105 protein-coding genes and 2 pseudogenes (1 of these 107 only partly in view) are annotated in these 114585 nt (G+C 62.7%); 49 read left to right on the forward strand and 58 right to left on the reverse strand.

Annotated elements, in window-relative coordinates; all coding sequences use genetic code 11:
• Window positions 1-92: 92 nt before the first annotated feature.
• From GTP44_RS07450 to GTP44_RS07460, 3 genes are read right to left on the reverse strand one after another with little or no spacing between them, the layout of a single operon-like run.
• The gene (locus tag GTP44_RS07450; protein ID WP_161018930.1) at window positions 93-1769 is read right to left on the reverse strand and encodes a KAP family P-loop NTPase fold protein; all 1677 of its coding nucleotides are present in this window, start codon (window positions 1767-1769) and stop codon (window positions 93-95) included.
• 39 nt (window positions 1770-1808) lie between these two features.
• Window positions 1809-2504 (reverse strand): AVAST type 3 anti-phage protein Avs3b, encoded by a 696-nt coding sequence (gene avs3b / locus GTP44_RS07455; RefSeq protein ID WP_161018931.1) that lies wholly within the window; start codon window positions 2502-2504, stop codon window positions 1809-1811.
• On the reverse strand, window positions 2470-8829 hold the full coding sequence (locus GTP44_RS07460) for an NACHT domain-containing protein (protein WP_161018932.1): 6360 nt from the start codon (window positions 8827-8829) through the stop codon (window positions 2470-2472). Before GTP44_RS07460 ends, avs3b begins: the two co-directional genes overlap by 35 nt.
• Before the next feature lie 301 nt (window positions 8830-9130).
• Here GTP44_RS07460 and GTP44_RS07465 point away from each other — a divergent pair, with 301 nt between their 5' ends.
• A complete protein-coding gene (locus tag GTP44_RS07465) occupies window positions 9131-9622 on the forward strand; it encodes a hypothetical protein (RefSeq protein WP_161018933.1) in 492 nt (163 codons plus the stop codon).
• A 113-nt stretch (window positions 9623-9735) separates the two neighbouring features.
• Here GTP44_RS07465 and GTP44_RS07470 read toward each other — a convergent pair whose 3' ends face one another.
• The gene (locus tag GTP44_RS07470) at window positions 9736-10668 is read right to left on the reverse strand and encodes a LysR family transcriptional regulator (protein WP_161018934.1); all 933 of its coding nucleotides are present in this window, start codon (window positions 10666-10668) and stop codon (window positions 9736-9738) included.
• A gap of 111 nt (window positions 10669-10779) precedes the next feature.
• Here GTP44_RS07470 and GTP44_RS07475 point away from each other — a divergent pair, with 111 nt between their 5' ends.
• On the forward strand, window positions 10780-11793 hold the full coding sequence (locus GTP44_RS07475) for a zinc-dependent alcohol dehydrogenase family protein (protein ID WP_161018935.1): 1014 nt from the start codon (window positions 10780-10782) through the stop codon (window positions 11791-11793).
• Window positions 11794-11908: 115 nt separating this feature from the next.
• On the opposite strand, the gene GTP44_RS07480 is transcribed toward GTP44_RS07475, so the two are convergent.
• Window positions 11909-12652, reverse strand: coding sequence for a hypothetical protein (locus GTP44_RS07480; protein WP_161018936.1), 744 nt, complete (start codon window positions 12650-12652; stop codon window positions 11909-11911).
• A gap of 116 nt (window positions 12653-12768) precedes the next feature.
• On the opposite strand from GTP44_RS07480, the gene GTP44_RS07485 reads away from it, so the two are divergent.
• From GTP44_RS07485 to GTP44_RS28190, 6 genes are all read left to right on the forward strand, one after another.
• Entirely contained in the window at window positions 12769-13230 is a 462-nt protein-coding gene (locus GTP44_RS07485) for a hypothetical protein (RefSeq protein WP_161018937.1), read from the forward strand.
• 936 nt (window positions 13231-14166) lie between these two features.
• Window positions 14167-14883, forward strand: coding sequence for an HNH endonuclease (locus GTP44_RS07490; protein WP_161018938.1), 717 nt, complete (start codon window positions 14167-14169; stop codon window positions 14881-14883).
• Window positions 14884-14974: 91 nt separating this feature from the next.
• Entirely contained in the window at window positions 14975-15514 is a 540-nt protein-coding gene (locus GTP44_RS07495) for a hypothetical protein (protein WP_161018939.1), read from the forward strand.
• 204 nt (window positions 15515-15718) lie between these two features.
• Window positions 15719-15991: a helix-turn-helix domain-containing protein gene (locus GTP44_RS07500; protein ID WP_161018940.1), complete on the forward strand. Its 273-nt coding sequence runs from the start codon at window positions 15719-15721 to the stop codon at window positions 15989-15991.
• A 116-nt stretch (window positions 15992-16107) separates the two neighbouring features.
• A complete protein-coding gene (locus GTP44_RS27815) occupies window positions 16108-16233 on the forward strand; it encodes a hypothetical protein (protein ID WP_267875224.1) in 126 nt (41 codons plus the stop codon).
• Between the two features lie 213 nt (window positions 16234-16446).
• A complete protein-coding gene (locus GTP44_RS28190) occupies window positions 16447-16671 on the forward strand; it encodes an AbrB/MazE/SpoVT family DNA-binding domain-containing protein (RefSeq protein WP_161018941.1) in 225 nt (74 codons plus the stop codon).
• A 654-nt stretch (window positions 16672-17325) separates the two neighbouring features.
• On the opposite strand, the gene GTP44_RS07510 is transcribed toward GTP44_RS28190, so the two are convergent.
• The 5 genes from GTP44_RS07510 to GTP44_RS07530 form a co-directional block, all read right to left on the reverse strand.
• Complete coding sequence (locus tag GTP44_RS07510; RefSeq protein ID WP_161018942.1) at window positions 17326-17508, reverse strand: hypothetical protein; 183 nt, start codon at window positions 17506-17508, stop codon at window positions 17326-17328.
• A 22-nt stretch (window positions 17509-17530) separates the two neighbouring features.
• Window positions 17531-18010 (reverse strand): hypothetical protein, encoded by a 480-nt coding sequence (locus GTP44_RS07515; RefSeq protein WP_161018943.1) that lies wholly within the window; start codon window positions 18008-18010, stop codon window positions 17531-17533.
• Window positions 18011-18054: 44 nt separating this feature from the next.
• A complete protein-coding gene (locus GTP44_RS07520; RefSeq protein WP_229256821.1) occupies window positions 18055-18579 on the reverse strand; it encodes an HAD domain-containing protein in 525 nt (174 codons plus the stop codon).
• A gap of 370 nt (window positions 18580-18949) precedes the next feature.
• Complete coding sequence (locus GTP44_RS07525; RefSeq protein ID WP_161018944.1) at window positions 18950-19621, reverse strand: hypothetical protein; 672 nt, start codon at window positions 19619-19621, stop codon at window positions 18950-18952.
• Window positions 19622-19647: 26 nt separating this feature from the next.
• Window positions 19648-20511, reverse strand: a complete 864-nt coding sequence (locus GTP44_RS07530) for a flagellin N-terminal helical domain-containing protein (protein ID WP_161018945.1) — start codon at window positions 20509-20511, stop codon at window positions 19648-19650.
• Window positions 20512-20736: 225 nt separating this feature from the next.
• Here GTP44_RS07530 and GTP44_RS27820 point away from each other — a divergent pair, with 225 nt between their 5' ends.
• Window positions 20737-21054, forward strand: coding sequence for a helix-turn-helix transcriptional regulator (locus tag GTP44_RS27820; protein WP_161018946.1), 318 nt, complete (start codon window positions 20737-20739; stop codon window positions 21052-21054).
• 275 nt (window positions 21055-21329) lie between these two features.
• Here the strand turns inward: GTP44_RS27820 and GTP44_RS07540 are convergent, their stop codons facing one another.
• From GTP44_RS07540 to GTP44_RS07560, 5 genes are all read right to left on the reverse strand, one after another.
• Window positions 21330-21737, reverse strand: a complete 408-nt coding sequence (locus GTP44_RS07540; RefSeq protein WP_161018947.1) for a hypothetical protein — start codon at window positions 21735-21737, stop codon at window positions 21330-21332.
• Between the two features lie 712 nt (window positions 21738-22449).
• Window positions 22450-23088: a gamma-mobile-trio protein GmtX gene (gene gmtX, locus GTP44_RS07545; protein WP_161018948.1), complete on the reverse strand. Its 639-nt coding sequence runs from the start codon at window positions 23086-23088 to the stop codon at window positions 22450-22452.
• Window positions 23072-26188, reverse strand: a complete 3117-nt coding sequence (gene gmtZ / locus GTP44_RS07550) for a gamma-mobile-trio integrase GmtZ (RefSeq protein WP_267875225.1) — start codon at window positions 26186-26188, stop codon at window positions 23072-23074. Before gmtZ ends, gmtX begins: the two co-directional genes overlap by 17 nt.
• The gene (gene gmtY, locus GTP44_RS07555) at window positions 26181-27575 is read right to left on the reverse strand and encodes a gamma-mobile-trio recombinase GmtY (protein ID WP_161018949.1); all 1395 of its coding nucleotides are present in this window, start codon (window positions 27573-27575) and stop codon (window positions 26181-26183) included. The genes gmtZ and gmtY overlap by 8 nt, the downstream gene beginning before the upstream one ends.
• Window positions 27576-27670: 95 nt before the next feature.
• Window positions 27671-28225, reverse strand: coding sequence for a thymidine kinase (locus GTP44_RS07560; RefSeq protein WP_161018950.1), 555 nt, complete (start codon window positions 28223-28225; stop codon window positions 27671-27673).
• A 312-nt stretch (window positions 28226-28537) separates the two neighbouring features.
• Between GTP44_RS07560 and GTP44_RS07565 the strand changes: the two genes are divergently transcribed.
• On the forward strand, window positions 28538-28930 hold the full coding sequence (locus tag GTP44_RS07565; RefSeq protein ID WP_202412725.1) for an HNH endonuclease: 393 nt from the start codon (window positions 28538-28540) through the stop codon (window positions 28928-28930).
• On the opposite strand, the gene GTP44_RS07570 is transcribed toward GTP44_RS07565, so the two are convergent.
• The 3 genes from GTP44_RS07570 to GTP44_RS07580 all read right to left on the reverse strand — a co-directional run bounded on the left by GTP44_RS07570 (window position 28931) and on the right by GTP44_RS07580 (window position 32697).
• Window positions 28931-31138, reverse strand: a complete 2208-nt coding sequence (locus GTP44_RS07570) for an acylase (protein ID WP_161018951.1) — start codon at window positions 31136-31138, stop codon at window positions 28931-28933.
• Between the two features lie 18 nt (window positions 31139-31156).
• Entirely contained in the window at window positions 31157-31996 is an 840-nt protein-coding gene (locus GTP44_RS07575; RefSeq protein WP_160989885.1) for a hypothetical protein, read from the reverse strand.
• 206 nt (window positions 31997-32202) lie between these two features.
• Window positions 32203-32697 carry an SgcJ/EcaC family oxidoreductase gene (locus tag GTP44_RS07580; RefSeq protein WP_161018952.1) on the reverse strand — a complete coding sequence of 165 codons (495 nt, stop codon included), beginning with the start codon at window positions 32695-32697 and terminating at the stop codon, window positions 32203-32205.
• 134 nt (window positions 32698-32831) lie between these two features.
• On the opposite strand from GTP44_RS07580, the gene GTP44_RS07585 reads away from it, so the two are divergent.
• From GTP44_RS07585 to GTP44_RS07595, 3 genes are read left to right on the forward strand one after another with little or no spacing between them, the layout of a single operon-like run.
• Window positions 32832-33605 (forward strand): helix-turn-helix transcriptional regulator, encoded by a 774-nt coding sequence (locus GTP44_RS07585; RefSeq protein ID WP_229256397.1) that lies wholly within the window; start codon window positions 32832-32834, stop codon window positions 33603-33605.
• Entirely contained in the window at window positions 33602-35422 is a 1821-nt protein-coding gene (locus GTP44_RS07590; protein WP_161018953.1) for a hybrid sensor histidine kinase/response regulator, read from the forward strand. Before GTP44_RS07585 ends, GTP44_RS07590 begins: the two co-directional genes overlap by 4 nt.
• The gene (locus GTP44_RS07595) at window positions 35419-35892 is read left to right on the forward strand and encodes a response regulator (protein ID WP_160989881.1); all 474 of its coding nucleotides are present in this window, start codon (window positions 35419-35421) and stop codon (window positions 35890-35892) included. The genes GTP44_RS07590 and GTP44_RS07595 overlap by 4 nt, the downstream gene beginning before the upstream one ends.
• Before the next feature lie 18 nt (window positions 35893-35910).
• Here GTP44_RS07595 and GTP44_RS07600 read toward each other — a convergent pair whose 3' ends face one another.
• Window positions 35911-36108 carry a hypothetical protein gene (locus tag GTP44_RS07600; RefSeq protein ID WP_161018954.1) on the reverse strand — a complete coding sequence of 66 codons (198 nt, stop codon included), beginning with the start codon at window positions 36106-36108 and terminating at the stop codon, window positions 35911-35913.
• 62 nt (window positions 36109-36170) lie between these two features.
• Window positions 36171-37337: a 4-hydroxybenzoate 3-monooxygenase gene (locus tag GTP44_RS07605; protein ID WP_161018955.1), complete on the reverse strand. Its 1167-nt coding sequence runs from the start codon at window positions 37335-37337 to the stop codon at window positions 36171-36173.
• A gap of 129 nt (window positions 37338-37466) precedes the next feature.
• On the opposite strand from GTP44_RS07605, the gene GTP44_RS07610 reads away from it, so the two are divergent.
• Window positions 37467-38357 carry a helix-turn-helix domain-containing protein gene (locus tag GTP44_RS07610; RefSeq protein WP_161018956.1) on the forward strand — a complete coding sequence of 297 codons (891 nt, stop codon included), beginning with the start codon at window positions 37467-37469 and terminating at the stop codon, window positions 38355-38357.
• Window positions 38358-38365: 8 nt separating this feature from the next.
• Here GTP44_RS07610 and GTP44_RS07615 read toward each other — a convergent pair whose 3' ends face one another.
• Window positions 38366-39139 carry an IclR family transcriptional regulator domain-containing protein gene (locus GTP44_RS07615; protein WP_160989877.1) on the reverse strand — a complete coding sequence of 258 codons (774 nt, stop codon included), beginning with the start codon at window positions 39137-39139 and terminating at the stop codon, window positions 38366-38368.
• 133 nt (window positions 39140-39272) lie between these two features.
• Here GTP44_RS07615 and pcaH point away from each other — a divergent pair, with 133 nt between their 5' ends.
• The 4 genes from pcaH to pcaCD are packed head-to-tail and all read left to right on the forward strand — an operon-like array spanning window position 39273 to window position 43181.
• On the forward strand, window positions 39273-39965 hold the full coding sequence (pcaH, locus tag GTP44_RS07620; protein ID WP_160989876.1) for a protocatechuate 3,4-dioxygenase subunit beta: 693 nt from the start codon (window positions 39273-39275) through the stop codon (window positions 39963-39965).
• 13 nt (window positions 39966-39978) lie between these two features.
• Window positions 39979-40500: a peptidase associated/transthyretin-like domain-containing protein gene (locus tag GTP44_RS07625; RefSeq protein WP_161018957.1), complete on the forward strand. Its 522-nt coding sequence runs from the start codon at window positions 39979-39981 to the stop codon at window positions 40498-40500.
• 18 nt (window positions 40501-40518) lie between these two features.
• Complete coding sequence (gene pcaB / locus GTP44_RS07630) at window positions 40519-41922, forward strand: 3-carboxy-cis,cis-muconate cycloisomerase (protein ID WP_161018958.1); 1404 nt, start codon at window positions 40519-40521, stop codon at window positions 41920-41922.
• Complete coding sequence (gene pcaCD, locus GTP44_RS07635; RefSeq protein ID WP_161018959.1) at window positions 41919-43181, forward strand: bifunctional 4-carboxymuconolactone decarboxylase/3-oxoadipate enol-lactonase PcaCD; 1263 nt, start codon at window positions 41919-41921, stop codon at window positions 43179-43181. Before pcaB ends, pcaCD begins: the two co-directional genes overlap by 4 nt.
• A gap of 11 nt (window positions 43182-43192) precedes the next feature.
• On the opposite strand, the gene GTP44_RS07640 is transcribed toward pcaCD, so the two are convergent.
• The 3 genes from GTP44_RS07640 to GTP44_RS07650 are packed head-to-tail and all read right to left on the reverse strand — an operon-like array spanning window position 43193 to window position 46384.
• Window positions 43193-44365: an ABC transporter substrate-binding protein gene (locus GTP44_RS07640; RefSeq protein ID WP_371867173.1), complete on the reverse strand. Its 1173-nt coding sequence runs from the start codon at window positions 44363-44365 to the stop codon at window positions 43193-43195.
• Window positions 44366-44390: 25 nt separating this feature from the next.
• Window positions 44391-45356, reverse strand: coding sequence for a PDR/VanB family oxidoreductase (locus GTP44_RS07645; protein WP_161018961.1), 966 nt, complete (start codon window positions 45354-45356; stop codon window positions 44391-44393).
• Window positions 45353-46384 carry an aromatic ring-hydroxylating dioxygenase subunit alpha gene (locus GTP44_RS07650; protein WP_161018962.1) on the reverse strand — a complete coding sequence of 344 codons (1032 nt, stop codon included), beginning with the start codon at window positions 46382-46384 and terminating at the stop codon, window positions 45353-45355. The genes GTP44_RS07645 and GTP44_RS07650 overlap by 4 nt, the downstream gene beginning before the upstream one ends.
• 101 nt (window positions 46385-46485) lie before the next feature.
• Here GTP44_RS07650 and GTP44_RS07655 point away from each other — a divergent pair, with 101 nt between their 5' ends.
• Window positions 46486-46965: a MarR family winged helix-turn-helix transcriptional regulator gene (locus GTP44_RS07655; RefSeq protein WP_161018963.1), complete on the forward strand. Its 480-nt coding sequence runs from the start codon at window positions 46486-46488 to the stop codon at window positions 46963-46965.
• A gap of 31 nt (window positions 46966-46996) precedes the next feature.
• Here the strand turns inward: GTP44_RS07655 and GTP44_RS07660 are convergent, their stop codons facing one another.
• From GTP44_RS07660 to GTP44_RS07690, 7 genes are all read right to left on the reverse strand, one after another.
• Window positions 46997-47698, reverse strand: a complete 702-nt coding sequence (locus GTP44_RS07660) for an ABC transporter ATP-binding protein (RefSeq protein WP_160989868.1) — start codon at window positions 47696-47698, stop codon at window positions 46997-46999.
• The gene (locus GTP44_RS07665; RefSeq protein WP_161018964.1) at window positions 47691-48449 is read right to left on the reverse strand and encodes an ABC transporter ATP-binding protein; all 759 of its coding nucleotides are present in this window, start codon (window positions 48447-48449) and stop codon (window positions 47691-47693) included. Before GTP44_RS07665 ends, GTP44_RS07660 begins: the two co-directional genes overlap by 8 nt.
• A complete protein-coding gene (locus tag GTP44_RS07670; RefSeq protein WP_161018965.1) occupies window positions 48446-49462 on the reverse strand; it encodes a branched-chain amino acid ABC transporter permease in 1017 nt (338 codons plus the stop codon). Before GTP44_RS07670 ends, GTP44_RS07665 begins: the two co-directional genes overlap by 4 nt.
• A complete protein-coding gene (locus GTP44_RS07675) occupies window positions 49459-50325 on the reverse strand; it encodes a branched-chain amino acid ABC transporter permease (protein ID WP_161018966.1) in 867 nt (288 codons plus the stop codon). The genes GTP44_RS07670 and GTP44_RS07675 overlap by 4 nt, the downstream gene beginning before the upstream one ends.
• A gap of 68 nt (window positions 50326-50393) precedes the next feature.
• Window positions 50394-51596: a 3-oxoadipyl-CoA thiolase gene (gene pcaF / locus GTP44_RS07680; RefSeq protein ID WP_161018967.1), complete on the reverse strand. Its 1203-nt coding sequence runs from the start codon at window positions 51594-51596 to the stop codon at window positions 50394-50396.
• A gap of 3 nt (window positions 51597-51599) precedes the next feature.
• Window positions 51600-52250, reverse strand: a complete 651-nt coding sequence (locus tag GTP44_RS07685) for a CoA transferase subunit B (RefSeq protein WP_161018968.1) — start codon at window positions 52248-52250, stop codon at window positions 51600-51602.
• Entirely contained in the window at window positions 52247-52915 is a 669-nt protein-coding gene (locus tag GTP44_RS07690) for a 3-oxoacid CoA-transferase subunit A (RefSeq protein ID WP_161018969.1), read from the reverse strand. The genes GTP44_RS07685 and GTP44_RS07690 overlap by 4 nt, the downstream gene beginning before the upstream one ends.
• Window positions 52916-53049: 134 nt before the next feature.
• Between GTP44_RS07690 and GTP44_RS07695 the strand changes: the two genes are divergently transcribed.
• Entirely contained in the window at window positions 53050-53889 is an 840-nt protein-coding gene (locus GTP44_RS07695; protein WP_161018970.1) for an IclR family transcriptional regulator domain-containing protein, read from the forward strand.
• On the opposite strand, the gene GTP44_RS07700 is transcribed toward GTP44_RS07695, so the two are convergent.
• Window positions 53886-54977, reverse strand: a complete 1092-nt coding sequence (locus tag GTP44_RS07700) for a porin (protein WP_160989860.1) — start codon at window positions 54975-54977, stop codon at window positions 53886-53888. The genes GTP44_RS07695 and GTP44_RS07700 overlap by 4 nt on opposite strands.
• A gap of 208 nt (window positions 54978-55185) precedes the next feature.
• On the opposite strand from GTP44_RS07700, the gene GTP44_RS07705 reads away from it, so the two are divergent.
• Entirely contained in the window at window positions 55186-56376 is a 1191-nt protein-coding gene (locus GTP44_RS07705) for an ABC transporter substrate-binding protein (RefSeq protein ID WP_161018971.1), read from the forward strand.
• Between the two features lie 22 nt (window positions 56377-56398).
• Here the strand turns inward: GTP44_RS07705 and GTP44_RS07710 are convergent, their stop codons facing one another.
• From GTP44_RS07710 to GTP44_RS07730, 6 genes are all read right to left on the reverse strand, one after another.
• Window positions 56399-57187 carry a cyclase family protein gene (locus GTP44_RS07710; RefSeq protein ID WP_229256825.1) on the reverse strand — a complete coding sequence of 263 codons (789 nt, stop codon included), beginning with the start codon at window positions 57185-57187 and terminating at the stop codon, window positions 56399-56401.
• A 118-nt stretch (window positions 57188-57305) separates the two neighbouring features.
• On the reverse strand, window positions 57306-58292 hold the full coding sequence (locus GTP44_RS07715) for an ornithine cyclodeaminase family protein (protein ID WP_161018972.1): 987 nt from the start codon (window positions 58290-58292) through the stop codon (window positions 57306-57308).
• Window positions 58293-58400: 108 nt separating this feature from the next.
• Window positions 58401-58934, reverse strand: a complete 534-nt coding sequence (locus GTP44_RS27440) for a LysR substrate-binding domain-containing protein (RefSeq protein WP_371867174.1) — start codon at window positions 58932-58934, stop codon at window positions 58401-58403.
• Window positions 58846-59316 carry a LysR family transcriptional regulator gene (locus GTP44_RS27445; RefSeq protein ID WP_371867175.1) on the reverse strand — a complete coding sequence of 157 codons (471 nt, stop codon included), beginning with the start codon at window positions 59314-59316 and terminating at the stop codon, window positions 58846-58848. Before GTP44_RS27445 ends, GTP44_RS27440 begins: the two co-directional genes overlap by 89 nt.
• Entirely contained in the window at window positions 59313-60764 is a 1452-nt protein-coding gene (locus GTP44_RS07725; protein ID WP_160989857.1) for an NAD-dependent succinate-semialdehyde dehydrogenase, read from the reverse strand. Before GTP44_RS07725 ends, GTP44_RS27445 begins: the two co-directional genes overlap by 4 nt.
• A 22-nt stretch (window positions 60765-60786) precedes the next feature.
• On the reverse strand, window positions 60787-61806 hold the full coding sequence (locus GTP44_RS07730; RefSeq protein WP_160989856.1) for a dihydrodipicolinate synthase family protein: 1020 nt from the start codon (window positions 61804-61806) through the stop codon (window positions 60787-60789).
• A gap of 220 nt (window positions 61807-62026) precedes the next feature.
• Here GTP44_RS07730 and GTP44_RS07735 point away from each other — a divergent pair, with 220 nt between their 5' ends.
• Window positions 62027-62812 (forward strand): EthD domain-containing protein, encoded by a 786-nt coding sequence (locus GTP44_RS07735; protein WP_161018973.1) that lies wholly within the window; start codon window positions 62027-62029, stop codon window positions 62810-62812.
• A 40-nt stretch (window positions 62813-62852) separates the two neighbouring features.
• Here GTP44_RS07735 and GTP44_RS07740 read toward each other — a convergent pair whose 3' ends face one another.
• On the reverse strand, window positions 62853-63794 hold the full coding sequence (locus GTP44_RS07740) for a LysR family transcriptional regulator (RefSeq protein WP_161018974.1): 942 nt from the start codon (window positions 63792-63794) through the stop codon (window positions 62853-62855).
• A 125-nt stretch (window positions 63795-63919) separates the two neighbouring features.
• Here GTP44_RS07740 and GTP44_RS07745 point away from each other — a divergent pair, with 125 nt between their 5' ends.
• Genes GTP44_RS07745 through GTP44_RS07800 form a run of 12 tightly spaced genes read left to right on the forward strand, consistent with a single transcriptional unit; the run spans window position 63920 to window position 77913 of the window.
• Window positions 63920-65599, forward strand: coding sequence for a DUF1302 domain-containing protein (locus tag GTP44_RS07745; RefSeq protein WP_161018975.1), 1680 nt, complete (start codon window positions 63920-63922; stop codon window positions 65597-65599).
• A gap of 20 nt (window positions 65600-65619) precedes the next feature.
• Window positions 65620-66987, forward strand: a complete 1368-nt coding sequence (locus GTP44_RS07750; protein ID WP_161018976.1) for a DUF1329 domain-containing protein — start codon at window positions 65620-65622, stop codon at window positions 66985-66987.
• Entirely contained in the window at window positions 66987-68069 is a 1083-nt protein-coding gene (locus GTP44_RS07755) for a WD40/YVTN/BNR-like repeat-containing protein (protein ID WP_161018977.1), read from the forward strand. Before GTP44_RS07750 ends, GTP44_RS07755 begins: the two co-directional genes overlap by 1 nt.
• A complete protein-coding gene (locus tag GTP44_RS07760; protein WP_161018978.1) occupies window positions 68066-70444 on the forward strand; it encodes an efflux RND transporter permease subunit in 2379 nt (792 codons plus the stop codon). Before GTP44_RS07755 ends, GTP44_RS07760 begins: the two co-directional genes overlap by 4 nt.
• Window positions 70445-70466: 22 nt before the next feature.
• Window positions 70467-71627, forward strand: coding sequence for an alpha/beta hydrolase family protein (locus GTP44_RS07765; protein WP_161018979.1), 1161 nt, complete (start codon window positions 70467-70469; stop codon window positions 71625-71627).
• A gap of 29 nt (window positions 71628-71656) precedes the next feature.
• A complete protein-coding gene (locus tag GTP44_RS07770) occupies window positions 71657-72598 on the forward strand; it encodes a VOC family protein (RefSeq protein ID WP_161018980.1) in 942 nt (313 codons plus the stop codon).
• A gap of 10 nt (window positions 72599-72608) precedes the next feature.
• Window positions 72609-72971, forward strand: coding sequence for a Rieske (2Fe-2S) protein (locus GTP44_RS07775; protein WP_161018981.1), 363 nt, complete (start codon window positions 72609-72611; stop codon window positions 72969-72971).
• 41 nt (window positions 72972-73012) lie between these two features.
• On the forward strand, window positions 73013-74143 hold the full coding sequence (locus GTP44_RS07780; RefSeq protein ID WP_161018982.1) for an FAD-dependent oxidoreductase: 1131 nt from the start codon (window positions 73013-73015) through the stop codon (window positions 74141-74143).
• Between the two features lie 14 nt (window positions 74144-74157).
• Window positions 74158-75321 (forward strand): MFS transporter, encoded by a 1164-nt coding sequence (locus GTP44_RS07785; RefSeq protein ID WP_161018983.1) that lies wholly within the window; start codon window positions 74158-74160, stop codon window positions 75319-75321.
• Window positions 75322-75354: 33 nt separating this feature from the next.
• Window positions 75355-75933 carry a cupin domain-containing protein gene (locus GTP44_RS07790; RefSeq protein WP_161018984.1) on the forward strand — a complete coding sequence of 193 codons (579 nt, stop codon included), beginning with the start codon at window positions 75355-75357 and terminating at the stop codon, window positions 75931-75933.
• A 28-nt stretch (window positions 75934-75961) separates the two neighbouring features.
• On the forward strand, window positions 75962-76969 hold the full coding sequence (locus GTP44_RS07795) for a fumarylacetoacetate hydrolase family protein (RefSeq protein WP_161018985.1): 1008 nt from the start codon (window positions 75962-75964) through the stop codon (window positions 76967-76969).
• Window positions 76966-77913, forward strand: coding sequence for an NAD-dependent epimerase/dehydratase family protein (locus GTP44_RS07800; protein WP_161018986.1), 948 nt, complete (start codon window positions 76966-76968; stop codon window positions 77911-77913). Before GTP44_RS07795 ends, GTP44_RS07800 begins: the two co-directional genes overlap by 4 nt.
• Here the strand turns inward: GTP44_RS07800 and GTP44_RS07805 are convergent.
• Together GTP44_RS07805 and GTP44_RS07810 are read right to left on the reverse strand one after the other, a co-directional pair.
• The gene (locus GTP44_RS07805; protein WP_161018987.1) at window positions 77900-79660 is read right to left on the reverse strand and encodes a tannase/feruloyl esterase family alpha/beta hydrolase; all 1761 of its coding nucleotides are present in this window, start codon (window positions 79658-79660) and stop codon (window positions 77900-77902) included. The two genes, GTP44_RS07800 and GTP44_RS07805, sit on opposite strands and share 14 nt — an antisense overlap.
• Before the next feature lie 11 nt (window positions 79661-79671).
• Window positions 79672-80838: an ABC transporter substrate-binding protein gene (locus GTP44_RS07810; protein WP_161018988.1), complete on the reverse strand. Its 1167-nt coding sequence runs from the start codon at window positions 80836-80838 to the stop codon at window positions 79672-79674.
• 129 nt (window positions 80839-80967) lie between these two features.
• Here GTP44_RS07810 and GTP44_RS07815 point away from each other — a divergent pair, with 129 nt between their 5' ends.
• A complete protein-coding gene (locus GTP44_RS07815) occupies window positions 80968-81456 on the forward strand; it encodes a MarR family winged helix-turn-helix transcriptional regulator (protein ID WP_202424022.1) in 489 nt (162 codons plus the stop codon).
• A gap of 7 nt (window positions 81457-81463) precedes the next feature.
• Here the strand turns inward: GTP44_RS07815 and GTP44_RS07820 are convergent, their stop codons facing one another.
• Complete coding sequence (locus GTP44_RS07820; RefSeq protein WP_161018989.1) at window positions 81464-83278, reverse strand: sigma-54-dependent Fis family transcriptional regulator; 1815 nt, start codon at window positions 83276-83278, stop codon at window positions 81464-81466.
• A 244-nt stretch (window positions 83279-83522) separates the two neighbouring features.
• Here GTP44_RS07820 and GTP44_RS07825 point away from each other — a divergent pair, with 244 nt between their 5' ends.
• From GTP44_RS07825 to GTP44_RS27455, 7 genes and pseudogenes are all read left to right on the forward strand, one after another.
• Complete coding sequence (locus GTP44_RS07825; RefSeq protein ID WP_161018990.1) at window positions 83523-84992, forward strand: benzaldehyde dehydrogenase; 1470 nt, start codon at window positions 83523-83525, stop codon at window positions 84990-84992.
• A gap of 29 nt (window positions 84993-85021) precedes the next feature.
• Entirely contained in the window at window positions 85022-85789 is a 768-nt protein-coding gene (locus GTP44_RS07830) for a coniferyl-alcohol dehydrogenase (RefSeq protein ID WP_161018991.1), read from the forward strand.
• A 45-nt stretch (window positions 85790-85834) separates the two neighbouring features.
• The gene (locus GTP44_RS07835) at window positions 85835-87535 is read left to right on the forward strand and encodes a DUF1302 domain-containing protein (protein WP_161018992.1); all 1701 of its coding nucleotides are present in this window, start codon (window positions 85835-85837) and stop codon (window positions 87533-87535) included.
• A gap of 13 nt (window positions 87536-87548) precedes the next feature.
• The gene (locus GTP44_RS07840) at window positions 87549-88910 is read left to right on the forward strand and encodes a DUF1329 domain-containing protein (protein ID WP_161018993.1); all 1362 of its coding nucleotides are present in this window, start codon (window positions 87549-87551) and stop codon (window positions 88908-88910) included.
• A 14-nt stretch (window positions 88911-88924) separates the two neighbouring features.
• Window positions 88925-89962: a WD40/YVTN/BNR-like repeat-containing protein gene (locus tag GTP44_RS07845; RefSeq protein WP_229256826.1), complete on the forward strand. Its 1038-nt coding sequence runs from the start codon at window positions 88925-88927 to the stop codon at window positions 89960-89962.
• A 16-nt stretch (window positions 89963-89978) separates the two neighbouring features.
• A pseudogene (locus GTP44_RS27450) lies at window positions 89979-92369 on the forward strand (efflux RND transporter permease subunit); the annotation flags it as partial.
• Between the two features lie 87 nt (window positions 92370-92456).
• Window positions 92457-94025: pseudogene (locus GTP44_RS27455) on the forward strand (carboxylesterase/lipase family protein); the annotation flags it as partial.
• Between the two features lie 8 nt (window positions 94026-94033).
• On the opposite strand, the gene GTP44_RS07855 reads toward GTP44_RS27455, so the two are convergent.
• Window positions 94034-94492: a MarR family winged helix-turn-helix transcriptional regulator gene (locus tag GTP44_RS07855; protein WP_229256827.1), complete on the reverse strand. Its 459-nt coding sequence runs from the start codon at window positions 94490-94492 to the stop codon at window positions 94034-94036.
• A 113-nt stretch (window positions 94493-94605) separates the two neighbouring features.
• On the opposite strand from GTP44_RS07855, the gene GTP44_RS07860 reads away from it, so the two are divergent.
• Genes GTP44_RS07860 through GTP44_RS07870 form a run of 3 tightly spaced genes read left to right on the forward strand, consistent with a single transcriptional unit; the run spans window position 94606 to window position 98823 of the window.
• Window positions 94606-95439, forward strand: coding sequence for a p-hydroxycinnamoyl CoA hydratase/lyase (locus GTP44_RS07860; protein ID WP_160989832.1), 834 nt, complete (start codon window positions 94606-94608; stop codon window positions 95437-95439).
• Window positions 95440-95479: 40 nt separating this feature from the next.
• Complete coding sequence (locus GTP44_RS07865) at window positions 95480-96934, forward strand: aldehyde dehydrogenase (protein ID WP_161018996.1); 1455 nt, start codon at window positions 95480-95482, stop codon at window positions 96932-96934.
• A gap of 14 nt (window positions 96935-96948) precedes the next feature.
• A complete protein-coding gene (locus tag GTP44_RS07870) occupies window positions 96949-98823 on the forward strand; it encodes a feruloyl-CoA synthase (RefSeq protein ID WP_161018997.1) in 1875 nt (624 codons plus the stop codon).
• 55 nt (window positions 98824-98878) lie between these two features.
• Here GTP44_RS07870 and GTP44_RS07875 read toward each other — a convergent pair whose 3' ends face one another.
• Entirely contained in the window at window positions 98879-100057 is a 1179-nt protein-coding gene (locus tag GTP44_RS07875) for a pectate lyase family protein (protein ID WP_161018998.1), read from the reverse strand.
• Window positions 100058-100595: 538 nt separating this feature from the next.
• Here GTP44_RS07875 and GTP44_RS07880 point away from each other — a divergent pair.
• From GTP44_RS07880 to GTP44_RS07890, 3 genes are all read left to right on the forward strand, one after another.
• Window positions 100596-100904, forward strand: coding sequence for a hypothetical protein (locus GTP44_RS07880; RefSeq protein WP_161018999.1), 309 nt, complete (start codon window positions 100596-100598; stop codon window positions 100902-100904).
• A 473-nt stretch (window positions 100905-101377) separates the two neighbouring features.
• Window positions 101378-101584 carry a hypothetical protein gene (locus GTP44_RS07885; protein ID WP_160989827.1) on the forward strand — a complete coding sequence of 69 codons (207 nt, stop codon included), beginning with the start codon at window positions 101378-101380 and terminating at the stop codon, window positions 101582-101584.
• A 143-nt stretch (window positions 101585-101727) separates the two neighbouring features.
• A complete protein-coding gene (locus tag GTP44_RS07890; RefSeq protein ID WP_160989826.1) occupies window positions 101728-102213 on the forward strand; it encodes a pyridoxamine 5'-phosphate oxidase family protein in 486 nt (161 codons plus the stop codon).
• Window positions 102214-102313: 100 nt separating this feature from the next.
• On the opposite strand, the gene GTP44_RS07895 is transcribed toward GTP44_RS07890, so the two are convergent.
• From GTP44_RS07895 to GTP44_RS07960, 14 genes are all read right to left on the reverse strand, one after another.
• Window positions 102314-102655 (reverse strand): hypothetical protein, encoded by a 342-nt coding sequence (locus tag GTP44_RS07895; RefSeq protein WP_160989825.1) that lies wholly within the window; start codon window positions 102653-102655, stop codon window positions 102314-102316.
• A 226-nt stretch (window positions 102656-102881) separates the two neighbouring features.
• Entirely contained in the window at window positions 102882-103973 is a 1092-nt protein-coding gene (locus tag GTP44_RS07900) for a porin (protein ID WP_161019000.1), read from the reverse strand.
• Window positions 103974-104016: 43 nt separating this feature from the next.
• The gene (gene maiA, locus GTP44_RS07905; RefSeq protein ID WP_161019001.1) at window positions 104017-104670 is read right to left on the reverse strand and encodes a maleylacetoacetate isomerase; all 654 of its coding nucleotides are present in this window, start codon (window positions 104668-104670) and stop codon (window positions 104017-104019) included.
• A gap of 1 nt (window position 104671) precedes the next feature.
• A complete protein-coding gene (locus GTP44_RS07910; protein WP_161019002.1) occupies window positions 104672-105388 on the reverse strand; it encodes an ABC transporter ATP-binding protein in 717 nt (238 codons plus the stop codon).
• The gene (locus tag GTP44_RS07915; RefSeq protein ID WP_161019003.1) at window positions 105385-106137 is read right to left on the reverse strand and encodes an ABC transporter ATP-binding protein; all 753 of its coding nucleotides are present in this window, start codon (window positions 106135-106137) and stop codon (window positions 105385-105387) included. Before GTP44_RS07915 ends, GTP44_RS07910 begins: the two co-directional genes overlap by 4 nt.
• Window positions 106134-107138 (reverse strand): branched-chain amino acid ABC transporter permease, encoded by a 1005-nt coding sequence (locus tag GTP44_RS07920; protein WP_161019004.1) that lies wholly within the window; start codon window positions 107136-107138, stop codon window positions 106134-106136. Before GTP44_RS07920 ends, GTP44_RS07915 begins: the two co-directional genes overlap by 4 nt.
• Window positions 107138-108058 carry a branched-chain amino acid ABC transporter permease gene (locus tag GTP44_RS07925; protein ID WP_161019005.1) on the reverse strand — a complete coding sequence of 307 codons (921 nt, stop codon included), beginning with the start codon at window positions 108056-108058 and terminating at the stop codon, window positions 107138-107140. Before GTP44_RS07925 ends, GTP44_RS07920 begins: the two co-directional genes overlap by 1 nt.
• Before the next feature lie 11 nt (window positions 108059-108069).
• Window positions 108070-109242 (reverse strand): ABC transporter substrate-binding protein, encoded by a 1173-nt coding sequence (locus tag GTP44_RS07930; protein WP_161019006.1) that lies wholly within the window; start codon window positions 109240-109242, stop codon window positions 108070-108072.
• Between the two features lie 28 nt (window positions 109243-109270).
• On the reverse strand, window positions 109271-109594 hold the full coding sequence (locus GTP44_RS07935; protein ID WP_161019007.1) for a non-heme iron oxygenase ferredoxin subunit: 324 nt from the start codon (window positions 109592-109594) through the stop codon (window positions 109271-109273).
• A 7-nt stretch (window positions 109595-109601) separates the two neighbouring features.
• Window positions 109602-110081: an aromatic-ring-hydroxylating dioxygenase subunit beta gene (locus GTP44_RS07940; RefSeq protein WP_371867177.1), complete on the reverse strand. Its 480-nt coding sequence runs from the start codon at window positions 110079-110081 to the stop codon at window positions 109602-109604.
• Window positions 110078-111337 carry an aromatic ring-hydroxylating dioxygenase subunit alpha gene (locus GTP44_RS07945; RefSeq protein WP_161019009.1) on the reverse strand — a complete coding sequence of 420 codons (1260 nt, stop codon included), beginning with the start codon at window positions 111335-111337 and terminating at the stop codon, window positions 110078-110080. The genes GTP44_RS07940 and GTP44_RS07945 overlap by 4 nt, the downstream gene beginning before the upstream one ends.
• A complete protein-coding gene (locus tag GTP44_RS07950) occupies window positions 111330-112043 on the reverse strand; it encodes a fumarylacetoacetate hydrolase family protein (RefSeq protein ID WP_161019010.1) in 714 nt (237 codons plus the stop codon). The genes GTP44_RS07945 and GTP44_RS07950 overlap by 8 nt, the downstream gene beginning before the upstream one ends.
• 37 nt (window positions 112044-112080) lie before the next feature.
• Window positions 112081-113130, reverse strand: a complete 1050-nt coding sequence (gene gtdA / locus GTP44_RS07955; protein WP_229256828.1) for a gentisate 1,2-dioxygenase — start codon at window positions 113128-113130, stop codon at window positions 112081-112083.
• Between the two features lie 11 nt (window positions 113131-113141).
• Window positions 113142-114128, reverse strand: coding sequence for a 2Fe-2S iron-sulfur cluster-binding protein (locus GTP44_RS07960; RefSeq protein WP_161019012.1), 987 nt, complete (start codon window positions 114126-114128; stop codon window positions 113142-113144).
• Window positions 114129-114239: 111 nt separating this feature from the next.
• Here GTP44_RS07960 and GTP44_RS07965 point away from each other — a divergent pair, with 111 nt between their 5' ends.
• Window positions 114240-114585, forward strand: the 5' portion of a protein-coding gene (locus tag GTP44_RS07965; RefSeq protein WP_161019013.1) for a LysR family transcriptional regulator. The gene runs 584 nt beyond the window's last position; the window shows 346 of its 930 coding nt (coding positions 1-346); it begins with the start codon at window positions 114240-114242; the stop codon falls past the right edge of the window.

The following is a 114585-nucleotide window of genomic DNA, read 5'->3' on the forward strand; positions in this document are numbered from 1 at the left end:
CGCTGCTGGCTGGCGTGCTGTTTAAAGATGGACTTCCGGCGCAGGACAATCCGCCGGAACAACAGAAACTCGCCGCCTGATGGCCCTACGCTTCAGGATTGGCATACACCAGATTTGACATTAGCTCCTTCGATGATGAGGTCAGCCAAAGTGTTCGACTCAGAATAGTCCACTCCGCTGGATAACTGATTGATGACGTATTCAGCGGTATTTTCAATGGATATGGCCCCATTTTCGGCTGTAGCTTGGACAAACAATGGAGTGTCGACGATACGAGAAATATCAACGCATAATGCTTGCCAGTCATTCACTGAGCGGTTCCCGAATTCCATTGCACTATATGCGTCTGCTAGCGTCTCTAGGAACCCGATACAGTTATCGGTGGTGAGCTGTTCGCGAATTCCCGCACGCCTCTCTGGCTCCGCTAAATACCTACGGGCTAGCACGAGGCTGACGTCACTCATACTGGTTCCAAGCTGTAGCGCTACGATGAGTCGGGTAGGGTCCGCCAGGTGGCCTTGGATGTATTGAACCCGACCTCCGTTGCCACCGTCAGAATGTGCTACTTGTGGGAACAGGAACTGTACTAAGTCCTTCACAGCGGCAGGTCTCGTGCAAAGCTGGTAGGCTTCTTCACGCGCTACACGGCCTCCCAGCAAGATTTCTTCATTCTGATTGGGCAGATTGATTTCATGTGGCAGCGCCCCTACAAACCGTTTCGGCTCCTTCCGCAACAAGTCGTAAACCGACGGCGCTTTAACCTTCAATGCAGCAAGCGCCAAAATGTCCGCAAACACTATCTCACCACGCAACGACGGCTCGATGAGCCTCATTGTGTTAATCACGCGAATGACATCCCTTGGATGCTCAAGAAGGTCCCGCAACCCAGAAAAATAAACCTCCGATACCCGGTCAGAGCGGCTACTGAAATACTCAGCCATTGCTTGACGTGGAAGCTCGTCGAGCGCAGCGTTGAGCAACTTCCTCCGAGCCGATGGCGACATGTTAGGAACTGCCATGCGAACCTGCACAATTTTGTCCAAGTACCCCCTAGAATCAGGAACTGAGGCTTTCTCCAATGCCGCACAAACATAGCTAGGGTCCCATGCGAGAACGTACCCTACATTCCGGAGATTGCCCACTGCCTTAATGATTCGAATCATCTCGTAGACTTCCAATGGAAACAGTCTATCGATGTCGTCGATAACGACAATGATTGGCCTAGGAAACTCCACTAGCGCAGCCTGTACTTCGTTTTTTCGCGTCTCAATGTCTGTTTTTTTCAGATTCAAGACTGCCGATAGAAATGTGCCAACACCAGAGAACACGGACTTTCCGACCGATGCCCAAGGCTCACTACCAGGTAAGAGTTTTATGACGTCAAATGCATTAGCATAGGCCTTCAGTGCCTTTCCCAGTTTCTTGCCAACTGCTACGTGGTCAACGAGCTCCACTGCCCCAGCGAGCTTTGCTAGGAATTGCCCTAGCAAGGCGTCCCGCTCTCCGATTAGCCACGGATTAAAATGTACGACGACGGGTGGACCTTGGACAGACTCTCGTAAATGTTCCTCGATGAGCGCCAATACGGAAGTCTTTCCACTGCCCCAGGCCCCCTCGACTGACAGAACCAGTCCGCGCGAACTATCGACGCAGCGAAGCGCATTGGCTGCGTTCTCCGAGAATCCGACCCTGCCCAACCTATCTTGTGCGCGTGCTTCTCCAACCTTTAGTGGAGCGTCCGAATTTACTAAAAATTCTTGATAAGGCATGTATGTTCTAAAAATGGTGACTGCGGGGGATAAATCTAATCAATCCCCGACAGAGTCTGCGTCGTTCAACTCATCGCCCAACAAATCGTGTTTTGCTCTCAAATCTGCCGCGTGTGCGGCCGCCATAGATGCGAACGTCTCGAGTTTTTGTATCTTGTCTAGCAATGTCTCGCGCGCAAGCTTCGCTTCCGCCCCATCGCGGTCAAGGCCGCGGTTCAGGAAACCTATAATGCGAACCTCGAGTGTCACGTCCGCTCCAGCATCAACAGCGCTTTGTATCCAAGGCTTCGATTCTTCCGAAGCCACCTCAGCTGCAGCTGCCAGAAAGTACTGCACCAAAATTCGCGACGCATCGTCGAGATTCGCCGCTAAGCTCAGCAACTTCGCGGCATCCTCGTCGGCCATAATATCTGCTGGAGGCTCGTGCATAAAACGAAACCGCGGTCCGCTGTTTGCATCAAGTGCGTCTAGCGTGCGCAGGAGCGGCTCCAGCTTCGCTAACGGGCGAAGCCGAGGCGGGAAACTATACCGTTGCGCCCACAACTGGAAGACCAATTCAGCACATGAATTTTGTGCAGCGAGTCTATCTTCGGGTGGGGCCTTCTCAGCGCGTTGAATGCGCTCGGCAAGCATGTGCGCCATCCACTGAGTTAGCTCGTCATCTCCAATTTTCAGCTGTGCGATAAGCCGCTTGCCGAGTTCAATCACTGCTCTTGAGCGTTCTAGCGATTCCATCTTCTTCAATTAAGTAGTAGCGGTTGTAAGGGGGTACGAACGACCCATTGTCGTCATCTGAGCTACTGCGCGGGACCCGCCGATGAAGCTTGAGACTAACGATAAGAGAGTACCCTGGATTGGCAGCAAGAAGTTCTTTCAAAAAAGCTCTATCAGCACTCAAGCGAGTGCCAGGAATTGTTTCCTTTTCGCGACCGTAACCGCTCGACTGCGTCCATGTCTCACTTCGTATGAACGCACCGCTTTCAGTCACCCATCGACGCCCATCATCAACGGAGCATAAGCCCATTGCCAAGATAGTGGCTGCGGTCGGCACTTCGCCAGGAACGCGCACGCGCTCACCCCAAGGGTCGTATTCATCGACACCAGAGGATTCGCCTTGGTCAGACTTCCACCGACGTAGCTTAAATTGACCACTCTGATTGCCCTCCGGTGTCAACTCAGGCGCTTCGCCGCCAGTGCCCGCAACCTCATCTTCGCCCGGTCCAACGTGGTCCTCATCAAATCGGAAGAAATATCCTCGAGCGTCTGTGGTGGTTTGCGCCGCGCAGAGCAATGCTGCCGCAGAGCGCTTTGGCACCAGCGCACTGTTCACGAAAATGGTCTCGACGCATTCGCTTATACCGCTTGTCCAGTCGCCTGCAACAACCTGCAGTCCCTCGTCGGTCTTCATGAGACTGTCGAGATGGTTAGCAGTTATCTGCCAACGCCAATCTTTGTCACCGTATCTCTCCGGCGCTGGAGGCGCCTTCGTAAGTTCAGGGTCGCGCCGGTCCGCAGCCCACTTACCATCTTCGCGAGTTAGAAGTCGATATTCAATCCAATCATCAAAGTCATTTTCGGCACTGTACGTCGCCTTGCCGACTGAGTGAGTTTTAAGCAGCCTTGCAGCCACTATCATCATTGCATGATACGCGCTATAGGCCGCGAGGTCCTCCACTCGGGGCATGGTGCCGTGTGAGTGCCTGGTCTGCTCGTCTGCAAACACGCCATGCTTGTAGCGCGCATCATGGCTATACCCTGCGGGGAGCCGCCCCATACGGCCGCGTATGGCCTGTGCGGTGCGACGAGCAATTCCATTTGGCGAGATGCCGAAAACTCGTCCCAGCGGAGTAAGCCAATACGGGCCAATGTCTATTCCAAAGTGGTACTCATCGATTTCCTCGCCTGTCTCGTCGTCCAATGCTTGGGGCTCTGCCTCTGGCTCTCGATAGGAAGAATGTTCAACGAGCGGCAATGCAATTTCGTTGATTTTTTCTAGCTCGCTCAGCGTGCTTCCGCCACCAAAGATTTCAGGTAGTTCGCGCAAAGCGACGGCTGCAAAATGGCGAATCAACACGTGCTCTTCCTTGACTGACAAAAGGAGAAAATCGCCAAAAAGGGCCACCATGTCACGGTGCCCGGTGCCGCACCGAGCTAGCGCAATGTTGAGCCACAGACGAGAATGCCACTCGTAAAAAACAAAACTTTTGTCAACGAAAGCAGTAGGTCCGCTTACGAGCGCTTTTTTCGCGAGCGAAGACAGTACCGGGTGCCACCCCAGCTCAATGGCCGCCCGCACGGCGTGCGCAGCCTCCCAGCGCACCGAAGTATTTGGTGACCCAAGAGCGGCCCACAGATAACCAGCAACGGCCGCCTCGCAGCTCTCCTCTAACTTCATCGCATCGCTCCAAGGGCCGTCTCCATCTTCCGGCCGCATGTCCATCTCGTGAAGCGACAGGCCAAAGTTCAGCGCATCGTCGGCCTCATCGCTCGTCAGAACGTGAGACAGCGATTCCAGCATCTGAAAGAGCTCTCCTGAGTTAAGCGTCGTCACATTCAGAAGAAATCCCTCAAGCGTAGCTTCAACAATCTCGTCATCGGTAACAATGCCTTCGCTGATTAGCTGACGGTACGGGAACGAGCTTCCCCATCTCCGCCTCCTTGCCCACTCGGGACTTCTTCTACATACGGCTAACGCTACGGCCGCCATCGCCTTACGCAAGGCGACCGGCTTCGTACTTTTTTTGCTGAGCACATCTAAGAGATGCCTTAATTCATAGTTCCCAAAATCTGGCCACTGCTCGATGGCTAAACAGAACTCGGCGGCGCCCGCCAAGCCACTTCGCAGCAGAGCCTGTGTGTAAAACTCCTCAATCTGGTAAGGCGGGTCAAAGGTCTTGAGTAGCAAGTAGGCACTGCGAAGCTGTACAGCGCTTGACAGGTCAACTCCTTCGAAAAGGACATTCCAATCGGGGTCGTTGCGCTTCTCTAACGTTTGTGGCACGTACTGCCGGGCGGGATTCTCGCTCTCGGTCTTGGGGGTACGCACTGCCGCTAGTAGCCTGTCAAGGTCCGAGGCCGCGAAATCGCAAGTGCGTGCCAGCTTTGAAACTCGCTCAAGGTCACTCTCGGAGGGCGAGCTGAACCTAAGATAGCGATAGGCAACATCTAGAATTTTACGCTGAACATCCTTGGCGGACTCATTTTCCATAGCTTTCGCTAAGTCATCTACCCGTGTCCACTCGTCGCCAATCGGACATAACGCAATTGGCGCAATGGGCGGTAGCAAGCCACGCGCCACTGCTCGGCCAACCGTGATTTTCAAAAGTCTGTCTGCATAGCCTATCTTCCGGTCCCGCCACCGGCTCAAAGTTGCGATGGTTGATGCCGGACATAAGCTTAGTAGTCCATCAATGGTGTGGTTCCAGTCGAAATGCTTGTCTCTTTCGACATAGTCGTACGCTAGCTCTGCGCTTCGTGCCAGCCTATAGGCGGACTCGGGTCGGGCTGGGCGGTTCTTTCCACTCGCCTCGGCAAGGCATAATATAGCCCCCCAGCGGTCTGAGTTTTCCTCACCGATGCGGTTCGAAATCTCTACCGCCCGCTCGAAATAGGAACGAGCCTCGGCTTTACTGGTCGGAAAAATGGCGCGCGCAAGAGTTTGATAGGAATCGACTCTCGATTCAGCGTGCTCGCGGTGATTTTCTATAGCTTCGTAGACCCGAACAGACACTTCGAGTGCAATACTCTCAAGGGCTTTTTCCCGGGCTGCCAAGCGGCAAATAGCCGTCATGGCTGTGGTCCCGAAAGCATCTGCCTTCTCTTTAAACCAGTTCAGAAATTCGGCTAAGGAAGTTGTGTCCGATACCGACGCATCGCGTATCGCTCGTATCCACTCCAGTGCCGCGATTTGCTCTAAGTTGAAAACGTTGTTGTAATCTCTGGACCTAGCGGACTTCGTCGAACTGAGCGCAGCCTGCACAGCCACGTTAAACACTGCTGGTACCCTTCCACACGCGATTTCCGCACTCAGGAGAAACCAATCTAGAAGACCTCCGGTAGACCTTTCGAACGCTTCGGCTTCGGAACTTCTGCTGTACTGGCTTGTCTTTTTCTCCAGTTCGTCACGAATTTCTTTAGGGGCTAAATCAATAAGCACAAGCCGACTTCCCAATAGAGCGGCCTCAAGGCAATACGCTCTCAGCAATACGGGTCTATCCGAACCGTGACGCGCCATCAACTCTACGGGTGGATGGTCTGGCAGGTAGCGACGAATTACCTTCGCCCACTCCACGTCATCCCGAGGCAGTACTCGTAGTGCTTGTGAAACAGCGGACGTGACACCATTGAGTACGCCCCAACTGGAAATCGCCCTATCCGGGTCATGAAGTCGAATTCGGCGACTAGCCAGCGCCCTCATAAGTGTCCCAAGCGGTATAGCTGGGAGCGTGTGACCACCCTTGCACGCTTCGATGGCCAGTCCCAGCATTAGCCAGATATCCCGCGCACCATGCTCCGCCACTCGGTCAAGCAAATCGTATCTCCCAAGGTCTACAAGGCGACGTGCCAGAGTACCTCCTGCGGTCATCGACAGATGCCTTGGACTCCACCCACGAAGAAACTTGGCTGCATCTTCCGGCCCTTCTGCTAGCAACTTGGCCATTGCCAATTCGACGATGTCACTAGTGTCGACGTTCTCGTTCGATTTTTCACGCTCTTCATGGGGCATGCTTGCCCAAGAATATAGCCAATCTATCGCCATCCTCAAATGGCTTCGTGCTTCAGATAGGAATTCAGCACGCCCCGCCATCAAGCCTGCTTCATAGGCGTGATGAGCTCCGGTCCAAGTTCCTCGAAATGCACGTCGTGAAACAAGTTCGTCGATACGGTCTAAAGAAAGAAGCGCAGACGCAATATCTGTATTTCCTTGTATTAAGCTATTCTGGCGCGCGACCCCGGCGAGTTCACCGGCTACTTTGAGCGCGAGTTTTGCTGCGGAAGCGAAGCGCTTTTGTTGTAGGCAAGCCTTCAGTGCGAAGGTCAGGCGTTGAACCTCCACATCACGACGTTCGAGCGGGTTAGCTGTTGGCAGCCCTTCAGAAGAAAGCGCCAGTTCGACCAGCTCATCCATTCGTCCCGCTGCCAGCAGTAGTTGGGGAATCGTCGATGCGACATAGGAGCTGGAAGCTGCGAGGGGCTTCAGTCGAGTCAAGAACGTCGCCAGCTTTTCCTTTTCTGGTTGGAACCTCTGGCGGAACCAAGTTTCTGCGGGCTCATCTAAGAAGTGCAGGCTTCCACCCTTTACAAGTAGCGGACGCCCCAAGTCAAAGGCAAAGCTTCTAACTGCGCTTTCAGTGGTGCCTGAAATCTCAGCGAGCACTGCAATCGGAACCAACGGTCGCAGCACCGCTAAGCCTTCGCAGATTAGTCCAATCTGCTCAGCCTCGACATGGCCCTCTCTATACTTCAGCTTCTCGACCGCTTGCGCTAGCAGGTCGGCGATGGCCCGCTCAACTGTCGATGGTGACGGCCCCAGCGCCTTAAGCATCTCCGCTAATGGAAGATTACGACTCAATGCTACCGCCTGAACTCGCGGGTTGGAACTGCTTAAAAAACCGAAGTCGGAGATGTCGGTATCGGTCGCGTCTGGATAGACGGTTCTTAGATGTTTAGCTGTCTCGTCATGACTGAATGGGCGGAGCTCAACGTGAATCGCGTCAGGGGGCGGCTGCAAGTGGTCACGCCGATGAGTCCGGCAGGTGAAAACAAGCTTCACGCCATCTGGCATAGCAGTACGAATAAGGTCTGGCACGAATGCGGAGTCATCAAACTCTTTAGCCGCCATAACCGCGTTGTCCGCAGCGTCGATTATCAAATAAAGGTTAGCATGGGGAGTTTTAGCTCGAAGCAAGCTGACAGCCTGAGCCAGTCTGGTCACAAATGCGCGCATGTACTGCTTGCTATCCGTTCCCCGAACCGGAATCAGCGGATTACACAGACCTCGAGCGGCAAGCTCATTAGCTATTTGCGGAAGCGCATCCTTTTCTCGGTGGCGGTAGTGTTGCGCGCTTCTGTAGAGCCCATCACCAAAGCAATCGTAGAGCACTGCGACTGTCCCCTCGGAAACAGACTGAGAAAGCTGCCATACGAGAATTGACTTACCGACACCACCCTCTGCGTGTAAGACAATTGGTTGAGTCGCAGATTCCAGAATCGCACGAATCTCCACATCCTGTTCCCGCGGCAGTGCACCGCCTGCAGGACCTGCAATCAAACATTCTGCCGGCCAGAGGTCCTCCTCATCAGCGCCGAGCGCTCGGAGTACATCAACGCGAAGAATAGAAGGGTTCGAAGCGAACTCAGTTGTAGCTTTCCTCGTCACCAACTCTTTGAGCTGAAGCGAAGCTTCCGAACCACCCTCCGCCAGGAAGGTTCTCACGTCCTTAAATAGTAGATTCCGCTGGTTCCAGAGGTCGGGTTCGCCCGGTTCGACTGAGAACAGTTTGAAGAAATTTGCAGTCTCGCTTCCGAGCCCATTCACGTACCCCAGTATAGTCGCCACGACTGAAGGATGCCGCGTAATTCTTTCGACTGCGAGGTCCTCAAGTGTCTCAATCACTTTCTCATCAACGGGTCGATTGGTTGTGAAGGTGAAGTGTAATTTGTCCTTCAGTTCGTCCCACGCGTACATCGTACGCAGCTTCGTAAAGCGCTTCGAAAATCCAGTAAGTGTCTTGCTCAACCCACTGGCAGTCCACGGCTCCTGCACACGCTTCGTCGAGTGCTTCAGCTGTACGTACCGAACAAGGCGTGCCGCTTCGAACCGCTCACTACCAAAGTAAAACCCAACATCTATAAGTTCATCACCTTCGTTCGCCGAGCCAGGCCCCTCAATGGCCGATGCGCCCTCAATTGAAATGGCAACCAAGTCGCTAACCCCAGGCAGAAGAGACAGGCAATGGCGGGCGGCCCAGTGGTAGTGGAACTGGTCACCATCCCTGCTTGCTCGCACCAAGTCCGACTCGGTTGTCGCAGCACCAGTGGAAGTATTTTTCGATTTCATGAGACTTCGGAACTCCAGTTCAACGTGCCTGCATCTTCTGAAATTACAGTCGGGCCGATGGTAATTAGATTCGCAAGAATCGCATAAAACGGACTCGCGACTTGAACAAACTCGGCTTTATGCCGACCATGGTGGTTGGGGGTCATTTGAAATGTATGCTCATGCTTTTTTTTCACCACATCATATTGCCACGTTGGAAGCATTTCAGATAGGTCTCAGCCAGGGATTCGCAGCACCGAGAAGACCATCTGCGCCGCAAGACGACGCTTTGTATTGTTCATGATTTCCACCTGAGCACCGAATGTCTCAAAGTCATCTTGCAATACGCGCGCTTATTGAGCAGAATTCGATAAGGCGAACACATGGCGAAGGGGGCATCATGGCTGCTTGGCAGTTTGACCTGTACTTCACTCTTCGGGGCTCGACCGCGCCGGATACTTCAATCCCAGACTGCGAGCCAGTGCTCCCCGCACCCGTCACGTACGCACTTCAAGAAGACTTCGTACACTACCTAGGTTGCCCTTGGTTCATGCTGCCCGACTGGCTTGTCTTCGGCCCAGAAAACGGAAATCGAATTGATTTCAATTTCTTCGATGCCGGCGATGCAATTGTGCAAGTTAGGCTGGACACTCGTGATGAAGCGCCGCAATTTGTCGTTCTCATCGCCGACCTGGCCAAGTTGCATGGGTGCGTGCTTTTCAATGCTGACAGTGGCGAATTCGTTCCGGCAGATAGGGACCGGCTCAACGAGGCTATAGTTCTGCGAGAAGCACAGCTGCTTGGACTTAGATAGTGGTAGAGATGGAGCAACGCGGCCACTCAACCGTTTCCGATTAGGTATTCCGAGTTCTAGAGTTCCCATTTCGGCATTTCAACGGCCGGGTAAAGCGCTGGAAATCACAGCGGTCAACCTCTGATGCCTCGCGACGGACGAAAGATTGACTCCTGAGCATCCGCGAGTGACCGAAGCTCATCGACTACGACTCGTACCTTGGGCTGCAGATGCCGAGTCTTTTGCCATATCAGGTGTATCGGCGCCAGCATACCCGAAAGGTTATCCAACACCGAAACGATACTACCCTTTTCCAGTTCTTCGTTCGCGAGCCAGGTCGGGAGCTGAGCGAGGCCAGCGCCGGCAACACAGGCACAAAGGAGAGCATCACCATCGGTAAGCTCATGCCGCGGCACGAATGCAAAAGGCTGAAATGCCCCATGCTCATCCCGGAGGTGCCAGTTCGGCCTCGTGCCGCGGTACCAGCCCACTAGGCAATCATGCTTTTGCAGGTCTGCGCGAGATTGAGGAGCGCCCATCCGTTCAAGATATCCCTGAGATGCGCAAATGACGGTTTTTTGCTCGCCGATACGGCGTGCGACTAGGTCGGGCAAATCACCGAGTTCACCAATCCGTAACGCCAAGTCAATGCCTTCCCCCACCATGTCGACAGCTCGGTCACGGAGAGTCACCGACAAATCTAACTTCTCATAGCGCAACCCAAGCGCTACCAGTGTCGGCATCACATGGCGCCTGCCGAACGTCGTGGGTAAATCGACACGCAATCTTCCAATCGGCTCCTGGTGCCCGGTGGCCAGAAACGCTTCTGTTTGTGCCAGCTCCTCGAGGACGCGCCGACAACTAACCAAGTACGCTTCTCCTTCAGTAGTAAGGTCCATGCGACGTGTAGTTCGATGGAGGAGCTGTACACCCAAACGTGTCTCCAAGCGCGAAATACTCTTTCCAACTGCTGAGCCGGTCACGCCCAGGCGAGCTGCTGCAGAGGTGAGGCTCCCGCCATCCACGACGCTTACAAACTCACGTATTCCAGCAAATCTGTCTTCCATAGCAATACCCTATTGCGGAATTTAAGGATTGAATGTCGGGAATTATAACTACTAACTCAATCACAGTTCCTTAATTACACTGACTCCTCACAATCATTGATGGAGAACAAAATGAAAGCATGGCTACTGAAAGACTTCGGACTGGCAAACCTCGAGATGGGCGACGTACCGACGCCAGTTCCACAGGCCGGCGAGATGCTGGTAAAAGTCGGCGCAGTGTCGCTGAACTTTCGTGACAAAGCTATCGTTGATGGCATCTACGAACCCCATAAGGTTCCGAAGCCGCTCATTCCAGTTTCCGATGCTGCGGGTGTGGTTGTCGCAATCGGCCCCGGCGTTACTCGCTTTAAAGTGGGCGACCGCGTCAATTCACACTTGTACTCGCGCTGGCTTGATGGCACACCGGCCGCTGACGAACCTGAATACTGCCTTGGCTCGCCCCTGCCGGGTGGCTTGGCAGAGTACATGATTTTGCATGAAGACCGCTCGGTTGCGGCTCCAGCAAACATGACTGACGAAGAAGCCTCCACGCTCCCGATTGCGGCACTGACCGCGTGGTACTCGTTGATGGACGTCGCAAAACTTCAACCCGGCCAAACCATGCTTGTGCAAGGCACTGGCGGTGTGTCAATCTTTGCCGCTCAAATCGCAATCGCGCACGGCGCTCGCGTAATCGCGACCTCGAGTTGCGATGAGAATCTGGCCAAGGTTAAAGCTCTCGGCGTAAGCCACGGTATCAACTACCGCAGGAGTCCTGATTGGGAGCAGGAGGTATTAGAACTCACCGACGGCAAAGGCGTTGACGTGTTGGTCGATGTAGCCGGCGGCGACGGTCTGAACAAGTCAGTCCTAGCTACCAAGGTGGCCGGCGTAATTACCCAGGTCGGCTTCCTGACCGGTCAGGCCACGCCCCTGCAGCTCATGCCTCTGATTTTCCGCCAGACGACCATTCGTGGAATCGCCGTCGCACCACTTACCTCGTTTGACCGCATGAACCCATTCCTCACCAAGCACAACATCAAACCAGTGATTGAACAAGTGTACAAGTTCGAAGATGCGGTAGCAGCGTACGAGCATCTCGCACGCGGCGCATTCGGTAAGGTTGTAATTAAAATTTCTGAATAATACAGTAAGGAGGTACCGGAATTACCGCGACAGGTCTTGCGCGACTAGTAGTCACCAGCGTCGGTCATGGCCGTCGTGGATAAATCCTAGGGGCGCAAGGGATTCACGCTCCCCCTTACGTCTGTTTAGGGCCGCGCAGCCATTCCTTCATACTATTCCGAGTCTCTTCGTCTTGAGGGTCTTCGTTCAATGCCAATTGCCGAAGACCTTCCGCAATGTCCCGCCTGTTTACCATACCGAACGTCGTTATGACTCCATCGTCCAATTCGTAATCCAAGGCACCACACCAACGATTTATCGTCCCATAGGTTGGCGAGCGCGGATACCTGGAGTTCCCACCACCTTTCGGCAGTTCGTGCTTGGCCAGACGAATTCGAATTGCTTCGACCAAGAAGAAGATTGTATCGGTACGTGCATGGTCTCGCTCCAACCCAGTCACTAAATTCGAGTCATCGATGAACGCTTGGATTTGAGCCTTTCTAACGACGCTTGATTGATTCAGAATCCCAACTTCTACTCCGTCACGCATCTTTTGCAATATGCCGTTCTTACCCCAAACAATTATGTCTTTTGCTTGTCCGCGCCAAGTTCGAAGATGCTCGTAAACTGCGAATATCCACATCTGCGACTGAGCTGACACGAAAACAGCTTTGTCGACGGGAGTCCGCTCCTCTTCAAACTGCGTCTTCAACAAATCATATTCGAGATGGGTTATGAACTTGTCGACGATACCAATATTCATCGCTTGGAAGCTGAGGTCAGGGCCATCACCTAGCAAAAGTGAGCGGAGGCCACTTGCTGTGGCCGCGAAGTCTATCTCTCTGAAAGAGATGTATGGGACAGAATCCATCGAGTCCATCGCAATCCTCACGGTCATATTTACTACGCATTTTAGAATACAATTCGAGCTCACAGCAAAGTAGCAGTTCCTGCAAATTACCCCTCAATATGTAGATGCGATACCAAATCTCACGCATGATGTATCAGTTCCGGAAGTTTCCATTTATCCGCGAAGGAATCAATGCTGAACACGGCGGAAACGTAGAGTTTGAGCTGTTTTCCTTCTTCGAAATTTGCTATCACCTCAAAGATTGGATTTCGCAAGACGATGCTTATGACAGAGCGGTACACGACATTGAGAGCTTCATCAATAATTCTCCCGCACTGAGAATTTGCGCTGATATCTGCAATCGATTGAAGCATCGAACACTTAGCAAAAGAACCCGCTCCAGCAACCTTGGAGCATTTCACATCGAGATGGTGCTCTCGGTTTTTCCTAAAGATGCCGGGCCTCCGCTCGCCGCGATTTCTAAGGCACACATCGACACTGAGCGCGGCCAAGAAGATGCTTTTGCTTTGGCCGCAGAATGTATCGAAGAGTGGCGCCGCTACTTCGCGACATATCCTGCTCTTCCTGCAGACATACCGGCTGATTAACCTCTGGTTCGGAACCGGCGGCATTCGACCAGAAGCCGAAGAACGTAGGCTAGAATGGAAATGACCTCTACGCCTCCGGGAAGCTCGAACTGAGAATTCGAAATAGGACGGCCAGATAAAAGAAATGCAAAGCGCCTCAGAGCGTGCGCTTTGACCCAGTCGATGGTTTTTAGTTGGCCGCACGCACGCCATAGGCATAGTGTGCAATTGTGCGCTGAGTCGGTTTTCCAAAACTACAAACGGGTACCGGGTCGATGGTCCGGCAGCGAAACAGCCATTACTTGCTGCATCTCCACCAAGCAAATGATAATTTCCGACTCTGCAGCGCCACACGATAAAATGGCCCTATCTTGTCAATCTTCGGGGGCGGCCCACCTGGGGCGCGGCCAGCGCCGAAGGGGGCGACATTACCGCATATGGAAATTCGACCTGCACTTCAAATCCTGAGGCCCGCAGCTGCCAGACATGTACTACGTTGCTTGAATCAAAACACAGAAAAATCACTACGCAGATTGCTGGAGTGGGGCCAGTTCCCAAGTGTCCTCGCTATCGAATCGAGTTCCCAAGGTTGCTCTCGGCACCCCGCAAGCACAAACTAACACCGCGTTCACTATCTTGCCGCGAGACGTGCCAAGCGCGATGCAAACTTCCATTGCGTCTCCATGGCACGTGATTTTTCTGTGGGCCTCACCAGTAAGAAATGTACTCATCGCTGATTCAATGCGGGATTGATACTCCGGGCTGACTTGCCCCTCAGGCCAAACGAAATTCCAATTCCTCATCTCAATCTCCATGATGTAAGCTAACGATTCTACCGCATCCTCTTTCCACCATCGAAAGCGATTTCCCCAAATGCCCACATCCACTCCGGCGCCGAAATCAACCGTACAAGCAGTACATCCCACACTCATCATATCCTGGTGTTCAGGAGAGGAGTTGCTAGACCTTCATGCCATCGAGACCGCGCTGATGAAATATGGGACCGGAGAGTCTGTAACGATTCAAACGACAGAGTTTAGAAAAAGGGAGAAATGGGACGTAGTTTACGAACCTGTTGTCAAAGCCTCCTCAGAAGGATTCACATTAGAGTACAAGGACGGGGGATACTGGGTCGATGAGAACGATGAGCTGCAGCCAGCGCACGGCGACCTCGGCAAGGCGCACTACCAGAAACTGACCAAGGACGGTAAGACGAAGTGGGAATGTCATTGGGAGGGTGATGACAATTCAGAACGTATTTCAATCCCCAGCGAACAGTCGGGTGAAGTTCGCAACACGCGAGAAGTCAGGTCTCTAGTACGCAACGCAAAGTTTAGAAGGCTCATTCTGGACACCGACCGACCTTGTTTGATAACGGGAGAAAAAAACCGAAGTGTGCTTGAAGCCGCCCATATTTGGGAGGTAAAGAACGGAGGCACCGACAGCTACGACAACGGAATCGTGCTCCGCGCAGACCTCCATAAGCTCTTTGATAGGCACATTTTGACCCTCAGCAGCGACGGCAGATTTTCGATGAATCCCGTACTGGAATCTTACAAACATCTGTTTGATAAGGATGGGAAATCTTGGTTGCACGAGCCGCGCATAGAACAGGACGAGCTGAAGCAATATGTCAGGAACATCGAGAGGCGGAACGCGAAACACGAGTGGTAATCCAAGTCGCATCGTACAAGCCTCACCACGCATCCGCCAGATGCTCTAATGCGCCACGAATATTCGTCACAATGAAGTACTAGGAGAGTACGTGTCATACACTATCGAAGAACACAAACATCGGTATGCGGCTTGGGCAGCTAGTCGCGCGGCAAGTACCAAGACCTGCCGGTTTAGCGTGTTGCAGGGGAAGAGTATCGTTGACGCGACTGGACTCCCCTTGCTCATCGCTGCCCCCTCGTTGCTGCCTTCTCCCCAGGATTTGGATGCAAAGCACCGTGAGTGGCGAAATGCTGCTATCAAGTCAGCCAACACAATGGGCTTGAATGACTTCACGCACGGCATCGCCGCTAAGCTAATCAATGTCTATCTAAAGGGGGCCTTCGTTTGCGCTGGACATCAAATGCATGCAAATGTCGCCGCACTTCATCCGCCCATCGACAGTTTGCTCTTGGATGAATTGTACGATGGCGCCATTGGCGGGCAAAGGCAGGTCTGGGCTGCGGCGAGGAAAATCCGATGGTCAAAATTCAACTCCGACCAATATGAATCTGTCATAGACGGAATTCGAATTGCATTAGGTGACTCGCCTCTATGGCACGTCGAACGATACTGGCGTGGTTACCAATAAAGCCAGCTGAGCGCTCAAACAGGCAAGGAGCCTTCGGTGTCCGTCAGTTTGAGAATTTGACGCGCTTGCCGAGTTCCGCCTTGCGCGGCTGCTAAAGCCGAACTCAAACTCAAAACAAGGCGTTTACCGGCCACTTACCTCGGCAGAGATTCAAAATTTGAGTGAGCGCAGAGCTTTTTTCAAGCCAAGTCTCACCCGGAGGAGATGATGGAAGATTTGACTACAGAAGAGACTGCCAAGTTTCTTAGCCTATCGCGGAGTCATGTTAACTCGCTGGTCGATGCGAATGCTCTTCCGGCTATTCGTACGAGTGGTGGTCATCGACGAGTTCCGAAAGCAGCACTGGTGGAGTACAAGCAGAATATGAAGGCGAGACAAGCTATGGGCCTTGATGCTATGGCAGAGGCATCATCGGCAATGGGCCTCTACGATGGAGAACTTGACGGAATTCCTAGTCGGCATAAGCGTAAAGTATGATGGCTCGTGCGCACAAGCCAACAACGACATTGCCTCGCTTCTTGGTGGGCGCCAAAATACTCCCTCGTTCGCGCTGAGGCGGTACACTAGGCATGTGTAAAACTGAAGGAGAGAATATGCTGCAGCTTATGAATGAATTGACCGCAAGCGACGCCAAGTATGGGAAGGTCATGGCAACCTTAGGCGCCTTTGCAGTTGTCGCCGCCGCGGCAATCATCGTTCTGGTGACGATGCCCCAGTAACAGCTCGCACGCCACCCCATGCGCATCGATTCAATATTTTGGATGCACCTTCCCCCCTCCCCCGCGCTTGACTTACCGGGTTCCTGCTGCGCGCCAAGTCGTGCCTCGTCGGACCGAACATATTCAAGGTTGCCGGCATTTACCCAGCCGATTGTTCCGATATAATTTTTATCTAAGAAACATGCTTACAACCAGAACCGTTGGGACTTGCCAATGTCGACACTTGTAAAAATAGATGCGCGTGGACGGGTCACCTTACCTAAAGCGCTTCGAATCGCTCTCAAGATTTCCGCTCGGGACCGTCTCACGTTTTCACAGGTGGGCAACGGTACTGTCATATTGAGCCAGAAAGATAAGACCGAGTCGGAAAATCAAGCGGGGGAAAGCGCAATTGAATTGCTGGTCACTGAGGTCCTGCTTCCGCAGTACAAGTGCTAGTCGCGCAAGTTGCCAGAGCACCGGCCGCTCTTCGCCTCGCGCTCACCTTGCAAACAAACGTCATCGACAGGTGGTACCCCGCGCTTTGATGGCACCTGACAAAGCTCCGCCATTCGCGCCATATCCGCCTTGGATACAAGGCCGTATGCGCTCAAGTCTGCGGCGGTTTCCAGCAGCTCGTGAAGCACGCGGCTAGCTGGGTGTGGTGTCTTGCTCATAGATTGCTATCGCTCTCGCGAAATTCGGACGGTGCAATGACTGCTTGCAGCGTGCATCCTATCGGCGTATCGCCTGGCGCAGCCGGCACGAAGCTCGCAGCTGGTGCGCCGCACTTGAAGCATTTCCGGTACATCTCAAGCGACGCCGGCTCTGCGCCATATTCCGTCCGTGCATCGGGACTAAGAGTCGTAAGATATGAGTTGAACCCAGCAACAGCATCGACAGCGTCTGCTTCGGCATCACCGGCATGAACCCAACCGCAATTCAAGCACTTAAACTCACCTAGCATTTTCATCTCCACTCCTTGGACAACACATTCTTCTCTTTGTTCAGACTACGGTCGCAGCGTATCAGTCTGGGGACGTCGCCGTCGATGGCCGCAAGTCCCACAGCTCGAAAAAGAACACTCACATTCCTCGACTATTTGCGAACAGCTTAGTCCGGGATGTACTCATCGCTGACAGCTACCGGCGCCTTGAGCATGCTAATCACCTTGGCAGCACGCTTTTTCTCTGACACCACGGTGGGGTCTGCGGGGTTCATCGTTTTCAGTCTTTCCGCGTAGGCTTCCCAAACACTGGTAGGCGTAAAGAGCGATGGGGCATCGATAAAGTTCATCTCATCTCTTTTCCAAGCGCCTCTAACGCTGTCTAAAACCCGCGGCGGCTGTCAGTACGTCTTCGAGCCGGCCTTGGACAAGGGCTTCGAGCGGGGTCTCTCCCAAGAACGTGGACTTGCTAGTGAAAAAATGAAACTTCGAAGTAGCCGGAACCCCCACCAACGCCTTCGCGACCGTCTCCAGCTGGTCACGACTTAAGCTTCTGTCTGCATAAAATGCTGGGTAGAATTCCTCGCCGGCCGGGTCCGAAATTGCAAACATCCGGCCATCCATCACAGCATCATCGATAGACTGCACGCTAATCTTCAAAGCCTCCGAGAACTCACACAACGGCAGGAACTCTTTGCTCTCGATGCGTAGTTGCAGCGCTGCTGCAGATTCTCGTCGCAACCGTGTCATGACATTGGCATTCGCTACCTCCTGCTCTGCAGTCAATTTCGGCTCGCGTTCATCTCGCGGAGCCGCCGATAGTAGTCGAGTCAAGTCTTCATCATCCATCATGGCCATCCAATTAAGTGTGCACACTTGAGCGAAGGAGAAATCGTTTAAAGCGTTTCGAGAATTTTGCGAACAGCATCCTGGGCGCGCGGGGCACTCAAACCCAGATGCCCTTCGGTCTGGACAAGCCGGTCTATGCACCTGGCCGGCCAGCCAACAACGTCGTCGTCGATAGCGAACCACCTTTTGAGCTTTCGCCGCTCGACGTAGCTCAACACTTGCTGGCCGCGGCTCATGAAATCAAACTCAAGTTTTTGCACTTCCCGGTTGTCGAAAGTCGCATCGATGACGCGAGCGCGTAATGCCAGTGGCAGCGCGGTTTTGGTAAACTCGTAGCCGCGTGACCTCACCCAGCTTGTAGATAGTACTATTCGAACGTCAGGGTATGGCGCCAGAAGGTCAGAAAGAATGCATACCCATTCGAAAAGCTCGTGATTTGGCTCGCGCATGTAAACGCCGCGACCCGGCTGGTAATAAACTTCGTGGTGGTGAACGACACCGTCGAGGTCCAGGATGCAAAGTGGCGTATCTTCCAACCGAGAATTCATCATCTCGCCCTCATCAGCTCTCATCTCTAGGATTCCACATGCTGTTTGGTCAAAGAGGACAGAGCTGTCGGCGGTGGCGTCAGAAATGGCAGTAGGCGCCGCAATACTGTACGTCGACACGCACGCTCAAATGCCCGCTCCACTGTGCGGCAGTCGTCTGCGCAATAGTGAATATCAAGTCCGTCCAGCGTCGCACTGACGTCGTAGCCAGTGCCCCGCTGCGAACGCCAGCCGGTAAAACCGCCCCATAAGCTAAATAATTCGGTTGCCATCAAATATCCTCTATCGATATCGTCGAAAGGTACTCTCCGCGAATGCTAAAACGATGGGACAGGTCGTCGCTCCAGAGCTCGATGTTGTGTCCGCTCAGTGCTCTTGAGGTTCATGATATCCATCAGTAGGTATCTTTACGCGTGCCCTGCTCGGCGGGGTACCGCCTCAGAGCTCTGCCTTGTTCATCAAACATTGGCGTGAACGTGAATCCGTATCCTCTGACACTTGCTGGGAAAGGTGTGTTGGTAAAGCCAAAACCGGCAATGCGCCCGGTTTTCGGCGTTTTATCGACGCAAGCCTTATAGGTCGAATCGGCGGCATAGCAGAGGACACGGACAACGATGTTGCCCTCGCCGGTTACAGAGAAGTTTTCCATCGACATCCAGGAGGCAGTCTGGCGAATCTCGACTACGTCACCTGCATGCAGTTGCGGCATGTGGTCGGGGACGATTGCCCCCGTGGGGAAGGCCAATTCACCTTTCGCAATCCATAAAGCACTCCCAGTATTGCTGAGATTGATTCGGACCACTCGCAGGTTGTACTCCGGTTTGCCACGTTCAATACCTTGCGTGTACAGCTGATTACGCGCGACGCGTCCGTACTCGTCAGCCCACATTTCATCGAACGCAACGATGCCGGCCAAGTGAGTGTTCAGCATCTCATCCGGCAAGCCCTGGCCCATATTGATTGCGGCGTTGGTCACCCGTAGCAGCGGGCTTGGTCCGCAGCCGGACAGCGACACCAGTGCGGCAGCCCACAAAACCAAGGGCAGTAATTTTGAGCCTCTTTTCACGATGTTCGTCTGTTCAGGAGTATGAATTACTGCAGCAGAGACAGCGTCATCTGCATCACGCCATTAGATTGCTTGAGCATCGCAGCGCTTGACTGCATGAGCATTTGATTTGTCACTTGCCGTGCGCTTTCGCTCGCATAGTCAGTGTCGACGATGCGGCCTTTGGCAGCTGTCGTGTTGGTCAGCAGATTGGAAGCGTTTTGATACGCAGCCTCCAAGCGGTTACCAACAGCGCCAAACACGCTACGCGCACTGGCCAAGCCATCGACTGCTTTCGTCATATCGTCGATAGCTTCCGACGCATGGTCAGTCAGCAAGTCAACAAGGTCCGTCGGGTCGGTGTAGGCGAACCCAGCGCTCATGTTGTACTTAGCGTCGTTGAAGTCGACTGTCATAGCATTGCTACCCCCTGCTCCTATTTGGAACGAGAGTGGCTCATCGAACTTTGCCGGTGTAAATCCTGATGCGTCGAGGCGACCGACAAACAGGTGCTCGCCGGCATACGACGTGTCCAGCACTTCACCCGCTTGCCGATACAGTTGAGTGAACTCTGATTGCAGCGCAAGTTTGTCGTCGCGTGTAGTCGACGCATCTGCGGCCTGAATTGCCAGGTCACGCATGCGGCTGAACAGCGTAGTCAAGCCGGCTACAACGCTATCCGCGACCTGCATCAAGGAAATGCCGTTTTGGATGTTACGCATGGCGGTTTGAGTCCCTGACATCTGGGACGCCAAACGGGTTGCAATCTGCAGGCCGGCAGCATCGTCCATCGCAGAGTTGACACGATAGCCGGTGCTAAGCCGGGTTGCTGCAATAGACTGCGCGCGTCCTGCTCGGGTCAAGGCGACCACTGCGGCTAATCCGGGGCTATTTGTTTGCAAACTCAGCACTGCCGTCCTTCGGGTTGCACGATTACTTTTCCCTAAAATGTGCGCAAAAACGCGCCTTAAATGTCGCTGAGCAAGAGTTACCCTAAACTCAACCGCTATTTTCCACATAATCTGTGGTTATAGCAACACATTTCACCATTATCAAAGTTGGCGGATGGGGCCACCATTTGTGTGGTTATTACAACGAAAACTGTGGAAATGGGACGAACTGAGCAAATTGAGCTGATGAAGCTACGCGTCGGGCGCGCGTTAGCCGCAGCACGTGGCGCGCGAGGCTGGTCTCAGCCACATGTCGCGCAGCTCCTAGGAATAGACTCCGAGACCATTAGCCGCATCGAAAGGGGTCACGTCGTGCGCCTGGACCGCTTGTACGACCTCGCGCTGCTCTACGAAGTGCCCATGGCGTCTCTCTTCTATGACGCCCCTGGCGTCAAGCAGGACCACCTGGAGGAATTGGTGTCCGCCGTCAAGCTCCTAGACGAGAAAAATCGGGAGTGGTTGCTGCAGGCCGTTCGGGCCGTCGTTTCAAAGCCAGAAGGCTAGAAGCACTTCGAGCTAACATCCGCATCTTTGCGGCTGAGCGTCCCGAAGCGAGATGCATTGTGAGTTTTGACGTCGTACTTCCAGCCGTTATCCTAAATTTTCCGAGACTGGTACAACGAATTTTCTTCATATATTGGCTATCCGGATTATTGTGTGGAATTTCGGATTGGCGCTATTTCGATTCGGGGGATGTCAGCTTGAAGTTTTTCAGGTCTTCTTCAAAAGCATTGCACTGCCGGAGCGCCTCATAGACTTGGCTTCGGTCTTGGCCTTAATCAAACGCGGCCGTCCATTTCTGGATTCGGGCCATGGCGCGAATGTACGGAGTCGCATCGCTGTTGTTCGACAATGCTTTCAATGGCAGTAGGTAGTCTTCGCGGCAGACCGTCGGTACGATGATGCGCGACCGGCCTGCGGCGGTGCTCGTCTACCAGCTTTGCGTCATAGCCGCTGCGATAGCTGAGGCCCCCCTCTGGTAGAAAGTGACTTACAATGCTCCCCCAATTGCGCAAGACCACCGCCTCCGGAAGGCTGGATACGTTGCTCGTGTAGACGCCCTGATAGAGCTTGTGCAGAACGCCGTCATCGGCCATGCGCAGAATTTTTCGGTCAGCGGCAGCATCACCTTGTCCCGTAAATATGCCCTCAGGCAGTGCAATGTCGGATTTCTGCTTGATTGCCATTCCTATGTCTCCGCAGATGTCTGAAAAATGCCTTATTCCACCAAGAACTGTCTGAAAAATACAGAATTTCCATCAGGCATGCTGTCGGATTTTTAGTGGATTGGGCAGCTTCAGTACTGGTCTCTGTCTGAAAATTGCTGCATATTCCAATATTTTGTCGGATTGTTGCCTTATTCAGAGGGCGACCAGCAGAAAACGTAGTGCCTAACAACAAAAATGTAAACTGGAAGGTGGGCAGTTTCAATCATGCATCGTTGGGTGGAACGATGGCTTACGCCTCAGCACTTGCAGCGGGGACACGCGACGCACGGGCGGCTGAGCTTGGAAAGAAGGAACGGCGGCGCAGCTTGCCAGCCCAAAATTCCACACGATAATCCGAATAGCCCATATATTAACTTACGCCAACCTAATGCATATGAAGCGCTCAAAGCACCTGCATCCGCTGATTTGGCCGTCCCTCAAGAGTCCCAACTGCCTCCAATTGAGGTGATACGAGCCCCTATCCTAGGGCCCCGGCATAGTCTCGACGGTCGAGGAGCAGAGTTTGTTAGATGGGCCGTCTGAACGGCTTCGTGCCTTCATCCAAAATTATCTAAGATTGGCATGATGATTTTTTTCATACATGCCTTCGCCGGCATCGTACGTAGACTTGGCATCCGAAACGCGCCACTTATCAGAATAGACCAATTCGCGTCTTCGCCTTGTTGTTGCGTCAACGGCCCCAACTGCTCAGCAGCTTCCTTATCCCTGAAGCGAATCCAGGGTCAAACACAGTTCGTCCCCTGGAGTTCACCACTTCACCAAAGTCCACCTCCCGCCAGCCTTGACTCTCAATGAACTCGGGAGACACCGCTTTGGATAATGCCTTTCGCTCGGAATCGGTAAATACGGCCGACGTCCCATGCGAGGCTGGGGCCTGCAGCGGTCGTCGGTCAACGACAATCGTGGTGTTTGCTTTGAGAGTATTCAGCTGCGCCTTCAACTTATTTCGCTCTGCAATGACACCTTGCACAATCGCGCGAATTGCCGGGTCATCAATTCGCATAAGGTAGTCTTCACTTGCCAGCTGCTTCACAGGCTTCGGAATAGAAGGGCCGGCGTAAGCGGCCCAACTTTCAATCAAAGCTCGGTAATCTGCCAAGGGGGCGTTGTAAAGCCCCCTTGCCGTAAGAATCCCGGCGCGTTCACAGAGTTTCCCGATACTCGCTACAGAAAAATCACGTGTACCGGCTTCATACTGCGCGCGGCAAAGCTCGTGAATTGCCTGCAGGTTGCGAAGCTTGACGGGGCGCCCTCCCTTCGAAATTAGCTCGGCCAGGTGGATATCAGGGTGTTTAGCCTGGACCATCATTTTCAATTCTCGCAATCTTTATGTACTTATTCGGTTTGGTGTGCGTCGGCAGTTGGGGTAAGAAGCTCGCGTCAAGCTCAACTCCAAGATGTTCGCTCAGCCGCTTACCAGCGTCCATCAGCGCAACAACTTGCCGCTTCCCGACGGCGGGATTGGTCGGATTAAGCTCAAGCGCCAGTCTCTGCATAAAAGCATTCCCTGCTAGCAGTTGTTCATGCTCTGAGAGTTGCATGAACACTGGGGGCAATCCTTCGTTGTAGAGGGCCGAATCCAACAGCTGGCTGCGACGTATCACCGCCTTATCTGCGTTTAAGTCAGGGTACAACTGCAAGCTATCACACACCCCGGATAGTTGAAGTAGTTCGGACTCGGTTTCTTCAAAAATGGCCTGAACCTGAAATACATCACCCTGTACGAGAACCTGCTGCCCTCCTTCGTCCTGCGGTGAGTTTATGAGGACCTGGCATCGCTCGACTAGACGCCAGCATGCCACTAAGTCCTCGGCAAGGTCGTTAAACGCACTCATCTGCGATTCCATTATGCGCTCAGCTTCACGAAGCTCGCGATATCGGTCAAACGAGGGGCCATCTTGCACGGCCTCCATCTGAGCCTTTTGACGCTTAATCTCCTGCAACTTTCGCTCCGAATCCATCGACCTATTTCGAGCCTCGTCAAAGTGAAAAGCGATAGTATTGAAATGCGCGGCCAAGGACGGTAAGAAATGAGGTTCGGTTACAAACCAGCGGCAGCGGATGCAATTTCGGGTACCGCCGGGGGTTGGACCATGCCTCGGTGCTTTGGAAGACCCAAGGTTCGGACCGCCGTTGTAGCACCCTCCAATTTTTTTGTTGTCTTCAATTTTCCCGGTGTTGCCCCCCACAAGGCACAGTCCAATATGCATCAACATCCATCCAGCGGGATTACGCCAGGCTGGGTGCTGCGGTATGCTGGCTGCAAATGTCTCTTGATTATTCCAAATGGCGTTCGCAAGCAATTTCTCGTAGTCTTGATTCAGCAGATAGTCGGAAATACTCTTTTCCTTGTTTAAGTCCAACTTTGCTGCGGCTTCGACCAGCACCGCTGCGGTTTGGGTCGCACTGGGCTTGGTGTAGTACAAAGTCATAAGCAGCCGACTGTGCCCAACCAATTTTTGGAGGATAGGGAATGGAACCTCTCCCAACAACGCCAATGCAGTCACGAGCGAAACACGCAGGGAGTGCAGCGGATACGCGGTACTAAATCGCCCTAACTCATCGACGTTAATAAACTGAATAATCGAGCCATCTAGGTGCCGTTCGCCCCTCGCTGACAGGCGAATTTGAAACTCCTCTAGTAAATTGCACCACGCGATGTCCACAATTCCATCAGTAACCGGAAGGTGCTTTTCATTATCGGCCACTTCGGGCATCCGAAATAAGAAGCAGGCGTCAGGGTAACCCGCCAGTTGCACTTCGCTTTTCAGGTTAATATGACGGGCATCTAGTTCTGACCAAGAAGTGAGACGGTCAACGGGATTGTATTTGGCCTGCCAATCGCGCAATTTTTCGAGCCAGTAGTAAACATTTTCGACGACGTCAGGGGATACGTGCCATGCTACTTCGTAACCCTTAGCGGGACCATCCTTGCCCTTATCTGCCGACTTGTTCGTGTTGAAATACAGAATCACATCAGTATCAGAACCTTCCAGCTTACGCAAAACCCCTTGCCGCCTCTTCGCGGTATTTTTCCCGAACGCCCGCTCACGTTCGTTAACAGTCCATTGGCCATCAACAAAAATCTCAGAATCGAATTCTCCTGAGTCCAAAAGCCGCACTTGAGCGGTTCTCACCGGGAGAAGCAGCTTTATCAGAACCGCCACCCAGCGAACGGGACTCCACATTTGAAGCACGTTTTCACCGCCTCGCATGCGAACTCGAAAAACGCAATCCGGGTCATTACGGTCGACCATATCCTCGGTTACATCAAACCAATCCCGCCCTGGCGCGCCTTTTTCGCCAATGTCTGCTCCCAAGGCTGTCTGGGCAAATTTCCAATCCCTGAAATACGGCCCTTCTGCAAGTATGTGCCTCAGCTCATCGATGTAACCGTATGGCAAAGGCGACCGAACACTTCCCTCTCGGTTGACGGCATCCCCAGATTTTTTAATGTGGGAGAGAGGATTTCGGAAGGCCGGCAAGACAACACGACTTCCGTCGTCAGCGACCATGCTGAACTCTTTCAGAAGAACCCAATCCATCATTTCCCAAATGTAATTGTTATAGCTAACACCTGCACTGGATGATGGGCACGCTGTAGTGCGGAAGTCAGGAAGATTCCGCCCCAGCATCAACATATCTTTCGGCTGTTTTGGAACGGCTGGGTGCGCGAGATAGACGTCGAAAAACGCAATAACTGCCGCCATTCTGTGCCCAATCCCGACTGTCTGCACCTTTAGCCATTCCACTGCCAAGCTATGCCACTCCGCCAAATCCGGATGGTCTCTAGCTATCCAGGTCAGTTGAAGGTCGTGAGACTTTTGCAATCGCTTTCGAGTGGCTGACGCTTGCGAATCAGCGTCAAACCATGGCCTAGCAAACGCATACCATGCCTGAATAACGAAACGGTGGTCATCAAAGTCCTTATGTCTCAGGCTGTTTCTTTGCAAAATTCCTCTGGCTTCGCAGAGCTCCCCGATAGTCCTTAGCGAAAAATCTAACGAGCCCGCTGCGTGTTGTTCGCGGCACACGTCGTTCAAAAGTCTCAGACTGCGCTGTTTGTTGGATTGACCTCCCTTTGCTAACACTTTTCGAAGCACAACTTCGGGGTGCTTGTCGGACAATTGGCTGAGTTCATCGATAGATAAGAAGTTTGAATAAGCCGCCCACGCTCCAATCAATTCCCGGTATGGTTCAGCACCTTTATTGAACAAACCCTTTCCGTTCATTAAATTTAGAGATTCGCAGAGCCTACCGATGGCTGGTATTGAAAAGTCAAATTCTCCAGCTAAGTAGCGCACGTCGCAGAGCGCATGAACAGCCTTTAATTTGGTTTGCCGTTGAGGAGATGTAGTGCCAGCTAGTAGTGTGTCCAAGACATCAGAGGGGTGTATCTGGTTAGGCATGAGTTACCATTTCAAAGTCTTCAACAGCCACCACTCGGTGGGGATGAGCACTACGCATATTTTCAGAAGCAGCCTGAAGAACATTTCGGGTTTCTTCAGCTGAAGGACTTGTATAGACGGTTTGGCTATCTTCGGAACTGTGATGCATACATTTCCGAAGAAACGCGGTCCCGACACCACCTTTTTTTAGTCGGCGACCATATGAATGTCTATGCCCGTGAGGAGTAGTGCCGAGCTCCTTACTTACTACTAAACCAATGCGCCTACACGCATTGGCATGTGCCCTAGCAAACTGCGCTATGGTGTACATATCCCCAATCGGTTCTCTACGCAAATTTATAAACGCAAAAGGATGAGTCCGGTTCACTTTGGCTACCTGATGTAAATATTTTTGCCAGACGACTAAAAACAGCTCCCCAAGCTCAGGCTCAAACCAGTGAGCCTCTTTGTAATAATCCCCATCTAGGGCGCCCCCCTTCCATCCGGCAGCTCTATTGCTGAGCATTTCATTTCGGGGTACCAATCCAAACCTCTTCCCCAGGTATGATGCTCGATTCCCCTTAAGCTCTCTGCCTCGAGCGTCTCGCCAACCACGTGGGGCAAATCCCTGGGATGGATGATGAATCCGGACCAAAGCTGATTTCGGATTAAGCGGGTCTTGAACTACATCTTCGATGTAGAGATGGAACGGCTCCGACTCTCGAAACCCGCCGCCATGGCAGAGCAAAGTAATGAGAATTCCCCGATAATCGAAATCATTGCCAACTTTAAAACCAATATTGAGAAGCTCCTTAAATTTGTCGTCAGGAAATGCTGGTGGATTGGCCGTATCAACGTGCGGTCTACGTTTGGCACGCACCTTAAAACCTAAAGCGTGAACGGACGGCTTCGCGCCCCAAGTATGTCCTAGCAAGGCCGCGTCACGCCGCTGGAGATAAGCCGCGCTATCGCACGCGCTATCAAATGCGCTACCTGCATAACGGGGATTAATTTGAGCGGCCCTCGGCCTCTCTTTTCCGAGCCATTCGAAAAACAATGAAAGGTCAGTAATGATATGTTGAGCGTCAGGCGCAGAACGTGGCCACCACGTCAACCAACTTGGGTCGAAACCGGTCTCAAGGTCGAAGGTTCCCGTGTACAACCGCTGGGCAAAGTTTCGAAACAAGATATAGGTATCCTGTTCTGATGGGTTAGCGTGCATATATTCAAGGAACATCTGCACAGAACGGACAACCTTACTCATCCAGACAATGCTTCTGTCATGTCTGCGCGTCAAGCAATAATCCACCAACGGTGTCAAAACTCCTGCAGGAGTCACCAATCCCGGAATCTCGACGCTAGCGCCAGTCTCGTCCGTGAGCACACGAATCTTTGAGGATACGAACATCTGAAATCTCCAACCATGGCGGTATCGAGAACGCAGGAACTCCCGTCCAAAAAAATAATCCCAACTGCTTAAAAGCAATTGGGACCATGACAGAATCAATTATAAAAGCACCTTGCACATACTTGCCGATAGCGACTATTTCCGCCAATCATAACTTGGTCGCCCTCACGAACACGAACGCCGTTCTCATCAGTTCGTATATTCATAGTTGCCTTCTTTCCACATCGGCAAATAGTCTTAATTTCCTCGAGGTTGTCTGCCAACGCCAGCAATGCCGCTGAGCCGGGGAATGGGTTTCCTTGGAAATCAGAACGTATGCCGAAGCACATTACAGGAATATTGCGCGTGTGAACCCATTCGTGAAGCTGGTGAACCTGTTCAACCGACAAGAATTGAGCCTCGTCGACCAATACACACGCGACATTTGCATCCTTTAGTAGTACGAAGAAATCGGTATCTGCGCTGTAGGTCGTCGCGCTACGCTTTAAGCCGATACGTGACGAAATCATCCCAAAACCATCACGCTCATCGAGCGCGGAGGTCAGGAGCAAAACCTCCATGCCATTCTCTTTATAGTTGTGTGCGACCTGAAGCAAATAAGTGCTCTTACCTGCGTTCATGGCAGAGTAGCGGTAGTGAAGACTGGACATGTAAACCTTTCCCGCGAGAAAGTAACGTCGGCGACGTTACTCCCCGTTTCAATGATTGATAGTATAGGGTATAGCAATGACCCGCACCTAGGTATATTCGTACTGGTGACGACTAATTCTTTGCGGAGTTTTGATGTTTTCGGACGGGTTTGGCCCTGCGCGCTCTAAACTTTGTATTTCCGTCTAGGGTGGATAATCGCAGAATATCGGAAGTAGAGTTTTGCCATGGCGCGGATTATAACGAAGATTTAGGGGATTTTAAGGCCGATATTCGCCGTTCGCGGGAGGCGATTTAGCTGTTAATATCCCGCCATGATCTACTTAATTATCATTGCCCTGGTGTTGGCCCTTGGCTTCGCCTACTCTATTCTGGTCGCCAGCGCCAAGCCGGTGACCGGCAGCGACTATTACAAGGTCTCCCGCGATGGCCGGGTGATGCTGTCGGCCGGCTCCAAGGTCACCGTGCTGAAACCGACGCTGTATCCGGAGGGCCTCAAGGTCAAGCTGCGCGGCGGCACCCGCGAGGGTGAGTTCTATGTGCACGACCTGGTGGCCGAGGTGTTCCTGCCGAATCCGAACAAGCTGCCGGCGGTGCGCCACCGCGACGGCAATGTGCGCAACAACCGGGTCGAGAACCTGCAATGGGTGCGGATCGAGGAGGCTGAAAATGCCGAACCCGAGCAGGTCGCGCTTCCGCAGCCCTGACTATTCACCGGGGCGATAGCGGCGCTCCAGATTTTTCTCCACATCCGCCTTGTAGAACAGGACGTCCTTGAATTCGCCGTGCGCGTACATCGCCGCCTGATCGTTGAAGTGCGGCGATGCCGGATCGCCGCTCTGGCCACCGGCCAGAATGCTGCGCGCCTTGATGCGCGGCCCGAACTCCACCGCCGCCACAAAACTGTTGCCACGTTCACCGTAAATGCGCTTGGTGGTCTGCTTCGAGGTCGGACCGTAGGCGGCCAGCGATCCCCAGTTGGCCGAGGCGAATGGCACCGGCAGGCTAGGCTTGCTGTCGTCGAAAGGCTGCACAATGTCGCCGGTCAGCCGCTGGAAGCGGTTGATTTCGCCCCACGGCGTTTGCCAGTTGCCGAAATCGGCGGTCAGTTTCGCCACCGCGCGCTCCAGCGCCTCGACGCGCTGCTGCGGCGTGACGGCGGCTTGTATGTACTCCAGCACCGGCACTTCCCGCGCCTTGGCGGCCGGCTGGCAGGTGTTCCATAAATCCTGCGCCCAGAAGACCGCCAGCGAGGTGCTGGTCGATTCCAGCGAATAGCGCATGTCCCATGCGCGCAGCGCCTTGATCTGCGGCGCCAGCGCGGCCTTGCGGTCATCGTCCGGCAGCGCATCATAGGCCTCGAACAGCTGCGGCAGCAGCGCTTCAAACGCCGGCAGTTGGGTGTCGTAGGCGGCGGCGATCAGGCTGTCGATGGTGAAGTCTTTTTTATTTTCCAGCACACGCACGGCGTGGATGCCGCGCGGGTTTTCCGGGAACACCGACATATAGGCCGGATAATCCTGCACCTTCGGGCTGTCCGGGCCGGCCGCCGTGAACGGCCAGTTGTTGGTGTTCTGTATCCAGCCATTCTTCGGATTGCGCAGCGTGATGGTTTCCTTCACCTCATGCAGTCCTTGCCACTCGGTGGCCGGATCGCTGCCATCGACCGGATGCTTCCAGTCGAAGCGCGGATCGCGGCGCGGGATGAAATTACCGTGGAAGTAAGCGATGTTGCCGTCCGCGTCCGCATATACGGTGTTGTTGGACGAATTGGTGCGCAACTCCATCGACTTGTAGAACTCTTTGTAGTTGCGCGCCTTGGTGCGGATAAAGGATTGTGTCAGCGCCTTCAGCGGCTCGTTCATCAGCCGCACCGCCACCCACTTGCCATCCTTGGCGCGCACGATCGGGCCGTGGTGGCTGTAGTAGACCCGCACCGTCTTGCTGGCCATGCCGTCCCTGGTTTTGTACGGCAGCGCGATATCGACCGCCTTCAGCGCGCGCTGTTCGCCGCCATACAGATAGAAGAACTGGCCGTCTTTTTCAGAGATGGTTTCCAGATACTCGTCGATCACGTCGCCACCGCCCGACGTGTGCATCCAGCCCACGCGGTCATTGAAACCCTGGTAGACGAAGAACTGGCCCCAGGTGACGGCGCCATAAGCATTCAGACCTTCGCTGCTCTGCACCTGTACTTCCGGCCGGAAGTAGAACGAGGTGTGCGGATTGATCATCAGCAGCGCGCGCCGGTTTCTGGTCAGCGCCGGCGCGATGGCGAAGCCGTTGGAGCCACCGGGTTCCTGGTCCAGGTCAACACCGTCACTGGACGCCATCAGCACCGGCGGCATCAGCGGCAGCTTGGCGCCGCCTTCATACAGCGCCTGCAACTGCGGGATGTCGATGGTTTCGATATCGCCGCCGATGCTGCCCTCGCTGAAGCTGAGCGCCATCCACGGCTCGAAGTGCGTCAATAGCGCGGGCTTCACGGCGGGATGCGTTTGCAGGTAGAAGTTCAAGCCATCGGCCCAGGCGTTCATCAGTTTTCTCAGCCACGCCGGCGCGACGGCGTACTGGCGCCGCAGTTCCTCGGGACTGATGAAGAGCTTCATGCGCAGGTCTTTATACAGCGCGGCCTCGCCCTCCACTTCCGCCAGACGGCCCATGGCGTTGATGAAGTTCAGCTCCACGCGGCGGAAGTCATCCTCCGCCTGCGCGTAAATCAGGCCGAACACAGCGTCGGCGTCGGTCTTGCCATAGATGTGAGGAATGCCCCATTTGTCGCGCAGGATGGTGACGCGACTGGCGGCGGCTTTCAAGCGCGCCGTTTCTCGGACCTCGGGTGCCGCCGGCGCAGCGATGGCCGCGCTCATCGCGACGAAACAAGTCAGGGCCAACGGCACGCGCAGTCGCTGCATCAATCAAACTCCCATCGGTCAGGCGCTGACGAGCTCCGAAATCCGGCGCTGCAGCACCGTGATCTCTTCCAGCAGGGCGGCGTTCTTCTCGCGCAGCGCGGCGTTTTCCGCGCGCAGTTCCTGCACGTCCATCGGCATGTCGCCGTAGTCGGCCGGCGCGGCCTTCGGCTCTTTCGGCTCCTTGGCCGGACGCGTGGCGGCGCGCATTTCCCGCACTTCCTTGGCGGCCTTCTGCAATTCCTTCTTGCCGCCGGCGACCGCCGCCAGTTGCGCCTCCTCCGACAGCGAGGCCACGGTGGCCGCCGCGTTAATCGAGATGGTGCCGGCGCGAACCGCCTCCACCAACTCCGGTGTCGCCGTTTTCTGGATTTTTTCAATCTGGCCGATGGTCGCGCTGCTCAGGCGCGCGGCGCGGGCGATGTCCTCGCGCGAGGCCAGCGGCATGGCGGCCGGCTTCTTGGCCGGGGCCTCGCCGTCTTCCGGCGGCGCGATCTTGGCGTCTTCGGCGGCCGCCTCGGCGGCCATCTCCAGCGCGCGGGCGGTCATGATTTCCTTCTTGCGCAGCGCCAGCACGCCGCGCTGGAAGTCGGAAATGCTGCGGCGACCGAGGTTGTTATCGATCATCCACAGCTTGACATCCTCCAGGCTGCGGAAGCTGGTGTTTTCAATCGCCTTGAATGGAATGCCGTGTTGCTGGCAGATCTGGTAGCGGTTATGACCATCCACCAGCACGTCCTCCCACAGCACCAGCGCGTCGCGACAGCCTTCGGTCAGGATGCTGCGCTCCAGCGCCTGATATTCGCTCTCCGTCAGCGGCTCGATATAAGCGCGCAACGTCTCGTTAATTTTGATTTGCATAGCTTTCCTTGAATTGCCTGCGCGGGCCCCGCCCGAACGCCATCCGGCATGCTACACCATCCGGCCGCCGGCCAAAAGTGTGACATGCCGGATGGTTACTAAGGCAATTTTAAGAAACAGCTATTACTATCTGATCCAGTCAAACGTGCTTTCTCCGCAAATTGACCCAAAGCCCCGACAGGTTCCCCGCCTGGCGGGGCTTTGTTTTAGTGGGCCGCCACTTCCGGCATCGCCGACGAGTGGTGGTTCAAAATCTTCCAGCCGCCATCGATTTTCTTGTACACGTAGGTGTAGCGCGCCTGCACGTGCTGCGTCTTGCCGTCCTTGGTCAGCTTGAAGGTGTAGACACCGGTGTCCAGCGCCGATTCATTGCCCAACAGGCGAATCTGGCGATAGTTGATGGTGCCCACCGGCTGCATCTTGAGGAACTTGACAAAATAGTCCTTGATGCCGGCCGGCGTGCTGCGCACTTCGTTCGACACGGTCGGCTCCAGCACCCCATCCGGCGCATATAGCGCGGCCACCTGGGCGGCGTCGCCGGTGGCCAGCGCCGCGTTCCAGCGATCGAACAGCGCGGCGATTTCCGCTTCACGCTTGTCGGCCGGGGCTTGCGCCACTTCGGCATAGAATTTCGGCGCGCCGTCGGCGTGGGCGACTGCGGCGGAAGCGGCCAGGACCAGGGAAATCAGGATACGTTTCATAAGGACTCCAATAGTGGTTGCGTCGATTCGGCGAGCGAAAGTGCCGCCGATGAAGCCAGTATGCGGCGCCGGCGCATGTTGAAAATCTGCCGCATGGGGATGGCGGCATACGCCGAATGGCATATAATTTATTCATGACGACCACCACTACGTTCACGCCGGACAGCGCGCGCGCCGCCCGCAGCCGCTACCGGGAAATCGAAAGCAGCGCCGCCCGCTGGCGCCTGCTGGCCGACGCCGCACTTATCGCCGCCGAGGAAGGCCGGCGGCCGGCCGCGCTGGCGTCGATCCTGGCCAAGGCGCTGGCCTTTCTGTCGCTAGAGGACGGCGTGCTGATGCTGCTGCACGACGACGCGCTGCAAGTGTGCGCCAGCCAGGGGCCGGTGCCGCCGGCCGGCGCGCGCCTCGCCTACACGGCGGCGATGCAGATGGCGCTGCAACCGGGGCCGCAAGCGCCGCTGGTGCGGCAAGACATCGTCAGTCCGCTGCGCATCGGCCGCGAACAACGCGTCGGGCTGGAGGTGCTGGTGCCGCTGTGCCTCGAAGGCAGGCAGCGCGGCATCCTGGCCCTGCTCAGCGCCCACGCCGCGCCGCAACCGAACGCCGACGATCTGACCACGCTACAGGCCCTGGGCACGCTGCTGGCGGCGCTGCTGACCGGGCCGGGCCAGAATCCGGCGCGCACGCCGGCGCCGGAAGCCGCCGCCCTGTTGAAGGCACTGACGCCGCGCGAGCTGCAAGTGTTCGCGCTGCTGCCCAGCGGCGGCACCAATGCCGACATCGGCGAACAGCTGGGCATCGCCGCCGGCACGGTCAAAGTACATATCGAACGCATTCTGCACAAGCTGGACCTGCGCGACCGCACGCAGGCGGCGGTGCGCGCCGCCGACTGCGGGCTCGGTGCATGAGCGCCCCGCTGCATCCGCGCCACTGGTCGCTCGGCGTCAAGGTCGGGATGATCGTGACGGCCTCGCTGGTGCTGCTGCTCGGCTCCGCCCTCACCAGCTACACGCTGGAACGCAACACCGCCGCCGCCACCGCCGAAATGCTGCGCACCATGCAGACGCAGGCCGACATCCAGCGCCTGCACACACAGATCGCCGAGGCGGCGACCGGCGTGCGCGGCTACCTGCTGACCGGGCGCGACGACTTCCTGACGCCATACAGCGTGGCCGCCCGGCAGTTGCCGGCCACGCTGGCCAGCCTCGAAGATAAAGTCAGCGATGCCGACCAGCGCGCCAGCCTGCGGCGCATCCGCCCGCTGCTGGAATCCAAGCTGGCCAGCCTGGACGTGATGCGCGGCCAGCGCAACGCCAGCGCGGCCGAGTTGCAGCAGCACCTGTTGAGCAGCAAGCAGATTCTCGACCAGCTGCGCGCCGAAATCGCCGTCATGAACGCGCGCGAGGCTGAGCTGGTGGCACAGCGCACCGCCGCGCTGCAAGGCGCCTCCAACCGCAACCTGTGGATGACGATCACCGTGGTGGCGGCCGGCCTGGCCGGCACGCTGGCGACGCTGGCGTTCACCATCGGCCTGGTGCGGCGGGTGCGGCTGGCGGTGGAAAACGCCGAGCGTCTGACCAGCGACCAGCCGCTCAAGCCCACGCCGGCCAACACCGATGAACTGGGCCAGCTGGCCGAACGCCTGCACCAGGCCTCGGTGTTGCTGGCCGGGCGCGCGTCCGCCGCGCAGGCGGCCAGCCAGGCCAAGACCGCCTTCCTGGCGCGCACCAGCCACGAGCTGCGCACGCCGCTGAACGCGATTCTCGGCTACGCGCAATTGCTGGAGGCGGGCCTGCGCGCGCCGCGCGAGCGCGAACACGCCGAGCATATCCGCCAGGCCGGCCAGCATCTGCTGTCGCTGATCGATGAAGTGCTGGACATCGGCCGCATCGAAGCCGGCAAGCTGACGCTGAACTGCGCGCCGGTGGCGCTGGCGCCGCTGGTGGCCGAGGCGCTGACGCTGATGGCGCCGATGGCGCAGCAACGCAACGTGCAGCTATGCGCCGCCGTCATCGGCGACACGGTGGCGGTGATGGCCGACCGTCAGCGCCTGCTGCAAGTGATGCTCAATCTGCTGTCCAACGCGATCAAATACGGCGGTGGCGCCGACGTCGCCGTCGTGCAGGCCGACGACGTGGTCAGCCTGCACATCGACGACGATGGTCCCGGCATCGCGCCCGAGATGCGGGCGCGCCTGTTCACGCCATTCGACCGGCTGGGCGCGGAGCGCGGCAAGGCCGAAGGCGCGGGCCTGGGCCTGACCGTGTCGAAGGCGCTGATCCAGGCCATGCAGGGCGACCTGCGATACAGCGCCAAGGCGCCGCGCGGCAGTCGCTTCACGCTGACGCTGGCCATGGCCGACACCAACGCCAGCGCCAGCGCGCCAGGTCCGGACAGCGGCCCGCCGGCGCCCGCCGACGCCGCGCCTGAAACCAGCACCATCACCCATCGCCTGCTGTGTATCGACGACGATGCCGCCACGCGGGTGCTGGTCGCCACGCTGCTCCGACGCCGGCCGCACTGGCGGCTGGACACCGCTGCGGACCGCGCCAGCGGCCTGGCGCAGCTGCGCGCCAACCGCCCCGACCTGCTGCTGACCACCGCCGCGCTGGCGGACGACGAGCTGCGCGCGGCCGCATCGGCGACGACGCTGGCCCTGCTCGACAAGCCGCTGAACGTGCCCGCCTTCTACGCCCTGCTGGACGCCACGGAGAAACCAACATGATGGAAAATGAAGTACTGGCCTCGCGCATCCTGATCATCGACGATCAGCCGGCCAATTTGCGCTTGCTGGAAGACCTGTTCATCGGCGAAGGCCTGACCAACGTGGTCGGCACCACCGACGCCAAGACCGCGCTCGATCTCTACACCGCCTTCGACCCGGACCTGATCGTGCTCGATCTGATGATGCCCGATCTGGATGGATACGCGGTGCTGGAACGCCTGAAGCGGCGCGGCGACCCGTATGACTTCCGCCCGGTGCTGGTGATCACCGCCGACGCCACGGCGGAAGCCAAGCGTCGTTCGCTGGCGCTCGGCGCCAAGGACTTCCTGACCAAGCCATTCGATACGCTGGAAGCGATGCTGCGCGTGTGGAACCTGCTGGAAACGCGCGTGCTGTACAAGCGCCTGCAAGCGCTGGCGCCAAAAGAAGACCTGGCGCCGCAAAGCTATCGCGGCCGCCAGGCGTCATAACAGATTACTGCTTACTGTTTATTGTTTATTGGCCGCCTTGGCGGCGGCCTTGATATCGGCGCAGGACATCGGCTTGCCGTTGCGGGCCGCGTCGGCCTCCAACTGCTGGCAGCCCTGATAGTTATGCCAGAACACCAGCACATAGCCGGCCACGCCGAGCACCACCGCCACCATGGCCGCCGCCAGAATCACCTTCGTCGTTTTTTCAGACGCCATTTCACCAACCCGTTCAACAAAGAGCGCCATGTTAGCACGCCCTCGTTGTGGGCAGAGGAGGATCAGAATGCGCCGACGTAGTTCTCCGCCAGCGCGGTCGACATCGCGCGCGAGCTGACCACGCATTCCAGCTCGGCGCGCCGCACCTCGCGTTCAAACGGGGTGGCGTCGGCAAAGGTGTGCAGCATGCTGGTCATCCACCACGAGAAGTACTCGGCGCGCCAGATGCGCTTCAGCGCCGCCGCCGTGTAGCCTTGCAGGCGCTCGTCGCGGCCTTCGCGGTAGAACTGCTCCAGCCCCTGGGCCAGCAGGTTCACGTCCGACACCGCCAGGTTCATGCCCTTGGCGCCGGTCGGCGGCACAATGTGAGCGGAGTCGCCGGCCAGGAACAGGCGGCCCGCCTGCATCGGCGTCGACACAAAACTGCGCATGCCGATGATGTTCTTCTGGAAGATGCGGCCTTCGTTGACGCGCCAGCCATCGTTGTTCTCCAGTCGGGTGTGCAACTCGGCCCAGATGCGGTCGTCCGACCAGTTGTCGACGTGATCGGCCGGATCGCACTGGAAGTACAGTCGTTGGATAGTAGGCGTGCGGGTACTGATCAGCGCAAAGCCACGTTCATGCTGCGCATAGATCAACTCTTCCGACGACGGCGCCGATTCGACCAGGACGCCGAACCATCCGAAGCCATAATTGCGCTGGAAGTCCTGGCGGCCCTGTTGCGGCATCGCCGGCCGCGCCACGCCGTGATAACCGTCGCAGCCGATGACAAAATCGGCCTCGATGCGCGCCGCCTCGCCGCGATGGACAAAGCTGACCGCCGGCGTGGTGGTGTCCACATCGTGCAGCGCCACATCGGTCACCTCGAACAGCAACTGGCCCTGCGCCGCCAGACGCGCCGCCACCAGGTCCTTGATCACCTCATGCTGCGGGTAGACCGTGATCGCCTTGCCGGTCAATCCGGTCAGGTCGATACGGTGACGCTGGCCGCCGAAGGCCAGATCGAAACCGTGGTGCAGCGCGCCCTCGGCCTCCATGCGCGCGCCGACGCCGGCGTTTTTCAGAATGTCCATGGTGCCCTGCTCCAGCACCCCGGCGCGGATGGTCGCCTCGATATCCTCGCGGCTGCGCGATTCCAGCACGACCGATTCAATGCCATTCAGATGCAGAAGATGGGATAGCAGCAGGCCCGCTGGGCCGGCGCCGATGATGGCTACCTGGGTACGCATGGTGTCTCCGTTATTTTGGTTGGAATGTGCAACCATCGTAGCGTCGGCCGGGCGCGAAAAAAATGGATGAAACTGGATAAAACTTGTACTATTTTGACAGTCATCACTTTTCCCTCGGGCGCCGCCACCATGAACCGCAAGCTTGCCCCCGCATCGCCGGACGTTCCCCAGTTTGCCCTTTACGGCGAGCAAGAAAAAGGCGGAAACGCGGAATTCGTCCACATCGAGCTGATTGAAACGCGCAGCCGCGTCCACCATTGGCACATCGACAATCACACCCACAGCGGCCTGTTTCAGGTACTTTTTCTGCTGGGCGGCGAGGTGCGCGCCAGCATCAACGGCGCGCTGTGGGAATGCGACGCCCCCACCGTCATCACCATCCATCCGTCGGTGGTGCACGGCTTCGACTTCTCGGCCGAGGCGCACGGCTACGTGCTGACGGTGGACCAGAACGTGGTGTTCGCGCTGGCGGAAAACCACGGCGACCTGTACTCGTCGCTGTTCGTCGAGCCGCTGGCGATCGACCTCGGAAGCGTGCCGGAGCTGCGCGCCCGGCTCGAATCGCTGTTGGAAAACCTGCTGACCGAAGCCGCCTGGCCACAGTACGGCCACACGCTGATGCTGGAATGGCTGGCGCGCAGCGCCCTGCTGCTGCTGGTGCGGCTGCACGCCGAGCGGCGCTTCGCCGACCAGTCGGGCCGCAGCGAGTTTGAGCTGTTCAGCCGCTTCCGCGCCGAAGTCGAACGGCATTACAAGGAACAGTGGCAGGTCGGCCAATATGCCGAAACGCTGCGGGTGACGCCGACGCGCCTCAACCGGCTATGCCTCAAGCTGTCCGGCAAATCGGCGTTCGACATCACCCAGGACCGGCTGATGCTGGAAGCCTGCCGCAAGCTGACCTATCTGCCGGCCAGCATCGCCAGTGTGGCGTATGAACTGGGCTTTCAGGACCCGGCCTACTTCAGCCGCCTGTTCAAGAAGCGCATGGGCCGCACGCCCAAGCAGTTCCGCGCCGGCTGAGCGGCGCCTCACAGCAGCGCGCTCAGCTCCACCTGGATCTTGATCAGCGCCGGCAGGCAGCGCTCCACCATCTGCTCCAGCGGCATGCGGCCGGCGTGCACGCTAATGTTCATCGCCGCCACCACCTCGCCGCGGAAATTCTTCAGCGGCACGGCGATGGTGCGCAGGCCCAGCTCCAGCTCCTGATCGACCAGCGCATAGCCCTGCGCGCGGGCGCGGGCGATCTCCATCGCCAGACGCTCGCGGTGGACGATGGTGTGCTCGGTGATGCGTTCCGGCTCGGCGCGCGCCAGAAAGGCGTCCAGCTGCGCCTGCGGCAGATGCGCCAGCAACACGCGGCCATTGGCGGTGCAGTAGGCCGGCACGCGGGTGCCCGGTTGCAGCGTCACCGACACCAGCTGGCCGGCGCTGACCGCCGCCACGCACACCAGCTGGTCGTGATCCAGCACGCCGGCCGATGCCGCCTCGCCGACCGAATAGGCCAGCCGGTACAGCAAGGGCTGGACGATGCGCGGCAGCCGCGCCGAATGCAGGTAGGATTGCCCCAGCCGCAGCACCATCGGCGTCAGCGCGAACTGCTTGTTCTCGTGGCGCATATAGCCCAGGTGCGTCAGCGTGATCAGGTAGCGGCGCGCGGCGGCGCGTGTCAGGCCGGTGCGCTCGGCCACCTCGGCGATGGTCAGGCGGCTGCGCTCCTGGTCAAAGGCGGCGATCACCTGCAGGCCTTTTTCAAGGCCGGCCACGATGTCGCGCTGCGCGGGAGTGTCGTCTGTCGGGTCCATCGATGCAGAAAAATGGTGATTTGTGCGAGTATCGCACATTTTGTGCGAATAGCGCATGCCGCCCGTAGTCGCCCCATTGCCGTGCCGCCGGGCTTTTCCTACCATGGCCGATACATAACCACAGGAGACAGCCTTGAAATTTGACGCCATCGAGCCCGGTGTGTATCCGGAGCTGATCTACCCACCGTACAAATCCACCGTCAAGCGCGGCCCGCGACAGCCGCTGCTGCGCATCCGCGCCGAGCAGCCGGTGCGGGACAACCTGGTGCCGTCGCCGCGCATCCTGCTGCCGAACGACACCGACCTGACGGCGCACGGCAACGGCCAGCCGCTGGGCGAGAAAATCGTCGTCACTGGCCGCGTGGTCGATGAGGACGGCCAGCCGGTGCGCAACTCGCTGCTGGAAGTCTGGCAGTGCAACGCGGCCGGCCGCTACTGGCACAAGAAGGACCAGCACGACGCCCCGCTCGACCCCAACTTCTACGGCCTGGGCAAGATGATGACCGATAACGATGGCCGCTACCGCTTCGTCACCATCAAGCCCGGTCCCTACCCGTGGGGCAATCACGACAAGGCCTGGCGTCCGGCGCACATCCACTTCTCATTGTTCGGCAATGTGTACGCGCAGCGGCTGGTGACGCAGATGTACTTCCCCAGCGATCCGCTGTTCGACTACGACCCGATCTTCCAGAGCATTCCGGACCTGGCCGCGCGCCAGCGCCTGATCTCACGCTATAGCCTGGAACATACCGACAGCGACAAGATGCTCGGCTATGAATTCGACATCGTGCTGCGCGGCCGCGACGCCACGCCTTTCGGCATCTGAAGGAAACCATCACATGACCAACATCACCACCTCGCAGACCATCGGCCCGTTCTCGCACGAAGCATGGCAGTGGGCGGCCGACGCCAGCGCCGCCGGCACCCTGCAAACCAGCGCGCCCACCATCACCATCAGCGGCACGATTTACGACGGTGACGGCACGCCGATCAACGACGCCCAGATCGAAGCCTGGCAGCCAGCGGCGGCCAGCGCCGAAGCGGCGCAAGCGCTGCCTGGCTTCCGCCGCGTGCCGAGCGGCGAAAAGGGAGAATTCAGCCTGCGCCTGTCGCAACCGGCGGCGCCCACCAGCGGCGAACCGGCAACGTTCATCACCGTGTTTGCGCGCGGCCTGGTCAAGCACCAGTTCACCGCCGTGTTCCTGGAGGACGACAGCGGCCTGGCGCAATCTGCGATACTGGCGCAGGTGCCCGAACAACGGCGCCCTACCCTGATCGCCCGCAAAACCGCCGCCGGCGTTTATCATTGGGATATCTGGATGCAGACCGATAAGGAAACCGCATTCTTCGACTATGTGTGACCTGCCAGCGGAGTTCTCTTGAGCGTATCGATCTTCGACAGTTTCCTCACCACGCAGGACATGATCGCCGTGTTCGACGACGCGGCCATCGTGCAAGGCATGCTGCGCTTCGAACAGGCGCTGGCGGCGGCGCAGGCCGAGCAAGGCATGCTGCCGGCGGCGGCGGCGCGCGCCATCGCCGGCGTCTGCAAGGCCCAGCTGTATGACATTCCCGCCATCGTCGGCGCCGGCCGCCGCGCCGGCAGCCTGGCGATTCCACTGGTGCGCGAGCTGACCCGCACCGTCGCGCTGTACGACGCCGAGGCGGCGGCGCGCGTGCACTGGGGCAGCACCAGCCAGGACGTGATCGACACCGCCATGGTGCTGGCCACGCGCGACGCGCTGCGGCTGCTGGACGACGGCCTGCACCAGCTGTGCGGCCACCTGCTGCAACTGGCGGCGCGGCACAGCGCCACACCGGTGCTGGCGCGCACGCTGATGCAGCCGGCGCAGGTCAGCAGCTTCGGTTTCAAAGTGGCCGGCTGGCTGGCGCCGCTGCTGCGCGCCCGCGCGCGACTGCGCGACTGCGCGGCGCGCGCGCTGCAACTGCAACTGGGCGGCGCGGTCGGCACGCTGTCGGTGATGGGCGAGCAAGGCGCGGCCGTGGCGGCGCGCGTGGCGGCCGACCTGGGACTGAAACTGGCCGACGCCACCTGGCACACCCAGCGCGACGAATGGGTGCGCCTGGGCCTTGAAGTGGCGGTCCTCAGCGGCAGCATGGGCAAGATCGCCACGGACCTCAGCCTGATGGCGCAAGGCGAAATCGCCGAACTGGCCGAACCTTCGGGCAATGGCCGTGGCGGTTCTTCCGCCATGCCGCACAAGCGCAATCCGGTATCGGCCATGATCGCGCTGGCCGCCGCCACGCGCGCGCCGCAGCACGCCGCCGCGCTGCTGGCCAGCATGGGACAGCAGCACGAACGTGGGCTCGGCAACTGGCAGGCGGAATTGGCCGAATGGCCGCAGCTATTCCTCAGCGCCCACGGCGCGTTGCAGGCGTTGAACGAGGCCTTCGCCGGCCTGGTGGTGGACCCGGACCGCATGCGCCGCAATATCGACGCGCTGCAAGGACTGGTGTTCGCCGAAGCCGCATCGGCCGCGCTGGCCGTCGCCATCGGCCGCCCGGCCGCGCACCAGTTGCTGGAAAAAATGAGCGCGGACACCCTCGCCAGCGGGCGCCAACTGGCCGACGTACTGGCCGACGCCGTGCGCGCGGACCCGCAACTGAACGAAAAAATCGACCTGCCCGCGCTGGCCGCGCTATTCGACCCGGCCACCGCCGCCGAGCCGGCGCGCCGCCTGGCCGCGCGGCAGCTGGCCGGCCTGCGCGAGCAGAACGCCGCATTTAACGCCTATCCATTCCATCACAGGACGAACGCATGAGTTTTGATCCCATCGACCACGATTTCGAGCGTGGCCTGAACCAGCGCCGCGCCATCCTCGGCGACGCCTGGGTTGACAAGTCGCTCGGCAACGCCAACAGCTTCAACGCCGAGTTCCAGAACATGATCACCCGCTTCGCGTGGAACGAGATCTGGGGACGTCCCGGCCTCGATCAGAAAACCCGGCGCGCGATGGTGCTGTCGACCACGATCGCCCTCGGGCGCTGGGAAGAGTTCGACCTGCACGTGCGCGCCGCCCTGCTGGGCCAGGACGCCAACCGCCTGACGCCGGACGAGTTGAAGGAAGTGCTAATGCAGTCGGCCATCTACGCCGGCGTACCGGCCGCGAACACCGCCTTCACCCACGCGCTGGCCATCCTGCGCGAAGTCGGCCCGCAGATCGGTTACGAACTGTACGCGGCCACGCCGGCCGGTGCCTGCCATCCCGGCGTCGGCCGCGAAGGCCGCAGCAGCAGCGGCACGGCACTGCACTACACCGTGCGCGAACCGCGCAGCGGCAAGGCGCCGCGCCACACGGTGGTGCTAAGCCACGCGCTAGGCTGCGACCTGACCATGTGGGACGCGCTGGCCACCGAACTGGCGCAAGACTGCCGCGTGATCACCTACGACCATCGCGGCCATGGCAGCTCGGACGCGCCGGCGGGACTGTACGACATGGCCGATCTGGCCGACGACGCCGCCGCGCTGCTGCGCGAACTCGATACCGGGCCGGTGGTCTGGGTTGGCCTGTCGATGGGCGGCATGGCCGGCCAGGAACTGGCGCTGCGCCACCCGTCGCTGGTGCGGGCGCTGGTGCTGGCCAACACCACCTCCGCCTATCCGGAAGCGACGCGCGAGGTCTGGCGCCAGCGCATCGCCACCGTGCGCGAGCAAGGCATTGAAGCGATCGCCGACGCGGTGATGGGCCGCTACTTCCACGACGGCTTCCGCGGCGAGCACGCGGCCACGGTGGCGCGCTTCCGCCGCCGCCTGGTCAGCACCGGCAAGGAAGGCTACATCGGTTGCTGCAACGCGGTGGGCAATGTCGACACCACGGCGCGGCTGGGCGCCATCGCCGTGCCGGTGCTGGTGGTGGCGGGAGAAATGGATCAGGGCACGCCGGTCAGCATGGCGCAAACGCTGCAACAGGCCATTCCCGGCGCCGCGCTGACGGTGCTGGCCGAGGCCTCTCACCTGTCGGCGATTGAACAGCCGGCGGCGTTTGCGGCAACCGTCACCGCCTTCATCGCCGGCCTGTAAGGACAGGCGAATTACACGCCCGGGTCGCGCACCTTGTCGACCTGGTCGAACTCGATGTTGTAGTACGAGCCGGCGCTGGCTTCCGCCTTGCGGATGTAGACGGTCTGCACGATGTCGCGGGTGGCGGCATCGATGCTGACCGGCCCGCGCACGCTGGTCCAGGCCACGCCCTTCATCGCGGCCAGCAGCTTGTCGCCGTTGCTGTCGCCGTTGGTCTGCTTCAGCGCGTGGTACAGCAGGTGCATGCCGTCATACGCGCCGACCGAATGGAAGTTCGGCCGCATGCCGGGATTGGCCTTGCTGAACGCCTCCACATACGCCTTGTTCTCGGCCGATGCATGCGCCGCCGAATAATGGTGGCTGCTGACCACGCCCACCGACGCCGGGCCGATGCTGGCCATCAGATCATCATCCAGCACGTCGCCGGTGCAGATCAGGCGCACGCCGGCGGCGGCCAGGCCGCGCTCGGTGAACTGCTTCAGCACCGCCGCGCCCTCGCCCGATGGCACGAACACGAACAGCGCATCCGGTTTCAGATCCCTGACGCGCGCCAGGAACGGCGCATAGTCCGGATTGCGGAGCGGCGCGCGCAACGTGTCCACCACCTTGCCGCCACCTTCGGTAAAGCCCTTGACGAACACTTTTTCCGCATCCAGCCCCGGCCCGTAGTCGCTCACCAGCGTGACCACGCTTTTGATCTTGCTCTTGCCGGCCCATTGCGCCAGCGGCGCCGTCACCTGCGCCAGCGTAAAGCCGGTGCGCACGATGTACGGGGAGCGCTGCGGAATCGACGACGTGGCGGCGGCCATGACGATCATCGGCACCTTGGCCTGGGTCGCCACCGGCGCGGCGGCGAAGGCCAGCGGTGTCAGGCCGAAGCCGGCCAGCACCTGCACCTTGTCGCGCGCCACCAGCTCCTGCGCCAGGCGCTTGGTGACGTCCGGCGCCACGCCGCCATCGTCCTTCAGCAGAATCTCGACCGGGCGGCCAGCCACGCTGGCGCCGTTCTGCTGGATGAACAGTTTGACGGCGGCATCGATCTGGCGGCCGGTTGAGGCGAACGGGCCGGACATCGGCACGATCAGCCCGACCTTCAACGGCTCGGCGGCGCGCGCCACGACCGGCAGAACGCCGGCCGACAGCGCGGCGGCGCCCAGCACCAACTGGCGACGTTGTTGATTCATAGTTCCTGGCATGGTGTCTCCTTTTTTATAAGTCCAGCGTCAGCATGGCGGTTTTGGAACGGGAACAGCAAGGGGTGAACTGGTCGTTGGCGGCCTGCTCGGCTTCCTCCAGATAAAGGTCACGATGATCGGGCACGCCGTCCAGCACGCGCGTCAGGCAGGTGCCGCACACACCCTGCTCGCAGGACGCCGGAATGAACACGCCGGCGTCGTTCAGAACACGCAGCACGGTGCTGTCGGCCGGAATGGTGTACACCTTGCCGCTCGACGCCAGCTTGACCTCGAACGGCTGGTCGCCACCGGCGGCCGGCGCGACAGCTGCGCCGAAGTATTCCAGGTGTACCTGCTCCTGCGGCCAGTCGTGCGCCTTGGCGCATCCCTTGACGTAATCGATGAATCCCTGTGGCCCGCACAGGTAGATATGCGTGCCCCGGTCCAGCCCCGCCAGCAATGCGGGCAAGTCCAGCTTTTGCGCGGCGTCGCCGCTGTCGTAGTGGAAGTGCACCTGCGGCGCGAACGCCGACGCCGCGATGCGATCGCGGAAGGCGGCGCGCTCCGGCGAACGCGCACAGTAATGCATCTCGAACGGCGCGCCCTGCGCCGACAAGGCCTCCGCCATCGCCAGCACCGGCGTGACGCCGATGCCGCCGGCCAGCAGCAGGCTGCGCGACGCCTCGGCCAGCGGGAAGTGATTTTTCGGTGCGCTGATTTGCAGCGTGGCGCCGGTCTGCACCTGCTCGTGCATCGCCCGCGAGCCGCCGCGCGACGCCGGGTCGCGCAGCACGCCGATCAGATAGCGGTGACGTTCATGCGGCGGATTGCACAGCGAATACTGGCGCACCAGGCCATCGCCCACATGCACGTCGATATGCGCACCGGCGGTGAACGGCGGCAGCTCGGCGCCGTTCACGCTCACCAGCTCATAACTGCAAATGTCCTCCGCCTCATTGCACCGCTGCGCCACGCGCACCTGCAACAGGGCCGTGCTCATGACGCGCTCTCTTTCGCCATCCACTGATCCAGCAGACGGCGCGACTGCACGCCGCCGGCGTCGATGTTCAGCATCAGCAGCTTGCGTTCGGGGTGGCGCAAGATGTTGGCCTGCTGCTGCTCCAGCATTTCGCGGTCCTCGCCGAAGATCTTGCCCTGGCCTTCGCGGATGGTGTCGGTGAGCGCCTTGTCTTCCGGCTTGAAGTTGCGCGCCATGCCCCAGAAGTACCAGTGTGAGGTCGCCGTTTCCGGCGTGATGAAGTCAACCACGATGCTGGATGCCTTGAACTCCGGCGGCGCGTCGTAACCGCCCCTGCCGGCGTGCGCCACGCCCACTTCGATCATCACATGGCTGGGCGGCGAGAAACGGCAGATCTGCCAGCGGTCGACCGGCACATCGTCCGCCAGGCCGTTACCGCGCAGCGCGGCGCGCCAGAACGGCGGTGCCATGATGTTTTCCATGAAGCGGCTGGTGATGACTTCCTCGCCCTCCACCCGCGTGTTGACCGGCGCCTCGTCGATTTCCTTCTGGCCGATGCTCGACGCGTGCACATAGGTCTCGTGCGTCAGGTCCATCAGGTTGTCGATCATCAGGCGGTACTCACAGTTAATGTGATACAGGCCGCCGCCGTAAGCCCATTCCGGATTGTCGGCCCACTCCAGATGGTGAATCAGCGCCGGATCGGCCAGTTCCTGGTCGCCGGTCCAGACCCAGACGAAGCCATAGCGCTCAACCACCGGGAAGCTGCGAATGCACGGAAAGCCGCGCACGCGCTGGCCCGGCATGCTGATCACCTTGCCGTCGCAGCCCATCTCCAGCCCATGGTAGCCGCACACCAGCTGACCGTCGCGCACAAAGCCCAGCGACAGCGGCGCGCCACGATGCGGACAGAAGTCCTCCACCGCCGCGACCTTGCCTTCGGGCCCGCGATAAAACACGATTTTTTCGCCGCAGATCTGGCGGCCCAGCGGCTTGCCGTCGATTTCGTCAGGGGTGCAGGCCACATACCAGGTATTTTTCGGGTACATCACGTCTCCTTATTCATTTTTATATTCAGTGCACTGAATGTTGTAAAGTATAGGCGCTAAAATCTGAAAGTAAACAAGCTTTTCATCTACCGGGTTACCCCATGCCGCACACCGAAAGCCAACTGATCAACCTGTACGAACATCCCGGCCACTTGCTGCGCCGCGCACAACAAATTTCGGTATCGATCTTCTACGACGAAATGGGCGACGAGCTGACGCCGGTGCAATACGCCATACTGCGCAACCTCGCCGGCCATCCCGGCATCGACCAGGTGTCGCTGTCGGCCGTCACCGGCATCGACACCTCGACCGGCGCCACGGTGTGCGCGCGGCTGGCGGAAAAAGGCCTGCTGACGCGCACCGTGATTCCCACCAACCGCCGCCAGCGCGCGCTGACCATCACACCGGCCGGCGAGCAGCTGCTGCAAGACCTGATTCCCGGCGCGCAGCGGCTGCGCCGGCGCCTGCTGGCGCCGCTCACCGGGCAGGAACAACTACAGTTCATGGAACTGCTGACCAAGCTGGTACAGGAAAACAATGAACAAAGCCGCGCGCCGCTGGCGGCGCGCGAGAGTAGCTAAGTCATTCCGGCGCAGGCCGGAACGACATCTGTCAGGCCACCGCCACCAGCTTATCCAGCTTGTCGCCATCGGCCAGCAGGCTGGCGCTGTCGGAGTCGTGCACGATGCGGCCGCGATCCAGCACAATCGCCCGCTGCGTCAGCGACAACGCCAGCCGCGCATGCTGCTCGACCACGATCACCGACATGCCCTCCTCCTGCACCAGCTTGCGGATCACGCGCACCAACTCCTGCACGATGATCGGCGCCAGGCCCTCCATCGGCTCATCGAGCAGCAGGATGCGCGGATTGGTCATCAGCGCGCGCGCGATGGCCACCATCTGCTGTTCACCGCCGGACAGCTGGTTGCCCATATTGTTGCGCCGCTCGAACAGCCGCGGGAACAACTGGTAGACCTGCTGCAGATTCCAGCGGCCCGGCCGCGCCACCACCGTCAGGTGCTCCTCCACCGTCAGAGATGGGAACATATGCCGCTCCTGCGGCACCCATCCCAGACCGGCGCGCGCGCGCTTGTGCGTCGGCATGCGCGCGATGTCATCGCCGCTCCAGCGGATGCCGCCACCATGCAGCCGGGTCAGGCCCATCAGCGTCACCAGCAGGCTGGTTTTGCCGACGCCATTACGGCCCAGCAGCGCCAGGCTGTCGCCCTCATTCAACGTGAACGACACGTCCTCCAGCACGATCGATTCGCCGTAACCGGCGGTGACCTTGTCCAGCACCAGCAATTCAGCCATGTTCCGCCTCCCCCAGATACACTTCGCGGACGCGCGGGTCGGCGGCGATTTCCGCCGGCGTGCCCTCGGTCAGCACTTTGCCGCCCACCATGACCGTGATGCGGTCGGCGAAGCGGAACACCAGTCCCATATCGTGCTCGATGAACAGCACCGTCACGTCGCGCGGCAGCTGCGCCAGCACCTCGAACAACTCCTTGCTCTCGGCCTGCGGAATGCCGGCCGCCGGTTCGTCCAGCAGCAGAATGCGCGGCCGGGTCGCCAGCGCCAGCGCGATTTCCACCAGCCGCTGTTTGCCGTAAGCCATGCTGCGGGTGATGCTGTTGGCCTGGTCGGTCAGCTTGAGCGTGGCCAGCAGCGCCATCGCCTCCTCGATCACCTCGGCGTGCTTGGCCACGGTTTTGTACCACACCGACTGCAGGCCGCGCCGTTCGCAAATCGCCAGCGCCACCGATTCCAGCACCGTCATGCCGGCGAACAGGGTGTTGAGCTGGAAGGTACGTGTCATGCCGCGCTGCACGCGGCGGTGCTGCGGCAGGCCGGTGATGTCCTCGCCGCCCAGATAGACCTTGCCGCTGCTCGGCATGAAGCCGCCCGTCAGCAGGTTGATGAAGGTGGTCTTGCCGGCGCCATTGGGGCCGATCAGCGCGTGGCGCGCGCCCGGTTCAAACGTCAGACTGACATCGCTGTTGGCGACGAACTGCCCCCAGCGCTTGGTCAGGCCTTCGGTACGCAGGGTGATGTCCTGATTCATGGCTGCTCCTTGCGTTGAAAACGACGCGCTAGTTTTTCCAGCCCGCCCAGAATGCCGCCGCGCGCGAACAGCACGATCAGCACCAGCAGCAGCCCGATATAGAACTGCCAGTACGCCGGATTGAGGCCGGCGATGTAGTCCTGCGCCACCATGAACACGGCGGCGCCGATCAGCGCGCCGTACAGGCGCCCGGTGCCACCCAGCACCAGCATGATCAGCAGCTCGGCCGAACGCGGGAAGCCCAGCGCATCGAGACCGACGAACTGCGTGGTCTGCGCCAGCAGGCCACCCGCCAGGCCGGCGATGGTCGCCGCCAGCGTGAACACCGCCACCAGCCGGCGATTGATATTGACGCCCAGCGCCGGCATGCGGCGCCCGCCCTCGCGGATACCGATCAGGCTTAAACCGAAAGGCGACTTGACCAGGCGGCGCAACAGCAGGAACACGATAAACAGCACGGCGAAGCTGTAGCAGAAGGCGACCTTGCCCTGCAGGTCGAACTCGAACACGCCGAACAGCTTACCGACCATCATGCCCGACAGGCCATCCACGCCGCCGGTCAGGAACGAGGCCTTGTTGGCCGCTTCATACAGCATCAGGCAAATGCCCATCGTGACCATCAGCCGGGTCAGATCCTGGCCGCGCACCACCAGGAAAGAGGTCAACAGGCCAAACAGGCCGGCCACCACGGCGCCCACCAGCAGGCCGCTGATCGGCTCACCCCAGCCATGCACCGACAGCAGGCCGGCGGTGTACGCGCCCAGTCCGAAGAAGGCGGCGTGCCCCAGCGAGACGATGCCGGCGTAGCCCAGGATCAGGTCCAGCGACAGCGCGAACAGGCCGATGATCATGATCTGGCTGATCAGCACCAGATAGCCGGGGAAGGCGAAGTAGGCCGCCACCGGCAGCAGCCAGAAGACGATTTCCAGCGCCGACCAGCGGTCGTTCGGCAGACGCGGCGTGATACTGGCCGTTGCCAAGGGTTTGATTTCCACTTCAGTAAATGCAGTCATGCGCGCCTCCGCATCAGGCCAGCCGGGAACAGGATCAGCAGCACCACCATCATCGCGTAGATGACGAAGGCGCCGATTTCAGGGACATAGTATTTGCCCGCCACGTCGAACACGCCAAGCAGCAAGGCCGCCACCAGCGGTCCCTTGATGGTGCCGGCGCCACCGACGGCCACCACCAGCAGGAAGTAGACCATGTACTTGACCGGGAAGGTCGGGTCCAGCCCCAGCACGTCGATGCCGAGCGCGCCGCCCAAGCCGGCCAGGCCGGAGCCGAGCGCGAAGGTCAGACTGAACACCAGGTTGACATTGATGCCCAGGCCGCGTGAGGCGGTCTGGTTGTCCACCGCCGCGCGGATCTGCGCGCCGAAGCGGGTACGCTCGATGACCAGGCCCAGCGCCACCGTCACCAGCACCACCACCGCGATCAGAAACACCCGATAGGCGCCGACATCAAGGCCGAACAGCGAGACCTGGCCGCGCAGCCAGTCCGGCAGCGTGACCGGCTGCTGCGACGGGCCGAAGAAGTAGGTCGCGCCGGCCACCGCCATGAAGGTCAGGCCGATCGAGAACAGCACCTGGTCCAGATGGCTGGCCTGATACAGGCGGCGGTACAGCAGCCGCTCCAGCACCAGCCCCACCACCGCCGCGGCCACAAAGGCCAGCGGCAGCGACGCCAAGAATGGCACGCCCAGGCGCGCCAGCAGCAGCGCGCTGACATACCCGCCCAGCATGGCGAAGGCGCCGTGCGCGAGATTGATAAAGTTCATCATGCCCATCGTAACCGACAGGCCGACACTGATCAGGAATAGCAGGCTGCCATAGGCGACACCGTCAAACAGCACGCCGGCGAAATTGGCTAGCATGGCTGCCTCCTGTTTTTATTTTGCTTTGTCATTGTTTGTCTCCTCTACTGCTCGTTGTCAGCGGTCGCTTATACGCGTTCGATGATCATGGCGATGCCCTGCCCGACGCCGATGCACATGGTGCACAGCGCATACCGTCCACCGCTGCGCTGCAACTGGTAAGCGGCGGTGGTCACCAGCCGCGCGCCGCTCATGCCCAATGGATGGCCCAACGCGATCGCCCCGCCGTTGGGATTGACGCGCGGATCGTTGTCCGGCAAGCCCAATTGGCGCAACACCGCCAGGCCTTGCGCGGCGAAGGCTTCGTTCAACTCGATCAGGTCCATCTGTTCCAGCGTCAGGCCGGTCTGGCGCAGCAGCTTTTGCACCGCAGGCACCGGGCCGATGCCCATCACGCGCGGCGCCACACCGGCCGTCGCCATGCCGACGATGCGCGCCAGCGGCTTCAGGCCGTGACGCTGGATCGCCTCATGGCTGGCGATCAGCAAGGCACAGGCGCCGTCGTTGATGCCGGAGGCGTTGCCGGCGGTGACCGTGCCATCGGCGCGCACCACGCCTTTCAGTTTGGCCAGCGCCTCCAGCGTGGTCGCGCGTGGATGCTCGTCGTGCTTGAACACCAGCGGCTCGCCCTTTTTCTGCGGCAGCGTCACCGGCACGATCTCGCGCTCAAAAACGCCTTCGTCGATGGCAATGGCGGCCCTGCGCTGGCTCTCCAGCGCAAACGCATCCTGGTCGGCGCGGCTGACGCCAAAGTCCTGGGCGACGTTTTCCGCCGTCTCCGGCATGGTGTCGACGCCGTAGGCCGCCTTCAGCGCCTGGTTGATGAAGCGCCAGCCCATGGTGGTGTCCTGCAGCGCGGCGTTGCGCGCGAAGGCCGCGTCGGGCTTGCCCATGACGAACGGCGCGCGCGTCATCGACTCGACGCCGCCGGCGATCATCAGGCAGGCGTCGCCGGCCTGAATCGCGCGCGCCGCCGTGCCGATGGCGTCCATGCCGGAGCCGCACAGGCGGTTGACGGTGGAACCGGGCACCGCTTGCGGCAGGCCGGCCAGCAGCAGCGACATGCGCGCCACATTGCGGTTATCCTCGCCGGCCTGGTTGGCGCAGCCGTAGATGACGTCGTCCACCTCGGCCCATTGCACGCCCGGATTGCGCTCGATCAGCGCGCGCAGCGGAATCGCCCCCAGGTCGTCGGCGCGCACGTCCTTCAATGCGCCGCCGTAGCGGCCGATCGGGGTGCGCACCGCGTCGCAGATATATGCCTCATTCATACCTTACTCTCCTTTAGCCGGCGGCAGCAATGGCGCGCCGGTGACTGCCTGCAGTTCTTCAAAGCTCAGCCCCGGCGCCATCTCGCGCACCGACAGGCCGGCCGGCGTCACGTCCAGCACGGCCAGGTCGGTGTAGATGCGGTTGACGCACGCCACGCCGGTCAGCGGATAGGTGCACTGGCCGACGATCTTGCTGTCGCCGTTCTTGGTCTGGTGTTCCATCATGACGAATACCTGCTTGGCGCCGATCGCCAGGTCCATGGCGCCGCCAACCGCCGGAATCGCATCCGGCGCGCCGGTGTGCCAGTTGGCCAGGTCACCGTTGGCGGCCACCTGGAAGGCGCCCAGCACGCAGACATCCAGATGGCCGCCGCGCATCATGGCGAACGAGTCGCCGTGGTGGAAATAGGCGCCGCCGGTCAGCAGCGTCACCGGCTGCTTGCCGGCGTTGATCAGGTCTTCGTCCTCGTCGCCAGGCGCTGGCGCCGGGCCCATGCCCAGCAGACCGTTCTCGCTGTGCAGGAACACTTCGCGCTCGGCCGGCAGATGGTCGGCCACCTTGGTCGGCAGGCCGATGCCGAGGTTGACGTAAGCGCCTTCCGGAATGTCGCTGGCCACGCGGGCGGCCATCTGGTCGCGGGTGAATTTGTTCATCGTGCGTCCTCCTGTACCACGCGCTGGACAAAGATGCCGGGCGTGACGATCACCTCCGGATCGAGTTCGCCCAGCCCCACCACCTGCTGCACCTGGGCGATGGTGGTCTTGGCCGCCATCGCCATGATGGGGCCGAAATTGCGCGCCGTTTTACGATACACCAGGTTGCCCCAGCGGTCGCCGCGCAGCGCCTTGATCAGCGCGAAGTCGGCATGAATCGGCGCCTCCAGCACGTAGTGCCGGCCATTGATCAGGCGCGTCTCCTTGCCCTCGGCCAGCAGGGTGCCGTAGCCGGTGGGCGTGAAAAAGCCGCCGATGCCGGCGCCGGCGGCGCGGATGCGCTCGGCCAGGTTGCCCTGCGGCGTCAGTTCCAGTTCGATTTCGCCGGCACGGTATAGCGCGTCGAAGTGATGGGAGTCGGTCTGGCGCGGGAACGAGCAGATGATCTTGCGCACCCGCTTGGCCTTCAGCAGCGCCGCCAGCCCGGTGTCGCCGTTGCCGGCATTGTTGTTGACGATGGTGAGCTCGCGCGCGCCCTGCGCGATCAGCGCGTCGATCAGCGCCGACGGCATGCCGGCGTTGCCGAAGCCGCCGATCATGACCGTCGCACCGTCGGCGATGTCCGCCACGGCCCGCTCCAGTGATGCAAAAGTTTTATCAATCATATGCCTGCCCTGAAATTAGTTGTGCGATAATCGAACTAATGATTGATTATCGCACACCCAGTGTACCAACGCCGAAGCGCGATGGTCAACAAAAAAACACCTATCGAAGCGAGTCCCTGGATTAAAATCACGCCATGCCGAAGACACCTCCCTCTCCCACCAAGGCCGCCCCCGCGACGGCAGAGCAAGAACCGACGATCTCCGAGCAGATCGACGCGCTGACCGATCCCAGTTTCATGACCTCGCTGGCGCGCGGGCTGGCGGTGGTGCGCGCCTTCAGCGATTCGCGCAAGCCGCAGACCATCGCCAACATCAGCCAGAAGACCGGCATTCCGCGCGCCGCCGTGCGCCGCTGCCTGCACACGCTGCGCGAGCTGGGTTACGTCGACGCCGAGCTGAACAATTTCTCGCTGCGCCCCAAGGTGCTGACGCTGGGCTATTCCTACCTGTCGTCGACGCCGCTGACGGTGTCGGCCCAGCCCTACCTCAACAACATCAGCCGCACGCTCAACGAATCGAGCTCGCTGGCGGTGCTGGACGACGGCGAGGTGCTGTACGTGGCGCGTGCCGCCACCTCGCGCGTGATGTCGGTGGCGCTCAACACCGGTAGCCGGCTGCCGGCCTACTGCACCTCGCTGGGCCGCGTGATGCTGGCGCACCTGCCGCCGGAACAATTGGACCAGTATCTGGAAAGCGCCCGGCTGCGGCCGATGACGGAACACACGGTGGTGCAGCCCAAACGCCTGCGCGACGTGCTGGCCGGCGTGCGCCAGGCCGGCTACGCCATCAACGACCAGGAACTGGAGCTGGGCCTGCGCTCGATCGCGGTGCCGGTGCGCGGCGCCTCGGGCATCGTGCTGGCGGCGCTCAACGTCGGCGCGCAAGCGTCGCGCGTCAGCGTCGAACAACTGGAGAAAGAGTTCCTGCCGGTGCTGCTGCGCGGCGCCCAGGAACTCTCGATTCTGCTGCCTTAGAAGCTGTGGCGCAGGCCGGCCATCACGCCGCTCTGCGTCATGCCGGCACCCACCGTGCCACCGGCGTCCAGCGCCACCGCCGAGGCGCCAGAATTCTTCATGCGACCGATGCCGCCATACACGGCGGTGCGCTTGGAGAAGTAGTAGGTCAGCCGGGCGACGATCATGTTGACGTCGTTCGGGCTGTTCTTGGTGTCGCGCCGCGCCACCTGCGCGTCCAGCGTGGTGAACGGCGTGACCGGATAGCTCACCCCAAGGAAGTACAGGTCCGATTCGGTCAGGCCGGTGGCCGCGCGCGTGGTGCGGTCGATCACGCCGGCGCCGATCTTGGCCTCGCCCACTTTGGCGTAGCCGCTGGCGGTGACGCGCTTGTCGCTGTTGTCGCTGCTGGTCAGGCCGGCGGCGGCGCCGGTGTTCCCGTACAGGATGTCGTAGGAGGTGGTCAGGCCGAACTGCGGCGTTTCATACGACAGCATGCCGGTGATCTGGCGGCAGGCCTTGGAGTTGCCCGGCACCTCGCCAGGGCAACCGGTGGCGGCCGGGCCGCCGGCCGCCGACGCATCGCGGCCGGTGCTGTAGGTCGCGCCCACCACGAAGTTGTTGAAGTTACCCAGGTAGCCGATGGCGTTGTCGCTGCGCGCGTTCGGCAGGTACGGATCGATGCTGCCGATGGCGAACAGGTTGGGGCCCATCACATCGGCCTTCATGGTGGCGATGTAGGTCATGTTGATCTGGCGGCCCAGCGTCACGGTGCCGAAGTCACCCTTCAGGCCAATCGATGCCTGACGCCCGAACAGGCGGTTACCCTGCCCCATGGTGCCGGTATCGAGCGCCAGCCCGGCTTCCAGCGTGAACAGGGCCTGCAAGCCACCGCCCAGGTCCTCGACGCCACGGAAGCCGATGCGCGACGGGAAGGAGCCGGTCAGCGACGGCATCTTGGTGGCGCTGTCGCCGGCGGCGTTGACGTTGTTGGTGTACACCAGGCCGGTGTCCAGCAGGCCGTAGACGGTGACATTGCTTTGCGCGACAGCGTTGGAGGCGCCGGCGGCGGCCAGCAGCGCGAGCGCGCAGCGGATTGCGTTCTTCATTGTTTGTGTCTCCTGTTGTGTTGTTGTACGTGTGCGATTATCGAACAATCGGTTGTTAATCGCACACATATCCGATAGTATGAATGGCGCGCCGCGCTGTCAAGCGGGACGACGCGACGCAACGCGGCACACCCGGCGCCGAATTGCCAGCGACGCCACCGCGATGGCCCGACTTCATAGAGAAAACAGAACGCCACAGGAGACCAGCATGCTGCTGAAAAAATTTGTACCAATTGCGACACTCGCGACACTCGCGACCATCATCGCCACCGGCCTGGCGCCGGCGCCGGCCCACGCCGGCGACACCATCAAGGTCGGCGTGATCGCCGCCTTCTCCGGTCCCTTCGCCGATTACGGCAAGCAGATGGAGGGCGGCATCAAGGCCTGGATGGCACAGAATGGCACCACCGTGGCCGGCAAAAAAGTTGAGATCATCATCAAGGACACCACCGGCCCGGCGCCGGAAATCGCCAAGCGGCTGGCGCAAGAACTGGTGGTGCGCGACCAGGTGGACTTTCTGGCCGGCTTTGGCCTGACGCCGGAAGCGCTGGCCGTGGCGCCGATCGCCGAGCAGGCGAAAAAGCCGATGATCATCATGAACGCCGCCACCTCCGCCATCACCACCAAGTCCAGCTACATCGCCCGCTTCTCGATGACGCTGCCGCAGGTCTCCGCGCCCATGGCCACCTGGGCGGCCAAAAACAACATCAAAAAAGTGGTGACGCTGGTGGCCGACTACGGCCCCGGCATCGACGCCGAAGCCGCCTTCAAGGCGGAACTGATCAAGGGCGGCGGCACGGTGACGGAAGCGATCCGGGTGCCGCTGCGCAATCCGGAATTCGCGCCCTATATCCAGCGCATCAAGGACGCCAAGCCGGACGCGGTATTCATCTTCGTGCCGGCCGGCGAGCAAAGCATCGCCTTCATGAAGGGCTACCGCGAGCGCGGGCTGGCCGCCGCCGGCATCAAGGTCATCGCCACCGGCGACCTGACCGACGATCACGTGCTGCCGGCGATGGGCGACGCCACGCTGGGCGTGATCACCACCTTCCACTACTCGGCCGCGCACAAGTCGCCCGAGAACGCGGCGTTCCTGAAAAGCTTCGCCAGCGCCAATCCGGACGGCGGCCGGCCCAACTTCATGGCGGTGGCCGCGTATGACGGCATGGCCGCGATCTACGAGGTGGCACGCAAGTTGAACGGCAATATCGATGGCCCGAAAGCGATGGAGGTGCTGAAGAACATCAAGCTGACCAGCCCGCGCGGCCCGATCGCCATCGATCCGCAAACGCGCGACATCGTGCAGACGGTGTATGTGCGCAAGGTCGAAAAGGTCGGCAATGAGGTCTACAACATTGAGTTCGACCAGTTCGACCATCAGAAAGACCCGGGCAAGTAAGGCGGCCAATAACCGCCGCGGGCTACTCCTCGAAGATCGCCACCGCCCGCGTCCAGCCGGCGGAGGCGCCGCGTATCTTGTGCGGGAAGCAGCTGATGGTGAAGCCGGTCGGCGGCAGCGTCTCAAGATTGTGCATCTTCTCCAGGTGACAGTAACCGATGTCGCGGCCGGCCTTGTGGCCTTCCCAGATCAGGCTGACGTCGCCGGTTTCCTGGATCTTCCTGGCCGTGTAGCTGAACGGCGCATCCCAGCTCCAGGCGTCGGTGCCGGTCAGGCGCACACCGCGTTCCAGCAGGTACATGGTGGCCTCGTAACCCATGCCGCAACCGCAGTTGACGTAGTCCGATTGGCCGTAGCGTGCGCCCGCGCGGGTGTTGATGACGACGATTTCCAGCGGTTGCAGCGTATGGCCGATGCGCTGCAGTTCCGCCGCCACCTCGGCGGCGCTGACCACATGGCCGTCCGGCAGATGGCGGAAATCCAGCTTGACGCCCGGCTGGAAGCACCACTCCAGCGGCACTTCATCGATGGTGATCGAGCGCTCCGCCTCGCCCAGCTTGCGGTTCATGGTCGAGTGGAAGTGATACGGCGCGTCCAGGTGGGTGCCGCTGTGCGTGGTCAGGCGCACCCACTCGGCGGCGGCGGCCTCGCCGTCCGGGAAGTCGCCGGCCTTGGTGCCGGGCAGCAGGTGCATGAATTCACCCAGCGTATCCTGGTGGGTCTGGTACTCGATCTTCGGCGCCAAAATGGGCGGGTCGGACAGCACTTCATTTTCCAGATAAATCGACAGATCGACAAAACGGCGCGGCATGGCAATTCCTTTCTCTTGCGGAGGCGCCCGCGGCATGCAGGCCCGTGGCGCATACTATGCAGTGGGGCGCGCCCCGTACAATGATTTATATCGATTGCTGCTATTTATACGGTCGATATCACTTGCGCACCGGGGCGATCGTCACCGGCAGCTCGCTGCCCAAACCCAGGCTGCGCGCGCGGCGCAGCAGCATCTCCGCCGTCACCACGTCCTGCAGCGCCGAACCGACCGATTTGTACAGCACAATATCGTCCGCCGAGGCGCGCCCCGGAACACGCTGGCCGATCAAGTCGCTCAGCGCGTGCAGCTTGTGGCCGAAGTCGATGCCGGCGCGCGCGGCCGCCAGCAGGTCGCCGGTATCGTGGGCAACCTCCTCCACCATGTCGGCCACGATCAGCGCGGCGCGCCGTATCACGTCGACATCGACCTCGCGCTGCTCCGGCAGCGTCGAACCGATCGACACCACCGTCATGCCCGGCGCCAGCCACTCGCCCAGCAGCACCGGCGACTCGTCGCGCGAGCGCGCCGCGCAGATCACCACATCGGCGCCCTCCAGCGCCATCGGCGCCGTGCTGGCGGCCCGCACCGCGATCCCCAGCGAGGCCGTGAAGTCGTCGGCATAACGCTGACGACTGGCCGGCGTGGGACTGTACACGGCCACCGATGCGATCGCGCGCGCGGCCGCCAGCGCCTGCAATTGCGAGCGCGCCTCGAAGCCGGCGCCGAGCACCGCCACCCGCAGCGGGCGCGCGGGCGCCAGCGCGTCCACCGCCAGCGCCGCCGTCGCGGCGGTGCGGATGGCCGTGATCTGGTTGCCGTCGATGAGCGCCGCCAGCGCCATGGTCTGAAGATCGAACAACGACACCAGGTAGCTGGCGCGGCCGGCGCGCGGCGAGGCGGCGATCTGCTTGCTGCCCATATGGCCGCCGTTGGGCGACACCGCGCTCAGTGCGCGCAACCAGACACCGTCGCCGCGCGCCATCGACCGCGGCGGCACCATCTGCGGCGACATCGGCACCGCATAGGCGGCGCGCAGCGCTTCGATGGCGTCGTGCCAGTCATGCAGTGCGCTGACATCGCGGTCGGTTAAGAACAGGGTGGACATGGCAGACTCCTATCGTTGTGTGATGGGTCTACCTTAATCTCAGGCGCCGCGCCGGGGAAGCGCGGTGGCGCGATAGCAGCTTTGGCGTATGCGGATAACGACGCGCGCTCAGGCGGCAAACAGCGCGGCGATCAGTTGCGCGACGCTGCGCGTGGCCAGCGTGTGCGGCCGGTGCTGGGTGGTGCCCAGCACGATGGTGCGCAGCAGTTCCGGCTGGACGATGCGCGCCGCGCCCAGCCTGGCGTCGGCGGCCACCGCCGCCGTCTGCGCCAGCGACGCCACCAGCGCATAGCCGGCGCCGGCGATCGCCAGCTCCTTCTGCAGCGCGATGGTGTCGGCCTCCATCGCCACCGTCAGCTGCAGGCCGCGCGCGCGCGCCAGCGCGTCGAGCCGCTTGCGCAGCACATGCGGTGCGGCCGGCAGTATCAGCGGCAGGTCGCACATCGCCTCGAAGCTGATGCTGCCGGCCGCCAGCGCGGCGTCGCCCGCCGGTCCGATCAGATCGAGCGCCATGCCGCGCAGGCACACCGCGCCGGGCTCGGGCTGCTCGCCCTCACGCAGCAGCAGGGCCAGATCGAGCCGCCCGGCCGCCAGCCACTCCTCCAGCTGGGCGCTGGAGCCTTCCACCAGATGCAGGCGCACCTTGGGGAAGCGCGCGCGCGGCGCGGAACAACTGTCCGGCGAACGACGGAATGGACGACGGCAGCAACCCGACATGCACCTCGCCGATGGGAATGCCGTTGGTGGTGAGGATGGCGTCGGCCAGCTGGTCGGCCGCCACGATCATGGGCAGGATGCGCTGCTGCACCGTCTGGCCGAAGTCGGTCAGCACGACGCCGCGCCCGGTGCGTCGAAACAGCCTGGCGCCGCACTGCGTCTCCAGTTGGCCGATCTGGCGGCTGATGACCGATTGCGGCAGGTTGAGCGCGTCCGCCGCGCGGGTCAGGCTGCCCAGTTGGGCAACCGTCGCGAACAAATGCCAGCGTGGATCGAGTATCGGCAGCATGGAAGGGAGAGGGATCACCAGGAGACGCAAATATACTTCGATTCGAGGTACGCCAGCAAGCCATCATGTCCACCCTCGCGTCCCACGCCGCTTTGTTTCCAGCCGCCGAACGGCGCCGCCGGATCGGACACCACGCCGCGATTGATGCCGACCATGCCGGCCTCGATACGCTCGGCCACCGCCAGCGCCCGCGCCAGGTCGCGCGAATGCACGAACGCCACCAGCCCGAACTCGGTGTCGTTGGCCAGGGCGATGGCCTCCTCCACCGTGTCGAACACGCACACCGGCGCCACCGGGCCGAAAATCTCCTGCCGCAGGATGCGCGCGTCCGGACGCACATCGGCGAGCAGCGTCGGTTCGTAGAAGAAGCCCGGTCCCGGCCTGGCGCGCCCGCCGGTCAGCACCGTCGCGCCCTGGGCCACCGCCTCATCGACCAGCCGCGCCACCTTGTCCAGCGTGCCGCGGTTGACCAGCGGGCCAAGCTGCACGGCGGGGTCCAGCCCCGGCCCCAGCGTCAGCGCGGCCATCGCCGCCGCCAAGCGGCGCGAGAATTCCGCCGCCACCGGGCGCGCCACGTAGAAGCGGTTGGCCGCCGTGCACGACTCGCCGCCGTTGCGCAGCTTGGCCACCATGGCCGACGCCACCGCCAGCTCCAGGTCGGCGTCGTCCAGCACGATGAACGGCGCGTTGCCGCCCAGTTCCATCGAACACTTGACGACCTTGTCGGCCGCCTGCGCCAGCAGCACGCGGCCGATCTCGGTCGAACCGGTGAAGGACAGCTTGCGCACGCGCGCATCGTGCAGCATGGCGTGGACGATCTCGCCGGACTGCCGCGACGGCACCACGTTGATGACGCCGGCCGGCACGCCGGCTTGCGCGAACAGCTCGGCCAACAGCAGCGCCGTCAATGGCGTCTCGGAGGCCGGCTTGAGCACCACCGTGCAGCCGGCCGCCAGCGCCGGGCCGATCTTGCGGGTGGCCATCGCCGCCGGAAAATTCCACGGCGTGACCAACACCGCCACGCCGATCGGCTGGCGCAGCACCATGATGCGGTTGGCGCCGCCCGGCGCGGTCGACACCTCGCCGCAGATGCGCACCGCCTCCTCCGCGTACCAGCGCAGGAACTCGGCCGCGTAGGCGACCTCGCCGCGCGCCTCGGCCAGCGCCTTGCCGCTTTCCAGCACGATCAGGCGGGCGAATTCCTCCTGGCGCCGCATCAGCAGCGTGTAGGCGGTGCGCAGGATTTCGCCGCGCTGGCGCGGCGCGGTGGCGGCCCAGGCCGGACCGGCGGCGTGCGCGGCGGACACCGCGTCCAGCGCGTCGGCCACGCTGGCGCTGGACACGCTGGCCAGCGGCGCGCCGTCGGCCGGATCGAACACATCGAACGTCGCCGCGCCGGCGGCCTGGCGCCAGGCGCCGTTGATGTACAAGCCTTTGGGGGTCTTGCTGACTTCGGGATGGGACATGGGAAGACCTCGCGGATAAATGTCAGACAGGGTGGCGGCCGATGATGAACTGGCTGTCGGCGTCGGCGGTGGGGACGACGCCCGATGCCGCCAGTCCCTGGCGCAGCAGCTTCATCAACCGGTCCGGCACCCGCATCGCTGGCGCGCGCAACGGCCCGCCGTTGAAGCCGGCCAGCCAGTCCTGATACTTCCACATGCTGCGGTTCAGCACCCCGGTGCCGGCGGCATAGGTCTGCGCCGCCGCGCCGTTGGCGTTGCGGGCCGGCGCCATGCGCCAGAACAGCTGCATCGCCTCCTCCCACTGGCCGCCGCGCGCCAGCGCGAAGGCCTTGGGATAGTAGTCGCCCATCCACTGCGTGTTGCTGGTACCGGAAAATTGCAGGTCCATCAGGCTCATCATCGGAATCGCGTCGCCCTCGATCGGGCAGCTGATCACCACCTCATCGCGGAAGTGGTGCCACATCTCGCACAGGCCAGACACCAGCGGGAAGCCCTGCTCCGACTTGATGGCCACGATGTTCGGAATGTCGTCCAGCAGCTTGCGCACAAAATCGACCGGCATGCCGGCCGGGTGGACCCGCTCGAAACCCCACAGCGGAATTGGAAACAGCATCACCGGCAGATCGGTGGCGTCGCAGAATGCCTTGGTGTAGTCGTAGATTTCCTGCAGCGTGGTCGGCCAGAATTGCGGCGGATAGGACAGCAGCACGATGTCGGCGCCGGCCTTTTCCGCCAGCTTGACGGCCTCGATGTTCTCCCGCAGCGTGCCGAACGCCGCATGGAAGAACAGGCCCATGCGGCTGCCCGCCGTGTCGCGCGCCCAGGCGGTGAACTGCGCGTTTTCCTCCGGCGAGATGGCCACCTCGGCGCACAGCAAGGTGTGGCTGTAGCCGTACTCGATGGCCAGGCCGATGTCGTGGCGGATGCCGCGTTCGTTGAGCCGTTTCAGGTCGGCGCTGTAGCTGGGAATGGTGACGCCGCTGCATCCCACCAGGTGTTCCCGCGCCCATGCACGAGCGTCCTGTTTGCGATATTTGGTCATACTGCCTCCGGTTGTGTGTTTGCCTGCGACGCATCTTAGGAGGCCGGCGCCCCCCATGGAAGGCCGCGGTGGCGATAGCAGCTATGACGGTTTTGCGATAACCCGCGCGCCGGCCGAACGTTATGCGTTACCGGCATAGCTGATTTGCGGCGGCGTGCATGGCGCCCGGCGGACGACGCCATGTAACATCGGTCGCTCCAACCCGATTCAGGAGACAGCCATGATCAAGATGTTAGCGGCGATCTGCCGCCGCCCGGGCATGACCCATGCCGAATACCTCGCCTACATCGTGCACGTGCACGGCGCCATCGCCAGCGAAAATCCGCTGGCGATGCGACGCTATACGCAAAACCATGTGTTTGACGCCGCCTTCGGTAGCACGGCCGAAGCGGCCCACGCGATGGTGGCCGCGCGCGATTCGGTGACGGAGCTGTACTTCGACAACGCCGACGACATGCGCACCACCTTCGCGCATGAACATGTACGCACCAAGGTCGGTCCGGACGGCGCCAACTTCAGCGACACCAGCGTGGCGCTGAGCATGGTGGCCACCGAGGTTGAACAGCCGGTGACGCATCCGGCCATCTTCAGCGGCGCCAAGGTGCTGCACTACCTGCGCGCCGATGCCGGCATCGATCTGGCGGTTTTTTTCGCCCGCTGGGAACGGGCCCACGCCCACGCCATGGCCACCGCGCCGGCCGCCGCCGCCGCGCTGCGGCGCTGCGTGCATCACCGCCAGCTGCCCCAGTTCAATCCCATGCTGGCCTATTTCGGCGGCAGCGAGGTCCCTGTCTACGAGGGCGTCGGCAGCCTGTATTTCGATAACGCCCACACGATAGGCGCCTTCCGCGCCTATGAAAACGCGCTGCTGGCCTACAACGCCGATCCGGCCACGCGGTTCTACGCACCGGCCCAGTCCTTCTTCCTGTATGCCACCGAAGCGACGATCTACGAACGCCGCGCCGTGGCTGCAGTCGGCCAGCAGCACCCCCAGCAACCCCACTGAGGCGGGGGCCCGGCGCGTGAGGCGATTTTGACAAGAAAAATCAAGCAGGCGTCTGGCCAGCGCCGCCCTCGTCCATGCGCAGCACCGCGCGCTGCAGCAGATCGCGCAGCCAGATCAGGCCGGGGTCCTGGCTGCGGTATTTGTGCCACTGCACCACCTGCTCCATGCGCTGGGCCTGCATCGGCATGGGCATCGGCAGCAGCGTCAGCGGCAAGCCGCGGCTGACCTCCCGCGCCAGCCGCCGGTGCACCGTGGCCACCCGCTCCGTGCCCACCACCAGATAGGGCGCCGCCAGGAAGCTGAACGACGTCACCTCGACCCGGCGCGTCAGGCCGGACCCCTGCATGAACATGTGCTCGAAGCTGCGGTCCATGCCGGGCGGCTGCATCACCACGTGGCCGGCCGCCAGGTATTGCTCCAGCGTCATCTCGCCGCGCCGGGCGTGGACGCTGCGGTTCCACACCACGCAGCTGAACGCTTCGTCGAACAGCGCGTCGGTCGGATGGTCGGGGGAGCAGTAATGCTGCGGAATCACCAGCAGGTCGGCGTCGCCCTGCTCCAGCGTGCGTTGCGGCTGGCGCGTCTGCGGCAGCAGGTGAAAGCGCACCTTGCCGCCTTCCTCCTGCGCCAGCGCCAACACGTGCGGGAACAGCACCGCCATCGAGAAATCCGACACGAAGATGCGGAACTCGCGGTCCGACTGGGTGGCGTCGAAGTACGGCATGGCGGTGATGGTGGTGTTGACGCGCACCAGCACATCGCGCACCGCCTCCTGCAACACTTCGGCGCGCGGCGTCAGCTCCATCTGGCGGCCGACCTGCACCAGCAGCTCGTCATTGAAGTAGTCGCGCAGACGCGCCAGCGAACTGCTCAGCGCCGACTGGCTCATGTGCAGTTGTTCAGCCGCGCGGCTGACGCTGCGCAGCCGGAACAACGCGTCCAGCGCCACCAGCAAATTCAAATCGAGCTTGTTAAAGCGCACAGCGTCTCCTGATTTTTATATGTATCGACAATATCGATACGTCGAATGCATGCAATCAATTTTACACATACTCGCGGCGGCGGCAAACTCCAGACTCCACACAAAAACAACGATGGAGACAATTTATGAAGACCTGCCTCACCTCCCCCGGCGGTGTAGCGCTGCGCCGCGGCGTGCTGGCCGCCGCGCTGGCTGGCGCGCTGGCCGCGCCGGCCAGCGCCGCCGAAATCACGGTCGATAACCCGGACTGGAATCTGCGTTTCGACAACACTCTCAAGGCCAGCGCCATGTACCGGCTGCGCGACGCCAACCCGCTGCTGGTCGATACCACCCGCCAGCTGGTGCCGGGCGTGCCGGCGTCGGCCTTTCCGCAGGCGCTGAACTTCAACGCCGGCGACGACAATTTCCGCAACCAGGGCTGGGTCTCCAAGCGCATCGACCTGCTGAGCGAATTCGACGCCGTCTATCGCCGCGATTTCGGCCTGCGCGTCAGCGCCGCCGCCTGGTACGACCAGGCCTATGACGGCGCCACCGACGCCAGCGACCCACTGAACGGCCAGACGCCCTACCACCGCCTGCCCGACAGCACCCGCAAGCTGGCCGGACGCAAGGCCGAAGTGCTGGACGCCTTCGTCTTCGGTGGCTGGGAACTGAGCCCGGGCCACAAACTCAGCGCCCGGCTCGGCCAGCACGCGCAGGTCTACGGCGAAACCCTGTTCTTCGGCGACAACGGCATCGCCCGCGCGCAAGGGCCGACCGACGTGATGAAACTGCAATCGTCGCCCAACGCCCAGTTCAAGGAGATCATCCGGCCGGTGCCGCAGGTGTCCGGCCAACTGCAACTGAGCCCGGAGCTGACGCTGGGCGCCTACTACCAGTTCCGCTGGGAGGCCGACCGCATGGCGCCGGCCGGCAGCTACTTCAACACCTCGAACAATATCTGGGGCGGCTCGCCGCTGCCGGAAATCATCAACGGCAGCGTGCTGCTGCCCGGCGCCGACCACCAGCCATCGAACAGCGGCCAGTACGGCGCCCAGCTCAAATGGCGTCTGGACGAGACCGACCTCGGCCTGTATGCCGCGCGCTACCACGACAAGTCGGGCCAGTTTTATTCACAGCTCAACGTCACCGGCGCGGCGCCGGGCAGCTGGTACTACATCTTCCCCGAGGGCATCACCACGGTGGGCGTGAGCGCCACCCACGCGATCGGCAACACCAGCGTCGCGGTCGAGGCCTCGCTGCGCCACAATATGCCGCTGACCAACCAGAATGTGGTCTACCCCAACGTGCAGCCGGCGCCGCAGTACGCCACCGGCCGCACCGCCCACGTCAACCTGTCGTGGATCAGCTCGCTGGGACCGAACTGGCTGGCGCGCGAATCCTCGCTGGTCGGCGAGCTGGCCTGGAACCGGGTGCTGTCGCAGGACGATCCCGGCCACACGCTCGACGGCTTGCGCACGCGCGACGCCAGCGCGCTGCAGGTGATCTACACGCCGACCTACCGCCAGGCGCTGGCCGGGCTGGACCTGAGCGTGCCGGTCGGCCTGCGCTACGCGCTGGACGGCTACTCCTCGGTCACCGGCCTGGGCTGGGGCGCCAAGCACAGCGGCACCGCCACGCTGGGCCTGGACGGCACCTGGCAAGGCGTGTGGCTACTCTCGCTGAGCTACAACCGCTACCTCGGCAAAGCCGAACCGTTCGTCAATTACCGCCCGCTGCTGAGTAACGGCGCCGCCGTCTACACCAGCGGCAACGCACTGGCCGACCGCGACTACCTGTCGCTGTCGCTGCGCCGCACGTTCTGATAAAAACCAAGGAGACACTGATGCAGCAATCACACCTCAAACACGCCTTAACGGCCATCGGCACGCTGGCGGCGCTGGCGGCCAGCCTGTCCGCCAGCGGCGCCACGCCGGAAGAAGCGGCCAAACTCAAAACCGAGCTGACCCCGTTCGGCGCCGAGAAGGCCGGCAACAAGGACGGCAGCATCCCGGCCTGGACCGGCGGCTACACCACCGCCATCGCCGGCGACAAAGCCGGCGGCCGGCGCGGCGATCCATTCAAGGACGAGAAACCGCTGTTCGTCGTCACCGGCAAGAACGCCGACCAGTATGCGGCGCTGCTGACCGACGGCACCAAGGCCATGCTGAAGAAATACCCGGACTACCGGCTCGACGTCTACCCGACCCACCGCACCGCCGCCGCGCCGCAGTGGGTCTACGACAACACGTTCAAGAACGCCACCCGCGCCAAGCTGGGCGCCGGCGACGTGGTCAGCGGCGCCTACGGCGGCATCCCCTTCCCGATTCCGAAGAGCGGCGTGGAAGTGATGTGGAACCATCAGTTGCGCTGGCGCGGCACGTCGTGGCAGATCCCGCTGACCCAGTACCAGCTGACCGCCGACGGCAAGGCCGTGCTGACCACCAGCGGCGTCGCCGACGCCCAAAGTCCCTACTACTTCCCCGAGGGTACGCCGGAGCAGTTCGCCAAGAGCAACGAGTTCTGGCTGCTGCGCCTGATTAACTCCGGGCCGCCGATCCGCGCCGGCGAGGCCATCGTCGGCCGCACCAACCTCGATCCGAGCAAGGACCAGGCCTGGGTCTACCTGACCGGCCAGCGCCGCGTGCGCAAGCTGCCCAATCCCTGCTGCGACACGCCGACGCCGGCCACCGCCGGCGTGATGAGTTTCGACGAGCTGTACACCTGGACCGGCCGCACCGACCGCTTCGACTGGAAGCTGGTGGGCAAACAGGAAATGCTGATTCCGTACAACGGCAACAAGCTGCTGCAACCGAAGACCGACGCCGAAGTGCTGGGCAAAGCCTACCTCAATCCCGACCACGTGCGCTGGGAACGCCATCGCGTGTGGGTGGTGGAAGCCACGCTGCGCGCCGGCCAGCGCCACCAGGCGCCGAAGAGCCGCTACTACTGCGACGAGGACACGTGGAGCTGCGTGCTGGGCGACCGCTGGGACGCCAACGGCCAGCTGTGGAAAACGCTGTGGTCGCAGACCTTCGTCGCACCGGACCTGCCGGGCACCGTGATCGGCGCGTTCGGCTTCACCGACCTGATCTCCGGCAGCGCCTTCGCCGGCGACCTGTACACCTCGCGCCCGGCCCAGTATCCGCTCAAGCCGCGCTATCAGGACAGCATCTTCACGCCGGACGCGATGGCTGGCGAGGGGGCGCGCTGATGGCGGGCAAATCGTTCTTGTCGCAGTGCGCCTGGTTCAGCGCCGTGGCGCTGGGCGCGGCGCCGCTGGCGGCGCCGGCTGGCGACGCCAGTGCGGACGCGGTCACGGCGGCCCGGCTGCGGCCGGCCGTGATGGCGCGCCAGCCGACGCAGTCGGTGATGCTGGGCGCGGCCATGGCCGGGCCGCGCATCGTCGCCGTCGGCGAGCGCGGCGTCATTCTGCTCAGCGACGACCACGGCGCCACCTGGCACCAGGCGCCGGCACCGGTCAGCGTGACGCTGACGGCGGTGCGCTTTGAGGATGCTTTGCATGGCGTCGCGGTCGGCCACGCCGGCGTGGCGCTGGTCACCGCCGACGGCGGCGCCAGCTGGCGGCAAACGCTGGACGGCGTGCGCGCCGCCGCGCTGACGCTGGCGGCGGCCAAGGCCGGCAGCGACGCCGCCGCCATCCGCGAGGCCGAACGCCTGGTGGCCGACGGCGCCGACAAACCGCTGCTGGACGTCTGCCTGGCGGGCAACGGCCGCGTGCTGGCGGTCGGCGCCTACGGCCTGGCCTTCGGCAGCGACGACGGCGGCCGCAGCTGGAGCGCCTGGAGCGGCCGCATGGACAATCCCAAGGGCCTGCACCTGAACGCGGTGCGCCAGCGTGGCGACACGGTGCTGATCGGCGGCGAACGCGGCCTGGCGCTGCTGTCCACCGACGGCGGCAAGCGCTTCCAGCGGCTGGCGGTGCCCTACCAGGGCAGCTTCTTCACCGCCGAACTGCCGGCCGGCGGCGCGCTGGTGCTGGCCGGCCTGCGCGGCAATGTCTGGCAATCGGCCGATGGCCGCGACTGGCGCCAGCTGGCCAGCCCGATGCCGGTGTCGATCACCGCCTCCACCGTGCGCGCCGACGGCTCGCTGCTGTTCGCCAATCAGGCCGGCCTGATGCTGGACGTGCGCGGCCAGGCGCTGGCGCCACTGGCCGCCGCCCCGCTGCCGCCACTGAACGGCGTGCTCGACCTTTCCCAGGGCCGCCTGCTGGCGCTGACCATGCAGGGCCTCAAATCCGTGGCCGCGCCCGCCACTGGAGCGGCGCCATGAACCTGCCCGATCACACCACGCCATTCGATCCGGCCTCTGGTTCGCTGATCGAACGCCTGCTGTTCAACCACCGCTGGCTGGTGGTACTGGCCTGCGCGCTGGTCACTGTGCTGCTGGGCTGGCAAGCCACCCGGCTGGAGATCAACGCCAGCTTCGAGAAGACCATCCCGGCCAACCACCCGTACATCCGCAACTACCTGGCCAACCAGGCCGAGCTGACCGGACTGGGCAACGCCGTCCGCATCGCCGTCGACAACCCGCGCGGCAACATCTACGACGCCGCCTATCTGGACACGCTGCGCCAGATGAGCGAGGAGGTGTTCCTGCTGCCGGGCGTCGCCCGCAACCAGATGAAGTCGCTGTGGACACCCGGCACGCGCTGGGTCGGCGTCACCGAGGACGGCCTCGAAGGCGGCCCGGTGATCCCGGACGGCTACGACGGCGGCGGCGCCAGCCTGGCGCAATTGCAGGCCAACGTGGCGCGCTCCGGCGAAATCGGCCAGCTGGTGTCGGCCGACGCCCGCTCCAGTGTGATCTACGTGCCACTGCTGGCGCGTGACGGCGACGGCAAGGCGCTCGACTACGGCCAGTTCGCACGCCGCCTGGAAACCCTGCGCGCCAAGTACGAACAACAGGGCGTGCGGGTACACATCACCGGTTTCGCCAAGCTGATCGGCGACCTGATCGACGGCGTGCGCGCCGTGCTGCTGTTCTTCGCCATCGCCGTGGCCATCGCCACCGTCATGGTGTACTGGTACACCCGCTGCGCGCGCTCCACCGCGCTGGTGGTGCTGGCCTCGCTGGTGGCGGTGCTGTGGCAACTGGGGCTGCTGCCGGCGCTCGGCTATGCGCTCGACCCATACTCGATCCTGGTGCCGTTCCTGGTGTTCGCCATCGGCATGAGCCACGGCGCGCAGAAGATGAACGGCATCATGCAGGACATCGGCCGCGGCATGCCCAAGCTGGTGGCGGCGCGCTACACCTTCCGCCGCCTGTTCCTGGCCGGGCTGACCGCGCTGCTGGCCGACGCGGTCGGCTTCGCGGTGCTGTCGGCGGTCGACATCACCGTCATCCGCGAACTGGCGGTGGCCGCCTCGCTGGGCGTGGCGATGCTGATCTTCACCAACCTGATCCTGCTGCCGATCATGCTCAGCTACACCGGTGTCAGTGCCGCCGCCGCCACCCGTAGCCTGCGCGCCGAAACGGCGGCCGCCTCGGGCCAGCGGCGCCACGCGCTGTGGGCGTTGCTGGACCGCTTCACCACGCGCCGCTGGGCCGCCGGCGCCATCGCCGTCGCGCTGCTGCTGGGCGTCGGCGCGTATGCGTTGAGCACGCGGCTGAAGATCGGCGACCTCGATCCCGGCGCGCCGGAACTGCGCGCCGACAGCCGCTACAACCGCGACGTGGCCGCCATGAACGCCGCCTACGGTGCTTCCAGCGACGTGCTGGCCATCATGGTCAAGACGCCGGACGGCCAGTGCGCCCAGTACGACACGCTCAACAAGATCGATGCGCTGGAATGGCAGTTGCGCCAGATCGACGGCGTGGAAAACACCAACAGCCTGGCGCTGCTGAACCGCCGCGTGCTGGCCGGCCTCAACGAAGGCAGCCCGAAATGGTATGAGTTCCTGCCCAACCAGGACATGCTCAACACCGTCACCGCCGGCGCCCCGCGCGGCCTGTACAACGACAGCTGCAACCTGCTGACGGTCTACACCTACCTGCGCGACCACAAGGCCGACACGCTGGCCCGCGTCACTGGCCACGTCGAAGCGTTCGCCGCCGCCAACAACAGCCAGGACGTGCGCTTCCTGCTGGCCGCCGGCCCGGCCGGCATCGAGGCCGCCACCAACAGCGTGGTGCACGCGGCCTGGCGCAGCATGCTGCTGCTGGTGTACGCCGCCGTACTGGCGCTGTGCTTCGTGACCTTCCGTTCGTGGCGCGCGGTGCTGGTGGCGGTGCTGCCGCTGGTGCTGACCTCGGTGATGGCCGAGGCGCTGATGGTGCTGCTGGGCATGGGGGTCAAGGTCGCCACGCTGCCGGTGATCGCGCTGGGCGTCGGCATCGGCGTCGACTACGCACTGTACATCCTGAGCATCACCCTGTCGCGGCTGCGCCAGGGCGCCAGCCTGTCCGACGCCTATTACCACGCGCTGCTGTTCACCGGCAAGGTGGTGATGCTGACCGGCTTCACGCTGGCCATCGGCGTCATTACCTGGACCGCCAGCCCGATCAAGTTCCAGGCCGACATGGGCCTGCTGCTGGCCTTCATGTTCATCTGGAACATGCTGGGGGCGCTGGTGCTGGTGCCGGCGCTGGGGCATTTCCTTTTAAAACCGCAACAGTCACAACAGTCTCAACAATCGCAGCAATAACGTACTGAGCAAAGGAGCATCGATGTTTCGCTATTTCCCCACCAACTACGTCTGGAATCTGTCGGTCAACCTCGCCATTGAAATGGGCGCGAAGATCGGCGAGATCGAAGAAATGTGCGCGCCACTGCAGGAGGCCGCCAAACAGCCCGACGCCGCCGGCACCCAGGCGTTCCGCGCGACCTGGGTGCGCATGGCCGACAAGCTGTGCGAGCTGGCCGCCGAGGACGAGCAGCGGGGCCGCCTGATCTCGGCCGGCGACAAATACGTCCGCGCCGCCACCTACTACCTGACCGCCGAACGGCTGCAGGCGCACGGCGCCGAAGGCCGCCTGGCGCTGTACCAGCGCTTCCTCGAGGTGTTCAACCGCGGCGTCCGGCTGGCCGGCGACAACTGCGAACGGGTCGAGATTCCCTACGGCGACGCGCATATCTCCGGCCTGCTGGTGCGGGCCGAGGGTGTGGCGGGGCGCGCGCCGATGCTGGTGCAGGTCAATGGCCTCGATTCGACCAAGGAAATGAAGTACGCGGTCAGCCTGCCGCGCTGGCTGGCCAAGCGTGGCGTCGCCTCGCTGATCATCGACCAGCCGGGCACCGGCGAGGCGCTGCGCCTGCACGGCCTGACCGCCGTCTACGACAGCGAGCGCTGGGCCAGCAAAGTGGTCGATTGGCTGGAGACGCGCGACGACGTCGACCCGCAACGCATCGGCCTGGAGGGCGTGTCGCTGGGCGGCTACTACTGCCCGCGGGCGGTGGCCTTCGAGCCGCGCTTCGCCTGCGGCGTGGCCTGGGGCGCCAACCACGACTGGCGCGACGTGCAGAAGAAACGCCTGCAAAAGGAAGGCAGCTTCCCGGTGCCGCACTACTGGGAACACGTGCGCTGGGTGTGGGGAGCCAAGGACATGGACGCGTTCATGGCCATCGCCGAACAGGTGCATCTGGACGGCGTGGTGGAGCGCATCAAGGTGCCGTTCCTGGTCACCCATGGCGCCAAGGACTCGCAGATTCCGCTGCACTGGGCGCAGCGCACCTACGAGCAACTGGTCAACAGCCCCAAACGCGAACTGAAGATCTTCACCGAGCGCGAAGGCGGCGTGCAGCACGCCAGCTTTGACAACTCCGCCAACGCCGGCGCCTACATCGCCGACTGGGTCGCCGAGACGCTGGGCGCGCGCACCGCCGTATGAACCGACCAGGACCACACATGAATACACCCATGAATATTATCGGACCCGATGCACTGATCTTCGGCGTCGACGACATCGCCGGCTGCGCCCAATACCTGACCGACTACGGTCTGACCCCGGTGGACGTCAGCGCCGCCGGCGGCCGCTTCGAGGCGCTCGACGGCACCGCCATCATCCTGGCCCGCCAGGATGACCCGGCGCTGCCGGCGCCGCTGCCGACCGGCAGCATGCTGCGCAAGACCGTCTACGGCGTGGCCGACAGCGCCACGCTGGAAGCCATCGCGGCGGAACTGGGCAAGGACCGCGAGGTACGGCGCCTGGCCGACGGCGCGCTCGAAACCCAGGACGACCTGGGCTTCGCGCTGGGGTTCCAGGTCAGCCGCCGGCGCGCCATCGCGCTGCCGGCCGAAACGATCAACGCGCCCGGCGCGCCGGCCCAGCGCGCGCCCAACGTGGTGGCCACCGACGAACACCGCGTGATCCAGCCGCGCACGCTGTCGCATGTGGTCTACTTCGTGCCCGACGCGGTGCGCGCCGAGGCGTTCTACGTCGAGCGCCTGGGCTTCCGCTGCACCGACCGCCTGACCGGCGCCGGCCCCTTCCTGCAGCCGGCCGGCACGCTGGACCACCACACGCTGTTCCTGATCCAGACCCCGCCGTTCATGCAGGGCGTCGAGCATTTCACCTTCCACATGGGCGGCCCGACCGATCTGATGCAGGCCGGCACGCGCTTCGTCAACCAGGGTTACCAGTCGTTCTGGGGACCGGGCCGCCACAAGTTCGGCTCCAACTGGTTCTGGTATTTCAACAGCCCGCTGGGCTGCCACGTCGAGTATGACGCCGACATGGACCTGCACGACGCCAGCTGGCAGCCGCGCAGCGTGCCGATGAGCGCGGACGCCTCGCAGCTGTTCCTGTTCCAGTCGCGCGACAAGTGGGCGCCGGCCGGTCCGCCGCCACCGGCCGCCTGAGCGGGACGCCATGCACGCGCCAAGACTGCGGCTCTGCCGCCTCGACGAGCTGGCCGACGGCGAGGCGCGCGGCTTCGATCCGCTCGGCCACGGCCAGGACAGCGTGCTGCTGGTGCGCCAGGGCGCGCGGCTGCACGCCTACCGCGACCTGTGCCCGCACTACGGCGACACGCCGATGGCGTGGCGCCGCCACGCCTACCTGAACGCCGAGCGCAGCCACATCGTCTGCGCCGCCCACGGCGCCTGGTTCGAGATCGACGGCGGCGCCTGCATCCGCGGTCCCTGCCTGGGACAGTCGCTGACGCCGGTCGGCGTCAGCGTTGACGCCGAGGGCGACGTCTGGCTGGACAGTGATACATTTAATCAACCATAGAAACACAGCAACACTAAACCAAACACAACAAGGAGACCCACATGACATCCCCAGCAAAAACCATTCTGATCATCGGCGGCGGCTTTTCCGGCATGGCGGCCGCCATCCAGCTACGCAAGCAAGGGCTGGACGTGGAGGTGGCCGAGATCGATCCCGGCTGGCGCTCCTATGGCGCCGGCATCAGCCTGGGCGGCGCCACGCTGCGCGCCTTCAAAACGCTGGGCATCCTGGAGCAGTTCCTGGCGCAGGGCTCGGCCGCCGACGGCGCCGACCTGTTCCTGCCAAACGGCCACAAACTGGCGACGCTGCCGACGCCGCGCCTGGCCGGCGACGACGTCCCCGGCGGCGGCGCCATCATGCGCCCGGTGCTGGCCAAGATCCTGGCCGACGCCACCGTCGCCAGCGGCGCCCGCGTGCGCCTCGGCTGTACCTTCACCAGCCTGCGCCAGGACGCCGACGGCGTCGAGGTCGGCTTCACCGACGGCCAGACCCGCCGCTACGACCTGGTGATCGGCGCCGACGGCCTGTACTCCAAGGTGCGCGAGACGATCATGCCCGAGGCGCCGCGACCGCGCTACACCGGCCAGTGCGTGTGGCGCGCGGTGCTGCCACGCCCCGCCGAGGTCGAGCGGGCCACGATGTGGGTCGGGCCGCGCGTCAAGACCGGCGTCAATCCCGTCTCGCGCGACCAGATGTACCTGTTCGTCACCGAGGACCGCGCCGACAACGTGCCAATCGATCCACAACAGTTCGCGCCGATGCTGCGCGAACTGCTGGCGCCATTCGCCGTGCCGCTGATGCAGCACTGCCGCGACGCCCTCGACGCTAACGCGCAGATCGTCTACCGGCCGCTGGAACAGCTGCTGGTGCGCCAGCCGTGGCATCGCGGCCGCGTGGTGCTGATCGGCGACACGGTGCACGCCACCACGCCGCACATGGCCTCCGGCGCCTGCATCGGGATCGAGGACGCCATCGTGCTGGCCGAGGAACTGGGCGCGGCGGCCAACATCGAGCAGGCGCTGACCCGCTTCGGCGCGCGCCGCTGGGAACGCTGCCGCATGGTGGTGGAAAACTCCGGCCGCCTGGGCGAGATCGAAATCAGCGGCGGCGACAAGGCCGAGCACGCGCGCATCATGCACGACACCCACCTGGCGCTGGCCGCCCCCATCTGAGCGCGCCGACCGTCATGAACAATCAGACCCGATTGAACGAACGCTGGCCCGGCCGCCTCGCGCTGATGGTGGCGCACTGCGCCGGCATGGTGGACCTGGTGGCGTTGCCGGTATGGGTGGGCGCGCTGATCAGCCACTACGGCTTGACGCCGCAGCGCGCCGGCGCGCTGGCCACGCTGTTTTTGCTGGGCGCGGTCGCCGCCAGCCTGTTCTGGTCGCCGCGCTTCCACCGCGCGCGGCCGGCGCGGGTGGCGCCGTGCGGCTTCGCGCTGGCGGCGCTGGCCTTTGTCGGCCTGGCCGGCACCGGCGATTTCATGCTGATGGCGCTGCTGCACGCGCTGGCCGGCGCGGCGGCCGGCAGCGCCTTGAGCATGACCCACGGCAGCATGGGCCGCAGCCGCAATCCGCACCGCATGTTCGCGCTGGCCGGCATGGCGCTGGGGGTGTTCGCCATCGCCTTCCTCGGCCTGACGCCGGGACTGGTGGCGACGGCCGGCGGCGCGGCGCTGTTCCTGGTGTTCGCCGGCGTGATGCTGGTGGCCGCCGCGGTGGCCGCCGTCGCCTTCCCCACCGGTGACGCGGCCGCCACCGGCGCCGGCCACGCGGCCCCCGAGGGCCGCCTCAGCAACGCGGTGTGGTTCGCCGCGCTGGGCATCGCCTGCATGGGGCTGGTGCAGGCGATGCTGTTCAGCTTCCTCGAACGCATCGGCGTCGACCGCGGCTTCACGCCGGCCGCCGTGACGGGCGTGTTGATCGCGCTGGGCTTCGTCAATCTGCTGCCGGCGCCGCTGGCGGCGCTGCTGCAACAACGCTGGCCGGCGCGCCGGGTGGTGCTGGGCGGACCGGTGGCACAGGCGGCGCTGGCGCTGACCATCGCCACCAGCAGCGGCTATCTGCCCTACGCGATCGCCGGCGCGCTGTTCGCCGCCGTGATGATCTTCACCCACACCTTCGCCTTCGGCCTGGTGGCGCAGCTCGATCCGGGCGGCCGCGCGCTGTCGGCCACGCCGGCCATGCTGATGGTCGGCGCCGCCATTGGCCCGCTGCTGGGCGGAACGCTGGTGCAGCACGCCGGCTACGGCATGCTCGGCAGCGCCGCCGTGGCGCTGGCGGTGCTCGCCGTGTATTGCTTCGCGCAGGCCGGCCGCCACCCCGCCACCGCCGCCGCCCCGACCTGATGGATTTGATTTGATTTGAAAACCGGAGTCCCCATGAGCTTTCCCCCGATCCAACGCATCGTCACCGGCCACGACGCCGCCGGCAACGCCATCGTCAGCAGCGCCGGACCACTGCCCACGGTGGTCGAACTGGCGGCCATTCCCGGCACGGTGTTCCATGAAGTGTGGAGCACCGCCGCCACGCCGGCGCCGGTCGACAACGGCGCCGATCCCACGCCCGGCGCGCTGACCCTGCCACCGCCCGCGGGCGGCACGCGGCTGCGCTTTGTCGACATCCCGCCCGACACCGCCGACTTCCTGGCGCACGGCGCGACGCGCATGCATGCGGCCTTCACGCAGATCGGCGACGTCGCCGCCTCGACCGTGAAGCCGCACTCGCCGCACCCGCTGATGCACCGCACCGAATCGATCGACTACGGCGTGGTCATCGAGGGCGAGCTGACGCTGGTGCTGGACCACGAGGAAGTGGCGCTGCGCCCCGGCAGCGTGGTGATCCAGCGCGGCACCAATCATGCGTGGGCCAACCGCTCGCAACGGCCGTGCCGCATCCTGTTCGTGCTGATCGACGGCGCCTACGATCCGCTCATCGCCGCCGCGCTGGCCAGCCATTGACCCACCCTTCTTCCAACGGAATCCAACGATGAAATTCGCCACCCTGCAAGACCACACCCTCGATGGCCAGCTGTTGCTGGTGTCCCGCGACCTGCGCCGCTGCATCGCGGCCGGCCCGCTGGCGCCGTCGCTGCTGCACGCGCTGCAACACTGGACCGAGGTGGAGCCGGCGCTGCAAGCGCGCTACGCGGCGCTCAACGCCGGCGCGCTGGCAAGCCAGCCCTTCGATCCGCGCCAATGCGCCGCGCCGCTGCCGCGCGGCCCGCAATGGTGCGACGGCTCGGCCTTCCTCAATCACGCCCACCTGATGGCGCAGGCGTTCAACACGCCGCCGATCCCGGACCTGGAGACGATCCCGCTGATGTACCAGGGCGCCAGCGACGACTTCCTCGGCCCGCACGTTGATGTGCCGTTGCCGAGCGAGGCCGACGCCATCGACTTCGAAGGCGAATTCGGCGTCGTCGTCGGCGCCGTGCCGATGGGCTGCGCGCCGGCCGAGGCGCTGGCGGCGGTGCGGCTGGTGGTGCAGCTCAACGACTGGAGCCTGCGCGCCATGGGGCCGCGCGAGATGCGCACCGGCTTCGGCTTCCTGCAAGCGAAGCCGTCGACCAGTTTCGCCCCGGTGGCCGTCACCCCGGACGAACTGGGCAACGCCTGGCACGATGGCCGCGTGCAGTTGCAACTGGAGGTCGATTGGAACGGCGAGCGCTTCGGCCAGCCGCACGGCGGCGAGATGAGCTTCAGCTTCGGCGACCTGATCGCGCACGCGGCACGCACGCGCCGCCTCACGCCGGGCACGCTGATCGGCTCGGGCACGGTGTCCAACGCCAGCCGCGCGGCCGGCTCGGCCTGCATCGCCGAACGGCGGGTGATCGAGATCATCGACCGCGGCGAGCCGCTGACCGGGTTTATGCGTTTTGACGACCGCGTGCGGATGGAGGCGCGCTGGCCGGGCGCCGGCGCCGGGCCGTTCGGCGTCATCGAGCAGCGCGTGGTGCGGGCGGCGAACGCGGGCAACGCGGAGCCGGCGGCATGAGCCACATCGTCGTCACCGGCGCCAACGGTTTTGTCGGTGGCGCGCTGGCGCGCCGCCTGCAAGACAGCGGCCACCGCCTGACGCTGATCGACCGCGACTTCGACGCCGCGCCCGCGCCCGGCGCGCGCCAGTTGCGCGGCTCGTTCGGCGACCCGGCGCTGCTGGACGCGGCGCTGGACACGCCGGCCGATACGGTCTTCCACCTGGCCAGCATGCCGGGCTCGCTGGCCGAGCGCGAATACGCGGCCGGCTACCAGGTCAACCTGCTGGCGACGCTGGCGCTGGCGCAGCGGCTGGCCGCGCACAAGGACGGCGCACGCCGCACACGGCTGGTGTTCGCCAGTTCGGTCGCCGTCTACGGCCCGCTTGACGCGGACGCGGTGCACGAACACCAGCCGCCGCAACCGGCGATCAGCTACGGCGCACACAAGCTCATGACGGAGATCGCCCTGGCGGACCTGAGCCGGCGCGGCCTGCTGGACGCGGTCAGCCTGCGCCTGCCGGGCATCGTGGCGCGGCCGGCCAGCGAGTCGGGCCACGGCTCAGCGTTCATGAGCCTGGTGATGCGGCGGCTGGCGGCGGGCGAAGCCTACGTCTGCCCGGTGTCGGCGGCGGCGACCGCGTGGTGGATGTCGTTGCCCTGCTGCGTCGACAATCTGCTGCACGCGGCGGCCATGGACACCGCCGGCGCACCGCCTTCGCGCACCTGGCAACTGCCAGTGCTGCACCTGAGCATGGAGCAAGTGCTGGCGGCGCTGGCGGCGCGCTACGGCGACGCCTGCCGCGATCTGATCCGCCACCAGCCCGACGCCGCCATCGAGGCGCTGTTCGGCCGCTATCCGGCGCTGCATACGCCCGCCGCGCTGGCGGCCGGCTTCCGTCACGACGGCAGCGCGGCCGAGCTGGTGCGGCGCGCGCTGGCCGAGGCCGTTATTTGCAGCTGAAGTTGGCGGCGTCCTCGATGCTGCCGCTGCCGTTGTAGCGCGCCACCTGCGGGTACGGGCACAACGGCCGGGTGCGCGTCGCCGCCCACGTCGACGGCAGGTCGGCGTTGGCGCCGCCGGCATTGCCCGCGCCGCGCGCGCCGGCCTTGACGCTGGCCGGCGCCTGCCCCTTCTCCACCCACGCCACCAAGGGTGTCAGCATGTCGAACTGATCGGTCGCCGGTCCGCCCGAGCAGTGGTTCATGCCCGGCACCTGGAAATAGCGGGCGAAGTTGCCGGCGTCGCCGCCGTTGGCCGCGCGCAGGTTCTCATACCAGTTCTTCGTGTCGTCGCTGGAGAAGATCGGATCGCTGGTGCCGTGGTACAGCATCATCTTGGCGCCGCGGTTCTTCACCTTGCTGAAGTCGGTCAGGTTGGGCGGCAGCATGAACGACAGCGCGCTTTCCTGGTAGGTGGCGTTGGTGGCGGCCACCTGCGACAGCAAAGTGTCGACGTTGGACGTCAGCGCGAAGTTGGCGCCGTTGAAGGTGGCCGGATCGACCGGCGGCACTTTCCAGATCATCGCCACCGCGCCGGAATCGAGCTGCAACGGCGAGAAAAACTTCCAGAACGCCCAGCCGCTGGTGCCCAGACCGGCGTCATACGGGAAGCTGGCGTAGATGCGCGTCTTGTCGCTCTTCAGCGCGCCGCTGAACAACTGGCCGATGGCGGTTTTCTGCGCGCCGCTCAGGCAGGTGCCGTCGCGGCCTTGCGCGCCGCAGGTCGGCACGTCGCGCTCCAGGCTGAAGGCGGCCTGACAGGCGCCGGTGTCCTGCACCAGACCATCCTTGACGCCATCGAGCGCATCGCACTTGTCCAGCACCGCGTTCGATACCAGCGCGCGCTCGGCGGCGGTGAAGCCGGTGCCGAGGTCGCCCGGTGTGGTGGCCAGCGCGGCATAGGCCTGGCCGCCGGCGATGTTGGCGATCGCCGCCAGCGGCAGACGGAAGCCGGGGTCGCCGACCAGGTAGCCGTCGAACTGCTCGGGATAACGCGCCGCCGCCACCATGGTGTGACGGCCGCCGTTCGAGCAACCGCCGAAGTAGGAGCGGTCCGGCCCCTTGCCATACGCGGTCTGGATCACGCTCTTGGCCATCGGCGCCAGCTTGCCGGAGGCCTGGTAGCCGTAGTCCAGCCGCGCCTGCGGATCGATGCCGAACAGCGGCGTGGCGGCGCCATGGCCGGCGTCGGAGCTGATGACGGCAAAGCCCTGGTTCAGCGCGTTGTCCAGCTGTCCGCCGCCGCCGACATCGCCGGTGGCGGTGACCACCGCGCCATCGAGGCCGCCGTTGCCCTGATAGAAGAAGCGGCCATTCCAGTCGACCGGCAGGCGCATCTCAAAGCCGATCGCGTAGTTCTGTCCATCCACCGGGCTGACCCGCTGAAACATCGAACCCTTGACCAGGCAGTGCGCCGGCACCGGTTTGCCGCCCACCGTCAGCCCGCCAGCCGCTACCGAGGTGGCGCTGGCGATGCTGGTGTTCGGATAGCTGATGCGAGCGGCCAGGTCGGTGCAGGAGCCCAGCTTGGCGCCGGTGGCGGCGCTCAGTTGCGGCAGCGGGGTGCCGCTACCGGCGCCTGCGCCAGTAGCGGGATTGACCACGCCGGCGTCACTGCCGCCATTGCTGCCGCAGGCGCTCAGCGTCAAGGCGCCGAGGCAAAGCGCCGCCAGCGGCGCGCCCTTCAAGACACGTCGTTGATTCTTCATGGCGAGGCTCCTTAGTTAGGGCTGACGTCGCGCAGCACCGCGATCGGCTCGTTGACCAGCTTACCGTTGACCTTCTTCACCTCGCGGATGTACATGTTCTGCACAATGTCGCGGGTGGCCGGATCGATGCTGATCGGGCCGCGCGGGCTCTCGCGCTTCATACCGGTCAACACCTTCATGGCCTGCTCGCCGGTGACCGTGCCGTTAAGCTGGCGCACGGTTTCATAAATCATGCCCATGGTGTCATACGCCGCCACCGTGACGAAGGTGGCCGGCGGGCGGCCCGGATTGGCGGCGGCGTAGGCTTTCAGGAAGGCCTTGTTGGCGTCGTTGTCCAGCGTCGGCGCGTAGTTCAGCACCGTCACCGCGCCCAGCGCGCGGTCGCCCAGCGCCTCCAGCGTCGGATTCTCGCTGGTCATGTCGCCAACGCCGAGGAACTTGATGCCGGCCTTGTCCAGCCCCTTGTCGCTGAAGGCTTTCAGCAGGCCGATGCCATCCTCCACACCCGGCGCGAAGAAGAACAGCGCATCCGGCTTTTCATCCTTGATGCGCTGGATGAACGGCGAATAGTCCGGATTGGCCAGCGGCACCCGCGCCGAGCCCACCAGCTTGCCGCCGCCGGCGGTGAAGGTCTTGTTGAAGCGCGCCTCGGCATCCAGTCCGGTGCTGTAGTCGCTGACCAGCGTGTAGACCTTGCCGATCTTGTTCTGCGCGGTCCAGCTGCCGAACGGGCCGGTCATCTGGTGCATGGTCATGCTGGTGCGCAGCATATAGGGCGACTTGGCGGTGATGCCATTGGTGACGGCGTTCATGACGATCATCGGAATCTTGGCCTGGGTGGCGATCGGCGCCACCGCCATCGCGCTCGGCGTCAGCGAAAAGCCCACCAGGAAGTTCACCTTGTCGCGCGTGATCAGCTCCTGCGCCGCGCGCTTGGACTCATCGACCTTGGTGCCGCCGTCGTCGCGGTAAATGATCTCGATCTTCTTGCCGGCCACTTTGTCGCCGTACTGCTGCATATAGGTCTTGATGCCGTCCTCGAACGGCTTGCCGGTGTTGGCAAACGGTCCGGTAAGGGCGGCGATGACGCCGATACGGATGGTGTCCTGGGCTACGGCATGGCCGGCCGCCAATTGCAGGCAGGCCGCTACAACGGTCGTCAGTGCGAAGGTCTTCATGGTGTCTCCTCCTTGGGAAGGTGTTTTTGAATTTAGTTATGTTTTATAACGATTATAGGCTATACGCATTTTGGCCACATTGCAAGCGCGCAGATGGCCCCGGCGCGGCATTTTTGCTAGAATCCGCAGATGACAAAGCAGATCAAGAAGAAAGCGCCGCCGGCCGCAACGCCGCCAGAGACGGGCGAACCAGCGCTCGATCAGCGCACCTTGCAGGCGCTGGTCGGCTATAACTGCCGCCGCGCCTATATCAACATCATGCCCTTGTTTGAAAAGCGCATGGCGAAGTACGAGCTTCGTCCGGTCGACTTCAGTGTACTGAGCCTGTTGAAGGCCAATCCGCACATCAATCAGAAACGGCTGTCGGTGGCGGTCAAGGTATCGCCGCCCAATCTCGCGATCCTGCTCGACAAGCTGCAACAACGCGGCCTGCTGCTGCGCGAACGCAGTCCGCTGGACCGGCGCTCGCAGACGCTGGCGCTGACGCCGGCGGGCCTGAGCATGTGCGGCAAGGCCGAAAAGACCGCCGCCGAACTGGAACTGGACGCCACCGCCGCCCTCACCGACGACGAGCGCGCCCAATTGATCCGCCTGCTGCAAAAAATCTACCTGAACTGACGCCGGCTCAGGGCTGCTGCAGCTTCTTCATGCGGTAGGACAGTTGCGGCCGCGTCAGGCCCAGCATGCGTGCGGCGGCCGACAGATTGCCGTCGGCACGCTGCACCGCCGCCAGGATCAACGTGCTTTCCAGCTGATCCAGCGACCACCCCTTGCCCTGCGCCTGCTGCCGCAGCATGGCCGGCAGCACATCCAGCAGCGCGCCCGGCGCCGGCGTTTCCTGCTGCGCTGGCGCCGTTGGCGTGGCGCCGCCATGGCCCGTCAGGCGCCCGGTCTGCGCCAGCGAAAAGTACGAGGTCTGCGACTCCTCGCCGCTGGTGAACAAATGCGGCAGGTCGATCGGCCCGCCTTCGTCGGCATAAATGACGCCGCGCTCCACCAGATTCTGCAACTCGCGGATATTGCCCGGAAAGTGATAATTGAGCAGCGCATCGACCGCGCGCGCCGTGAAGCCGGTCACGCGGCGCTGGTGCTTTTGCCCATAGTGCCGCATGAAGTAGCCCATCAGCAGCGGAATGTCGTCGCGCCGGTCGCGCAACGGCGGCAGATGGATCGGGAACACGTTCAGGCGGAAAAACAGGTCTTCGCGGAAGCGCCCCTGGCGTATCTCCTCGCGCAGATCGACATTGGTGGCGGCCACCAGCCGCACATCGACCTTGACGCTGCGCACCCCGCCCACCCGCTCGATCTCGCCCTCCTGCAGCGCGCGCAGCAGCTTGCCCTGCGCCACCAGGCTCAGTGTGCCGATCTCGTCGAGGAACAGCGTGCCGCCGCTGGCGCGCTCGAACCGGCCGGGCCGCGAGTGGCTGGCGCCGGTGTAGGCGCCGCGCTCGACGCCGAACAGTTCCGACTCGATCAGCGTCTCCGGGATCGCCGCGCAGTTGACCGCCACAAAGGGCTGTTCCTTGCGGGGGCTGATCTGGTGCAGCATGTAGGCAAACAGCTCCTTGCCCACGCCCGACTCGCCGGTGAACAGCACCGTGGCGGCGGTCGGCGCCACCCTTCGCAACATGTGGCAGGCGGCGTTGAAGGCCGATGACACCCCCACCATCTCCTTGTCCGCATACGGACGCTGGTCATCACCGGGCAGCTCGGCGGCCTGCTGCGGCACGCCGTAGGCGGTGGTGCTGACGAAGGCCTCGGCGTTCAGGAAGCGCAGGTCTTCCTCCACATTGTCCCATTCGTCGGCCGGCTTGCCGATCAGCCGGCAGCGGTGGTGGCCCATGCAGGTGCATTCGACTTCGCGGTAGATGGTCAGGCGGCCGATCATCGCGCTGGTGTAGCCGATGGCGTAGCCGGTCTGCATCCAGCACGCCGGCTCGGTGCCGATGCCGAAATCGGCCTGGTGCACCTCGGCCTCGCTGGAGTGGTGCCACAGGAATTCACCGTGGTAGGTGCCGCGCTCGAAGTCGAACTCGAAGTGCAGCGGCTCGACCTTGACCGCCCCTTCCAGCGAATGCATGCGTGGGCCGGCGGCGAACAGCGAGCCCGGTTCGGCGTTCGGCCAGCGCTCGCGCAGCAGTTGGGCGTCGCGCGCGCCGGCGGAATAGCCGACTCGCGTCAACAGGCCGCGCGTGCGTTCCGCGCCGATGCTCTCCAGCAGTTCGCGCCGCAGCGCGCCCAGCGAGGTGGTGTGCAATAGCTGCATGCGCTGGCCATTGAGCCAGATGCGGCCATCACCGGGTGAAAAATGCAGGCTTTGCGTCAAGTCGTCCAGCGTGGGCGCAGCGCCAGCGGTCAAGTGCTGGCTGTCGCCGTGATTCAGCATCTTGCCGGTCACGCGCGACATCTCGGCCAGCGATACGCGAGGGGGTTTGCTCATGTCTCCACTTTCTACGTTTTTTATCAAATCATACATCGGCATTTCTCCTGGTTGATCATTTCATCAAGCGCCGCCACCGTCATTGTTGTGCTGCATTGCGCCAACGCGCGCCGCCTCGCCGTAATGTCGTCATTCGGTGGATGCGTCATGCGGCGACGCAACGCGCATGGCCTGGCATACAACTTGATATGAGCATTTGCATGCAACTAGCGTGCACACCACACATCAACAACCAGGAGACAACATGAACGACGCACAGGCCCTGCTGCCGGAAGCCATCTGGCGCGACCGCATCTTCAACGGCGATTGGATTCCAGCCCTGGGCGGCAGCCACACCTTCACCGAGCCGGCCACCGGCGAGCAGTTGGGTCGCGTGGGACTGGCCAACGCCGACGACGTGACGCGCGCCGCCGGCGAAGCGCGCGCCGCGCAGGCGGCATGGGCGGCCACCGATTACAAGGAGCGCGCCGGCGTGTTCCGCCGCGCCGCGCTGCTGCTGTCGAAGCACCACAACGAGCTGTCGACGTGGATCGTGCGCGAGACCGGCGCGATCCGGCCCAAAGCCGACCTGGAACTGCGCGAGGCCGGCGCCCACCTGCTGGAGGCGGCCGCCATGCTGACCCAGCCCAAGGGCCAGTTGCTGGCCTCCGCCAGCAACCAGTTGAGCATCGCGCGGCGTGTGCCGCATGGCGTGGTGGGCGTGATCTCGCCGTTCAACTTCCCGCTGATCCTGTCGATCCGCTCGATCGCGCCGGCGCTCGCCACCGGCAACGCGGTGGTGCACAAGCCGGACCTGCAAACGCCGGTCAGCGGCGGTGTGCTGATCGCCCGCGTGTTCGAGGCGGCCGGCCTGCCCAAAGGCGTGCTGCATGTGCTGCCCGGCGGCGCCGACGCCGGCCAGGCCATGTGCACCGATCCCCATATCGCCATGATCGCCTTCACCGGCTCCACCGCCGTTGGCCGCGGCATCGGCGAGCTGGCCGGCCGCCACCTGAAAAAAATGTCGCTGGAACTGGGCGGCAAGAACTCGCTGATTGTGCTGGACGACGCCGATCCCGACATCGCCGCCGCCAACGTCGCCTGGGGCGCCTATCTGCACCAGGGCCAGATCTGCATGGCGTCCGGCCGCATCCTGCTCCAGCGCGGCATTGCCGACGCGGTGATCGAACGGGTGGTGGCCAAGGCGCGCAACCTGCCGGTCGGCGATCCGGCCGGCGGCGCGGTGGCACTGGGGCCCCTGATCAACGCGCGCCAGGTGCAGCGCGTGCACGGCATCGTCGAGGACAGCGTGGCCGCCGGCGCCACGCTGCTGACCGGCGGCAGCTACGAGCGCCAGTTCTACCAGCCCACCGTGCTGACCGGTGTGTTGCCTGGCATGCGCTGTTTCGAGGAGGAGCTGTTCGGACCGGTGGCCTCGATCACCGTGTTCGACACCGACGACGAGGCCATCGCGCTGGCCTCCGCCACCAGTGGCTGTCTGGCGCTGGGCGTCATCACGCCAACGCTGGCGCGCGGCATGCGCATCGCCGACCACGTGCCGGCCGGCCATGTGCACATCAACGACCAAACCGTGCTGGCCGAGGCGCACGCGCCGTTCGGCGGCGGCGGCACCTCCGGCAACGGCGGCCGCCATGGCGGCGGCGCCGACTGGGACGAGTTCACCCAGTGGCAATGGATGACCATCAAGACCGAAGCACCGCGCTACCCGTTCTAATCACCACAACTACAACCGCAGGAGACCTTATGAAGTTACGTAACAAGACCATCGTTGTCACCGGCGCCGCTTCCGGCATCGGCGCCGAAGTGGCGCGGCTGGCGCGCTTTGAGGGCGCCAGCGTGATCGGCATGGACCGCAACGCGCCCGGTCTGACGCTGGACGGATTTGTCAGCGTTGACATGGGCGACACCGCCAGCATTGACGCCGCCATCGCCCAGCTGCCGCAGCGGGTGGACGCGCTGTGCAACGTCGCCGGCGTGCCCGGCACCGCCGATCCGGCGCTACTGGCGCGCGTCAATTATCTGGGGCTGCGCCATCTGACCGAAGGCGTGCTGCCGCGCATGCCGGCCGGCGGCTCCATCGTCAACGTCGCCTCCATCCTCGGCGCCGAGTGGCCGCAGCGCGTGGCGCTGCACAAGCAGCTGGCGTCGGTGCGCGGCTTCGCCGAGGGTCAGGCCTGGCTCGACGCGCACCCGGTGCCGGCCGACACCTGCTACCAGTACTTCAAGGAGGCGCTGATCGTCTGGACCTATGCCCAGTCGCAGCCGTGGTTCCTGGCCCATTCGGTGCGCATGAACTGCGTGGCGCCAGGCCCGGTCTTCACGCCCATCCTTGGCGACTTCGTCGCCATGCTGGGCGAAGAACGGGTGCAGCGCGACGCCGGCCGCATGAAGCGCCCCGCCTATGCCGATGAAGTGGCGGCCGCCATCAGCTTCCTTTGCAGCGACGACGCGCGCTGGATCAGCGGCATCAACCTGCCGGTGGATGGAGGTCTGGCATCCACCATCATCTGAAGCAGCATCCGTAATCCAACCATAAAAATATCAAGGAGACATACCATGCAAACCAATCAACGCCGCGCGCCGGCCGTGCTGGCGCTGGCCATGGCGGCCGCGCTGCCGGCGCAGGCCGTCGAATTCGACAGCGGCAATCCGGACCTCAAGATCACCTGGAATAACACCTTCAAGTACAGCAGCGCCTACCGTCTGAAGGACGCCGACCCGCGCCTGCTGGCGGGCGGCTATCCATCCTTCGGGGCGGCCGACTTCGATGGCTACAACATCGACGACGGCAATCAGAACTTCCGCAACAAGGGCATCGTCTCCAGCCGCGTCGACTGGCTCAGCGAATTCGACGCCGGCACCCGCAACCTGGGCATGCGGATCAGCGCCGCCGCCTGGTATGACGCGGTCTACAACCGCGGCAACGACAACGCTTCGCCGACCAGCAACGCCGTCACGCTGGGCGGCCAGGCCGGCAACACCTTCGCCAACGGCACCCGCGTGCTGCACGGTCGTAACGCCGAACTGCTGGACGCCTTCGTCTTCGCCAAGGGTGCGCTGGGCGAGCTGCCGGGCACCGTGCGCGTCGGCCGCCATACGCTGCAATACGGTGAAAGCCTGTTCTTCGGCGCCAACGGCATCGCCAATGCCCAGGGACCGGTCGATCTGGTCAAGCTGCTCAGCGTACCGGGCGCGCAGTTCAAGGAGATTCTGCGGCCGGTCAATCAGGTGTCCGGACAGTTGCAGTTGCTACCGAACGTGTCGCTCGGCGGCTACTACCAGTTTGAATGGCGGCCGACGCAAATTCCCGGCGCCGGCAGTTATCTGAGCTCCTACGACGCCGCCGGCGCCGGCTACAGCGCCTATCTTGTGGCGCCGACCAACAGCGGCGCGCCGGCGTTCCGCGCGCTGCCCGACCTGAAACCCAAGAACTCCGGCCAGGGCGGCCTGCAACTCAAATACACGCCGGAAGGCTCGGACGTGGAGTACGGCCTGTATGCGGCGCGCTACCACGACAAGACGCCCTACTTCTACCTGGGCTTTGCGCCCGGCTTCCCGCCCGGCGCGCCGTCCACCGTGCAGGCGGTGTACGCCGAGGGCATCCGCACCTTTGGCGCCAGCGCCAGCACGGTGCTGGGCGGCGCCAACGTCGCCGCCGAGGTATCGGTGCGGCGCAATACGCCGCTGGTCAGCGACCCGACGCCCAACTTCCTGTCGCGCAGCGGCACCGGCGTGTTTGCCGACAACAGCGGCAATCCCGCTTACGCGCTTGGCAATACCGCCCACGTCAACCTGTCGGCCATCTACGTGATGCCGACCACGCCCTGGTTTCAGGGCGCGTCGCTGCTCGGCGAAATCGCCTGGAACCGCGCCACCAGCGTAACCTGGCAAGGCTCGCTCGATCCCAACACCACGCGCGACGCCACCGCCGCGCGCTTCATCTTCGAGCCATCCTATTACCAGGTGATGGATGGCCTCGACCTGTCGGTGCCGATCGGCGTTGGCTACAACATCTCGGGCCGCTCGCGCGCGGTGTTCAACTTCAACGGCGGCAGCTCACATGGCGGCGACTTCAATATCGGCGTCAACGCCACCTACCACCAGGACTGGAAGTTCGGCATCAGCTACGTGCGCTTCCTCGGCGGCGCCGGCACCTTCATCCGCAACAACCCGGCCACCAACACGCCGATGCTGGGCTACGCGCAATCGCTGGCCGACCGCGACTACATCTCCTTCAACATCAAACGCGCTTTCTAAGGACAAAACTATAATGAAGACGACCCTGAAATTTGCCACCGCCTCCGCCCTGTCGCTGGCCTGCGCCCTGCCCCACGCCGGCGCCGCCGTCACCGCCGAGGAGGCGGCCAAACTCAATACCACGCTGACGCCGCTGGGCGCCGAGAAAGCCGGCAACAAGGAAGGCACGATTCCGGCCTGGGAAGGCGTGTACGCCAAAACGCCGGCCGGCTACAAGGCCGGCGACTTCCGCGCCGATCCTTTCGCCGGCGAGAAGCCGACGCTGGCCATCACCGGCAAGAACGCCGACCAGTATGCCGGCAAGCTGTCGGCCGCCACGCTGGCGTTGCTGAAGAAGTATCCGAACTACCGGCTCGATATCTACCCGACCCACCGCACCGGCGGCGCGCCGAACTGGGTGTACGAGAACACGCTGAAGAACGCCACCCGCGCCAAGTCGATCGACGGCGGCTTTGGTGTCGAAGGCGCCTACGGCGGCATTCCGTTCCCGATTCCAAAGACCGGTTATGAGGCCATCATGAACCACCGGCTGGCGTGGACCGGCGAGAGCGTGATGTTCCCGCTGCGGACCGTCATCGTCACCCCGGATGGCAAGCGCGCCACCGCCACCGAGGCGGAACAGACGCTGATGCGCCCCTACTACTTCAAGGACGGCAGCCTGGAAAAATTCAACGGCATTTACCAGTACGGCCGGCTGATCACGCGCGCGCCCGCCTCCAAGGCCGGCGAAGGCATCCTGGTTCACGACGGCATCAGCGAGGCGCAGCCGCGCGCCATCTGGCAGTACCTGGTGGGCCAGCGCCGCGTGCGGCGGGCGCCGTCGGTGTCCTACGATACGCCGGACTCGGTCACTTCCGGCATCGGTCTGTTCGACGAGGCATTCATGCTGTTCGGCCCCATCGACCATCATGAGCTGAAGCTGATCGGCAAGAAGGAGATGTACATCCCGTATAACAACAACCGCGCGGCGTCGGCCAGGATCGCCGACCTGGTGGGACCGCAGTTCCTCAACCCGGACCTGGTGCGCTGGGAACTGCACCGCGTGTGGGAGGTCGAGGCCAGCCTGATTCCCGGCAAACGCCATGTGGTGGCCAAGCGCCGCTACTATCTGGATGAAGACACCTGGCAGATCATCATGGTCGATGGCTACGATGCCCAAGGCCAGATCTGGCGCGGCAACTACACGCTGACGCTGCTGGCGCCGGACGTGCCGGCGGTGGTCGGCAACGTCATGTGGGGCACCTACAACGTGCAGACCGGTGCCTATTTGCTGAACGAGGCGTCCAACGAACTGCAATCCCAGTACAAGACCATTCCGCGTCTGCCGGCCAGCTACTTCGGGCCGGAGGAACTGGCCAACCAGGGTTCGCGCTGATGAGGAGGCGACCGATGAAGCGATTGCCTATTCTTGCCGTGGCCTGCGCGCTGCTGGCGCCGGCCATGGGCGCCGTGCCGGCGGCGCTGACGCAGCCGGCGCTGGTCACGCCCAAGGCGCTGCACGCAGCCATGTTAACGGTGGCCGCCGCCGGCCAGCGGCTGGTGGCGGCCGGCGAGCGCGGCATCGTCCTGTATTCGGACGATGCCGGCGCCACGTGGCGGCAGGCGCAAACGCCGGTCAGCGTCAGCCTGACGGCGCTGCAGTTTGTCGATGCCGGCAACGGCTGGGCGGTCGGCCATCAGGGCGTGGTGCTGCACAGCGCCGATGGCGGCCTGACATGGCGCAAGCAACTGGACGGCGTGCAGGCGGCGTCGCTGGCGCTGCGCGCGGCCACCGACACGCCGGGCCCGGAGCAGGCGCGCGCGCTGACCGAGGCCAGGCACCTGGTCGAGGATGGTCCGGACAAGCCCTTCCTCGATGTGTACTTTGAGGACGCGCGCAACGGCTACGTGCTGGGCGCCTACAACCTGCTGTACCGCACCGCCGACGGCGGCGCCACGTGGCAGCCGATGCAGGCGCGCGTACCCAATCCGAAAGGCCTGCACCTGTACGCCATGCGCGGCGGCGGCGGCTCGCTGTACCTGGCCGGCGAACAGGGGCTGCTGCTGCGCTCCAGCAATCGCGGCGACAGCTTCACAGCACTACCGACGCCCTACAAGGGCAGCTTCTTCGGACTGCTGGCGACGCGCGCCGGCACGCTGCTGGCGTTCGGCCTGCGCGGCAACGCCTACCGTTCGGACGACCAGGGCGCCAGCTGGAGCCGGATCGACACCGGCGTGCAAGCCTCGCTGGCCGGCGGCGCCGAACTGGCCGACGGCGAGCTGGCCCTGGTGAGCCAGGCCGGCGAGGTGCTGCTGAGCCGCGACCAGGGCCGCAGCTTCGCGCTGCAAAGCGTGCCCGCGCTGCCGCTGGCGGCGGTGACGCAGGCCGCCGACGGCGCGCTGGTGGTGGCGGGCCTGCGCGGCCTGCGCCGCATCCCACTCAAATGACGATGGCTGGAGCATCATGAACACAGACCAAGACCTGGAACAACAGCCGGTGGTGCGACGGCTGGAAGACTTCGACACCCGCTCGGGCAACCTCGGTGAACGTGCCCTGTTCAACTATCGCCCGCTGGTGATTTTGCTTTGCCTGCTGGCGACCATTGTGCTGGGCTACCAGGCCACACACATCCGGCTCAACGCCAGCTTTGAAAAGATGATCCCCAGCGCCCATCCCTATGTGGCCAACTACCTGGCCAACAAGGCCGACCTGAATGGGCTGGGCAACTCGGTGCGGGTCGCCGTCGAAACCGGCGGCGACAGCATTTACGAGGCCGGATACCTCGACACGCTGCAACGCATGAACGATGAACTGTTTTTGCTGCCAGGCGTGGACCGGCCGTTCATGAAATCGCTGTGGACGCCGAGCACGCGCTGGGCCGCCGTCACCGAAGATGGCCTTGACGGCGGCACCGTCATCCCGGACGGCTACGACGGCCAGCGCGCCAGCCTGGCGCAGCTGCGCGCCAACGTCGCGCGGTCCGGCGAGATCGGCCAGCTGGTGGCGGCCAACCTCCGCTCCAGCATCATCTTCGTGCCGCTGCTGGACACCAACCCGCAGACCGGCCTGCCGCTCGACTACCGCATGCTGTCGGAGAGCCTGGAGCGCATCCGCGCCAAGTACGAGCAGGAAGGCGTGCGCATTCATATCACCGGTTTCGCCAAGATCGCCGGCGACTTGATCGCAGGCCTGCAACAGGTGCTGGCCTTCTTCGTGCTCGCCATCGCCATCGCCGCCGCCGTGCTGTTCTGGTACACGCGCTGCTGGCGCAGCACCACGCTGGTGGTGGTGTGCTCGCTGGTGGCGGTATTGTGGCAATGCGGCCTGCTGGCGACGCTGCACTATGAGCTCGACCCGTACTCCATCCTGGTGCCGTTCCTGGTGTTCGCCATCGGCATGAGCCATGGCGCGCAGAAGATGAACGGCATCATGCAGGATGTCGGACGGGGTACGCACCGGGTGGTGGCGGCGCGCTACACCTTCCGCCGCCTGTTCGCCGCCGGCCTGACGGCGCTGCTGTGCGACGCGGTAGGTTTTGCGGTGCTGGCCACCATCCAGATCAAGGTGATCCAGGACCTGGCGCTGATCGCCAGCATCGGTGTGGCGGTGCTGATCTTCACCAACCTGGTGCTGCTGCCGGTGCTGCTGTCTTACACCGGCGTCAGCACCGCCGCCGCCGCGCGCAGCCTGCAGACCGATAGCGGCGCGAAAAACGGCCTGTGGTCCTTCCTCGACCGCTTCACAGGTCGCCGCTGGGCGGCGGTCACGGTGGCGGCCAGCGTGCTGCTGGGCGGACTCGGTTATCTCTACAGCTTGAAACTGCAGGTCGGCGATCTCGATCCCGGCGCGCCCGAGTTGCGCGCCGATTCGCGCTACAACCGCGACAACGGCTTCATGGTGGCCAACTACGCCGCCAGTTCCGACATTCTGGTGGTGATGATCAAAACCCCGCCCGACCGGTGCACACGCTACGACACGCTGGCCAAGGTCGACACGCTGGCCTGGCAGTTGGAGCAGTTGCCGGGCGTCGACGCGACCAACTCGATGGCTGCGCTCAGCAAACTTGCCACTACCGGCTACAACGAAGGCAACTTCAAATGGTACGACTTGATTCCGAATACCGGTGCGCTCGGCGCGGTGCAAACGCGCGCGCCGCGCGAACTGTTCAACCAGAGCTGCTCGCTGCTGTCGCTGTACGTCTACCTGAAGGACCATAAGGCCGCCACGCTGACGCGCGTGGTGGACGCGGTGGAAGCCTACGCCGCCGCCAACAACACGCCCGAGGTGCAGTTCCAGCTGGCGGCCGGCAGCGCCGGCATCGAGGCCGCCACCAACATCGTCGTCAAGCAGGCCATGCACGACATGCTGTTCTGGGTGTATGGCGCGGTGATCCTGCTGTGCTATGCGACCTTCCGCAACTGGCGCGCGGTGGTGGTGGCGATCCTGCCGCTGGTGCTGACGTCGATCCTGTGCGAGGTGCTGATGGTGGTGCTGGGCATGGGTGTCAAGGTGGCGACACTGCCGGTGATCGCGCTGGGCGTCGGCATCGGCGTCGACTACGCGCTGTATGTGTTGAGCGTGATGCTGAGCCGCATGCGCACCGGCGACAGCCTGTCGGCGGCCTACCTGCACGCGCTCCAGTTCACCGGTCGGGTGGTGATTCTGACCGGCGTGACGCTGGCGGTCGCCGTCGCCACCTGGGTGTTCTCGCCGATCAAATTCCAGGCCGACATGGGCATCCTGCTGGCCTTCATGTTCCTGTGGAATATGGTCGGCGCGCTGGTGCTGGTGCCGGCGCTGGCGCATTTCCTGATGCCGCGCCAACCCGCGCCGGAGACCACGCCGGAGCCGGAGGCCCTGCTGCCGGCGCCGGACTCGCTGCGGCACACCGCACTGGGCGATGTCGTCGGCCGCGAGGACCGGCACCACACCCATGCCTGGCTTGGCCTGCCGTATGCGGCACCACCGGTCGGACCGCTGCGCTGGCGCGCGCCAAGGCCAGCGCCAGCCTGGCCAGGCGTGTGGCAGGCGCTGACCTGCGGCGCGCCGGCGATGCAGTTGGGCGGCATGACGCTCGACCTGCCGCCGGTGCAATGGGGCCGGCCGGTCGGCGCCGAGGACTGCCTGACGCTGAATATCTATGCGCCGCGCATGACGCCGGAACAGGCGCCGGCCGCCGGCCTGCCGGTGATGTTCTGGATTCACGGCGGCGCCAACACCGCCGGCAGCGCCAGCACCTACACCACGCTGCGCAATTTGGCGGGCCAGGATAATGTGGTCGTGGTCTCCGCCAATTACCGCCTCGGCATCCTGGGCTGGTTCAGTCTGGAGGAACTGGCGCGGGACGACGACAGCGCGGCCGACCGCTCCGGCAATTTCGGCACGCTGGACCTGATCGCCGCGCTACAGTGGGTGCGCCAGCACATCGGCGCCTTCGGCGGCGACGCCGACAACGTGACGATATTCGGCGAATCGGCGGGCGGGTTGAATGTCTACACGCTGCTGGCCAGCCCCCTGGCCAAAGGCCTGTTCCAGCGCGCCATCGCGCAGTCGCCGCTGACCACCAGCCACACGCTGGCGCAGGCGCGCCACTACCACGACGACGCCCTGCCCGGCCATGCCCTCAGCTCGCGCGAACTGCTGTGCGCCTGGCTGCAGCAGGCCGGCCGCGCCGCCAACCGCGACGCCGCCAAGGCCTTGCTGGCCGCCATGCCGGCCAGCGAGATCGCCGCCTTCGCGCGCGGTCTGCCGCCGGAGGCACTGCTGGCGCCCGTCAAACCGGGAGCGCTGAGCTTCTACGACGCGCCGTGCGTGCTGGAGGACGGCCATGTGCTGCCGGCCATGCCGCTGGCGCGGGTGTTTGAAGACCGCCGGCGCTACCACGCGGTGCCCATCATCATCGGCACCAACCGCGACGAGTACAAGCTGTTCATGGCCAACGACCCGGCCCACGTGCATAGGCTGTTCGGCCGCATCCCGCTGATGCGCAACCGCCGCCGCTACCTGCGCGAGGCCGCGCGGCTGTCGGATTTGTGGCAGCAGAAAGGCGCGCTTCAACCGGCCAACGCCATGCTGGCCTCCGGCCACGATGACGTCTGGGTCTACCGCTTCGACTGGGACGAGCAGGCCAGGGTGCCGCTGATCCGGCCCGACCTGCTGCTGGGCGCCGCCCATGTGCTGGAGCTGGCGTTCGTGTTCCGCGACATGGCCGGCGAGTTCGATCCGTTCCGCTGCTTCAGCGCCGCCAACCTGCCGGGAAGGATCGAAGTATCGGAGGCGATGGCCGGCTACTGGATTCAGTTCGCCCGTAACGGCCAGCCGGGCGCCGGTCCGGGCGGCGCGTTGCCCTTGTGGAAGCGCTGGAGCCGCGACGCGCGTGGCCAGCGGCTGATGGTGTTCGACACGCGCGCCGATGGCGGCACGCGCATGGCGCCACAGCCGGCGGTGACGCACGACGACGCGACCGCACCGGCCGCGCAGCTGGCGCCGGCGCTGCCGCAATGGCCGTGAGCGCGGCGCTACAGCACCATCGCGCTCAGCGAGCGCAACACCTGGCGCAGCTGCGTCTGCAAATCGCCGCGCTGGCCGTCGTCCAGTTCGGCCAGCATGGCCTGTTCCATCTGCGCCACGGCGGCGTGGCACTGGCGCAGCAGCGCCCCGCCCTCGTCGGTCAAACGCAGGTGGATGATGCGGCCGTGGTTGGCGTCTGGCTGGCGCGCGATCCAGCCGCGCGCCTCCATCGCCTTGACTATTTCGTTGGCCGATTGCGGCGAGATCATCGACCGTTCCGCCAGTTGGGCGTTGGACAGGCGCTGCTGCGTCTCCAGCACCGACAAGGCGGTGTACTGGGCGGCCGTCAGCCCGATCGCCCCCAGGCTGTCGCGCAGGCGGCGGCTCAGCACATGGTCGATGCGGCCGATCAGGTAGGCGACGCCGGTCGGCCGGTGCTGCGCGGTGGCGGTGTTTTTCATCGTCATTCTAAAGTTTCGTCAGCGTTTAAAAAGCGCTTGCATTTCCGGGCAAGCAGAATATATTATAAGCCACATATCAGGCAACCTGATATCAACCTACCATAAAAAGTGAGACCAAGATGAGCCAATACGACAAGCGCTGGAGCACGGTGTTAGTAAATATCGAGGGCGGCATCGCCTGGGTGACGCTGAACCGTCCCGAAAAGCGCAACGCCATGAGCCCGACGCTGAACCGCGAGATGATCGACGTGCTCGAAACCCTGGAGCTGGACCCGGACGCCCAGGTGCTGGTGCTGACCGGCGCCGGTGAAAGCTGGACCGCCGGCATGGACCTGAAGGAATACTTCCGCGAGAACGACGGCAAACCGGAAATCTACCAGGAGAAGCTGCGCCGCGACTGCTCGCAATGGCAATGGAAGCTGCTGCGCATGTACAGCAAGCCGACCATCGCCATGGTCAACGGCTGGTGCTTCGGCGGCGCCTTCTCGCCGCTGGTGGCGTGCGACCTGGCCATCTCGGCCGACGAGGCGGTGTACGGCCTGTCCGAAATCAACTGGGGCATTCCACCGGGCAACCTGGTCAGCAAAGCCGTGGCCGACACCATGGGCCATCGCCAGGCGCTCCACTACATCATGACCGGCGACACCTTCACCGGCAAGGAAGCGGCGGCCATGGGTCTGGTCAACAAGAGCGTGCCGCTGGCCGAGCTGCGCGACGCCACCATCGAACTGGCGCAAAAGCTCCTGGCCAAGTCGCCGACCGTGCTGCGCATCGCCAAGAACGGCTTCAAGCGCTGCCGCGAGCTGACCTGGGAGCAGAACGAGGACTACCTGTACGCCAAGGTCGACCAGTCCAACTACCGCGATCCGGAAAAAGGCCGGGCGCAGGGGCTGAAGCAGTTCCTCGACGATAAAACCATCAAACCGGGCCTGCAAACCTACAAACGCGCATAAGACGCGACGCAGCCCCCCCCCATACAACAGGAGACATCACATGCTAGAAGCTCGTTTGCTGATCGGCGGCCAGGACCTGGCCGCGTCCACCGGCGCCACGTATCAGCGCCTCAATCCCGCCACCGGCGACGCCGCCTCGGTGGCCGCCGCCGCCTCGCTGGATGACGCCGACGCCGCCGTCGCCGCCGCGCAGGCGGCCTTCCCCGCCTGGTCGGCGACGGCGCCGGGCGAACGCCGACGTCTGCTGCTCAAGGCGGCCGACGCGCTGGAGGCGCGCGGTCCGGAATTCATCGCGGCCGGCGTGGCCGAAGCCGGCGGCGTGCCGGGCTGGTACGGCTTCAATGTGATGCTGGCGGCCGGCATGCTGCGCGAGGCGGCGGCACTGACCACCCAGGTGGCCGGCGAACTGATTCCGTCCGACGTGCCGGGCCTGATGGCGATGGGCGTGCGACAGGCCTGCGGCGTGGTGCTGGGCATCGCGCCATGGAACGCGCCGGTGATTCTGGGTACGCGCGCCATCGCCACGCCGCTGGCGTGCGGTAACACGGTGGTGCTCAAATCATCCGAGGTGTGCCCGGCGCTGCACCGGCTGATCGGCCAGGTGTTCGTTGACGCCGGCTTCCCGGCCGGCGTGGTCAACGTCATCAGCAACGCGCCGCAGGACGCCGCCGCCGTGGTGGCGCGGCTGATCGCCCATCCGGCGGTCAAGCGCATCAACTTCACCGGCTCGACCAGGGTCGGCCGCGTCATCGCCCAGCAGGCGGCGCAGCACCTGAAGCCGGTGGTGCTGGAACTCGGCGGCAAGAACCCGCTGCTGATCCTCGACGACGCCGACCTCGACGAGGCGGTGCAGGCGGCCGCCTTCGGCGCCTTCTTCAACCAGGGGCAGATTTGCATGTCGACCGACCGCATCATCATCGACAACAAGATCGCCGACGCCTTCGTTGAAAAACTGCGCGTGAAAACCGCCGGTCTGCGCGCCGGCAAACCGGGCGAGGCCGGCGCGGTGTTGGGCGGCATGGTCGAACCGGCCGCCGCCGCGCGGGTGGCGGCGATGGTGGCCGACGCCCAGGCCAAGGGCGCGACGCTGGTGTGCGGCAGCGCCAAGGCGGATGGCAACGTGCTGCAACCGGCCATCATCGACCACCTGAAGGCGGATATGCTGGCCTATCAGGAGGAATCGTTCGGCCCGATCGTCGGCATCCTGCGCGTGGACGGCGACGAGGCCGCGCTGGCCGCCGCCAACGCCAGCGAGTATGGCCTGTCGGCCGCCATCTTCAGCCGCGACGTGTCGCGCGCGCTGGCCCTGGCGCGCCGCATCGAGTCCGGCATCTGCCACATCAACAGTTCCACCGTGGCCGACGAGGCGCAGATGCCGTTCGGCGGCGTCAAGGCCAGCGGCTACGGGCGCTTTGGCGGCAAGGCCGGCATCGCCGAATTCACCGACCTGCGCTGGATCACCATCCAAAGCGGCCATCGCCACTATCCAGTGTAATGAAGGAGCGTGCCATGACGCAGCTCCCCACTACCGCCGGCGTGACGCTGGACCTTTCTCGCTACCGGCCGGTGCGCGTGGGCAGCGCGCCGGTGCGGGTCGCGGCGGACGCCGAGGGCAACTGGCGCCTGCGCTCGGAAGAGCCGCTGGGGCCTTACCCGGACCGCATCACCGATTGCCTGGTGCGCGGCGCCGCCGCCCATCCGGAACGCACGCTGGCGGCCCGGCGCGGTGTCGACGGCGCCTGGCAGCACATCAGCTACGGCCAGATGCTGATACAGGCGCGCGCGATCGGCCAGGCGCTGCTTGATCGCGGGCTGTCGGCCGAACGGCCGCTGATGATCTTGTCCGGCAACGACCTGGCGCACCTGCAACTGGCGCTGGGCGCGCTGTACGCCGGCATTCCGTACTGCCCGGTGTCGCCGGCCGCCTCCGCCGCCGCCAATGACTACACCAAGCTGTCCTACTTCGTGCGCCAGCTGACGCCCGGCATGGTCTACGCCAGCAACGGCAGCGTCTGTGCGCAGGCGCTGGCGGCGGCGGTGCCGTCCGAGGTCGAAGTGGTGATCGACCAGGGCGACGCCGGCCGCGCCGCCACGCCGCTGGCGGCCTTGCTGGCCACGACGCCGTCCACGGTGGACGCGGTCAACGCCGGCGTCGGCCCGGACACCATCGCCAAGTTCCTGTTCACCTCCGGCTCGACCAAGCTGCCCAAGGCGGTGATCACCACCCAGCGCATGCTGTGCGCCAACCAGCAAATGCTGCTGCAAACCTTCCCGGTGTTCGGCGACAAGCCGCCGGTGCTGCTCGACTGGCTGCCATGGAGCCACACTTTCGGCGGCAGCCACAATGTCGGCATCGCGCTGTACAACGGCGGCAGCTACTACCTCGACGACGGCAAGCCCACCGCGCGCGACTTCGCCACCACGGTGCGCAACCTGAAGGAAATCGCGCCGACCGTGTTCTTCAACGTGCCCAAGGGCTGGGAGCTGCTGACCGCCGCGCTGCAGGACGATGCGGAACTGTGCCGGCATTTCTTCTCGCAGATGGAGCTGTTCTTCTTCGCCGGCGCCGGCTTGTCGCAGGCGGCGTGGGACGCATTGGAACGGGTCAGCGAACGCCATTGCGGGCAGCGTATCCGCATCATGGCCGGGCTGGGCATGACCGAGACCGCGCCCTCCTCCACCTTCACCACCGGTCCGGTGATGATGGCCGGCTACGTCGGGCTGCCGGCGCCGGCCTGCGAAGTGAAGCTGGCGCCGGTGGACGGCAAGTACGAGGTGCGCTTCCGCGGACCGCACGTGATGCCCGGCTACTGGCGCGCGCCGGAAGCGACCGCCGCGGCCTTCGACGAGGAAGGCTACTACTGCAGCGGCGACGCGGTGCGCTTTGTCGATCCGGCACAGCCAGAGCTAGGGTTGATGTTCGACGGCCGCCTGGCCGAGGACTTCAAGCTCAGCACCGGCACCTTCGTCAGCGTCGGACCGCTGCGCGCGCGCGTCATCAGCAGCGGCGCGCCGTATATTCAGGACGTGGTGGTGGCGGGCATCAACCGCGACAACATCGGCTTGCTGGTGTTTCCACAGCTGGAGCGTTGCCGCGCGCTGGCCGGGCTGGGCGAAGATGCCAGCGTGGCCGAGGTGCTGTCCAGCGTGGCGGTCGGCCGTGAGTTCCGCCAGTTGCTGACGCAACTGAACGCCAGCGCCACCGGATCGGCCTCGCACATCGCGCGCCTGCTGCTGCTGGCGGAAGCGCCTTCGGTGCAGGCGGGCGAGCAGACCGACAAGGGCTCGATCAATCAGCGCGTGGTACTGGAGCGCCGCGCCGCGCTGGTGGAAGCCATGTATGACGGCGTAACACCGCCGGGCTGCGTGCTGCTGGAAGCCTAAACCGGCCTGCCCCGCGCGCGACAGCGATGCGCGCGGGGCAGGTATTCCTTCCTTCTTAATTCACAGTCAGCTTGCCGGTGCCGGCGTTGTTGAGCACCGATTGCTTGACCGCCGACGCGTTCAGCAGCGTCGCGCTGTAGGGCACGGTCCAGCCAACCGAGGTGCTGAAGCTGCAGGCGCCACCGGCCGTCAGCGCGGCGCCGTTCAGCAACGAGCCGCTATCGGTGGCGGCGCCGGTCTTGCTCGACGAGCCCGGATTGGTCATGATGTCAGCGCACTTGCTGGCGCCGACGATATCAAACGCGTTGTTCTGCGAAATGATCTTGGCCTTGTACGCCACGCCAATGCTGTACTGGTGGCGGTACACCGGATGCGAACGCGACCCCTCGAAGTAGTTGTTGTAGATGTGGACCTTGCCGAAGCGGACCCGCGGCGCGCGCTCGGCCACATTCAGGAAGTGGTTGTTGTTGAAGGTGACCGTGAGATGGCCTTCATCAGTGGTCTTGCTGTCGGAAGAACCGATCAGGTTATTCTTCTCGTGCAGCTCGAAGCGGTTGTTGGAAATGGTGATGTAGTCGGAACCATTCTTGACGTCCAGCGCACCGTCGTGGCACTGCTTGAGCTTGCCATTCTGGGTCGGCAGCTTGTCATCGGTCTTCGGCGCGTCGGTGAACGCGTTGTGGTCGATCCAGACGTTTTTCGAATTCAGCACGGTGATGCCGTCGTACTCCGAATTCCAGTTGCCGGCGCTGCCGTCGTTCGGGTCCCACACCGGGTTGATTGAGCAGGGATTGACGATATTGAGGTTGCGGATGATGACATTCTGCACGCCGTTCAGCACCAGGTTAGCGTTGACCAGCTTGGTGTCGCTGCCCATGCCGATCAGCGTGGTATTGCTGCCGAGCTTGACCTGGATGCGCTGGCTCTCGTCGGCGGCGCTGCTGAAGGCGCCGCCATTGTCCGCCGCCGCCATGTCGACCGTGCCGTAGAGCTTGATGATTTTCGGCTTGTCGCCCTGAGCCTTGACGGCGGCCAGCAGCTGCGAGGCGGAGTTGATTTTATAGATGGCCGTCGAGGCCGCCGCCGCGCCGCCGGTAGTGCCGCCGTTCTGGCCGGCCCAGCCGGTGGAAGGCGCACTCTCCACACTGGCATCGGCCGCCGAAGCGGTCTGCACACTAGCCGCAGCCCAGCACAGCGTGATCGCGCCAAGCAGCGCGTTACGTTTGAAATTCATGGTTGTCCCCTTTTTGATTATTAAAATGAAATATAGCGGCAGTGAAAGTCATCCTACAACCGCTAAAGTCATCATACAACCAGTCCGGGTTTTAATCGACAAATCCGTGCATCCGTTGCTTAAACGCTACGGATGACGACAAGTCATCACATCACAAAGGGGAAGTGGTACGACGTGGCTGAGAGTCGTGTTGGTGGACGGGCTGATCCAATCATCAGCCCGCTCGTTTCATGTGCGCAGCGTCAGCAACAGCTCATCTAAGCGCTCAAGGGTAGTGAGTATTCTCATCAAGCCGGACACTCATTCTCATCTCAAGCCGGACACCCAGTGGCACTTGAAGTCGGACACCTGTTGGCATGACAAGCCGGACAGCGATCCTCCTATCCGGACACCGTCAAGTAGCAAATGATACGCAGGCCTGCCCTCCTCGTCGAATTGTGGGAATGTGTGATATTTTCATTTCAGCAAGCTGGTATCCTGTTGCCTTGGGCCGAGATCGGCCAGAAGCTGTCATAGACACCATAAATTAAATTCAAGCATGCCTACTCCGATACAAGACGAAATTGCTCACTCAATTCTGCTCAAAGAACAACGCAAGGCGCGTGCAAAAGCGGTCTTGAACCGCCCATCCTCATCAGTCCCGACACTTCTCGTGACGATGCTGATTGTTGGGCTTGGCGCATACCTGCAAGGTGCCTACCAGTTTGAAGCTCCGATGTGGGTCAGCGTATTCCTCATGGTAGGCGTTAGCGGTTCGGTCGCGAATATGATGGACTTGTGGACGACACGTCGCCGACTCGAAGCCGCCATCATCCTTCTTCAGCTGCAACAGGATTCTCAACATTGACTAGCCTCTTGCATCAATATTGGCACTCGACAACGTCAGCTTCGGGGCCAGGCTGTGTAAAAACGCAGAAAAATTCGGCGAGAGAAAAAATCGACCGCCTAGAACGGCCGCTACGCGATTTTCTCGAAATAGGGAATGGTCACCCTCCCCATGAAAATTTCGTGTTTTACGTTTTTACACTGTCTAGGGCGGAAGCGGTCCTTCGCGTCGCGTAGCCCCTGACGCAATTTGATGTCCGGATAGTAGAACAGGTGTCCGGCTTGACATGCCATTCGCTGTCCGGCTGGCCGTGAGAATCGCGGTCCGGATTGATGATCATACTCAGTAGAAGCCGTGTGGACTTGAGCTAGCCTGCGTGGCCGCCGGCACGCCGGTCTATTTTGACAGAAGGGGTACGCCGGGTGTGCCCATGCCTGCCGAACGCCGTCACGCAGGGATGCGTGCTAGGATACTTTCGTCGTCGAGGAGGTGATATGTCAATTTATCGTTCTGAAGGATTGCGTGCCTATTGCGAGTTCGAAAAGGCGCTTGCTGAAGAGCACGCGGTGGTTCACGAATTGGCTCAATGCGCGAAGATTGAGGCTTATCACTTGTTAGCCAGCGATTTGTTCGACCGCGTTACAGTCGCGCACGCGAAGACAATCGCCGCTTATAAACAAATTGAATGCTTTAAGCAATAAGTTACGACCAGCCCAAACCATACTGCCCATGATGCGGAGACGCCATGCGCATTTAAGCAGCTCGGCATCGATTTTCCGCAGATTTTCAATTGGGACTGGACGCTGCCCTTGCGGCACCATAGTGGCGATCACCGGAGAGACAAATGGATGACATCACGCAAGACAGGGCCCATTGGGCGGAAGGGATATTGCGCGCCGGGCGGGAGTTGGTCCTGGCGTCGATCCGGCCGGATGGCAGCCCTCATGCCTCAACGCTGAGCTATGCCAATAACGGTTTGAACACTTACTGCTCCATTTCACTCGATAGCCAGAAAGCCCACGATATACAACATGATGCGCAAGTGGCCTATGTGGTCAACCGCCCCTATGGTGCGTGGGCGGAAATACAGGGCATTTCGGTTGATGCCAAGGCCAGCATGCTGAACGAGACTGAAGAGCTTCAACTGGCTTCAACGCTGTTGCTGCGAAAGTACCCGGAATATTCTAAGGTGATTTCCGATACCCAGACACTACCATGGCCAGGCTTGCTGTTCATCGTTTTGCGGCCGCAGGTGATTTCCCTGCTCGACTACACCCAGCACTTTGGACACACTGAGCACTACGCGGTGCCGACCTCGATTCCCGCTTAATATGACGTGGTCTGCATCACCCCACGTATGCCCGATTTTTATTCGTATGGGGTAGCTGGGCCCGGGCACCATATGACAGCGCCAGCCAGCATCGGCACCGCTATTTTTCTTGCCTGATGCTGGTTATCGATATCGCCACCGGGTCGCTTGCCGGAAAGCTGTATTCCAGGGCTTGGTCAAGTGCCAACTCGACATTGGCCATTAATTTTTCCCCGGTGGCGTCTCTTATCGCAGCGCAGGCCGTCGCATGTCTCTGACGAAGTTGGAGATAGGAACGTTGGTGAGCCGCTGACCGTCTGTCATCAAAAATTTTTTGATACCGCAGAACAAAAATGGATTCACGTGAAGTAAGCCCGGTGAGGATTTCATTTCCGTCGGCATCCGAACAAAGAGCGCCATGAGAACTGAGTTGCGCGCGTTCTTGTTGACTGAGGTTAAGCATGACATCTCCAATTAAGCATGACATCTCCAATTTGTGTCGCATAGTGTATCGAAGGAATGAAATGTCGGTCGTTCGATATGCACAGCATGGAGCGGGATAGTTCATCGCAATTGTTGAGGATGATTCAAACCGGCACCGGTGCCAACTCGTTCTACGTCGTGTTTGAAGAGCTTAAACCGTCGGACTGGGCAGGCGCGGGTATGCTTCGGATAACGTCCGCGGAGCCTCAGAAAGTGTGGCGCAGGCCGGTCATCAAGCCGTTCTGGGTTTTCCCCGCTCCGACTGTTCCGCCCGTATCCAACGATACCGCCGAGGTGCCGCTATTTTTCATCCGCCCCAGTGCCGCATACACGGCGGTACGCTTGGAGAAATAATAGCTTAGGCGGCCGACCAGCAGGTTGACGTCATTGTCACTGTTTTTCTGGTTGCGGCGCGCTACCTGCGTATCGAGCGTGACAAATGGCGTCAGCGGATAGCTGACGCCCAAATAGTACAGATCCGTCTCAATCAGCCCCGTGGCCGCATGCGTGCTTCGATCCATGACACCAGCGCCGATCCTGGCTTCGCCAGCTTTGACGTAACCGTTGAGCATCAGGCGTTTGTCGCTGTTATTGCTGCTGGTCAGGCCGTTCGCCGCGCCGGTGTTGCCGTACATGATGTCGTAAGCAACGTTGAAGCCGTAGGCCGGGGTTTCATAACCCACCAGGCCAGTGACCTGCCGGCATGCCTTGGCGTTGCCCGCGACTTCACCGCCGCAGTTGGTGCCGCCCGGACCACCCGCCGACGAGCTGTCCCGTCCAGTGCTGTACGTCGCCCCCACGACCACGTTGTTGAAGCCACCGTAGTAGCCGACCGCGTTATCGCTGCGCGCGTTGGGGATATACGGGTCGATGCTGCTGATCGAGAACAGGTTTGGCCCCATGACATCCGACTTGAGCATCGCCATAAACGTCATATTGACCTGACGGCCAAGCGTGACGGTGCCGAAATCCCCCTTCAGGCCGACCGATGCCTGGCGCCCGAACAGGCGATTGCCCTGACTCAGAGTGCCAGTATCCATCTGCAGGCCAGCTTCCAGCGTGAATACCGCCTGCAAGCCGCCGCCCAGATCTTCCGTTCCGCGAACACCGACACGCGAAGGGAAAGAACCGGTCAAGCTTGGCATTTTCGTCATCGAGTGGCCGGCGGCATCGGCATTGGTGGTGTGCACGACACCTTCATCCAGCAAGCCGTAGATGGTGACCGCGCTTTGCGCCATCGCCGTGCCGGCACTCATTACGGCCAGCAGTGCGGCGGCGCCTTGAATCGCATTTTTCATTGTTGTCTCCGTTTTTATGGTTTGGTACTGCTAACGACGTCGCTTATTCGGCGTCGGGTTGGTGCGCGGGATGGGCTTGCGCGAACGCCGCCAGTTTCTGACATTCGGCATCAATCGCCCGCAGCGTCGGATAAGGCGCCAGATCGATATTGAAGCGTTGCGCATTAAACAGTTGCGGCACCAGGCAACAGTCCGCCATGGTAGGCGTATCGCCGAAACAGAAGCGACCACGCTGCGGCGCGCGTGCCAGCTCCTGTTCCAGGGCATCCAGTCCAGCCTTGGTCCAGTGTGCAATCCAGGCTTGCCTGGCTTCGTCGGACTGGCCCATCGCGCCGGAAATGTATTTCAGCACGCGCAGGTTGTTGAGTGGATGGATATCGCACGCCATTGCCAGCGACAGTTGCCGCACATAGGCACGGTCGGCCGGCGATGCGGGCAGCAGCGCCGGCAACGGGTATTGTTCCTCCAGGTACTCCATGATCGCCAGCGACTGGCTGAGGTTGACGCCCTGCTCGCTCAGCACGGGGACCAGGCGTTGCGGATTGAGCGCGACAAACGGCGCGCCGAACTGCTCGCCGCCGTTGCGGTTCAGGTGCACCGGTACATATTCGTATGCCAGTCCCTTCAGGTTCAGCGCGATCCGGACGCGATAAGCCGACGAGCTGCGAAAATAATTGTGAAGCACGCGTTCTGCCATTTTATACTCCGAGGTATTGGTGAATGATTTGCGGTTCGGCGCGCAGTTGCTGTGAGTCGCCACGCCACACCACGGCGCCGCGCTCCAGCACATAGTGGCGATCGGCCAGCTTCAGCAGTGCGCCGACGTTCTTATCGATCACGATTTGCGACAGACCTTGCTGTTTCAGCGCCGCCAGCGCGTTCCAGATTTCGGTGCGGATGATCGGCGCCAGTCCTTCGGTTGCCTCGTCCAGCACCAGCAGACGCGGATTGGTCATCAGCGCGCGGCCAATGGCCAGCATCTGCTGCTCGCCGCCGGACAATTGCCAGCCCAGGTTACCGCGCCGCTCCTGCAGTCGTGGGAAGAAGCGATAGACGCGCGGCAGGGTCCATGGCGCCAGCGGGTTGGCGGCGCGCGGCGCGCGGGCGGTCGCCACCAGGTTTTCCTCCACCGTCAGGTTATGGAAAATCTGTCGCCCTTCCGGCACCAGTCCCAGCCCCAGTTGCGCGATCTGGTGCGACGCCATGCGCGCCAGCGGCTGGCCGCCGAAGACGATGCTGCCGGCCTTCGCCGCCAACAGCCCGAACAGGCACTTGATGGTGGTCGAACGGCCCATGCCGTTACGCCCGAGCAGCGTGACGACCTGGCCGGCATCGACCGTCATCGACACGCCGAACAACGCTTGCGCATGGCCGTAAGATGCCTGCAAACCGTCGATTTTGAGTAGCGTATTCATGCTGCGATGTCCTCCTCTCCGAGGTAAACCGCCTTGACTTCGGGATGATTCCTGATCTCGTCCGGTGTGCCAGTGACAATCACCTTGCCGTAGACCAGCACCGTGATACGGTCGGCCAGCGCAAACACTGCATCCATGTCATGCTCGATCAGCAGGATCGAATACTTGCCTTTCAGCCCAGCCAGCATCCGCACCACAGCCTGCGACTCCTGCACGCTCATGCCGGCCATGGGTTCGTCCAGCAGCAGGAACCTGGGCTTGGCAGCCAACGCCATCGCCAGTTCCAGCTGGCGCCGCTGACCATAGGCGAGATCGCCGGCCGATATTTCCGCCTGCGGCGCCAAGCCGCTCGCCGCCAGCGCCTGCTCCGTCTGCTGTGCCAGATCGCGACGACCGCGCAGCGGCTGCCAGAAGCGGAAGCCATGTTCACGCGCCCCCAACGCCGCCAGCGCGAGGTTTTCACGCACCGAGAATTGCTCGAAGATCGAGGTGATCTGATACGAGCGCAGCAAGCCACGCCGCGCGCGTTGATCGATTCGCAGCGCGGTGACGTCCTCACCGTTAAAATGGATGGTGCCGCTGTTGGCGGCCAGCTCGCCCGACAGCAGGTTGATCAGTGTGGTCTTGCCCGCGCCGTTAGGGCCGATGATGGCATGCAACTCGCCGGGACGGATATCCAGCGCAACGTGGTCGGTCACGAGGATGCCGCCATAGCGCTTGACCAGCGCCGAGGTCTGGAGCGCGCTCATGGCTGATCTCCCACCGCCACCGCCGTCTTGGGTTGCGCTGCGTTGGGGCGGGGGTGACGCGCGCCCCAGCTGTCGAGCAACCCGGCTATGCCGGCCTTGCCCACGAGCCCGATGAGCACAATCGCCAGGCCAAATACGGCCATCCAGTATTCGGTGGTCATTTTCAGCATTTCTTCCAGGCCAAGGAATGCCAGCGCACCGAGCAAGGGCCCATAGACGGTGCCGATGCCGCCCAGTACGAGCATGACAATCAGATCGCCGGACACCATCCAGGTCAGCGTCGATGGCGATGCAAACGCGGTCAGATTGGCCAGCAGCATGCCGGCCACACCGCACACGACGGCCGACAACACATACGCCACCAGCTGATAGCGCGTGCTGCGCAAGCCGATCGCATTGATGCGACGCGGATTCTGCCGCGCCCCGCGCAGCACCATGCCAAACGGCGCCACGCGAAGGCGCGCGGTCCACCACAGCACCAGCGCCAGAAGAGCGAGCGCCACCCAGTACACCGTACCGGCTTGGCCCAGGTCGGCGCCGAAGAACTTGCTGGTCGCGGCGATGGTGGTGCCGTCGTCGCCACCATACTGCTTCAGGCTGACGAACACGAAATACCCCATTTGCGCGAAAGCCAGCGTGATCATGATGAAGCCGATGCCTGAGGTGCGCAGGCTGACCGCCCCCGTCACTAACCCGACCAGGCCGCACACCAGCACGCAGCACAGCAAATGCACCCAGCCGTTGTCGATGCCGTGGTATGCCGGAATCGCCACACTGTAAGCCCCGAGTCCGAGGAATAAGGCATGGCCCAGGCTGACCATGCCACCGAATCCCAACGCCAGATTCAGTGCACTGGCGGCAATCGCATAGATAATGATACGGGCAAAGAAAGCCAGATAGAACGGCTGTCCGGTCAACTGCGCCACAACCGGCACGGCCGCCAGCGCAAGCACCAGCAGCAGCGGAACGCCTGTGGCAGGTTTCAAGGATATGAAGGACATCAATTTCTCCCTGCAGGGAACAGGCCCTGCGGACGGATGGCCAGCACCAGCGCCATCAACACATAAATCAGCATCGAGGCCAGCGCTGGAGCGGCCGCATTGGCCACCTCGCGGCTGGCGACTTCGCGCAGCAAGGCTGGCAGGAAGGCACGGCCCAGCGTGTCGGCCACGCCAACGATCAAGGCGGCGTAGAAGGCGCCGCTAATCGAGCCGATGCCGCCGATGACGATTACGACCAAGGTCGTGATCAGCACCGGTTCACCCATGCCGGACTGGATCGACAGGATCGGCCCGGCCATGACCCCAGCCAGGCCGGCCAGCGCCGCGCCGAGTGCAAACAGCCAGGCGTTGAGGCGCTTGATATCGACGCCCAGCGCGCCGACCATGGCAGGGTTGACAGCGCCGGCGCGGATCAACATGCCCAGCCGGGTGTTGTGCATCAACAGGTGTGCGCCCAAGGCCACCAGCAAACCGACCACGATGATCGCGAAGCGGTACGACGGGTAGCTGATGCCCAACAGATCGACCGTGCTTTCCAGAAAGGCCGGCACCGGCAGGAAATAAGGCTGCGGCCCCCAGACCATCCGTACCAGCTCATTGAAGAACAGCACCATGCCGAAGGTCGCCAGCACATGGTCGAGGTGATCGCGCCGGTACAGCCGGGAGATCGCCAGCCGCTCCAGCAAGAAGCCCAGCACCACGCAGCCGCCGACGCCCGCCAGCAGCGCCAGACCGAACGACTCCGTATGGGTATATGCGCTGGCGGCGAAATAGGCGCCCAGCATATACAGCGAACCATGGGCCAGATTTACAAAGCTCATGATGCCGAACACCAATGTCAGCCCAGCCGCCAGAAGGAATAGCAGCACGCCCAGCTGCAAGCCGTTGAGCAGTTGGGTCAATACAAGACTCATACTCATGATCCGCTCCGTTACGGCAGGCGGCACTGCGCGACGTAGGCATCGCGATGCTGCGTCAACGGCGTGGCCACGTTCTTGACGACCGGTGCGCCGCCCTCCTTCACCACCTGGAAGGCGTAATAATTCTGGATCGGCAGATTGTTCTTGTTGAAGCTGAATGGTCCGCGCACCGAACGGAACTGGTCACCGGACGCCTTGACGGCGGCGGCCAGGGCACGCTTGTCGCCCGCTTTGCCTTGCAGCTTGCCGACCGCGACGTTCAGTAGCCGGCCTGCATCATAGGCAGCCGCCGCATATTCGCTCGGGACGCGCTTGTACTTGTCCGTGAACGCTTTCACGAAGGCGCGATTGTCGGGATTATCCAGCGCGGCATCCCACATGGCGCCGAAGGTGGTGCCGACGGCGGCATCGCGCAACGCCGGCAGGGTGACGCCGTCCACGGTGAAGACGGAATAGTTCGGCAGCTTGGCCAGCAAACCCGCCTGGCTTAGCTGACGGATATAGTTGACGCCCATGCCGCCCGGATAAAAGGCAAACACGGCATCAGGCTTGGCAGCCTGCAGTTGTGCGATCTCCGAAGAATAGTCGGACTGGCCTACCTGCGTATAAACCTCATCGACCACTGCGCCCTTGAAATAGCGCTTGAAGCCGGCCAGCATGTCCTTGCCGGCCTGGTAGTTCGGCGCCATCAGGTAGACCCGCTTGATGCCCTTGTCATGCATGTACTTGCCCATGCTCTCGGCGGCGCCATCGTTCTGCCAGGCGACCGAGAAGATATTCGGCGCGCAGCTGGCGCCGGCGACAGGCGACGGACCGGAGTTGGTCAGCAAGGCCACGGTGCCCGATTCGGTCAGGCTTTTCAGGCTGGCCATCATCACGTTCGAGAAGCTCAGGCCGACGATGGCGTCCACGCGGTCCTTATCGATCAGCTTGCGTACAGCCTGGCTGCCGATTTCCGGCTTCAGCTGATCGTCCTCCTTGAACACTTGCACCGCCTGGCCGCCCAATTTGCCGCCGGCCTGCTCCAGCGCCAACATGAAGCCATCCACCTGATCCTGACCGACCACCGCCTGGCTACCGGTCAGCGGCGCCATCAACCCGACCTTGATTTGCGCCATCGCGCCGCCGGCGGTGCACAGCATGCCGCACAGGGCCAGACTTGCCCAACTATGCTTCGTTTTCATCTTTGTCTCCTGTTTATTTTTTAGTGGTTCAGATGTCGCCGAGGTCGACGAATACCCGGCCGTTTTCGATCTTGACCGGGTAAGTCCGTAGGTCCACGGTCAGCGGCGCACACATCGCCTTGCCGCTGCAGACGTCGAACTTTCCTTGATGCAGCGGGCACTCGATTTCGGTGCCCTCCAAAAAGCCATCGCTCAGGCGAGCATGGCCGTGGGTGCAGAGGTTGTCGGTCACATAGACCTGGCCGTCGACACCGTAGAAGGCCAGCTCGCGCCCGCCCACGTCAACCGCCATCACATCCTCGTCCGGTATCGCGTCTTGCGCGACCGCGTCTATCCAGGTTTGTGTCGTCATGGCCGCCTCAGATCGGATAAATAAGTGAGTTAGGTATCATCTCGGTGTCGTAGATGCACAGTCGCGACGCCAGTCGCAGGCCGTCGGCCGTACGGCGCACGCGGTCCAGGTAGCGACCGGCATTGAACACCGTGGTTTCCTGGCTCAACTTGGTGCGGAACACCGTGTAGTTGGTCTCGGTCACGATAACGTCGCCGTCGTCGCTGATGATCAGCGGTTGACTGACGACGTGACGCTGGTAGTACGGGTCGTGGAACAGCGTTTCGCGGATGCCGTAGGCGCGGTCGCGCAGCATGCCCTTGCTCAGCAAGGCCAGCGTGGCCAGCGGGAAGCCACGTTCGTAGTTCTCGCGCGGTTGCACTTTGTACTCACAGTCATCGATGAACAAGGCGATCCAGCGGTCCCAGTCGTTGCTGTCGACGGCGGCGCTATAGGCCGCGTGCAGCTGGCTAAGGTCGAAATAGGTTTGCAGTTGGCTCACGATCACACCTCCATCACTTTGCGCCAGTAGTTGTACATGCCGCGTATCAGCGTTTCCGTGACCATGTGCTCGGTGTCTTCGCATTCCGTGCCGCCGAGTTCCGCCAGCGCGCGGTGGAACGGCTTCTGCTCGAAACCCTGCTGCGAGAATTCGATCACCTCGCCGTCATCGGCAGAGACGAAGCCTGCCGGTCCGAACAGGTTGGCCTGAATCAGGCGGCGCTGCGTCATTTCCTCGCTGTCGTCCTCGAAGCCGAAGTGGGTCCAGACAAAATCGAAGGAACCGTTGCCGTTCGGCTGGATATGGCGGGTCGATACGCTGTTGACCTGCTGCTGGAAGATCACGCTCGGGAAGACCGTCATCATCACCGCGGTCGGGCCGCCCCACCAGGATTCCGGCACGATGTCGAGCAAGCGCTTGTCCTCGATCTCCATGCTTTCCTTGAAGCTGGTAACCCCAGCGGTGACCTCGGCCTTCTGGCCGCCGGTGCCGCGCGTGGAAATCATGGCGGCGTGGCGGCAATGCGCATCCATGCGCAGCGACGACTTGTTATCGGCGCGCCACAATCCGTAGGTGACGAACCAGGTGTGCAGCAAGCCCGGATGGTAGGGGTCCTTGATGTTTTCCTGCATCAGCTTCCAATTGCCCGGAATGCGCTGGCGGTTGTAGCCGAGGATCTTCAACGGCCGGCCGTTGAACAGGCGGTCGAAGTACGACAGGATTTCGGGGCCGAGGAAGTCCTCCAGCGGCTCGACATCATGGTCGAACGAGGCAAACACCACGCCGCCACGGGTAGCGACCTTGAGCTTGGTCAGGCTGTTCTCTTCGGTCTTGAAGTCTTTCGGCATGCCGCCGTTGACCTTGCCGTCCTGCTTGACGCCACGGCGGAACGGCACCCCCTGCAAGTCACCGTTCAGGTTGTAGTTCCACTGGTGATAAGGACAGACCAGCTCTTTCTTGTTGCCGTGGCGTTCACGGCAGAACTGCATGCCGCGATGGGCGCAGACGTTTTCCACGACGCTGATGCCGCCGTCTTCGCGGCGCACCATGACCACCGAGCGCTCCCCGATCACGGTACGCTTGAAATCGCCGTGGTTGGGAACCTCTGCTTCCAGGCCGACATAGCACCAGTGGTTCTGGTAGAAGAAGCGTTCCAGCTCGCGCTTGTACAGGTCGGTATCGGTATAGGCCCAGAACGGGATGCGGCTGGAACCCGGTTGATCCCACACCGGCTTGATGGGAAAAATGGGCTGCTTATTCATGCTCTTTCCCTTTGCCGACGCGGACGACGATCTCGCCCAGGCCGGCGATGGCGCCACGCATTTCATCGCCCGCCACCACGGCGTTCACGCCCTCCGGCGTGCCGGTCATGATGATGTCGCCCGCTTCCAGCGTTTCGTACTGCGACAGGTAGGCGATCGATTCCGCCACCGACCAGATCAGCTTATTGATGTCCGAGCCCTGGCGCGGCGCGCCGTTGACCGTCAACGTGATGGCGGCACTCTGTGGATGGCCAATGGCGCTCGCCGTATGCAGCGGACCGATCGGCGCCGACTGCGAGAACGATTTGCCGAATTCCCATGGGCGGCCTTTGTCGCGCGCCTCCAGTTGCAGGTCGCGGCGGGTCATGTCGAGGCCGACGGCGTAGCCGTACACGTGTTCCAGCGCCTGCTCGACCGGGATATTCGCGCCGCCTTTGCCGATCGCCACCACCAGCTCAATCTCGTGATGATAGTTGGCGGTCTTCGGCGGGTAGGCGATGGTGATCGCCTCGGCGCCGGCGCGTACCGCCGCATTGGCCGGCTTCATGAAGAAGAATGGCGCTTCGCGCGTTGGGTCCTTGCCCATTTCGATGGCGTGCGCGGCGTAGTTGCGGCCGACGCAGAAGATGCGGTTGACCGGGAACGCGGCGTCCTGACCGGCGATTTCCAGCGTATTGATGGCGGCTGGTGGCATGGCGTATTGCATGATTTGCTCCAATGGTTATCGTTATGCGTGGCGTGGATTAAAGCTTTTCTTCGCGCCACATGCCCAGCGCCTGCTGGACCGGACGATCGGAAAAACTGAAGAGGACGGTTTCGCTGCCGGCGTTCAACGTCAACGTGTACCAGGGCGGCACGACAAAGACGTCGCTCTCGGCGAAAGCGAAGGTTTGCTCACCGATCTGCGCGCTACCGGCGCCTTCAAGGCAGACGTAGACGGTGCCGTCGGTGCAGCGGTATGGTGCCGTCTTGAAGCCGGCCGGCAGCAGCTGGGCAAAGGCGCCCATGGTCGGCATCGGCGACGCGCCAGTGGCCGGGTTCACGTAGCGCATCTTGTGGCCGAGATGTTTGTCAGCCGGCGCGCCGGCGGCGATCGCAGTCAATGCGGCGCGGGTTTGCGCGTAGGGATAGACGAAGATCCTGGTGGGCTCACTGGACTCCTGATGGAAGTCCACCGGCAGCAAATTGCTGCCGTAACGGGCCAGCGCGTCCCCCTCCGGACGCGCGGTTTCCTGCGTGGCGTGATCGCCGTGCTCGTGAAAACCCGTGTCGAAGAAACGCACCAACGGTATGTCAAGACCGTCCAGCCAGACCACCGGTTGGTCGCCGAGATTGCCGTGGTCGTGCCAGGTCCATGCCGGCGTGATGATGAAGTCGCCGCGATGCATGGTGGTGCGCTCGCCGTTGACAGCGGTATAAGCGCCCTCACCGTCCAGCACCAGACGCAGCGCTGTCTGAGTGTGGCGATGCGCTGGCGCCACTTCGCCCGGCATAATCATTTGCAGGCCGGCATACAGCGATTGCGTGATCGACGCGTTGCCGCGCAGTGCGGGGTTTTCCAGGATCAGGACGCGGCGCACCGCTTCCTCCGCGGTGATCAACTTGCGCGACTCCATCACGTGCTCGCGCACATCGGCATAGCGCCAGAGCGCCGGTACCTGCTTGGGACGCGGCGTGTTCGGCACCAGCGTGCCCAGCACTTCCCACAAGGGCGTCAGGTTATATTCATCGATGCGACGATAAAATTGTGCGCGTGCCGGATCTTGCGTCGCGGCCTTGGTATTCGAGTTCATCGGGGTCTCCATCAGGTGGCACTGGCATAGAACGCGTCGGCATAGACGTGTTCTGATTGAATTCCGCGTCGACGCAGCAGCAGTGTGGCGGCGTCGACCATCGGCGGCGCGCCGCACAGGTAGGCGCGCCAGCCGGCGAGATTGGGCAGGTCCTCGGCCACCGCATCGGTGACCAGACCACGACGATGCACGCCGTCACGGCCACCCATCGCGACGATGGTTTGTACGTGCAGGTTGGGATGTTGCTCCGCCATGGCGGCCAGTTGGTCGGCGCAGTAGATGTCCGCCGGTGAGCGCACGCCGAAGTAGACATGCATCTCGTTGCGCATGCCGGCCGCCAGCGCACCGCGCACGATGGACAGCACCGGCGCCAGTCCTGTTCCGCCGGCGATGCACAGCATCGGGCCGGCATGCTTGCGGCGCAGATAGGCGGTGCCCATCGGACCGCTGACGCGCACGCTGTCGCCCACGTTCAGGCTGGTGCGGATGTAGCCGGTGACACGGCCATCGGGCACCAGGCGGACGTGGAACTCCAGGTGACCGTCGGAGTCCAGGCTGGCCATCGAGTACGGACGGATGTGTTGCGGCGTGAATTGCAGCATCGCGTACTGACCCGGCGAGAACGACAATGGCTTCGCACTGCGCATGACGATGCGTTGGATGTCGTGGGTAGCGTCTTCGATCGCCACCACCTCGGCTTTGACGATGCGCGCCGGGTGCGTCACGATCTCATCCGGCTCCGGGACTTCGATGACGCAGCTCTCGTTCAGCGTGCTCATGCAGGCCAGCACATAGCGGCCTTCGTTCGGGTTGGTGAGCTTAGCTTCCTGGCCCGATTCCAGCACCCGGCCTTCCAGCACTTTGCAGCGGCAGGTACCGCAGCGACCAGCGGTGCAGCTGTAGGAAATCGGGATATTGTTTTCGCGGAGGACGGCCAGCAGGTTGTCGCCGGGGTTCACGGACACACTTTGGCCCAACGGTTGTACGATCAGTTCCATCATTCGATCCATGTCTCGTCGTTCTGTTTTTTTTACGAGTATAGGAACTGAGGTAATATAAATATATAGAATCTGGTGAATGAATAAAATCACTCAAATGAATATTGCTTTATGGAACTAAAAGACGTAGACCTGAATTTGCTGCTGGTTTTTCATCAACTGTTGATGGAACGGCGGGTGTCCATCGTGGCGGAAAAGCTCGGCCTGAGCCAACCGGCGGTCAGCAATGCGCTCAAGCGTCTGCGCCTGCTGCTCGGGGATGAACTGTTCCAGCGCACCTCGAAAGGGATGGAACCGACGCCCTACGCCAACCAACTGGCCGAGCCGATCGCCTATGCCTTGAGCACCATCCACAGCTCGCTCAACGACAAACACAGCTTCGATCCGCTGACCAGCAATCGCAAGTTCACGCTGGGCGTGACAGATATCGGGGAAATCTATTTTTTGCCCAAGCTGA

This window comes from Duganella lactea (assembly GCF_009857505.1).
GTDB lineage: Bacteria > Pseudomonadota > Gammaproteobacteria > Burkholderiales > Burkholderiaceae_D > Rugamonas > Rugamonas lactea.

Coding starts and splice junctions, on each gene's coding strand:
- GTP44_RS07450 (WP_161018930.1), bottom strand. CDS start 1,769: ATGCCTTATCAAGAATTTTTAGTAAATTCGGACGCTCCACTAAAGGTT.
- avs3b (WP_161018931.1), bottom strand. CDS start 2,504: ATGGAATCGCTAGAACGCTCAAGAGCAGTGATTGAACTCGGCAAGCGG.
- GTP44_RS07460 (WP_161018932.1), bottom strand. CDS start 8,829: ATGAAATCGAAAAATACTTCCACTGGTGCTGCGACAACCGAGTCGGAC.
- GTP44_RS07465 (WP_161018933.1), top strand. CDS start 9,131: ATGTCTCAAAGTCATCTTGCAATACGCGCGCTTATTGAGCAGAATTCG.
- GTP44_RS07470 (WP_161018934.1), bottom strand. CDS start 10,668: ATGGAAGACAGATTTGCTGGAATACGTGAGTTTGTAAGCGTCGTGGAT.
- GTP44_RS07475 (WP_161018935.1), top strand. CDS start 10,780: ATGAAAGCATGGCTACTGAAAGACTTCGGACTGGCAAACCTCGAGATG.
- GTP44_RS07480 (WP_161018936.1), bottom strand. CDS start 12,652: ATGGACTCGATGGATTCTGTCCCATACATCTCTTTCAGAGAGATAGAC.
- GTP44_RS07485 (WP_161018937.1), top strand. CDS start 12,769: ATGATGTATCAGTTCCGGAAGTTTCCATTTATCCGCGAAGGAATCAAT.
- GTP44_RS07500 (WP_161018940.1), top strand. CDS start 15,719: ATGATGGAAGATTTGACTACAGAAGAGACTGCCAAGTTTCTTAGCCTA.
- GTP44_RS27815 (WP_267875224.1), top strand. CDS start 16,108: ATGCTGCAGCTTATGAATGAATTGACCGCAAGCGACGCCAAGTATGGG.
- GTP44_RS28190 (WP_161018941.1), top strand. CDS start 16,447: ATGTCGACACTTGTAAAAATAGATGCGCGTGGACGGGTCACCTTACCT.
- GTP44_RS07510 (WP_161018942.1), bottom strand. CDS start 17,508: ATGAACTTTATCGATGCCCCATCGCTCTTTACGCCTACCAGTGTTTGG.
- GTP44_RS07515 (WP_161018943.1), bottom strand. CDS start 18,010: ATGATGGATGATGAAGACTTGACTCGACTACTATCGGCGGCTCCGCGA.
- GTP44_RS07520 (WP_229256821.1), bottom strand. CDS start 18,579: ATGAGAGCTGATGAGGGCGAGATGATGAATTCTCGGTTGGAAGATACG.
- GTP44_RS27820 (WP_161018946.1), top strand. CDS start 20,737: ATGAAGCTACGCGTCGGGCGCGCGTTAGCCGCAGCACGTGGCGCGCGA.
- GTP44_RS07540 (WP_161018947.1), bottom strand. CDS start 21,737: ATGGCAATCAAGCAGAAATCCGACATTGCACTGCCTGAGGGCATATTT.
- gmtX (WP_161018948.1), bottom strand. CDS start 23,088: ATGATGGTCCAGGCTAAACACCCTGATATCCACCTGGCCGAGCTAATT.
- gmtZ (WP_267875225.1), bottom strand. CDS start 26,188: ATGCCTAACCAGATACACCCCTCTGATGTCTTGGACACACTACTAGCT.
- gmtY (WP_161018949.1), bottom strand. CDS start 27,575: ATGTTCGTATCCTCAAAGATTCGTGTGCTCACGGACGAGACTGGCGCT.
- GTP44_RS07560 (WP_161018950.1), bottom strand. CDS start 28,225: ATGTCCAGTCTTCACTACCGCTACTCTGCCATGAACGCAGGTAAGAGC.
- GTP44_RS07565 (WP_202412725.1), top strand. CDS start 28,538: ATGATCTACTTAATTATCATTGCCCTGGTGTTGGCCCTTGGCTTCGCC.
- GTP44_RS07570 (WP_161018951.1), bottom strand. CDS start 31,138: ATGCAGCGACTGCGCGTGCCGTTGGCCCTGACTTGTTTCGTCGCGATG.
- GTP44_RS07575 (WP_160989885.1), bottom strand. CDS start 31,996: ATGCAAATCAAAATTAACGAGACGTTGCGCGCTTATATCGAGCCGCTG.
- GTP44_RS07580 (WP_161018952.1), bottom strand. CDS start 32,697: ATGAAACGTATCCTGATTTCCCTGGTCCTGGCCGCTTCCGCCGCAGTC.
- GTP44_RS07585 (WP_229256397.1), top strand. CDS start 32,832: ATGACGACCACCACTACGTTCACGCCGGACAGCGCGCGCGCCGCCCGC.
- GTP44_RS07590 (WP_161018953.1), top strand. CDS start 33,602: ATGAGCGCCCCGCTGCATCCGCGCCACTGGTCGCTCGGCGTCAAGGTC.
- GTP44_RS07595 (WP_160989881.1), top strand. CDS start 35,419: ATGATGGAAAATGAAGTACTGGCCTCGCGCATCCTGATCATCGACGAT.
- GTP44_RS07600 (WP_161018954.1), bottom strand. CDS start 36,108: ATGGCGTCTGAAAAAACGACGAAGGTGATTCTGGCGGCGGCCATGGTG.
- GTP44_RS07605 (WP_161018955.1), bottom strand. CDS start 37,337: ATGCGTACCCAGGTAGCCATCATCGGCGCCGGCCCAGCGGGCCTGCTG.
- GTP44_RS07610 (WP_161018956.1), top strand. CDS start 37,467: ATGAACCGCAAGCTTGCCCCCGCATCGCCGGACGTTCCCCAGTTTGCC.
- GTP44_RS07615 (WP_160989877.1), bottom strand. CDS start 39,139: ATGGACCCGACAGACGACACTCCCGCGCAGCGCGACATCGTGGCCGGC.
- GTP44_RS07625 (WP_161018957.1), top strand. CDS start 39,979: ATGACCAACATCACCACCTCGCAGACCATCGGCCCGTTCTCGCACGAA.
- pcaCD (WP_161018959.1), top strand. CDS start 41,919: ATGAGTTTTGATCCCATCGACCACGATTTCGAGCGTGGCCTGAACCAG.
- GTP44_RS07640 (WP_371867173.1), bottom strand. CDS start 44,365: ATGAATCAACAACGTCGCCAGTTGGTGCTGGGCGCCGCCGCGCTGTCG.
- GTP44_RS07645 (WP_161018961.1), bottom strand. CDS start 45,356: ATGAGCACGGCCCTGTTGCAGGTGCGCGTGGCGCAGCGGTGCAATGAG.
- GTP44_RS07650 (WP_161018962.1), bottom strand. CDS start 46,384: ATGTACCCGAAAAATACCTGGTATGTGGCCTGCACCCCTGACGAAATC.
- GTP44_RS07655 (WP_161018963.1), top strand. CDS start 46,486: ATGCCGCACACCGAAAGCCAACTGATCAACCTGTACGAACATCCCGGC.
- GTP44_RS07660 (WP_160989868.1), bottom strand. CDS start 47,698: ATGGCTGAATTGCTGGTGCTGGACAAGGTCACCGCCGGTTACGGCGAA.
- GTP44_RS07665 (WP_161018964.1), bottom strand. CDS start 48,449: ATGAATCAGGACATCACCCTGCGTACCGAAGGCCTGACCAAGCGCTGG.
- GTP44_RS07670 (WP_161018965.1), bottom strand. CDS start 49,462: ATGACTGCATTTACTGAAGTGGAAATCAAACCCTTGGCAACGGCCAGT.
- GTP44_RS07675 (WP_161018966.1), bottom strand. CDS start 50,325: ATGCTAGCCAATTTCGCCGGCGTGCTGTTTGACGGTGTCGCCTATGGC.
- pcaF (WP_161018967.1), bottom strand. CDS start 51,596: ATGAATGAGGCATATATCTGCGACGCGGTGCGCACCCCGATCGGCCGC.
- GTP44_RS07685 (WP_161018968.1), bottom strand. CDS start 52,250: ATGAACAAATTCACCCGCGACCAGATGGCCGCCCGCGTGGCCAGCGAC.
- GTP44_RS07690 (WP_161018969.1), bottom strand. CDS start 52,915: ATGATTGATAAAACTTTTGCATCACTGGAGCGGGCCGTGGCGGACATC.
- GTP44_RS07695 (WP_161018970.1), top strand. CDS start 53,050: ATGCCGAAGACACCTCCCTCTCCCACCAAGGCCGCCCCCGCGACGGCA.
- GTP44_RS07700 (WP_160989860.1), bottom strand. CDS start 54,977: ATGAAGAACGCAATCCGCTGCGCGCTCGCGCTGCTGGCCGCCGCCGGC.
- GTP44_RS07705 (WP_161018971.1), top strand. CDS start 55,186: ATGCTGCTGAAAAAATTTGTACCAATTGCGACACTCGCGACACTCGCG.
- GTP44_RS07710 (WP_229256825.1), bottom strand. CDS start 57,187: ATGCCGCGCCGTTTTGTCGATCTGTCGATTTATCTGGAAAATGAAGTG.
- GTP44_RS07715 (WP_161018972.1), bottom strand. CDS start 58,292: ATGTCCACCCTGTTCTTAACCGACCGCGATGTCAGCGCACTGCATGAC.
- GTP44_RS07725 (WP_160989857.1), bottom strand. CDS start 60,764: ATGTCCCATCCCGAAGTCAGCAAGACCCCCAAAGGCTTGTACATCAAC.
- GTP44_RS07730 (WP_160989856.1), bottom strand. CDS start 61,806: ATGACCAAATATCGCAAACAGGACGCTCGTGCATGGGCGCGGGAACAC.
- GTP44_RS07735 (WP_161018973.1), top strand. CDS start 62,027: ATGATCAAGATGTTAGCGGCGATCTGCCGCCGCCCGGGCATGACCCAT.
- GTP44_RS07745 (WP_161018975.1), top strand. CDS start 63,920: ATGAAGACCTGCCTCACCTCCCCCGGCGGTGTAGCGCTGCGCCGCGGC.
- GTP44_RS07750 (WP_161018976.1), top strand. CDS start 65,620: ATGCAGCAATCACACCTCAAACACGCCTTAACGGCCATCGGCACGCTG.
- GTP44_RS07755 (WP_161018977.1), top strand. CDS start 66,987: ATGGCGGGCAAATCGTTCTTGTCGCAGTGCGCCTGGTTCAGCGCCGTG.
- GTP44_RS07760 (WP_161018978.1), top strand. CDS start 68,066: ATGAACCTGCCCGATCACACCACGCCATTCGATCCGGCCTCTGGTTCG.
- GTP44_RS07765 (WP_161018979.1), top strand. CDS start 70,467: ATGTTTCGCTATTTCCCCACCAACTACGTCTGGAATCTGTCGGTCAAC.
- GTP44_RS07770 (WP_161018980.1), top strand. CDS start 71,657: ATGAATATTATCGGACCCGATGCACTGATCTTCGGCGTCGACGACATC.
- GTP44_RS07775 (WP_161018981.1), top strand. CDS start 72,609: ATGCACGCGCCAAGACTGCGGCTCTGCCGCCTCGACGAGCTGGCCGAC.
- GTP44_RS07780 (WP_161018982.1), top strand. CDS start 73,013: ATGACATCCCCAGCAAAAACCATTCTGATCATCGGCGGCGGCTTTTCC.
- GTP44_RS07785 (WP_161018983.1), top strand. CDS start 74,158: ATGAACAATCAGACCCGATTGAACGAACGCTGGCCCGGCCGCCTCGCG.
- GTP44_RS07790 (WP_161018984.1), top strand. CDS start 75,355: ATGAGCTTTCCCCCGATCCAACGCATCGTCACCGGCCACGACGCCGCC.
- GTP44_RS07795 (WP_161018985.1), top strand. CDS start 75,962: ATGAAATTCGCCACCCTGCAAGACCACACCCTCGATGGCCAGCTGTTG.
- GTP44_RS07800 (WP_161018986.1), top strand. CDS start 76,966: ATGAGCCACATCGTCGTCACCGGCGCCAACGGTTTTGTCGGTGGCGCG.
- GTP44_RS07805 (WP_161018987.1), bottom strand. CDS start 79,660: ATGAAGAATCAACGACGTGTCTTGAAGGGCGCGCCGCTGGCGGCGCTT.
- GTP44_RS07810 (WP_161018988.1), bottom strand. CDS start 80,838: ATGAAGACCTTCGCACTGACGACCGTTGTAGCGGCCTGCCTGCAATTG.
- GTP44_RS07815 (WP_202424022.1), top strand. CDS start 80,968: ATGACAAAGCAGATCAAGAAGAAAGCGCCGCCGGCCGCAACGCCGCCA.
- GTP44_RS07820 (WP_161018989.1), bottom strand. CDS start 83,278: ATGAGCAAACCCCCTCGCGTATCGCTGGCCGAGATGTCGCGCGTGACC.
- GTP44_RS07825 (WP_161018990.1), top strand. CDS start 83,523: ATGAACGACGCACAGGCCCTGCTGCCGGAAGCCATCTGGCGCGACCGC.
- GTP44_RS07830 (WP_161018991.1), top strand. CDS start 85,022: ATGAAGTTACGTAACAAGACCATCGTTGTCACCGGCGCCGCTTCCGGC.
- GTP44_RS07835 (WP_161018992.1), top strand. CDS start 85,835: ATGCAAACCAATCAACGCCGCGCGCCGGCCGTGCTGGCGCTGGCCATG.
- GTP44_RS07840 (WP_161018993.1), top strand. CDS start 87,549: ATGAAGACGACCCTGAAATTTGCCACCGCCTCCGCCCTGTCGCTGGCC.
- GTP44_RS07845 (WP_229256826.1), top strand. CDS start 88,925: ATGAAGCGATTGCCTATTCTTGCCGTGGCCTGCGCGCTGCTGGCGCCG.
- GTP44_RS07855 (WP_229256827.1), bottom strand. CDS start 94,492: ATGACGATGAAAAACACCGCCACCGCGCAGCACCGGCCGACCGGCGTC.
- GTP44_RS07860 (WP_160989832.1), top strand. CDS start 94,606: ATGAGCCAATACGACAAGCGCTGGAGCACGGTGTTAGTAAATATCGAG.
- GTP44_RS07865 (WP_161018996.1), top strand. CDS start 95,480: ATGCTAGAAGCTCGTTTGCTGATCGGCGGCCAGGACCTGGCCGCGTCC.
- GTP44_RS07870 (WP_161018997.1), top strand. CDS start 96,949: ATGACGCAGCTCCCCACTACCGCCGGCGTGACGCTGGACCTTTCTCGC.
- GTP44_RS07875 (WP_161018998.1), bottom strand. CDS start 100,057: ATGAATTTCAAACGTAACGCGCTGCTTGGCGCGATCACGCTGTGCTGG.
- GTP44_RS07880 (WP_161018999.1), top strand. CDS start 100,596: ATGCCTACTCCGATACAAGACGAAATTGCTCACTCAATTCTGCTCAAA.
- GTP44_RS07885 (WP_160989827.1), top strand. CDS start 101,378: ATGTCAATTTATCGTTCTGAAGGATTGCGTGCCTATTGCGAGTTCGAA.
- GTP44_RS07890 (WP_160989826.1), top strand. CDS start 101,728: ATGGATGACATCACGCAAGACAGGGCCCATTGGGCGGAAGGGATATTG.
- GTP44_RS07895 (WP_160989825.1), bottom strand. CDS start 102,655: ATGCTTAACCTCAGTCAACAAGAACGCGCGCAACTCAGTTCTCATGGC.
- GTP44_RS07900 (WP_161019000.1), bottom strand. CDS start 103,973: ATGAAAAATGCGATTCAAGGCGCCGCCGCACTGCTGGCCGTAATGAGT.
- maiA (WP_161019001.1), bottom strand. CDS start 104,670: ATGGCAGAACGCGTGCTTCACAATTATTTTCGCAGCTCGTCGGCTTAT.
- GTP44_RS07910 (WP_161019002.1), bottom strand. CDS start 105,388: ATGAATACGCTACTCAAAATCGACGGTTTGCAGGCATCTTACGGCCAT.
- GTP44_RS07915 (WP_161019003.1), bottom strand. CDS start 106,137: ATGAGCGCGCTCCAGACCTCGGCGCTGGTCAAGCGCTATGGCGGCATC.
- GTP44_RS07920 (WP_161019004.1), bottom strand. CDS start 107,138: ATGTCCTTCATATCCTTGAAACCTGCCACAGGCGTTCCGCTGCTGCTG.
- GTP44_RS07925 (WP_161019005.1), bottom strand. CDS start 108,058: ATGAGTATGAGTCTTGTATTGACCCAACTGCTCAACGGCTTGCAGCTG.
- GTP44_RS07930 (WP_161019006.1), bottom strand. CDS start 109,242: ATGAAAACGAAGCATAGTTGGGCAAGTCTGGCCCTGTGCGGCATGCTG.
- GTP44_RS07935 (WP_161019007.1), bottom strand. CDS start 109,594: ATGACGACACAAACCTGGATAGACGCGGTCGCGCAAGACGCGATACCG.
- GTP44_RS07945 (WP_161019009.1), bottom strand. CDS start 111,337: ATGAATAAGCAGCCCATTTTTCCCATCAAGCCGGTGTGGGATCAACCG.
- GTP44_RS07950 (WP_161019010.1), bottom strand. CDS start 112,043: ATGCAATACGCCATGCCACCAGCCGCCATCAATACGCTGGAAATCGCC.
- gtdA (WP_229256828.1), bottom strand. CDS start 113,130: ATGAACTCGAATACCAAGGCCGCGACGCAAGATCCGGCACGCGCACAA.
- GTP44_RS07960 (WP_161019012.1), bottom strand. CDS start 114,128: ATGGAACTGATCGTACAACCGTTGGGCCAAAGTGTGTCCGTGAACCCC.